The 115343-nt window shown below is 35.1% G+C and carries 93 protein-coding genes and 1 tRNA gene (1 of these 94 only partly in view); 41 read left to right on the top strand and 53 right to left on the bottom strand.

Going from position 1 to position 115343, the window contains the following annotated elements; all coding sequences use genetic code 11:
* The 25 genes from Q0L65_RS12050 to Q0L65_RS11930 form a co-directional block, all read right to left on the bottom strand.
* A protein-coding gene (locus Q0L65_RS12050) for a glycoside hydrolase family 140 protein (protein WP_296686696.1) crosses the window boundary here: on the bottom strand, window positions 1–1028 show its 5' portion. 373 nt of this gene lie to the left of the window's left edge; only the first 1028 of its 1401 coding nucleotides appear in the window; its start codon is at window positions 1026–1028; the stop codon falls past the left edge of the window.
* Between the two features lie 18 nt (window positions 1029–1046).
* On the bottom strand, window positions 1047–4202 hold the full coding sequence (locus Q0L65_RS12045) for a DUF6298 domain-containing protein (RefSeq protein ID WP_296686693.1): 3156 nt from the start codon (window positions 4200–4202) through the stop codon (window positions 1047–1049).
* Window positions 4203–4281: 79 nt separating this feature from the next.
* Entirely contained in the window at window positions 4282–4956 is a 675-nt protein-coding gene (locus tag Q0L65_RS12040) for a DUF3826 domain-containing protein (RefSeq protein ID WP_296686692.1), read from the bottom strand.
* A gap of 88 nt (window positions 4957–5044) precedes the next feature.
* On the bottom strand, window positions 5045–6745 hold the full coding sequence (locus Q0L65_RS12035) for a polysaccharide lyase (RefSeq protein WP_296686689.1): 1701 nt from the start codon (window positions 6743–6745) through the stop codon (window positions 5045–5047).
* 124 nt (window positions 6746–6869) lie between these two features.
* Complete coding sequence (locus Q0L65_RS12030) at window positions 6870–8858, bottom strand: RagB/SusD family nutrient uptake outer membrane protein (protein ID WP_296686687.1); 1989 nt, start codon at window positions 8856–8858, stop codon at window positions 6870–6872.
* Window positions 8859–8887: 29 nt separating this feature from the next.
* Window positions 8888–12127 (bottom strand): SusC/RagA family TonB-linked outer membrane protein, encoded by a 3240-nt coding sequence (locus tag Q0L65_RS12025; RefSeq protein ID WP_296686685.1) that lies wholly within the window; start codon window positions 12125–12127, stop codon window positions 8888–8890.
* Between the two features lie 350 nt (window positions 12128–12477).
* Window positions 12478–14502: a glycoside hydrolase family 127 protein gene (locus Q0L65_RS12020; RefSeq protein ID WP_296686683.1), complete on the bottom strand. Its 2025-nt coding sequence runs from the start codon at window positions 14500–14502 to the stop codon at window positions 12478–12480.
* Between the two features lie 7 nt (window positions 14503–14509).
* On the bottom strand, window positions 14510–16960 hold the full coding sequence (locus Q0L65_RS12015; RefSeq protein ID WP_296686681.1) for a T9SS C-terminal target domain-containing protein: 2451 nt from the start codon (window positions 16958–16960) through the stop codon (window positions 14510–14512).
* Window positions 16961–16967: 7 nt separating this feature from the next.
* Complete coding sequence (locus Q0L65_RS12010) at window positions 16968–19292, bottom strand: DUF5703 domain-containing protein (RefSeq protein ID WP_296686680.1); 2325 nt, start codon at window positions 19290–19292, stop codon at window positions 16968–16970.
* 12 nt (window positions 19293–19304) lie between these two features.
* Complete coding sequence (locus Q0L65_RS12005) at window positions 19305–20735, bottom strand: sialate O-acetylesterase (protein ID WP_296686678.1); 1431 nt, start codon at window positions 20733–20735, stop codon at window positions 19305–19307.
* A gap of 4 nt (window positions 20736–20739) precedes the next feature.
* Entirely contained in the window at window positions 20740–24135 is a 3396-nt protein-coding gene (locus Q0L65_RS12000; protein ID WP_296686677.1) for a glycosyl hydrolase, read from the bottom strand.
* 4 nt (window positions 24136–24139) lie between these two features.
* The gene (locus Q0L65_RS11995) at window positions 24140–27457 is read right to left on the bottom strand and encodes a glycoside hydrolase family 2 TIM barrel-domain containing protein (protein WP_296686675.1); all 3318 of its coding nucleotides are present in this window, start codon (window positions 27455–27457) and stop codon (window positions 24140–24142) included.
* 2 nt (window positions 27458–27459) lie between these two features.
* On the bottom strand, window positions 27460–28566 hold the full coding sequence (locus Q0L65_RS11990) for a glycosylase (protein ID WP_296686673.1): 1107 nt from the start codon (window positions 28564–28566) through the stop codon (window positions 27460–27462).
* A 93-nt stretch (window positions 28567–28659) separates the two neighbouring features.
* Window positions 28660–30336 (bottom strand): hypothetical protein, encoded by a 1677-nt coding sequence (locus Q0L65_RS11985; RefSeq protein ID WP_296686671.1) that lies wholly within the window; start codon window positions 30334–30336, stop codon window positions 28660–28662.
* 1 nt (window position 30337) lies between these two features.
* Window positions 30338–32524 (bottom strand): alpha-rhamnosidase, encoded by a 2187-nt coding sequence (locus Q0L65_RS11980; RefSeq protein WP_296686669.1) that lies wholly within the window; start codon window positions 32522–32524, stop codon window positions 30338–30340.
* A gap of 191 nt (window positions 32525–32715) precedes the next feature.
* Complete coding sequence (locus Q0L65_RS11975; RefSeq protein WP_296686668.1) at window positions 32716–34296, bottom strand: sodium:solute symporter; 1581 nt, start codon at window positions 34294–34296, stop codon at window positions 32716–32718.
* On the bottom strand, window positions 34293–35357 hold the full coding sequence (locus tag Q0L65_RS11970) for a Gfo/Idh/MocA family oxidoreductase (RefSeq protein ID WP_296686664.1): 1065 nt from the start codon (window positions 35355–35357) through the stop codon (window positions 34293–34295). The genes Q0L65_RS11975 and Q0L65_RS11970 overlap by 4 nt, the downstream gene beginning before the upstream one ends.
* Window positions 35358–35369: 12 nt before the next feature.
* Window positions 35370–37871 (bottom strand): right-handed parallel beta-helix repeat-containing protein, encoded by a 2502-nt coding sequence (locus tag Q0L65_RS11965; protein WP_296686662.1) that lies wholly within the window; start codon window positions 37869–37871, stop codon window positions 35370–35372.
* 278 nt (window positions 37872–38149) lie between these two features.
* On the bottom strand, window positions 38150–39334 hold the full coding sequence (uxuA, locus tag Q0L65_RS11960) for a mannonate dehydratase (RefSeq protein WP_296686658.1): 1185 nt from the start codon (window positions 39332–39334) through the stop codon (window positions 38150–38152).
* Between the two features lie 74 nt (window positions 39335–39408).
* A complete protein-coding gene (locus tag Q0L65_RS11955; protein ID WP_296686656.1) occupies window positions 39409–40158 on the bottom strand; it encodes a rhamnogalacturonan acetylesterase in 750 nt (249 codons plus the stop codon).
* Between the two features lie 40 nt (window positions 40159–40198).
* Window positions 40199–42223, bottom strand: coding sequence for a pectate lyase (pelA, locus tag Q0L65_RS11950; protein WP_296686654.1), 2025 nt, complete (start codon window positions 42221–42223; stop codon window positions 40199–40201).
* Window positions 42224–42227: 4 nt separating this feature from the next.
* Window positions 42228–43841, bottom strand: coding sequence for a glycoside hydrolase 43 family protein (locus Q0L65_RS11945; RefSeq protein WP_296686651.1), 1614 nt, complete (start codon window positions 43839–43841; stop codon window positions 42228–42230).
* Between the two features lie 24 nt (window positions 43842–43865).
* Complete coding sequence (locus tag Q0L65_RS11940) at window positions 43866–44945, bottom strand: glycoside hydrolase family 88 protein (RefSeq protein WP_296686648.1); 1080 nt, start codon at window positions 44943–44945, stop codon at window positions 43866–43868.
* Between the two features lie 130 nt (window positions 44946–45075).
* Window positions 45076–46038, bottom strand: coding sequence for a DUF4861 family protein (locus Q0L65_RS11935; protein ID WP_296686646.1), 963 nt, complete (start codon window positions 46036–46038; stop codon window positions 45076–45078).
* Between the two features lie 99 nt (window positions 46039–46137).
* On the bottom strand, window positions 46138–47589 hold the full coding sequence (locus Q0L65_RS11930) for a glycoside hydrolase family 28 protein (protein WP_296686644.1): 1452 nt from the start codon (window positions 47587–47589) through the stop codon (window positions 46138–46140).
* Window positions 47590–47858: 269 nt separating this feature from the next.
* Here Q0L65_RS11930 and Q0L65_RS11925 point away from each other — a divergent pair, with 269 nt between their 5' ends.
* Complete coding sequence (locus Q0L65_RS11925; protein WP_296686642.1) at window positions 47859–48887, top strand: LacI family DNA-binding transcriptional regulator; 1029 nt, start codon at window positions 47859–47861, stop codon at window positions 48885–48887.
* A 58-nt stretch (window positions 48888–48945) separates the two neighbouring features.
* Here the strand turns inward: Q0L65_RS11925 and Q0L65_RS11920 are convergent, their stop codons facing one another.
* The 11 genes from Q0L65_RS11920 to Q0L65_RS11870 all read right to left on the bottom strand — a co-directional run bounded on the left by Q0L65_RS11920 (window position 48946) and on the right by Q0L65_RS11870 (window position 62017).
* Window positions 48946–50562: an altronate dehydratase family protein gene (locus tag Q0L65_RS11920; RefSeq protein WP_296686640.1), complete on the bottom strand. Its 1617-nt coding sequence runs from the start codon at window positions 50560–50562 to the stop codon at window positions 48946–48948.
* A 30-nt stretch (window positions 50563–50592) separates the two neighbouring features.
* Window positions 50593–52035 carry a tagaturonate reductase gene (locus tag Q0L65_RS11915; protein ID WP_296686637.1) on the bottom strand — a complete coding sequence of 481 codons (1443 nt, stop codon included), beginning with the start codon at window positions 52033–52035 and terminating at the stop codon, window positions 50593–50595.
* A gap of 145 nt (window positions 52036–52180) precedes the next feature.
* Window positions 52181–52996 carry an SDR family oxidoreductase gene (locus Q0L65_RS11910; RefSeq protein WP_296686635.1) on the bottom strand — a complete coding sequence of 272 codons (816 nt, stop codon included), beginning with the start codon at window positions 52994–52996 and terminating at the stop codon, window positions 52181–52183.
* Window positions 52997–53000: 4 nt separating this feature from the next.
* The gene (locus Q0L65_RS11905; RefSeq protein WP_296686633.1) at window positions 53001–53669 is read right to left on the bottom strand and encodes a bifunctional 4-hydroxy-2-oxoglutarate aldolase/2-dehydro-3-deoxy-phosphogluconate aldolase; all 669 of its coding nucleotides are present in this window, start codon (window positions 53667–53669) and stop codon (window positions 53001–53003) included.
* A gap of 9 nt (window positions 53670–53678) precedes the next feature.
* Window positions 53679–54701, bottom strand: a complete 1023-nt coding sequence (locus Q0L65_RS11900) for a sugar kinase (RefSeq protein ID WP_296686631.1) — start codon at window positions 54699–54701, stop codon at window positions 53679–53681.
* A 12-nt stretch (window positions 54702–54713) separates the two neighbouring features.
* Window positions 54714–56114 carry a glucuronate isomerase gene (uxaC, locus tag Q0L65_RS11895; protein WP_296686627.1) on the bottom strand — a complete coding sequence of 467 codons (1401 nt, stop codon included), beginning with the start codon at window positions 56112–56114 and terminating at the stop codon, window positions 54714–54716.
* Window positions 56115–56131: 17 nt separating this feature from the next.
* Window positions 56132–56923, bottom strand: coding sequence for a gluconate 5-dehydrogenase (locus Q0L65_RS11890; protein ID WP_296686624.1), 792 nt, complete (start codon window positions 56921–56923; stop codon window positions 56132–56134).
* 3 nt (window positions 56924–56926) lie between these two features.
* Window positions 56927–57763, bottom strand: coding sequence for a 5-dehydro-4-deoxy-D-glucuronate isomerase (gene kduI / locus Q0L65_RS11885; protein ID WP_296686622.1), 837 nt, complete (start codon window positions 57761–57763; stop codon window positions 56927–56929).
* A 39-nt stretch (window positions 57764–57802) separates the two neighbouring features.
* Entirely contained in the window at window positions 57803–59248 is a 1446-nt protein-coding gene (locus Q0L65_RS11880) for an MFS transporter (RefSeq protein WP_296686619.1), read from the bottom strand.
* Window positions 59249–59464: 216 nt separating this feature from the next.
* The gene (locus Q0L65_RS11875; protein ID WP_296686617.1) at window positions 59465–61150 is read right to left on the bottom strand and encodes a sodium/sugar symporter; all 1686 of its coding nucleotides are present in this window, start codon (window positions 61148–61150) and stop codon (window positions 59465–59467) included.
* A 177-nt stretch (window positions 61151–61327) separates the two neighbouring features.
* Window positions 61328–62017 (bottom strand): NUDIX domain-containing protein, encoded by a 690-nt coding sequence (locus Q0L65_RS11870; protein WP_296686614.1) that lies wholly within the window; start codon window positions 62015–62017, stop codon window positions 61328–61330.
* A gap of 177 nt (window positions 62018–62194) precedes the next feature.
* Here Q0L65_RS11870 and Q0L65_RS11865 point away from each other — a divergent pair, with 177 nt between their 5' ends.
* From Q0L65_RS11865 to Q0L65_RS11815, 11 genes are all read left to right on the top strand, one after another.
* Entirely contained in the window at window positions 62195–63742 is a 1548-nt protein-coding gene (locus Q0L65_RS11865; RefSeq protein ID WP_296686612.1) for an alpha-L-arabinofuranosidase C-terminal domain-containing protein, read from the top strand.
* A 162-nt stretch (window positions 63743–63904) separates the two neighbouring features.
* Window positions 63905–65764, top strand: coding sequence for an alpha-L-arabinofuranosidase C-terminal domain-containing protein (locus Q0L65_RS11860; RefSeq protein ID WP_296686609.1), 1860 nt, complete (start codon window positions 63905–63907; stop codon window positions 65762–65764).
* A 133-nt stretch (window positions 65765–65897) separates the two neighbouring features.
* Window positions 65898–67568 (top strand): ribulokinase, encoded by a 1671-nt coding sequence (locus Q0L65_RS11855; RefSeq protein WP_296686606.1) that lies wholly within the window; start codon window positions 65898–65900, stop codon window positions 67566–67568.
* A 2-nt stretch (window positions 67569–67570) separates the two neighbouring features.
* Window positions 67571–68272: an L-ribulose-5-phosphate 4-epimerase gene (locus Q0L65_RS11850; RefSeq protein ID WP_296686604.1), complete on the top strand. Its 702-nt coding sequence runs from the start codon at window positions 67571–67573 to the stop codon at window positions 68270–68272.
* A 20-nt stretch (window positions 68273–68292) separates the two neighbouring features.
* A complete protein-coding gene (gene araA, locus Q0L65_RS11845) occupies window positions 68293–69801 on the top strand; it encodes an L-arabinose isomerase (RefSeq protein ID WP_296686601.1) in 1509 nt (502 codons plus the stop codon).
* A 19-nt stretch (window positions 69802–69820) separates the two neighbouring features.
* Window positions 69821–70987, top strand: coding sequence for an aldose epimerase family protein (locus tag Q0L65_RS11840; protein WP_296686598.1), 1167 nt, complete (start codon window positions 69821–69823; stop codon window positions 70985–70987).
* A 244-nt stretch (window positions 70988–71231) separates the two neighbouring features.
* The gene (locus tag Q0L65_RS11835; RefSeq protein WP_296686597.1) at window positions 71232–71558 is read left to right on the top strand and encodes a metalloregulator ArsR/SmtB family transcription factor; all 327 of its coding nucleotides are present in this window, start codon (window positions 71232–71234) and stop codon (window positions 71556–71558) included.
* A gap of 17 nt (window positions 71559–71575) precedes the next feature.
* Complete coding sequence (locus tag Q0L65_RS11830; RefSeq protein ID WP_296686595.1) at window positions 71576–72052, top strand: DUF6428 family protein; 477 nt, start codon at window positions 71576–71578, stop codon at window positions 72050–72052.
* A gap of 17 nt (window positions 72053–72069) precedes the next feature.
* Window positions 72070–72678, top strand: a complete 609-nt coding sequence (locus tag Q0L65_RS11825; RefSeq protein ID WP_296686594.1) for a protein-tyrosine-phosphatase — start codon at window positions 72070–72072, stop codon at window positions 72676–72678.
* A gap of 151 nt (window positions 72679–72829) precedes the next feature.
* Complete coding sequence (arsB, locus tag Q0L65_RS11820; RefSeq protein ID WP_296686592.1) at window positions 72830–73864, top strand: ACR3 family arsenite efflux transporter; 1035 nt, start codon at window positions 72830–72832, stop codon at window positions 73862–73864.
* A 105-nt stretch (window positions 73865–73969) separates the two neighbouring features.
* On the top strand, window positions 73970–74194 hold the full coding sequence (locus Q0L65_RS11815; protein ID WP_296686591.1) for a hypothetical protein: 225 nt from the start codon (window positions 73970–73972) through the stop codon (window positions 74192–74194).
* Window positions 74195–74336: 142 nt separating this feature from the next.
* Here Q0L65_RS11815 and Q0L65_RS11810 read toward each other — a convergent pair whose 3' ends face one another.
* Window positions 74337–74789: a DUF4442 domain-containing protein gene (locus Q0L65_RS11810; RefSeq protein ID WP_296686589.1), complete on the bottom strand. Its 453-nt coding sequence runs from the start codon at window positions 74787–74789 to the stop codon at window positions 74337–74339.
* Between the two features lie 279 nt (window positions 74790–75068).
* Between Q0L65_RS11810 and Q0L65_RS11805 the strand changes: the two genes are divergently transcribed.
* The 5 genes from Q0L65_RS11805 to Q0L65_RS11785 all read left to right on the top strand — a co-directional run bounded on the left by Q0L65_RS11805 (window position 75069) and on the right by Q0L65_RS11785 (window position 79362).
* On the top strand, window positions 75069–75524 hold the full coding sequence (locus Q0L65_RS11805) for a DUF4870 domain-containing protein (RefSeq protein WP_296686588.1): 456 nt from the start codon (window positions 75069–75071) through the stop codon (window positions 75522–75524).
* A 111-nt stretch (window positions 75525–75635) separates the two neighbouring features.
* Window positions 75636–75968: a PadR family transcriptional regulator gene (locus Q0L65_RS11800; protein ID WP_296686586.1), complete on the top strand. Its 333-nt coding sequence runs from the start codon at window positions 75636–75638 to the stop codon at window positions 75966–75968.
* Window positions 75969–75970: 2 nt separating this feature from the next.
* On the top strand, window positions 75971–77692 hold the full coding sequence (locus Q0L65_RS11795) for a PspC domain-containing protein (protein WP_296686585.1): 1722 nt from the start codon (window positions 75971–75973) through the stop codon (window positions 77690–77692).
* A gap of 5 nt (window positions 77693–77697) precedes the next feature.
* Entirely contained in the window at window positions 77698–78432 is a 735-nt protein-coding gene (locus Q0L65_RS11790; protein ID WP_296686583.1) for a head GIN domain-containing protein, read from the top strand.
* 81 nt (window positions 78433–78513) lie between these two features.
* Window positions 78514–79362: a DUF2807 domain-containing protein gene (locus Q0L65_RS11785; RefSeq protein WP_296686580.1), complete on the top strand. Its 849-nt coding sequence runs from the start codon at window positions 78514–78516 to the stop codon at window positions 79360–79362.
* A gap of 66 nt (window positions 79363–79428) precedes the next feature.
* Here Q0L65_RS11785 and trxB read toward each other — a convergent pair whose 3' ends face one another.
* Window positions 79429–80379, bottom strand: a complete 951-nt coding sequence (gene trxB / locus Q0L65_RS11780; RefSeq protein WP_296686578.1) for a thioredoxin-disulfide reductase — start codon at window positions 80377–80379, stop codon at window positions 79429–79431.
* A 162-nt stretch (window positions 80380–80541) separates the two neighbouring features.
* On the opposite strand from trxB, the gene Q0L65_RS11775 reads away from it, so the two are divergent.
* The 8 genes from Q0L65_RS11775 to Q0L65_RS11740 all read left to right on the top strand — a co-directional run bounded on the left by Q0L65_RS11775 (window position 80542) and on the right by Q0L65_RS11740 (window position 86476).
* Window positions 80542–80616, top strand: a tRNA-Pro gene (locus tag Q0L65_RS11775).
* 215 nt (window positions 80617–80831) lie between these two features.
* Window positions 80832–81599: an AAA family ATPase gene (locus Q0L65_RS11770; RefSeq protein ID WP_296686577.1), complete on the top strand. Its 768-nt coding sequence runs from the start codon at window positions 80832–80834 to the stop codon at window positions 81597–81599.
* Window positions 81600–81603: 4 nt separating this feature from the next.
* Entirely contained in the window at window positions 81604–82503 is a 900-nt protein-coding gene (locus Q0L65_RS11765) for a ParB/RepB/Spo0J family partition protein (protein WP_296686575.1), read from the top strand.
* Entirely contained in the window at window positions 82503–83063 is a 561-nt protein-coding gene (locus tag Q0L65_RS11760; protein ID WP_296686573.1) for a DUF5683 domain-containing protein, read from the top strand. Before Q0L65_RS11765 ends, Q0L65_RS11760 begins: the two co-directional genes overlap by 1 nt.
* 44 nt (window positions 83064–83107) lie before the next feature.
* Complete coding sequence (gene dapB, locus Q0L65_RS11755) at window positions 83108–83809, top strand: 4-hydroxy-tetrahydrodipicolinate reductase (protein ID WP_296686571.1); 702 nt, start codon at window positions 83108–83110, stop codon at window positions 83807–83809.
* 44 nt (window positions 83810–83853) lie between these two features.
* On the top strand, window positions 83854–85401 hold the full coding sequence (lepB, locus tag Q0L65_RS11750) for a signal peptidase I (protein ID WP_296686570.1): 1548 nt from the start codon (window positions 83854–83856) through the stop codon (window positions 85399–85401).
* Window positions 85402–85449: 48 nt separating this feature from the next.
* The gene (locus tag Q0L65_RS11745; protein WP_296686567.1) at window positions 85450–85845 is read left to right on the top strand and encodes a four helix bundle protein; all 396 of its coding nucleotides are present in this window, start codon (window positions 85450–85452) and stop codon (window positions 85843–85845) included.
* Window positions 85846–85849: 4 nt separating this feature from the next.
* The gene (locus Q0L65_RS11740) at window positions 85850–86476 is read left to right on the top strand and encodes a WbqC family protein (protein ID WP_296686566.1); all 627 of its coding nucleotides are present in this window, start codon (window positions 85850–85852) and stop codon (window positions 86474–86476) included.
* Here the strand turns inward: Q0L65_RS11740 and Q0L65_RS11735 are convergent, their stop codons facing one another.
* From Q0L65_RS11735 to Q0L65_RS11710, 6 genes are all read right to left on the bottom strand, one after another.
* Window positions 86477–87523 (bottom strand): endonuclease/exonuclease/phosphatase family protein, encoded by a 1047-nt coding sequence (locus Q0L65_RS11735; protein WP_296686564.1) that lies wholly within the window; start codon window positions 87521–87523, stop codon window positions 86477–86479. It lies immediately after the preceding gene.
* A 19-nt stretch (window positions 87524–87542) separates the two neighbouring features.
* The gene (locus Q0L65_RS11730) at window positions 87543–88388 is read right to left on the bottom strand and encodes a rhomboid family intramembrane serine protease (RefSeq protein WP_296686562.1); all 846 of its coding nucleotides are present in this window, start codon (window positions 88386–88388) and stop codon (window positions 87543–87545) included.
* 28 nt (window positions 88389–88416) lie between these two features.
* Window positions 88417–89163, bottom strand: a complete 747-nt coding sequence (locus Q0L65_RS11725) for a rhomboid family intramembrane serine protease (RefSeq protein WP_296686560.1) — start codon at window positions 89161–89163, stop codon at window positions 88417–88419.
* Window positions 89160–91022, bottom strand: a complete 1863-nt coding sequence (gene mutL / locus Q0L65_RS11720; protein ID WP_296686559.1) for a DNA mismatch repair endonuclease MutL — start codon at window positions 91020–91022, stop codon at window positions 89160–89162. Before mutL ends, Q0L65_RS11725 begins: the two co-directional genes overlap by 4 nt.
* A gap of 284 nt (window positions 91023–91306) precedes the next feature.
* Complete coding sequence (ribH, locus tag Q0L65_RS11715) at window positions 91307–91879, bottom strand: 6,7-dimethyl-8-ribityllumazine synthase (RefSeq protein ID WP_296686558.1); 573 nt, start codon at window positions 91877–91879, stop codon at window positions 91307–91309.
* A 120-nt stretch (window positions 91880–91999) separates the two neighbouring features.
* Window positions 92000–92773 (bottom strand): tetratricopeptide repeat protein, encoded by a 774-nt coding sequence (locus tag Q0L65_RS11710; protein ID WP_296686555.1) that lies wholly within the window; start codon window positions 92771–92773, stop codon window positions 92000–92002.
* Window positions 92774–92914: 141 nt separating this feature from the next.
* On the opposite strand from Q0L65_RS11710, the gene Q0L65_RS11705 reads away from it, so the two are divergent.
* From Q0L65_RS11705 to gap, 8 genes are all read left to right on the top strand, one after another.
* On the top strand, window positions 92915–93994 hold the full coding sequence (locus tag Q0L65_RS11705) for a DNA replication/repair protein RecF (RefSeq protein WP_296686552.1): 1080 nt from the start codon (window positions 92915–92917) through the stop codon (window positions 93992–93994).
* Between the two features lie 81 nt (window positions 93995–94075).
* The gene (locus Q0L65_RS11700) at window positions 94076–94771 is read left to right on the top strand and encodes a thioredoxin domain-containing protein (RefSeq protein ID WP_296686550.1); all 696 of its coding nucleotides are present in this window, start codon (window positions 94076–94078) and stop codon (window positions 94769–94771) included.
* Window positions 94772–94781: 10 nt separating this feature from the next.
* On the top strand, window positions 94782–95459 hold the full coding sequence (locus Q0L65_RS11695; RefSeq protein WP_296686548.1) for a DUF2461 domain-containing protein: 678 nt from the start codon (window positions 94782–94784) through the stop codon (window positions 95457–95459).
* 36 nt (window positions 95460–95495) lie between these two features.
* On the top strand, window positions 95496–96509 hold the full coding sequence (gene murB / locus Q0L65_RS11690; RefSeq protein ID WP_296686923.1) for a UDP-N-acetylmuramate dehydrogenase: 1014 nt from the start codon (window positions 95496–95498) through the stop codon (window positions 96507–96509).
* A gap of 127 nt (window positions 96510–96636) precedes the next feature.
* On the top strand, window positions 96637–97740 hold the full coding sequence (locus tag Q0L65_RS11685; RefSeq protein WP_296686547.1) for a glycosyltransferase: 1104 nt from the start codon (window positions 96637–96639) through the stop codon (window positions 97738–97740).
* Window positions 97731–98282 (top strand): sigma-70 family RNA polymerase sigma factor, encoded by a 552-nt coding sequence (locus Q0L65_RS11680; RefSeq protein WP_296686545.1) that lies wholly within the window; start codon window positions 97731–97733, stop codon window positions 98280–98282. The genes Q0L65_RS11685 and Q0L65_RS11680 overlap by 10 nt, the downstream gene beginning before the upstream one ends.
* Window positions 98283–98373: 91 nt before the next feature.
* Window positions 98374–99243, top strand: coding sequence for a lipoyl synthase (gene lipA / locus Q0L65_RS11675; protein ID WP_296686543.1), 870 nt, complete (start codon window positions 98374–98376; stop codon window positions 99241–99243).
* Window positions 99244–99259: 16 nt separating this feature from the next.
* The gene (gene gap / locus Q0L65_RS11670; protein WP_296686542.1) at window positions 99260–100264 is read left to right on the top strand and encodes a type I glyceraldehyde-3-phosphate dehydrogenase; all 1005 of its coding nucleotides are present in this window, start codon (window positions 99260–99262) and stop codon (window positions 100262–100264) included.
* Between the two features lies 1 nt (window position 100265).
* Here gap and lpxK read toward each other — a convergent pair whose 3' ends face one another.
* The 4 genes from lpxK to Q0L65_RS11650 form a co-directional block, all read right to left on the bottom strand.
* A complete protein-coding gene (lpxK, locus tag Q0L65_RS11665) occupies window positions 100266–101276 on the bottom strand; it encodes a tetraacyldisaccharide 4'-kinase (RefSeq protein ID WP_296686539.1) in 1011 nt (336 codons plus the stop codon).
* A gap of 5 nt (window positions 101277–101281) precedes the next feature.
* The gene (locus Q0L65_RS11660) at window positions 101282–101563 is read right to left on the bottom strand and encodes a Txe/YoeB family addiction module toxin (RefSeq protein ID WP_296686537.1); all 282 of its coding nucleotides are present in this window, start codon (window positions 101561–101563) and stop codon (window positions 101282–101284) included.
* On the bottom strand, window positions 101539–101778 hold the full coding sequence (locus tag Q0L65_RS11655) for a DUF2683 family protein (protein WP_296686535.1): 240 nt from the start codon (window positions 101776–101778) through the stop codon (window positions 101539–101541). Before Q0L65_RS11655 ends, Q0L65_RS11660 begins: the two co-directional genes overlap by 25 nt.
* An 89-nt stretch (window positions 101779–101867) precedes the next feature.
* The gene (locus Q0L65_RS11650; protein ID WP_296686532.1) at window positions 101868–102596 is read right to left on the bottom strand and encodes a hypothetical protein; all 729 of its coding nucleotides are present in this window, start codon (window positions 102594–102596) and stop codon (window positions 101868–101870) included.
* Window positions 102597–102692: 96 nt separating this feature from the next.
* On the opposite strand from Q0L65_RS11650, the gene Q0L65_RS11645 reads away from it, so the two are divergent.
* The 8 genes from Q0L65_RS11645 to rluF all read left to right on the top strand — a co-directional run bounded on the left by Q0L65_RS11645 (window position 102693) and on the right by rluF (window position 110243).
* A complete protein-coding gene (locus Q0L65_RS11645) occupies window positions 102693–103787 on the top strand; it encodes a Nif3-like dinuclear metal center hexameric protein (RefSeq protein ID WP_296686529.1) in 1095 nt (364 codons plus the stop codon).
* 3 nt (window positions 103788–103790) lie between these two features.
* Window positions 103791–104570 (top strand): C4-type zinc ribbon domain-containing protein, encoded by a 780-nt coding sequence (locus tag Q0L65_RS11640; protein ID WP_296686526.1) that lies wholly within the window; start codon window positions 103791–103793, stop codon window positions 104568–104570.
* Between the two features lie 38 nt (window positions 104571–104608).
* Window positions 104609–105451 (top strand): alpha/beta fold hydrolase, encoded by an 843-nt coding sequence (locus tag Q0L65_RS11635; protein WP_296686523.1) that lies wholly within the window; start codon window positions 104609–104611, stop codon window positions 105449–105451.
* Between the two features lie 132 nt (window positions 105452–105583).
* Complete coding sequence (locus Q0L65_RS11630; RefSeq protein WP_296686520.1) at window positions 105584–106153, top strand: RNA polymerase sigma factor; 570 nt, start codon at window positions 105584–105586, stop codon at window positions 106151–106153.
* The gene (locus Q0L65_RS11625; protein WP_296686518.1) at window positions 106140–106829 is read left to right on the top strand and encodes a hypothetical protein; all 690 of its coding nucleotides are present in this window, start codon (window positions 106140–106142) and stop codon (window positions 106827–106829) included. The genes Q0L65_RS11630 and Q0L65_RS11625 overlap by 14 nt, the downstream gene beginning before the upstream one ends.
* Window positions 106830–106864: 35 nt before the next feature.
* A complete protein-coding gene (locus Q0L65_RS11620) occupies window positions 106865–108037 on the top strand; it encodes a hypothetical protein (RefSeq protein WP_296686517.1) in 1173 nt (390 codons plus the stop codon).
* A gap of 93 nt (window positions 108038–108130) precedes the next feature.
* Window positions 108131–109192 (top strand): two-component regulator propeller domain-containing protein, encoded by a 1062-nt coding sequence (locus Q0L65_RS11615; protein ID WP_296686515.1) that lies wholly within the window; start codon window positions 108131–108133, stop codon window positions 109190–109192.
* Between the two features lie 238 nt (window positions 109193–109430).
* Window positions 109431–110243: a 23S rRNA pseudouridine(2604) synthase RluF gene (gene rluF, locus Q0L65_RS11610; protein ID WP_296686514.1), complete on the top strand. Its 813-nt coding sequence runs from the start codon at window positions 109431–109433 to the stop codon at window positions 110241–110243.
* 58 nt (window positions 110244–110301) lie between these two features.
* On the opposite strand, the gene Q0L65_RS11605 is transcribed toward rluF, so the two are convergent.
* The 5 genes from Q0L65_RS11605 to ffh all read right to left on the bottom strand — a co-directional run bounded on the left by Q0L65_RS11605 (window position 110302) and on the right by ffh (window position 115169).
* Complete coding sequence (locus Q0L65_RS11605; RefSeq protein ID WP_296686511.1) at window positions 110302–111681, bottom strand: DUF4153 domain-containing protein; 1380 nt, start codon at window positions 111679–111681, stop codon at window positions 110302–110304.
* Window positions 111682–111731: 50 nt separating this feature from the next.
* A complete protein-coding gene (locus Q0L65_RS11600; RefSeq protein ID WP_296686510.1) occupies window positions 111732–112028 on the bottom strand; it encodes a transcriptional regulator in 297 nt (98 codons plus the stop codon).
* An 8-nt stretch (window positions 112029–112036) separates the two neighbouring features.
* The gene (locus Q0L65_RS11595; protein ID WP_296686509.1) at window positions 112037–112651 is read right to left on the bottom strand and encodes a hypothetical protein; all 615 of its coding nucleotides are present in this window, start codon (window positions 112649–112651) and stop codon (window positions 112037–112039) included.
* A 167-nt stretch (window positions 112652–112818) separates the two neighbouring features.
* On the bottom strand, window positions 112819–113700 hold the full coding sequence (locus Q0L65_RS11590) for a tetrahydrofolate dehydrogenase/cyclohydrolase catalytic domain-containing protein (protein ID WP_296686506.1): 882 nt from the start codon (window positions 113698–113700) through the stop codon (window positions 112819–112821).
* 110 nt (window positions 113701–113810) lie between these two features.
* Window positions 113811–115169, bottom strand: a complete 1359-nt coding sequence (ffh, locus tag Q0L65_RS11585) for a signal recognition particle protein (protein ID WP_296686503.1) — start codon at window positions 115167–115169, stop codon at window positions 113811–113813.
* Window positions 115170–115343 lie beyond the last annotated feature (174 nt).

Genomic DNA, 115343 nt, shown 5'->3' with positions numbered 1-115343 from the left:
ACTTTGTTTCCGTAAGCGGGTTTGTCTCCTTTTCTAAACATTTGCATCACGGCATTATGTCCATAAGTGTACCCTGCCGCCCCTGCAAAAACAGACCAATACCCATAACGTCTTACATCATTATCTTTCCATAACGGTTGTAACGTATCATGCAATCCATGAGGGATTCCTTCATAAGAGGCTTCTCCGTCAAGGGTAGGCTTTATTGGTTTTAAAGTTAAATCTCTTTGAACAAACTTGTAATTATCTTCTTTGAACGAACCTGGCAAAGTATCCTGGTCGTACCTGCGGTGACCCGATTGAAACATATTGAAATCCAACCAAGTCGCAGTATGATAATCGTCTGAAGAATCGGTTCGCCCGAAAGGGTGAAAAGTCACTAATTGATCGGGATTATTGATTTTTAATGTACTTCCAATCGCATTCCAAATGTCCTTAAATTCGTTACCATGTGTATCGCCACCATTCATCCAAATCACATTAGTCCTGTCTTTATAGCGATTGGCCAAAAACTGTGCGTATTTTTGAGCTTGTTCTTTGCTTACTTTATCTCCTTTTGACACATTGGTACCCCAAACTGGGACCATTGCTACATAGATTCCATTTTTTTGAGCCACATCCAAAGCATAGTCAATATGATCCCAATAATCGTATTCTTCTTTGTTATTGAAGTTGTTACCTGGCGTAGTTATGGGTTTTGAAACGTCCTCGTTTACTAAAGCCTTGTCTCCATAAACATTCACTGCATTGATATTATGCAAAACCATCACCTGAATTACATTAAACCCTTTTGCTTTTCGATCTTGAAAATACTTGTTTACTCCTTCTCTGTCAAGTTTTCCAAATGTAAGCCAACCTGTATCACCCAACCAAAAAAATGGTTTCCCATCTTCTGTAGTAAAATAATGGTGGTTCTTGGAAACCTCAAGTTTGGGCAAAGTAGCTCTTGTAGATTGTGAAAATCCGTTTTGGGTGAATAACAAAAAGCTTATAAAAAAAATGGCTAAATAGTGAATTCTTAAGTTCATTTTTGAAGGTATTTTGAATTATTTTTTAATGACAAAAACTACTTTTTCTTTTATTCCAGTAGTAGAAATAGTACTACTATTTCCTCCGTTAATTGTTTGTCGTTTAATGACCGAACCATTGTCTTGGTTGATAAGATAAACGTCAAACTCTCCTTTAAAATTTGTCAGATTTAAAGTTATGTCTTGAGGACTTTTAAGATACATCAGGTAACTTTTACCTTTATTCTCCAATTTCCACAAATTATCTGAGTAGGTATTTCCACTTACCAATTGCATTGAAGGTAGCGCAGAATAAAATTCAGGTAACGAAATTTTTGGTAATGAAGGAAGAGAACCGCCACCAAATAAAACAGCCCAACCAAAACGAGATGAAGCATCTGTAGAATACAGCACCGACTTGTTTGAGTATTTTTCTCGGTATTCACGAACAGCTCTATATACTTGATCCTCTGTTTCTTTTCCTGTTTTGAGTTTGCGAGCATGTTGTCTCGGCGCTAAATTCTTTCCTCCTTCAGGAGCATAAGTAGTACCATCTTCCTTATAATACCAATATCGAATATCTATTAAATCAACCGTTTTATTTCTGTCACCATCTGCTAAAATAGCATCTTGAACATCCTTAGTGGCACTTAAGCCTATTAAACTTTTAGCCGATGTCTCGTTTTTCCATTGTTGTACTTCGTCCAACCAAAATTGCATAAACTGAAGTGGTCCCGTATATTCAGCACTGGTTAATTGAATTACATTGCTGTTATTTTGGAAATTCTCTAATGATTTTCGAATGAATTGTTGGTGAATTTTTCTTCTATCAGGATGAGTAATATCATAAAATTGCTCTGCCATAAAAATACGCTTATCACCAGCATACGGAGGTGGTTCAGGAAATCCTGTTTGATTAATATTATTAGCTGAACGCCAAGGAGAACTCGCCCAATGGGCTCCAGCTTCCAAAATATTATGTTGAAAATACTGTTGATGAATTAACAATTGTCCATTGGCTTCCGCCAAAGTTGCAAAACGAGCCAAACGATCCCAATACCAACTGTTGTACTTTGATAAATCATATTTACTTAAGTGATCCCAAGCCAAATCTTTTCCACTTCTGGCAAAAGGTTGTTCATAAAACGGAGGCCACACATCCGAATCAATACGACGCACTCGCTCATGATCATCCATTCGTCTGTCATACCACAAACCATAATTGTGTTCTAAGGCAATCATCGAATTGGCACTCAAATAGTCAACTACTTCATTAAGGTTATCAGTAAGTCCAGTACCAATTCTACCTGGAACAAATCGGGTAAGATGTGGTGTTGCTTTTTTTATATCATCTTCTAATAGACTGCCTCTCCACCACATCACATTAGATTGTTTTCCTGCTATTAACTTTCCGTCAAGAGTAAGCCAGCCATTTTCAATTCCTACTTTAGGATTAGCTTTAGCTATGTGATCTTCTACAATTTTCAAATCATTCGCACTCTTAATCCCTTTTGAATTACTATCTATCGGATTAAATTGAGATACTTTCACAATCCATTCTGGCAGACTCATTAAAGTGCTTATTGAAGCTTTGGTTAATTCTGAAGCTTGATCTATTGTTGGACTTGAACTTGGCTCTGAACCAATGCTATACAAATAAGGCTTTATAGGCAATTGCCCCAATCGTTTTTCTAATTGAGTATAAAATAAACTCCTTGGATTAATATGAGCATTCACATCCTTCCAATGTCCGTTTCCTGAAAACTGTCCCCATACTCCAAAAGCCCAGTTTTGAGCTGTTGGCGGGTTGTAGCATTCTATTTTAGAGGCCGATGATTCCCAAATGACACTATTAGCAGCTGTCCACCCTGCTCCTCTACCATTTTGTTCTCTGTTGTTAAAACTCAACGCTTGTCCATCAATGTTAGCAATATCAAACAGAACTCCTGTTGCCCAACTTCCTATAGTTCCACTATTTTCAAATGGCAAATGAGATTCACATTGTACAAAGGCATTCGGGCCTGCTGTTCCAAAACCACCTACGGCAAAATCATGATAACCGTATTCCGAATAACAACGCTGAAACAAGGTTTGTTGTCCTTCAGTATAAAAAGTATGTCTTCTAAAAGAGGCTATTTCAGAAATGGGTTCAGAAGCGATACAATCTTCTACTGTAATTTGTTGAGTCGATTTTAATAGCGTCACTGCTCCTCCAGCAAAATGTTTAAAATTGACTTGTTTAACCCAAGCATTTTTGACATTTTCCATACTAATAGCAAACCATCTATGTTGTTCGTCTTTTGGATTAGATGCATCGTAACTGGATTTCATAAGAATATTTTCAATTCCTACAGTTGCTATTCTTCCCTGCCAAACATAAGAAGTTATTTTTGCCTCACCATAATTACTATCCAAAGCCATGGTCAAAGGAGCATTAAGCGTAATCTCATTCCCATTAATCCCTGTAACTATTCGATCCCAAGTCACATCCCAACTCCCTTTTTTCCAACCTACCCATGCGGTTTCTCCTCCAAACTCTTCCATTTTGAGTTCTTTAATAAAACTCTCTGTCAACGGTTGAGTTATCGCTATTGCGTCATTTACTTTTAATTTAGTCACTTCTTTCAGATGGATCGTTTGAGTCCCAAGAGGCGAAAAAGTAGTGGAAAGAGAATAGACTTCTTCCTTTTTTTTATCATCAATCCCAAGGACTCTTATAACCGATTCTCTATCCAAACCAGTACCCAAAAGAATCGTTCCTTTCTCACTATTTCCGCTCCCTCTCAGTACGACTCCAGATTTTTTTATATACAAAGTTCCGCTAACTTTAAATATACCTTGAGCTAAAAGTACTGCCCCTCTGTATCCTAACTTATTCGGTTTTAAACTTGATACATAATCAATCGCAGCTTGAATTATTCGAGTAGCATCTTGCTCTTGTTGTGGGACAACTATTTTATTTTCAATAGTGGGTATCTGTTTCTCAGAAGCTTCAAAACCAGCATACGAAAAATCAGGGATTTGATTACCTAAATTATCTTTGGAATATAGTAGATTTCCTTTTGAATCTTTACTAATATCTGGAAAAGAGCGCTGGGCTATTCCTTTATTTACAATAAAAAACAAGGCCACACAGGATATCAAAATCTTTCCTCTTTGCAGTACTATTCTATTTTTTGATTGAATAAAATTCACAAGAAATGGTATTTAAAAATTTTATTTTATTTTGAATCTAAATTAGTAAGGCCTACGTATAAAGCCGATAAGACAAATTCTATTTTTCGACTTTACTCTTCTGACGATCTTCAATTCGTTTGTGCCAATCCGTACTTTCTTTATTTAAATCGTAGCCTTGACTGGATAAATAATTGTTAATTCTGCCTTTGTATTTCCCAAACCAAGCGTGCTTTTCTTTAGAAGTTCCACCATCCATAGCATGTTCTCTTGCTTCAACTAAATTAGTATAAATATACTTCTTTTGATCCTCAGTCAAATTAGGCAACATATCTTGATAACCTGCATACGTAATAGGAACTACTCCATACGTCATTCCGTCTTTTACCTCAATGATTTTATTTTCATCTAATTCGGTGGTCAATTGTTTAACATAATTTGTATGCAATTCATTTATAGCTTGATCTGCTTTCTCCTTAATTTGATTGAGTTGAGTAGTTTGTTGCTCTTTTGAAACTCCACTATTTTTTATCTTCTCAATTTCGGCATCTCTTTCGTCTTGAATTTTAGTCAAATTCCGAAATTGTTGCGCTATTATTAGTGTTACTTTTTGCTCTTTTTCAGGCTTAGGCAATGCTAATTTAGCAACTATTTTTGAAGCTCTTTCATTGGTTACTTTGATATATTCTGGAGAAAGGTATTGTTGCGCATTCACACCCCAAAACACAAGACATAATAAAGAACTTTTGATTATATTTTTTTTTACAAATGACATAATGATTATTTTATAGCGTAAAAAAGCATTCTTATCCCAAAGTTATTGAGAAACAAGAATGCTATAATTAGTAAACATAATTTACAATTTAATCCAATAACGGTTTCACCAAAGTTTCGCGATTATTAGCCAAATCTTTCCAATTTACATTTTGAGTTGGATCAATTCCATTGATGTATTCTTCAATGTTAGTATAACCATCATTATCAAAATCTAATCTAGCATCAGAAGCATCTTTAGGATTCAATCCGAATTTTTTCTCCCATTTGTCTGGCATTCCATCTTTGTCTGTATCTACATACGACTTCCCTTTATATACAGGATATCCTCCTACTTGAGAAATATCCGTAATGATTCCTAATTTATAAGAATCAGCTGGTAAGCGACGGTGTTTGAATTGAAAAAAGGAATTAGGATCTAAGCCTTCAACATATTCTGGAACACCAGTTTTTACCGTTCTTATAATTCTAGAATCTACTTTATCTCTAAGGGGTAAGGTGGCACCCGCATTAGTGACAACATAATCATACGATTCATTTGCCGTCATAATTTTATCAAACCAAGGCATTGGCATGGGTTGATCTACTCTCATTTTAGGAAAGTAAGTAGAAGCTTCTTCGAAACTCATCGCTTCTCCTTTTTTATTTTCCATTTGAACACCACCATCCCAGTTGTCTTTAGAAACTTTTTCGTTTCCTTCAACCACATTTCCATTCACATAAGCTCTACCAAAAACCATATAAGGCAATTTACTTCTTCCTGATTCTGGTTTTAAAATTCGGTAACTAATAGGTTCATTTTTATTTGTTGCTGGTCCTGGTTTAAAATAATTATTAATAATATTATACTGAGCAGTATAATCTCCTCCGTCAATAGAGCGATTAACCCAATTAAAAATCACATTATTAACAAAATTAAAAATCCCATTCCAACCTATTGAAGGATTTCGCCCTGTATTAGACGACCATAAATTTCTTAAAAATGAGCAATTCTCTCCCCCTAACGTACTCCCAAAAGCGTGGTTATAGGTATCTAATCCTTCAGCAAATAGACTGTTTTGTATAGTCACATTTACAATAGGAAACTTTTTATCAGCAACGCCTGTTTCATCATCATACATATGTCGATAAAATGACATGTTTTCGTCCAATCCCCAAGTAGCCGAAACGTGGTCAATAATGACATTTCCTACAGGATTTCCTCCAATAGCATCATCTCTACGGCCTACAAATGTTTCACCTCTACGGAAACGCATGTGTCGAATCACAACATCATGGGTATCAATCCAGATAGTTTCTCCTGCTACACAGATTCCATCACCTGGAGCAGTTTGCCCAGCAATAGTCACATAAGGAGCACGAACTATTAAAGGACTTTTTAATCTAATAATTCCCGAAACATTAAAAACAATTATTCTAGCTCCTCCCTGTTCCAAAGCTTCACGCAACGTCCCTGGTCCTCTATCCTCAAGGCTACTAACGGTAATTACCTTACCTCCGTGTCCACCAAAACTATACATTCCTCCTCCTTCAGCACCTGGAAAAGCAGGAATATCAGCTTGTGGTAAATCCGTTGGCCTAGATGCCCAAGGAATAAAAGGTTTGCCCACTCTAGCCTCTTGTTCAACAATAATTTTGGCTTTTTCCCAAGCCTCATTAGACAGCTTTTCAGCTTCTGCTTTTATTTTTTCTTCACTAGCTTTTTCTTCAGCAGTAAGTGTAGGATATTGAGCATAACCGCTAGCTATACTTAGAAATAGAATTGATAATGTAAAATGTAACTTTTTCATTTTTTTGGTTGTGCTTGTTTAATGTAAGATAAAATGTAATAAATTCTATTTTTAAAAGAAATTACCTGTATTTAAAAACAAAATACAGGTAATTTATTATTATTCAAATTGAATTAACTGAATATTATTTAAGTGGATCAAAAATAGTGGCACCACCAGACCAACCTTGAGTTTGACCTAAATAAGGTGCAGTATTCAATGCTGATGATGGAATCCCAAAGAAATAGTATTGGTTGTACCATTTGAATGTCCAGTTTGTAGGAGTCGTTGCCTCTAAATTGTCTTTAACTTCTACTCTAATGAAGTTAGTGTAAAAATAATCCAAATAGGCATCATAAGTTGTAATTCCTGTTGGATAAACTGAAGGATTTCTATCCGCAACAGGAGCCACTCCATTTACTGGCAAGAATGGATCGGCTGTTCCTACATAATTTGCACCATTTCGTATAGCTTTAAAGTACAAACCTTGTCTTCTCATACCTTCTATAGGAGTTTGACCTAAACGCGTACAAGTACCGTAATCGTTATTGAATAACATCCAACGTCTTAAGTCCCAAAAACGTTTACTCTCATAGGCAAATTCTACTTTTCTTTCGTTAATAACCGCTCCAAACAATTGATCTCTTGTAAGTGCATCGGCAATTCCAAAAGCGCCATCAGAATTAGCAATTCCCGCTCTTTCTCTAATTTTCCCAATTAAAGTTCTACCTTCGGCTAAGCTATTGATACCGATAGCAGATTCTGCTAAATTCAAAACTACCTCAGCAAAACGCATTTCCATATAATCAGTACCACTGTATTGGAAATTGGTATTATTACTTGCTGCAGGATTTACACCCTTACATAAATACACCCCACTAGAATTCGCTCCTAAAGTTTCTGTAGATTTTAGAGTAGTCCCTGATGTAATCCAATTATAGGTAAATTGCTTAAAGCTCGGATCTTCCGAATACGCCCAAGGAGCTCCATTGTAAATAAACGTTTTGTAAAAACGTGGATCTCTGTTTTTGTAGAACGTTTGTAAAGTATAAGGATTAGCCGTTGATACTCCTGGCATTTTACCATCCTTCATCGGGAAGGCATTCATAATTTGTAGCGTTGGAGATACTGAACCTCCACCACCTACAGTTTTAGAACGACAGGCTTTTTCCCATCCGTTATTTTTCCAAGTTGGAGTACTAATAACATTATTGAATCCATACACAATTACTGCTTCAGGATTGTTCGCCTCAGTAAACCACATATCTCCCCAAGCTTTACCATTGGCAAATCCACCTGTTGAAAACAATCCAAAACTATTGGCTTCCAATAAAGTTTTTGCTTCCAAATTCGCATTGTAAGCGGCTTGCCAACGCGTCACATCATCGGTACGATTGAACAAGGGACTTGCCCAAGTTAACAACACACGCCCTTTGAATGCTGCCGCTGCACCACTGGTAATTCTACCCCAGTTAGCTGCATCCCATTTTCCTGGTAACAAACTCTTTGCCATATCCAAATCAGCGACAATTTGCGCAATACATTCTGAAGATGAACTTCTTGGTATTTGTAAATCAGCAGCGCTTGATGAAATTGAACTTTGTGCATGTAAAATCAAAGGTACTCCTCCATACAAACGTACTAAGTCAAAATACTGCCAAGCTCTCCAAAAGTACAATTGTCCTTTCAATTGATTTTTAGTAGCAGCTTCCATATCATATTTGTCCACATTATCCAAGAACAAATTAATTTGTCTCAAACGCGTATACGGATTATTTGGCACACTTCCTGTAAGTGCAGTACCAATGTAGTTCAAACAATTGGCATCTGTATTCGTTCCTGGTGTTATCCACACTTTATTCCAGTTCACCTCTCCCGCTAATTCATCTGTAGCTTGCGAAAAAGTAGCTGCACCTCCCGCAGCCAAATCCCAAGTCATTGCAGCAGCATTATTGGCTGGAAGAAACGAAAAATAGATATAGTCTACATACGCTTTCCCTAAAATAGGGTCTTTATATACCTCCTCATTAGCTCCAGACAAATCTTGCTTTTCAGCAAGAAAGTCATCATTACAGCTTCCTAACAACAGGGTTGTCAGAACTCCCAACAATATATTTCTTTTTATATTTTTCATTGTCATCAATTTAATTTTATTAGTATTTACTAGAAAGCTACATTAAGCCCTAAAGAATAGGTCTTCAAAGTAGGATAGATATCATAGGATCCATTTGGGTTTTTGTAACTAAACGGATTGTACAAAATAAATGGATTCAAGGCTGTCAAATTGAATCGACAAGAACTAAGTCCTAAAGCTTTAGTATATTTCTCTGGCATTGCATAGGCTAAATTAATATTACGCAATTGAATACTTGTTGATGAAACTCTCCAAAACTCAGAAGTTGGCGCTAAGTTCAAAGCCTCATTGTATGGATTAGGCATCGTTCCTGTTGGATTCAATGTTGGATCGTAGATATTATTCCAAATCGAAGGTCTATTATCTTGAATATCCGTAATTTTTTCTTTCATTGATTTTCTAGTTGCACTATCAATCTCATTAAATCCTCCTCCAAAAGAAGCCGTTACTACCGCATTCAAACTAAATTGTTTGTAGCCGAATTTCAAAGTAGTACCCATACCGTATTTGGTTGATTTTTTCTTAGACAATTGAATTTGGTCATTCTCATCAATAATACCATCAGGCGTTGCAAAGGTTCCTGTTACAGGATCAAAAGCACCTCTTACATCACGATAGTACAATGAACCTGGTTTCAAATTAGCTGCTAACACACCAAAAACAGATCTAATATTATACCCACTCACATAGGCTGCCACTTCGGCTGCATCTTTGAACATTCCAATACAATCGTATCCCCAAACTCCATTATCCATTGATTCACCAGGCTTAGCAATCCAAGGTTTTTTGATATCGATAGCATTAAAATCTCCAGTTATCACTTTATTATCTGACCAACCAAAGTTGACATCCATTCCGTATTTAAAGTCGCCCACTTTATCATTCCATCCTGCCGCGAATTCATATCCAAAGAAATTGATTTCGCCAAAATTTTCAGACGCGGTAGAACCTCCCACTGTAAATGGCACATTCGCTGTTCTATTCATTAACACATGCATTCCTTTGTTAAAGAAATAATCAGCAGATAAAGACAATCTGTTACCAAACATTTTTGTTTCTACACCATAATTGGTTTTCAATTCCTCACTCCAGGTTACGTCTGGATTAGGTGTCACCTCCATTTTCAATCCTGTAGATACTGCATTATTCCCTATTACAACTCCTTTATCTACTTGATAAGTGAAACGCTGTCTCCATTGCCAAGCCTTGGTCTCATCTCGTCCTAACAACCCTACAGAAGCTCTTACTTTTAAGAAATCAATCACAGATGATTTGAAGAACGATTCCTTCGAAATTACCCAACCTCCAGAAAGCGAGTAGAAATTAGCCCAATAGTTGGCTGGTGCAAATTTAGTAGAAGCATCCGTTCTGTATAAAAATTCAGCCATGTACTTATCATCATAAATATAATTCAAACGGCCTACATATCCCAATGATCCTGACTCATTTCCTGTAGTGGTTCCATCAACGGTTCCAAAAGCAGTATTAGAATACCCATTAGTTGACAATAAAGGAGAATCTTTGTAATATTGATCTTGAATACTATTGGATTCTGATTTTTCAACTGTTACTAATCCCGATAGTGCATGTTTTCCAAACTCACGACTATAAGTTAAACTGATATTCGACTGTACTGATTTACCAGAAGTATTATTCCACAACAATCTGTTACCATTCGAATACGTATTTGCTTTCAATATTGTATTATCAGGTAACGCCACTCCATTAAAAGTATCCGCAATAGGATGGAATATATGTCCATATGTACCTACACCATTAAATTGGTATATTGTATATTGGGTACCCACCTGAGTTCCTCTTGCTGCACTCTGATTACGAGCATAGGACGCTCTAGCCGTCAATCCTTTGATAAAAGGAATTTTATATTCTAAATAAGCATTAGCCGACATATTATTAGCCGAATTGGTAGCAATATTACCCAATCTTTTCATTTCACCATAATGGTATTGATAATTGGATTGTGTATTTACCTGTGCTGGCAAACCATTAATATATTGAGGCATGAATGGAGTCCAGTTCAACAACCTTCTATAATCATTCTCTTCATTTTCACCGCCAATTTTGCTAAATGTTTTAGACTCATCATTGAAGAATCCCGCAATTTGAATACCCGCTTTTAAATTATCCGAAATATTAAAATCAGCCCCTGATCTAAAAGTCCATTTTGAGTAATCTATATTACTCAAGTTCCCTCCTTGCGTATAGTAAGATCCTCCTGCATAATAAGTCGCTCTATCGGTACCTCCGCTTATATTTAATGTGTGTTTTTGATTGGAAGACGCATGCCATTCATCATTCAATGGATTGTATTTCAAATATTTAAAATACGCTTTTTCATCAGGAGAAAAGAAATAAGATGACAAAGGCGTTTTTCCAAGACTATTATTACCATTTACACCATTCATAATATCATAGTATGTTGCAAACTCTGAAGCGTTTAACATTCTTGTACGATAGGTTTCGTCCTCTATACCATACGATCCTTGATAAGTCAATTTCGCTGGCCCTTTTTTACCCCTTTTAGTAGTAATAATTACCACTCCGTTCGCAGATCTTGCTCCATAAATTGCTGCCGCTCCATCTTTCAAAAACGAAATCGTTTCAATTTCAGACGCATCTAAATTATCAAACTGAGTCGTATCGTTAGTTCCATCTCCTGCTGTTTGCAGCACTCCATCGATAACATATAATGGATTCGTTGTCCCTCCATCTTTAGATAAAACGACAGGATTACGAATTTTCAAAGTAGCTGCTTTACCCGGTCTTGCAGAACCTCCTGAAACACCCACTCCTAATATTCTACCTACTAAAGCAGTAGCAATATTGTTAGTAGGTAAATCTTCAATCTCTGCAACTTTAATACTTTGCACAGCGCCTGTCAAATGGCTTTTCTTTTGTTTACCATATCCCGTAACTACTACTTCTTCTAAACCAGAAGCATCATCCTGCATGGTTACATTTACTTGAGACGACTTTCCTATAGTTCGCTCTTCTTTTTTCATTCCGATAAAAGTAAACACAAGAGTACCCCCTTCTTTTACCGCTAAAGCGTAATGCCCATCAAAGTCAGTAACAACTCCATTGCTTGTTCCTTTCACATTGACATTTACTCCCGGAAGTGGTTTTCCAGCATAATCGATTACGTTACCGGATATAATTTTTTCCGTTTTGCTGTTTTGAGCATGACTTAATAAACTCATCATTACAAACAAGAATAAACTACAACTCTTAGTAATTGTTTGTTTCATAAGTGTTTTGTTTTGTTAATTAATAAATTGGTTAGATTAGTAAATAATTACAGTCTTTAGAACATCAATAATAATTGCGAAAATCAATTAATATAGTTCGTAAAAAAATAAATGTAAAAAAGACAATTATTATTTTGAACCAAATTTATTAGTATAAACCATTTCAACTATCCTGTACTGTCCTGTATTCTAAACAATATTAAATAAAAAAACCAAATTCGTAAATAAAAAGGGGATAAATTTTACATAATAAACAAAATGGTATCATAATTTAAACATATGCAAACCATACATAAAAAAAAACACCCATAAAAATAGATGTTTTTTTATTTTAGAATTAAGTTCCATTTTTAATAGGGCAGCCAAACAGACATTTCACCCTTGCTATGATTTCCCCATGCAAAATAAGGAATCAATTGTACCGATAAATTGGCACTTTGTATAGTAGAGAGTGGTTTATATAATGTTTTATTCCAAGAGGAATTAGAATCTGTCACTCTTACATTTGCTTCAATTGCCATTAATTTTCTATTACTTAATTCAAAAGACTTTACTGTAAATGTCGATTTGACGTCCAACAAAACTTGGTTAACACTAATTGAATCAGGCAACTGATTTGATTCTAGACAATACACCAAAGGTCCACGCTTAACTGCGATCTGATTTTTCACCTCTTCAACTAATGGATTGGCTTGCATCAACTCAACCGGCATTGGAATAGTAAGCGTTATAACATCTCCTTTTTTCCATTTGTGGGCGACTTTAGCATAGGTACCTGAAAACAAATCATCATTCCTCTTTACATCATTTACAGAAATGCTTGTTCCTTGACTCCAACCCGGAATTCGCAGAAAAAAAGCAAAATCCGTTTTTGGTACATCAACTACTTTCAATACAATTTTCCCGTCCCATGGATAATTAGTTTGTTGTTCTACTTGTACCTTCTCGCCACTTGTGGTAGTCGTATTTAAATAATTACTCCCAAACAAATTCACATACAGTCCTTCCTTTGAAATTGTATAAGCATAATTAGCAACTTCAGCCATAGTACGAGTCACGTTAGGGGCACAACAATTGGATAACTTAATATATCCTTCTCTCTCCTTATTCCATCTTTGCTTAAAAGGCAGCTCTTTGGAAACATTCAAAGGATTGTTATAACAGAAAGCTGTTCCTTCTAAACTAATTCCAGATAATACACTATTGTAAAGTGATTGTTCTAGAATATCGGCATATTTTGCCTCGGATGTGATTTGTAACATTCGCCAATTCCATAGCACATTTCCAATATTAGCACAGGTTTCAGTATGGGCTGTAGCATTAGGCAACTGATATGGTCTTCCATAAGCCTGATGTATTTTTTGCACATCGGCAGGATTATACGAAGTCCCATCAGGTGAAACACCATCGTACAAAGAACCACAAGCGCCTGTGATATACATTTTTCGGTACACCACATCTTCCCATATCGATTTTAAATTATCCAATAATTTTTGTTCTCCCGTCTCAGCATATAAATCCGCTACACCCGCATACAAATAATTAGCTCTCACTGCATGTCCCATTGCTGTTGTTTGTTGTCTAAATGGAATTCGGTCTTGATTATCATCTGTTCCATCATTTGTAGTTCCTCTAATGTCAATTAAATTAGTTGCTAATTCCAAATAACGAGGATCTTTTACCGTACGATACATTTCAATAATACCCATATAATGTGATGGACAAATGGCATTTCTCGCTAATTCTGGAGATGCTTTTTTATAAAAATCATATAAAAAATTGGCTACCCCTTTGGCTATATTTAAAAAATTAGTTTTTCCTGTTGCACGATAATGCACGCACGCTGCCGTCATCAAATGACCCATATTGTATTTTTCAAAACCCAATTGTTTTTTCAACTCTTCAGCACCTAAAGTTCCCCAGCGTTCTTCTATAAGAACAGGAGTATGCATATAGCCGTCTTTTCTTTGGACTTTTGCAAATAAAGCAATGGCCTTATCCATTTCAGCATCTATTTTTTTATCCTTTGTAACTGCATAAGTGGCTGCCATAGCTTCAAAAATTTTATAAAAATCACCGTCATGAAATGAAGGCCCACTAAACTTTCCTTTCATTAAACCCGCAGCTATTTCAAAATTTTTATAGGCATGAGTAATGGAATCGTTATGATACAAATTCCACATATAAGGCAAGGTATTTTGTTGCTCAACATCAGACTGTTCTTTCCAAAATCCTCCTGTCCATTTCACATCTTGTAAGTTGATGCTCTTTAATTTTGAAAATGGGCTGTCGAAATTAGCTACCAAGCCATTTTTTTGAGCATTCAAAGTACCCAAAGAAAACAATACAATTAAAAACGTTACAATTTTATTCATTCTGTTATTATTTTACATAAAAATTAATCGTACGACTCATAGCATCTCCTTCGACATCAACCACAGTAATTACAACTGACGCTAGTCCTTTTTGCAAAGGAGTAAATTGAAGTTTTTTACCTTTTAAAATCGCATTCCCATTCTGAATATTCGACACAGAATATACTGGTTTCTTTTCAAAGCCTTTGAAATAATCACTTATTGAAATCTCAAACGATTCTCCTTGGTTTATAAAATAATGAGGCTTTGCCATCCAATCTAGATAATCATCCAACTGTGTAAAACCGTCTTGATCTTTATCCAAATTAGTATCTGAAAAATCCCCAACAGTCGACTTTGGATTCAAACCATGAGTTTCTTCCCACCAATTTGGCAAACCATCATGATCAGTATCCCAATCTGATGGACGATTTTTAGTTTTAAATTCGGGCCAACCTCCTTGATCGGCTTCGTTGTCTATTAATCCACCCAAACCACTTTTACTTCCTTTATAAGTATAGGTACCTCTTAAGGTTTCGTCAACAATTCGAATATCGTGTTGATCAAAGAAAGGCTGATTGGCACCCACATCCGAAAGCACATCTTTGTATGCAGCAGCTGCTCTTTGAGTGGTTACAAAAGATTCGAAAAATGGGTTTGGTAAAAATACTTCATAGTCAACAATCGCCTTATTTGACAATGTAAACTTTCTTCCTTTATCTTGATTCTTTTCATTAAAATAACCCGGCATCACGTTTCCATCAAAATAATATTGTTGTTTTCCTTTTCCAACCCCTTCAATTTGAGCATTTAAAGCCACAAAAATATCCGTAGAAGCTCCAGTTATGTAAAAATTATTTACAAAATTTACTTGATTGGCCCCACCATCCGTAGCACGATGTCCCCAATTATAAACGACATTATTTCTAATATCTATTTTACCTCCGTAATATCCATCGCCATTCAAACCACCACCAATACTCCAGTTTCGACCTTCGTTGTGTGCTAATAGATTATGATGAAAACTTCCCACATCACCGCCAATAGTAGCTGCATAACCATGCATTTTTCCTATACCGTATTTATCATGTCCTGCTACATTCAATGCCTCCGAAATTAAAGTTCGCTGCAATGTAATATTGTGCGCCCCCCTTGAACTAAACGATTCGTCTATAGTCCAACTTATGGAGCAATGGTCAATTATACTGTGATTGGCTCCTGTAAGCCCCATCCCATCATAAGTAGTTCCTCCACCTATTCGAACTTTTAAAAATCGGATTATACCCTCATTCCCAGTCAACCCAATAGGAGCTCTCGTAATAGTAATCCCTTCACCTGGTGCAGTTTGACCCGCTATGGTGATATACGGATTATTCACCACCAATCTTGACTCTAATTGAATATTCCCCGAAATAGTAAAAACGATGGTTCTAGGGCCTATCGTAGCATTTACAGCTTCTCTCAAACTACCCGGACCACTATCCTTTAAGTTAGTTACTTCAACTACTTTGCCTCCTCTTCCTCCCAAGGCGTATCGGCCATATCCTTCAGCTCCAGGAAAAGCTAATTGTGCTGGCTTAAAAGACCAAACTGCACCAACTGTTTTATTTCCTTTTGCATCTATTTCATCTACACGCCAATAATAAGTTGTTCCGCTGTATAAATCAGAAACTGAAAATTGATTTTTCATCAATTTCCCCTTATATTCTCGTGAAGTTTCATTCGCATCTTCTACTAATTTCTCATTAGTTCCAAAATACAATTGATGCGTTACTACATCTTTAGGAGATGACCACTCTAAATTCAACTTATTATCGTGTACCTCAACATGTTCATCCTTATCTAAAGGTACGGGAGAATTGGCTTGTTTTTTTAAATTTGGCGTATCCAATTCAAACCCGTTAAGCACCATTTGCTTAATAAAATCATTAGCGTTTTCATCTAGTTCAAAACGAATTATTACTGGTTGTGATTTGATTACTTCAAAAGTAACGTAAGCCATTCCTGCCTCTATTTTTGAATTGGCACGATTACTCGGAATTACTCTTTCCTCTAACTTCCCATTCACATAAATAGCAACAGGAGAAAATGTTTTTCCTTCAATTTTATCAAAAGTATTATGGAATGTAAGAAGAGAATGCTTCCCCTCTTTTAATCCGTAAATTACTAATTCTAATTTTTCCTTGGTCACTAAACCATCGCTAACTAACCTACTATAAAACGGAGCGCTCATCCCCACTTTATACCAACTTGACGAAAAATTTCCTTTTAGTTGTATGGTGAGGTCTCCAAATGATTTTTCTACTTCTTTTTGTTCACTTATTGGCCATGAAATATAAGAAGGATCGTTTACTTCTTCTATTCGTCTCTGTGAAAAATCAAAATCAACTTTTAGACTGTTTCCTTTTACTGTTTGTGCTGGTGCACTTGTTACAAAAAGTGCTAACATACTCATAGCACCCATTATTTTTTTTACCATTTTATATTTAATTCAAGTTGATTTTTTCTGTTAGTGTCACATTTAGAAGATTGACGATATCTTTTTCTCTTTCTGGCGGAAATACATGAAGAATTTTACACACTCCATTATGAAGTACAGCTTCAATAGTAGTAGTATGAGTAGCATGCAATTTGAAATGTACGTTCCATTCTTTAGGCCAAGCTGGAAACAAATAAATTTTTCCTTCTGTCTCTTGCAACAACATTTCTTGCATACCAATCATCCCTGATCCTCCCCAATTATGATCTGGTGTCCAATCATAACCTGGCCCCCAAAACGCAGGAAATCGTCGCTCTGAATTAGCCATTTTTAATCCATTGTATTTTGCTGCTTCCTGAGTCAATCCCAATCGAGCTGAAAAAATATTATCCTGTTTCCAGCCTATATGACTTCTAAACTTAATTGCGTCAGTATCGTATTTCCAAGTATTCAAAGCCGTTTCTAAATCGGGTTTTCCTATTCCATAAATTCCCCATGGATAAACTGGATACAATTGAGTTGGTTCCACATTGTTTACTCGTTCCCAAGATTTCGCTGGACTAAGCATTTTATGAGTGTCCAAAACAGTATAATTCAGAGGAGGAATTCGTTTAAAGAAACCTTCCAAATACTCTTTTTCTTCTTTGTTTTCGGTATATTTCAATAGTTCTTGGGTAACTACACGCAAGGCTGCAATGGTACTGGTCGAATTGGTTGCCATTTTATAGGTCTCGCCTCCCGAACCTGGATACAAAACCAAATGTCCGTTACCATCCAGCGCTTTAATTCCTCTGTTTTTTGCTAAATAGTGGTAATGTTCATCAAAAAAACGAAGACAACTTAAAATAAACGGTTGGTATTTTGAAATGGATTCATTAGCATATTCTTTTTGCATCAACATCATTTGGCAAAACTCTAAAACTGTATCCCATTCGTATTCTAACCAGGCATTGTACTCTACCCCTGGATCAAAATTTTCAGGACGTTTCCAAGCGTATTCTGCTGGATTAGGTAGCCCAAAGTTTTCTAACTGTTCTGTAAAAGAAGCGCCTTTGTGTTTCCAGTAGACTTCCGAACGCAATTCGGCATTTTTTTGCAAACTCAAATAGTAATCCAATTGCGATTTCATCATATCAAAATCACCACTCTTTAGCATCGGAAAATAAACCAATCGCTGATTTTGAGCTGTCATCGTCCCTCCTCCCCAATTCCTAAAATCAGGAGTGAAATTCAAGGTTGAATTGACAAAAACTGGGTCATAGGTAAAAAGTCCGCCATTAAATTTCGTAGGGTATTTTCCGTAAGCATTACATCCTAACATATAACGAAACAATTGGTAGTTTTGTCCCATTTGATATACTGAGTCTTGGGTTGTACTTCCTTCTTTTTGGGTAAAAATAAAACTTCGATCCCAAAAATCATTCCACCAAGAAATAGACTTCTGCTCTGCCTTTTTAACTTGATATTTTCCCGCATCAACTTGATGAGCAAGTGCTGTTTTCCATTGATTGAGGTCTGCCGATTGATTTGTATGCAAACTAATTGTAAGGGATTGTTTTTTTAAAGGCGCAACACTAATTAAAGAGTAGCCTTTGCAATCTATACCTTGATATTTTGAAAGATAAGTAGTCGCTGGTTTCATTTGATTACTTTGCATAAAACCGCCAAAAGTCAACCCTTTCAATGGATTCATCATTTGGTCTTTAACCGACTCCATTTTTTGTTGCTTTACAGCAACATCAAAAACCGTTTGCTCCCGATTGCGATGATAAAATTGGATTCCATTTTGTTCAAATGAAACAGAATCCTTGTAGGTAACCACCTCCGGTTGTGGAGCCCATTTATACGAATTTGCATTATTTTCTTTGCCTTTTAAAATGCGATTAACATGACGCCATGTTTCATAAGAAGCTTTCATTGTTAAGGCAGTTTTACTTACCAAATCCAGATGAATTACAGGACGAAAAACATCCACCCAAAGTTTAATTTGAGTGCCATTTTGCGTAATTTTTATATAACCATCTTTCACAACTAATTCTTGACGAAACCCCACATTATCTCGGAATGGATTGGGAGTTAAATTGACTTTAACTCTCCCTGATTTTAACAATTGATTGTGTTCATCAAAGGTACCGCTACGTGAAAAATAAAAATACAAATCGCCTTTTTCTACCCAAACATTGGCTCCAATATCACCTCCTCCCAAAGGCATGGATTCAGAAGAATTACTGCTTTGAGTAGCCCAAACCTGATTGTAGTTTTCTATCACAGGTAATTGCGCCTTGACAAAAAACGAGAATAATAATAAAATAAAGGTGATTGTAGTTTTCATCTATACTGTTTTTTACCACTCATCGGTTCTAAAAGAAGAAACAGGCAGTCCGCCTACACTAAATAATTCGGCTTTAGTGAAGTCCTTGAACAAATAACGAACCGCAACTGGTTTAGCCACTTGAGCCGATGACAATTGCACCGATTTTCTTCGTAAAACCGCTTGAGCTGGATAAAAAACTTTATCTTCTCCAGCAATTTCAAAACCAGTGATTTCTTTTCCAAAAGAGGTAAGTCCGTTTGGCGCATCATCAAAAGAAATAGTAATTGTACTACCTATAATTTCCATTGCCTTATACTTAGGGCTTTCAAATTCGAACCCGTTGATTCCGTAGGTTTTGGCTAAAGCCAAATAAGCCAAGCGATTCCCTCCTTTTTCTTTATCCACTGGATGAATATTATTTTCTTCGCCAATGTCCATTAATACCGCCATTCCAGAATTCGGAATTTCTTTAGACGCTTTGAATTGTGCTTCTCTTACATAAGCCGAATTGTATTTCTCCACTATCTCTTTTGGGTGAAATTGTGCATAATTGAACGGAGCTATTTGCGCATAATAAAACGGAAATTCTCCTTGTCCCCATAAATTTCTCCAGCTTCCCACCATTTTCTTCATCAAGTCTTTGTATTGTTCTGGTCTTTCATAATTAGATTCTCCTTGGTACCAGATACAACCTTTAATTCCGTAACCAATAACGGGTGAAAGCATCCCATTATACAAAACCGTAGGAGTTCGATTTGGTTCTTTAATATCTTCTTTCTTTTTAGGAATCGAAACTCCTCCAAAGTCTTTCAACATTTCTTCATTCATCCAAGCTTCGATATTAGACCCGCCATACGACACATGTATTAATCCTATTGGCACTTGTAACACTTGTTGTAATAATGTGCCAAAATACCAAGCAGTAGCGCTAAAATTAGAGGTAGTTTGTGGTGCCGCCACTTCCCATTTTCCTTCAAAATTTTCTTGAGGTACCAAGACCGAAGCACGAGGCACTGTAATTAAACGGATATTGGAATTAGAAGATTTAACAATAATATCATTCCCGTTTCTAACTGGCTGACCCGAAAATCCTTTCAAAGGCATTTCCATATTGGACTGACCTGAACACAACCAAACTTCGCCTATGAGTACATTGTTAATTACTATTTTCTCTGTCGATTGACTTACTTCAATAGTATAAGGTCCTCCGGCAGATGGCGTTTGAACCGCTAACTTCCATTTTCCATTAGCATCCACTTTTACCTGGTAAGTTTTAGCATCCCAAGACGTTGTAACATTTATATTTTCGTTCTTTTCTGCCCATCCCCATACAGGAACGAGTTGTTGTTGCTGCAATATCATGTTGTCTGAGAATAATGCTGCTAATTTAATTTTGGCTTGCCCTTGGATGCTTCCCAAAAGGCATAACAGTACAATACTAATGTGTTTTACTATTTTCATCTTTTTATTTTTTTTCATTTATAATTTGAACCGGTCCTAATAAGCCCGCTGGAAGAAGCGTATCTTTTTCCAATCGGAATGGAGCCGTGGTCCAAGTTACCCTTTCTTCTTTCGGTAATTTCTGGTCTCCAATTAACCGATTAGCCCAAGTATTTGTAATTTTAATAACTAATTTATTTTTTCCTTTTTTAAGCTGGTTTGAAATGGCTACCCGATGCGGATACGTCCAAATGGTTCCACAATCTTCACCATTCAAACTTACTTCGGCAATATTTTCAATTTGACCCAATTCAAGCCAAGTATTTTGATTCAGGCTCTCATTCCATTGGAACTCTTTCGTGTAAATTACGGTTCCAGAATAGTATTTTATGCTTTCGTCTTTTGATAAACTCCAATCAAATAAGGTTTTCGTTTTCACGACCTCCTTAGGTCCTTTAAAATTAGAATCAAATTGTAAACTCCAATTACCATCTAAAACTTTTACTGTCTCAAAATTAACCCCAATTCGTTTTTTTTCTGTTGGTTTTTCTTGAGTTTCATTTTTAAAAATAATAAAACAAGATTCATTTGCTTCAAACGATAACGGAATAATTGTTCGTCCATTTTCGACTCTCCAATCAGAAATTAAAGTAGATTTATCCAAAACGGGGTTGTACAATTCAATGTATTTAGACAACGTTCTGAAGGAAACGTTTAATTCTCTTTTTTCCTCTTTTTGATTGGCTAAAAAATAGATTTCTTCGGTAGCTGATTTTCGATGTGTCCAAGCAATCGTTTCGACTTCGGATCTTGTCAAATCAGGAAAAGCCAAGTCTTGTTCGATTCCTAAAGCCGAAAAATTAGCGTCTAAATAAGGTAGTTTTACCACTGTTCCTTGACCAATCTTATACGAAGAAGCTGAAGCTAATTTAGCATTCCAAATTTCATCAACAACCGATTGCCATTTTTGGGTATCCAATTCCGATTGTAAACCCGGAATTAAATTGGGTTTTTCGCCAACCAAAACCGTTGCTCCTTCTTTAACCAATTGTAGCATTTTTTGGGCTACAGCCAATGAAATCATTTTGTTAGGTGCCATTTTGTGACTTCCCGGAAACAACAATGCAGCATAACTCATTCCTTGTGTAAATTGGACGCTACCCTTAACTACTTTTGCATCCTGCAACAACACATCCGAATTGAACGAATCGTACTGATAACCATTCAAAGCATTGACCCATTGAGACAAATCAGTAGTGTTTTTAGAGTAGGTTACTTCTTTAGGCATTTTAGCTGTAGGTTGCCCTACATTAGCCAATCGATTTTTTTCGGATTCCAATCGTTCTTTGCCAAACACATTCGGAATAAAAGGCACCAATCGATCTGGTAAAATGGCTCTTGAGGGAAATTCTTCTCCAATAAACACCGCTAAATCAACCACAGGATTCCCTTTTTGTAATTGCAATTGAACCCTCTGACAATAATCAACCCAAGATTTTCCCGGTTTCCACCAAGTTTGATCCCTTTGAAAATAAGACCCTACACCGTCTAAAGTCATTCCTGGTTTTCTGTCTAACCAAGGATTATGCACAAAAACATGATAGAAAAATCGGTTAATTCCCAAGGCATAATTGCGGTCAACAATCGTTTTAAATTTTCCTGGATGCTCATCCCAATCCATACGCAATTGAGTTAAGGCTTCGGCTTGAATAATTGATTTTCCATAAATATGTCCTCCTGAAATAGCATCTAACATATCGTTAGGCTTATCATGAGTTGGACTTCTAAACCAAAATTCTCCTCCTGGATAATCAACATATTTAAAATGAAGCAACGCATCACTAACCATTGTAGGGGCTACATTCTCTGAACTGAATTGAACGCCTACTTTTTTGGCTTCTTCAGCCATAGTACCAAAGAATTTTTCGGCAATCAAGGTGGCTATTGTTTGTCTAAAATCATACAATACTTTTTCTGAAGTTTGCACATCATCGATTGGAATTCCTGCTAAAACAGGTAAATAATCGACAATATCGTAAGCATGTCGCTTTTTGAATTCCTCTCTAAATACAACCGACCAGTTTTGACTACCGCATTCCCAACTATCAATATGCAAAATTTTCAATACCTGAGAAGCTAATTCGGGCCCCGCTACTCGTACCGATTCGCCAAACCATTTATCAAACTGAAAACGAATGGTTTCCGGATTAAATTTATCCACTTCCAATCCTTTTCCAGCCCCTCCAGTTGCATTCATATGACCCGTACTGGTATGTCCAAAACGAATGATTTTCCAAAGTCCTTTTGGCGCTTCCCAATTCAAGTTGCCTTGTGCATCTACATACTGAGAAATAGTCAATACTGCAGATTTTGCCACACCATCTTGATTAGGAATCTGTTCCAAAGTAGTTTGAGGACTTACCCTCCAAACCTGAGCAGATTTGCCTTCGTAATTATCAATTAACGCTTCATTAGAAAGCGTAATTTTACTGACTTTTAAATTTTGTTTCCATTTTGCAGCATCTAAATCTTCTGCACCTGGTTCTGAACCATTAGGATCGTATACAAATCTAAAATACTTCGCTTTAACCGGCTTAATAGCATGCGTATAGGGTGCATCAGTATCTTGCCAGCCATGGCGCGGTGCTGTTAAAGTATCGTGTGGTTTAAAATTAATGCCGTCATCACTAATCTGGATTTGGAGTCGTTGAGCTTGATAATTATTACCTTTGGTTTCAATCACAATGGATTTACAAAGAAAAGCTTGCGCAAATTCATATTGAATCCAACCTTTGTCATCCATTTTTAAATTTCCATCTTGATTTTTGTTTGCCAAAAATGAAATTGCTGCGTTTTCCAACGAAGAAGTCACCTTAGGGACTAACTCTTGAGAAGTGATTTTTTTCTCCTTAACTGGAATAGCAAATACGGCGATATCCTTATAAAACCCTTCATAATTTTTGGGTTTTTGCAATGCTATTCGAACCGTATTTCCTCCTTTTACAAAGGTTTCCGACCAAACTACTTTTTGCATGGACATTTCAGGTGTTATCCAAGGTCCTCCTGCAACCGCAAAACCATCGGCAGCGTGCATTGCAATTTTGAGACCTAACCGCTTGGCTTCGATCATTGCCCAATGCACCATATCCCACCACTGAGGGCTTAACTGCAAAATCGGTGGATTAATCAATGGAGGATCGGCTGGTCCTTTAATTGACATTAAATAGGCTCCTGCTATACCCGCTTGTTGCATGGCTTCTAAATCGGCTGTAATGCCTTCTTTAGAATAAGCACTTTGCATCCAATACCAATACACCCATGGTTTCGAAGCTTCTTTTGCTGCTTGATTTTTATCCGTTTCTTGAGCAGAAACCAATCCGACAGTGAATAAAAGCAATACAAGATATTTTTTTAAAACCATTCTTTTAGAATTTGAATTTTTTCAAACTTGCGTCTAATGTAGTTCCTCCTTTTGCGAAAGGCATTATATAAAAACTATATTCATAATTTCCTGACGGAATTTGATATTTTTCCAAAGGTTGGGCAACTGGTGACCAACTGTCATTTCCTCCAACACCCATTTGGATTAAGTCAATATTGACAGTCAAAAATCCTGGATCTTTTAAATCAAATGTATGCGTTGCCGCCTTTAAATTTTCTTGTGTATAAGGCCAAACACTCATACTTAAATCTTTATAGTCCTTGACAATCAATAGTCCTTTTTCTTTTGCAAAATTAGTAAATGCCATCCATCTAACTTCGGTCCTATTCCCGTTTTCCTGTGGTTTCACATAGGGTTCTATAAATTGATTTATAGGCAATGAATACTTTCCTATTGGAAAACCAAAACTACGATCAGTATAATTTTCTAACGCTCCCTTACCATACCATGAGACTTGATCCAATTTTCGTTGAATTCCCATTTGAAGACCAATTTTTGGAATATGAGGTAATTTATCTGATGCTTTCAAATTATAATCTACCTTAATAATTCCCTGAGGATTAACAGTATACACAATTTTAACCTGAGCACTATCTTTAATAATTTCATAATCACTGGTGATTTTTATTGCATGGTCCAATTGACTCATTTGTACTGCCTTCAATTGTGGTGTTGCCTGATACCATTGCTTTAAGACCTTATGCGCTTTCCAACCTCTTTTATCATTATCTGTCAATGGTCTAACAAAATTAGGAAGTAAAGGAGCATAGAGTTGTTCCTCCCCATTAAATACATACGACTTTAACGCTCCATTTTCTTTACTGATAGTAATATCAAATTTTTTTCCCTTGATTTTAAATTCTGAATCGGATTCAGAAACACTATTTTTTTCTCCTTTATTAAAATCAATAGACACTGTTTCTTTCTTTTTTAACAAAAACTGATCTGTAGCCACTGCATACCCTTTTTTAGCCCAAGGTGTATCCGAAGAAAGTTGAAATTCGAAATTGACAAAATATTCAGCATCCAATTTCATTTTTGGCAAATACGGTTTTATGTTAAAAACGGTTGATTGCCCAGGTTCTAACTTAAAAGGTTGTAATTGCTGCACTTTAATCACATTTCCATTTTCTAAAATTTTAATTACTGGAATAAATGCTTCCAATGAATTGACTGATTGACGGTTTTTGATTAGTACAGAATAAGTAGTCTGTTTATCGGTGTCTAATCTTTCTTTATCAACCCAAGTCATTTCAACGGGCTGAAACACCCATTTACTCTCATATAAGGAAGCTTTAGGCCTACCATCTGATGCTACTAGACCTTTGGTATTAAAATTTCCGTCATGGTATTTTTCACCAAAATCGCCTCCATGAGCATAAAATTCTTGACCTGTTTTAGGATCTTTTTTTACCAAACCTTGGTCCTTAAATTCCCAAATACAACCTCCTATTACTCTTGGCTGTGAACGAAATTCATCCCACAATTCTTTTAAATTCCCAACAGAATTTCCCATAGCATGAGCGTACTCAACAAATAAAATTGGTCGGGTATCTTTTTTCTGATCTACCAAAAACTTAGGCGTAAAAACTCCAGGATAAAAACGACTAACTACATCGACATAAGGTTCGTCTTGCGGATTTTCAAACCGGTGTGCATGGTCTATTGTTTTTGGGTATTTTGGATCCAAAGGATCAATATAGCCATCCAACTTTGGATTTCCTTGTGCTGGCTCATAATGTACAGGTCGAGTAATATCAAAATCGTGAACCCATCCTGACATAGCGGCATGATTAGGCCCTTTACCTCCTTCATTGCCTAAGCTCCAAAAAACAATACTAGGATGATTTTTATCTCTTTGTACCATTCGGGTCATGCGTTCCATATAAGCATTCGTCCATTGCGTATCATTACTCAATTTACCTCCCACGCCATGCGTTTCGAGATTAGCTTCGTCCATAACCATAATCCCGTATTGGTCACACAAATCATAGAAATAAGGATCGCTAGGGTAATGACTCGTTCGGATTAAATTAAAATTGTATTTTTTAATGGTATTGATATCTTCCAATATATCTGCTCGAGATACTGCTTTTCCTTTAATTGGATGATGGTCGTGGCGATTGATTCCGTACACATACGTTTCTTTTCCGTTAATTAACATTTTACCATTTTCTTTAGAAAATTCAATAGAACGAAAACCCAGTTTACAACTTTTTACTTCTGAAATTTGCCCTTTACTATCCTTTAAAGTTAAGGTTAAAGTGTACAAATTAGGACTCTCAGCACTCCATTTCAATGGATTTTTTATGATTTCTTTAAACATTCCAAAACGAACATTATCCAATCGAGGATAACTTTCATTCATAATATCCTTAACCGATTTTTTTAAAGCTTCTTTAAACAGAGGCTGGTTTTTTGCATCATACAACTGTACTTCAAAAGAATAGTCATACACTTTATTATCACCCGTTAAATTCTCTAATTTAGGGCGCAATTGGAAAATGGCATCTTCGTATCTTTTATCCAATTTAGTTTGGTAGAAAAAATCTTGAATACGCAATTTGGGCTCAGCCATCAAAAAAACTTCTCTTTGAATTCCACTCACCCTCCAATGATCTTGATCTTCTAAATAAGAACCATCTCCCCAACGTATTACCTGAACAGACAATACATTCTCTCCTGCTTTTAAGTAAGGTGAAATAGTAAATTCGGAAGGCAAGAAACTATCCTCTCCATACCCTAAAAATTCTCCGTTTAACCATACTTGAAAAACAGAACTTACTCCGCCAAAATGTAACGTAACATTCAAGTCTTTCCAATTTTCGGGCACAGTAAAAGTTCTTTGATATGAACCAACTCCGTTATAATCTTTAGGTATAAAGGGTGGATTTACAGGTCTAAAAGGATAAACAGCACTTTTATAAATGGGAATATCATACCCTTTTAATTCCCAATTAGAAGGTACTTCAATCGTATCCCATCCTGTTACTTTTTCTTTGTAAAAATCTTTAGGAGCTTCACTTGGATTTACAGCATACTTAAAATTCCAATTTCCATTTAATAATTGCAACCTACTCTTGTCTCTATTCCCCGCCAAAGCATCTTCCAAACTTGTGTAGGAATAAGCCGTCGCCCGAGAGGGTTGCCTGTTTAAACTTGTTATTGTAGGGTCTTCCCAAGGAGTGAAACTGTATTTTTTAGGCAGTTCTGGAATCCCTGCTGGTTCGCCTGTTACCGTTTGTGCCTGAATTACATAGCTGCACAAAAAGACACTAAAAAGTAGATTGATTTTTCTCATGATTATTTTTCTAAGGGAACAAATTTCATTTCGCTTTGACCTAAATCTGTAGAAGTTGCCACGGCTATACCTCTTTGTTCTTTTTTATTAACCGCACAATAAAAATGATAGACAATTCCATCATGCTTTACAACAAAGGATTTATGGGCAAACATGGCATCATACTCTTCAGACGATTTAATTAAATCATCGCCTTCCCAATCTTTCCAATGGATTAAATCATTCGATACTGCAAATCGATTAAAGGCTCCTGGTTTCCAGAACGCACCAAAATAAAACATAACCCAAGTATCATTAATACGCTGAATATAAGGATCGCCCGAAATCCCTTTGTGATGATTAATCAGCGGAGAATTTCCAAATCGTTTCCATGTTTTCATGTCATTAGAAACCGCCATTGCAATTCGTTCTGCACCACGAGCTGGTTTTAAACTATCGCCTCGAGCATTATAATACATGATAAAATTATGACCTGTTACCTTCTCGGCATCTTTAATTACTGTATTTTTATACATGGTGCTATTGTCCCACCAGCGAACGTCTTTGTCTTTTGGACTCAATACAGCTTGTTCCAATCGGCTAAATTCGTGAGGCGTTGTTGGAGATTGTTTGGTATACGCCATTCCTATTGAAAGAATTCCTGCTTCATACCCACGACTATCGCCACCAAAATAACTCATCCAGTATTTTCCTTTATACTTTTCCCATTCATAACTTCCTCCCCACTTAGGGTCTTGTAATGCAATATAACCTGCTTTTTGATTCACATCCCAATGCGAAGTATTTTCAGAAAAAGACATTACTTTTCCTAAATGTTTCCAATGCAATAAATCATCACTTTCTGCTAACCACGTTTCATAGCCTCTACCATCGTAAATTAGATACGTCATGTACCATTTCCCGTCTTTATTGAAAACACTCGGACAATCCATTTTGTATGAATTGTCTGTTGGCACCATAACCAAACCATATTTATAAGGGGTTTTTACTTCGTTATAAATTTCATTCATCACACTATCTGTGATTTCGCGCTTTTTGTATTGGGTGGCGCAACTCACTACGAACAAAGTGGCTATTCCAAAAACGAGATATAGTATTGTATTTTTCATTGTTGAATGTTGTTATTCTTTTGACACTGAAGTAAGAAATTAGAAAAATTAAAATAGCTGCGGCTATTTCTCTAATCTGTTCAATCTGTGTTGTTATTTTTTCTTTTCCAATTCCTTCAATCGAGCTTCCATCACATCACGATTCAGTTTTAGTTTTACCATTCCTGTTGGATGAAATCTTTTTTTCAAATCAATTGCGTTATAGACAATAGTATACACATCGTTTCCTTCTGGAATTAAACAAAGAGGTGTTCGCATGATATCCCACCATTGAGTGACTTTTGTTTCTATCGGCCAATAATGGGCTTCGGTCCAATTGTATCCGTCTTTTGACAACGAATACCCCATCATATTAGGCAAATGATGTCCCCAACCATCAGGACCTCCGTCAAAAATGGCAATGTACAAGCCATTAGGGAGCCGACTCACAATTGGGTTTTCTACAAATAAGGGATGAATGCTTTTTATGGGTGCTACACCTTTATTCAATCGGTGCCAAGGTCCCTCTAAACTGTTGGATTCTGCCAAAGCCACAAACCATCCCTTTCCTGATTTTTTAGGATAATCTGCCCAAGATTGAAAAGGATAGGCACCACTATAAAATCCAAGATATTTATTTTCTCCTACTGGATAGGGAAAAAAAGAAGCCACTCCTTGTCGCCCTTCCCAAGGTTGGGAATCCAATCCAGGCTCCATGATAATCCCCATATCTTTGTAAGGACCACCTATCCCGTCTTTTCCTTCTACAGTGGATTCGCAACGCCAAATGCGACCAAAAGAATGGTTAGGTTCAATTTCTTTGTGCACGGTATAAGCCAAATAATACCCATACCATTTATTGGCTTTTTCATTAAAAACAGGCATGTACGACCAAATGGCAGCACGACGATCGTTCATTGGATTATCATCTTCGGTAACGGCATAATTTCCACTTGCTTGCAAAATTGTCGATTCTCTTTTCCAATGAATAGCATCTTGACTTGTCCAGTGCCCAATTTTTGTTTTTACACGGTCATAATAATACGGTACTCCTATTTCTCCGGCTCTTTCTGTTGGAAACATATGGTAGGTATTGCCTACTTTCACTACGCGTCCGCCCTCAAAACCTCCCTGAATTCCTTCAGTTCCTGACATTCCCTCATCAATAACAGGTTTGTTCTCTCCGCCGATAATATCAAAAACTGGTTTGTCATCTGAGAAGCCTTCTACGATAAAAGTGGGATTCCACAATCTACCATCTAATTGTTCTGCATTTATAGCAACTAAATTTTCTTTCCTTTTAACAACTCCCAAAATGGTATATACTCCTTTTGCAGATGGTAAAATTACGTGTGTTCCCTTTTTATAAGAAACTGCATAAACATCGACGGAAGGCAATCCTGTAATTGTTACCCCATTTTGGAATAGAAGAAATGCAGCATCTGTAGTGCCTAATTGCAAAAATTCAGCATTATTTTTATCTTTAAAAGTACCAATAAGTACTATAGCATCTTCTTTCAATCTTAATTTTAAAGGTGTATTCGTTCCGTTTTTATACGAATTCAAAGGAAGTTCAACACCTGTTACCCCTTGTAATTCTGGAGTCAACCGAACAATATTGTGTTTGCTTCCCGAAAAAACATGAGCATATTTTGTTGTTTTGAATGTTTTGTATTGGTTAACAACTTCAAAAGAAACTGGCTCCCAATCCTTATTTTGGGCTTGAGCAAAAAGCTGAAAATGAAAAACAATCAGCAGTAAAAAACATTTTGATGCGAGGTTACATTTCATTTTATAAAGTTTTATAACTGATTTGGTAGGCAACACCTGGTTGTATAGTTACTTGGTATTTGTTTTTTGACAAATTAACAATCGTTCCTGAATTGGTTCTAGGCTTGATTTTACTCTCAAAAATCAATTTCCCTTCTCCTTCTCCGGATTGTACTTTTATTTCGGATTGGCTTACATAAACAGCGACTTCACCTTTTGGTGTTGGCACTTTACCTTCCATCCATTGTAAACCTCCTAAATTTGGTTTTATTTCGTATTCAGAATAGCCCGGAGCGGTAGGTTTTACTCCTAAATAATACTTTCCTAACAAATAAATCGGGCTAGAACCCCAGGCGTGACAAAGACTTTTACCATAAGGGCGTCCATACATTGCCAAATGTTCTGTTCCTTTTTTAGTCGGATTGTATTCTTCCCAAAATGAAGTGGCTCCTTCTTTTAACATTCCTCCCCAATAGTCCTTCATTTCTTTCAACACATAATCTTGTTCGCCCATAGCACACAAAGCTTCCAATTCGTAAAAACGCATGTAGGGTGTTGTGATTTTAAGAATAGTGTCGTTAAGCAACACCTTATTTTTTATACTTTGCTTTTGGTCTTCATTAAAATAATTGAAAAAGATACCAAACATATTAGCATATCGGGTTACAATATCTTGCATTTTACCGTTTATGCGTTGGTGCTTCATCACATTTTCTTTTTTATCCCAAAACACATCAAATAATTTTGTTTTTAAATCATCCGCTAATTTTTCATACTGTTTTTGGTCTTCATTTTCACCTGCAATTTTAGCACTAACCGCCATAGCTTCTAGACTTCTTGCTAAAAGCATTTGCTCAAAACTAACCTCTCCTGTTTTTGGCAATCCATTTGCCCAATCAATAAAAACCCAATCGCCTTCTAATGGTTCTAGGAATCCGTTTTGATTTCTTCTTTTTAAACAGAAATCCATAAGTGATTTCATTCGTGGATAAAATGTTTTGATAAATTTAGTATCGCCCGTGTGTAAGTAATAATCGTAAACACCCACAAACCAATACAGCGAATAATCCATGATGATATTAATATGCGCCGTCACAGGTTCTTTACCACGAAGCGCTAACAAGGTTCGTTCAACAGAAGGCGAATCAAAAAATAAATAATAATTCATTAAATAACTTTGATACGCATCGCCAGACCAAACCCAACGATCCCGTTTGATTCCGTCTATAAAAAATTCGCGGGAGGTTAATTGCATGGTATAAGCCGATACATCCCAAATTCTATTCAATAATTGATCTGAAGATTTGAATGCTCCTCGATTGTGTAATGGTAAATATTCATAAAGCATCGAAATCGAATCATATTTCACAGTTGGATCCGCCTGTACTTGAACATATCGAAATGCTTTAGATCCATTATGAGTATAGGTTTCAGCTTGTTTTCCATCAAAAGACAAATGGTCTAAGGTTTCACATTTAGCTGAATCGAGGGCTTCTTCACGGGATTCACCATAATAAAGAGCTACTTTTCCTTTTCCTTTTAAACCGTGAATTTTGATATAACCAAAGGTTTCTTTACCAAAATCGACCAATTTACCCGTTCCTATTTTTTCTATTTTTTTTGCATTCCAAGCTTTTGTTGTTAGCTTAAACTCGGAAGGTTTGCTCTCCGGGGTATTAAAATTCCATGAACCCACCGGAACCCAAGGTGTTCCTGATTGTTGTGCTTTTCCATTTTCATCAATCCAAAGTTTGTCTTCATTAGTCACCTTCCAAGATGCATCCGATTTAACATATTTTCCCGCTATATAAATAGCAGGAAGTACTTCTTGTTGATATACTTTAAAAGAAATTTTATGCTTTCCAGCAGGAATTTTTATTGATTTGGGTTGCCCGTAAATTTGAGCACCATCTACAAGTAATTGAAAAGACCCTTCCGTATAAATTTTTACTTCATCAGGTTCTGGAATAGCTACCTCTGTTTGAAAAGTTACTAAGGAATACGGACTATAATATTGCCAAAGAGGTGGAAATACTGCTTCGCGTTCTGTTCGTCTTACCTGCATTTTATTGCTTAACCAAACTTCGAAATCTCCTGGATACCAAATCCAAGTAGCTTCTTTTGATTTATCCTGAGCTAACGAGAACAAACTCGAAAATAAAGTGATAAAAACAACTAAAAATGTAAGAGTTGAAAATCGATTTTGCATAACAGTATATTTAGGGAATAAATATAAGTGTTATTTTTACATTTTACAACCTGCTCCATCCCGAAAAGTAGAAAAAGCATATAATTTACTATCTCAATTGCAAGCAATCGATCTATTTTTATGACCAAATAAAAAAGGATTCTCTATTATTTAAGAGAATCCTTTTTTACTTTATAGACAACTTTAGTACATTAATTAAAATTAAATATAAAGTATAAACTTATAATTACCAAAGCCAATAATGCAAAGAGTACTTTTACCCTCTTCGTTGTTTTAGGAATATCGGTTTCACTAACAAAATTAGTTTCAGGATTTTTATCCAACAATGAAATTAAAATTGCCGCAACTAACAACACCATGAAAATATAAAAAGAAATCAATAAAAAATGAGGCCAAACAGGATATTGATCAGCAGGAAAAACCCATAAATATAAAATTCCGATAAACAAACTGAAAGCAGAACCCCAAGATAGAATTCCGTTTACTGCTTTTTTGGTGGTGCGTTTCCAAAAAATACTCAATAAGAAAACCACTGATAAAGAAGGAGCTAAAAAACCTAAAACAGCCTGGAAAATATTAAACAAATTTTGACCTTTAATATTATCAATTGCCACAGCAATAAGAATAGCAAACAAACACCCTACCCCAATAGTAATTCTTCCTATTTTTATTTGTTCCTGAATGGAAGCTTCAGGATTCATCTTTTTTACATAAATATCATTGGTAAAAACCGTACTCAAAGCATTCAATGAAGAACCTATCGTTCCTACTAAGACTGCAATCATCACGCAAATTACCAAACCGTTCATTCCGCTTGGGAATAAATTAGTCACCATAGTCATGTAAGCTAAATCAGAGTGTTCCCCTAAATCTGGGTACAGAACATAGCACAAAATTCCTGGTAAAATAAACAATGGCAAAGCCAATACTTTTAACCAACCAATAAAATTGACTCCTAATTGTCCTTGTTCTAAATTTTTAGCTCCCAACACACTTTGAACCATGGATTGGTCGGTACAAAAGAAGGCAACTGCCGCAACTGGATACCCAAGTAAAATGGCCGGCCAAGGATAATGTGCATCGGTTGCTGGTTGAACCAAATTCCAAAAATTAGCTGGCGTTTTAGCTATTAAGGCCTCTATTCCTCCTACTTTTTGCAATCCTAAAAACGAAAGTGTCAAGGAAACTACAATTAATAATATCATTTGAAATACATTTACCTTGGCAATCGCTTTCAAACCTCCTGCATAGGTGAATATTCCGGAGAAGACAACCAAAACAGTAACACTTTGCCACATCGGTATTCCTAAAATTTGGCGAACTAATACCCCTCCACTAAACAGCCCTAGAGATAACCAACTCACTAAAATTTTTACCAAAGCATACCAAGCCAAAATAGTTTGCGTACTATCTCCATAACGTTTTCCCATATATTCTGGCATCGTACTTACCTTACTCGCAATATAACGCGGGGCAAAAACCATTGCCAATAACAATAGAAAAACAAAAGCATACCATTCAAAATTCCCCGCAACAATACCTGTTGCATACCCAATACTCGCAAAGGCTAATAAAGAAGAAGGACCTACATTAGTTCCCCACATATTGAACCCAATATTGTACCAGTTAAGCGAATTTCCAGCTAAAAAAAGTGTTTCATTTTTTTTGCTTTGTTTGACACTTACCACATAACCAATGACTAATAAGGTCACTAAATATAGAGCAACAATAATAAAATCTAATGTTGTTAATTTATCGTAGATACTATTCATAAATTATATTCTTTTAAAACATCTGCTATTTTAATAGGCATTCCTGTTTGCAAACTCTTATCCATCGCTTGTAAAAGGGCAACCGTTTGAATTCCTTCTTCCATATCAGGGTAAGCGGTAAAATTTTGCTCTATACTATCCACAAAATAGTCCAAATAGTTTTGATATTCTCCTGCATGATGGCTTTGACCTTCAAATCGGAAATAATGTTTTAGAGTAGCATCTCCCCAATGGATCATTTTTTCTTCTCCCTCTCTAGTGGTAACAGCATAACGTAATTCATGATAATCGGCTTGACTCGCACCTAAAGTTCCTCTCAAAATACAACTCATTCCGCTATCGCGTTGGGTGGGTTGTGTTGGAGAGGTGTACACTCCACTTACTCTGGCAATTCGTCCATCAGTAGCTTTAAAAATAAAGTGCATCGTATCTTCATTCTTCAACCCTGCGACTGCTCCATTACTGCTTATCATTCCGTACCCCATTACTTCTTCTATATTGGGTAAATACCAACGAATAAAATCCACAGGATGACTTAACCCTCCATACAACCATTTGAAAGATTGCAATAAAGACCAGCCTTTGGCTAAAAACCAACGATGATCTGCGTGATAATGAGATTCTATTGTTATCAAATCTCCAATTACTCCTTCTTCAAAATCTTTACGTTGCCTTTTGGCAGGTTCAAAAAATCGAGAACTTTGACCAATGAAAACTTTTTTACCTGTTTGTCGACTCAAGGCTAATAATTCTTTCGCCTTTGACAAATCGTCAATAAAAGGTTTAGTACATACCACATGCTTACCGTGCAATAGGGCTTGTTTCACATGTTCTGCATGCAAATGATCCGGAGTATAAATAGCGATAATATCAATTTTATCATCGTTTAATAAATCCTCATATTCTTGTGTATAATGGTAAAAATCGAACTCCTTGGCTCTTTGCTTGCACAAGTCTTCATTTTTATCACATATTTTGACTAACTCTAACTTAGGACTACTCAAAGCGGCCGAAATGGTGCTTCTCCCTTCGCCTAGACCAAGAATGGCAATTTTTAACATGCTTCTATTTTATTAATTTATTTTTTTGAAAAACACCCAAGTTTCGTCTGGTTTTGTTCCTGGAATTCCCGTTTGGTAGTGCTTCATTTGAGCATTCCAATCGTTCACTCGAGGATTATTTTCTATCGTCTTTGGATTCAATTCGTCTAAGGTTTTTCCTTTTGGAATACTAATCACCAGAATTAATTGTTTGCCATTTTTGAATACTTGTAACTGCTGAAAATCGGCATTACAAAAACCTTGAGCAACCTCAGGCCATTTCTCAAACTGAGTAGCGTGGTAATCTAAATATTCTTGTTGTAACTTAGCATCATCTACTAAATTTGCTGATAAAATAATATGCTCCCATTCTGATACCGGTTTTGACTCTTTACATCTTTCAGCTTTAGCAAAATTGTATATTGGTTTTTCGTAAATTTTAATTGCTGCCTTTGGAAACGCTAAAGCCAGTTTATTTTTTACCCTTTGCGGATTATTCATTTTGCCATAAACTACCAAATGATTTTGCCACTGATGCAATTGTTGGTCAACAATTCGAAATCCCTTTAAAGTTGAATTTATTTTAGCCACGTCAAAATCATCTCCAACTAACTCAATTGCTACAAACTCAGGCAGTTCTTGTAATCCCCAATTTTTGTCCACAACCACCTCCTTTGTCAATTGAGAAAAAGAAGGTCTAACTCCCGCATTTTGCTTAATCGCGTCCGCCACATAAGGATTATTATCTTGCCAAATATTTCCTGCGGGACCATTATTGTTTTTAAGAATCTTTTCGGTTGGGATCCAATTGTTTTTAATTGTAAAATAAGATGAGCCTTCGTCAGTATACAAATACAACCATAGAAAAGGATCGTGCGCATACGGACTCAAATAAACCGAGTCAATATAATTTTCCTCTATCCTACTATCTGGCTGTGCTGAAAGGGTATAAATTCCCGAAACATCGTGTAAATGCTTCGCATAGTGGTGAATTTTATTGCCTATGATTTTATTATTTCTCATCACATTCGGACTTGGATTCCAGCCCCAACCTAATGAAATACCGGAGTAAGCAACATCCGAAATTTCATTGTGTTCTATTGTACAATTTTTGACAAATCCCGCACTAATTCCTAATGTCCCCCAATCTTCATTAGCAACATTAGTAATCACATTATCTGCTACTAATTCATCCGAACAAACCTCTCTTTCATCCTTTGGATTATAGGGTAAATGTGCTTCAAATGCTTCTTCTGAGAAAACACCCAAATTAATCGCACTACCACCAATATCCTTAAACAAATTTCCTTGAATTCTGTTATGATTCGTCCCTTTGTTAAAATCCAAACCTGTAGATGATAAATGTTCAAAACAACACCCTTCAAAAACAGTATTCGCTGCGTAATTAACCTCAACAGCTGCTCTTGGCCTTCCTACCCAAGCTTGATTTTCTAAACTAGCTTGATTGGGTGTTCCTGGTATTTTTAATTTGTAAGCGTCTAACAAATACATCCCTGCTTGTAAAGGTACATGCCCCTGTTGAGAAGGACGCAGCCAGTTACTATATTCAAAAGAAATTCCTTTGAACTTAAAATCGTGTACAGGGGTATCTATGGTTCCTTTTATTTGAACTAAATTTTCCAAGACAGGCACCGTAACTATTGCGCTAGTCATATTTTCATCCTTTCTTGGATAATAATACACTTTCCCTCTTTTTCTGTCCAAATACCACTCTCCTGGTTCGTCTAACATCGAAAGGGCATTCGTCAAATAAAATGCTGAGTTACCATTATTTTTAGAAATCCAAGGCGCTGGCCAAGGATGTTCGCTTTGAATTCGACTTTCAGGTTGCTCAAATGAAAGTCTAGCACTATCTTTTTGAACTTGAATATCTTTGATGCGTAAATTAGCAATTGCCCACCATTGCACTATAAATAGTTCCATTCCTGGTTCAAAGGCAACCGATTTATTTTTGTAAGGAATCCAACAGGATTGTGTCTCTTTGTCCCAAGATAAAATGCGATCCATTTGATTACCAATGGTACTTTTAGCTCTGACCGCTTTTGTTCCATTAACCCATAATTGACGATAATTCAAGATTTCGCCTGCTATTTTAGGCGCATCAGCTTCCCAAACAACCCCTGCTTTTAGCCCATTTAAGGCAAGAGATTTTGTCCATTTTGTAATTGACAAACCGCCACTCAAAACGGGCTTCGCATTTGCATCTGCTTGAATTAAAGTAGGACTATCAATAGTACCTGAATCTTCTGGTCTTACAAATAGAGGTTCATTCAAATAGAAAGTCCCATCCATCAAGATAATATGAATACCTCCTTTGATGGATGCATCATTCAAACGACGTAGATCTCTTGCTTTTCGCAAAGCCATTTGAACACTTGCTAGTGGACTTGACTTTGTTCCAATATTAAGATCACTACCCTGAGGAGAAACCCAAATTTCAGCTGCGTTTACAGATAATACTGTAACTATAATCAATAAAACCGTAACTGTTTTTTTTAAAGCATTCAACCTCATTGCAATTTCTTTAGTTTTTATTTAATCAATACCTTTTTAGGTAAATTAGGACGGATGTTTTTACAGGAATACAACCGCCTAATTTGGCACCAAAATAATGTGAACCAAAAATAAAAGCATCCTGTACCCTCCTGCATTTTACATATTAGACCAACTGTTTTTTATGATATAAAACTCACTCAAGTTGATGATAAAACAATTTATTAAATAAAGAATTATAGTACTATTTAACAAAAACTAAATTGAAGGAACATTCAAATTTTGATTAACAGAAATAATTAAAACAAACTTTTTTGTATTCCCATTTCCAAACCTCTTAATTCTGCCAAACCTCTTAAACGGCCTATTGCAGAGTATCCAGGATTTGTTTTTTTAGTTAAATCATCTAGCATTTGGTGTCCATGATCGGGTCGCATCGGAATAGAATGATTTATTTCTCTTTCTGTTGTAATAATTGCTTTTACTACCCCGAACATATCTACATTTCCTTCTAAATGATTGGCCTCAAAAAAACTACCATTTGATTCCCTTTGCGTACTTCTCAAATGAATAAAATTCATTTTTTTTCCATGGCGTTCCACCATACCCACAAGGTCATTATCGGCTCTTACTCCGTATGATCCCGTACACATTGTAAAACCATTAGATGGCGAATCAATGACAGATAGTAAATCAATTAAATCAGATTCTGTGCTTACGACTCTTGGCAATCCCAATATAGAATAAGGAGGATCGTCCGGATGAATCGCCATTTTAACATTAACGCTTTCAGCTACGGGTATAATTTCCTTTAGAAAGAAAAACAAATTAGCTTTTAATTGCTGCGCATCTATATTTCTATAACCCTCTAATACTTTTAAAAAATCTTGAATACTATATGCTTCTTCTGCTCCTGGTAAACCAGCTAAAATATTTTGTTGTAATTTTAGTTTGTCATCAGCCGTTAGTCTCTCAAAACATAAAGTCGCGGCTTGAATTCGCTCTGGAGAATAATCTTTTTCTGCATCAGGCCTTTGAAGAATAAACAAATCAAAAGCAGTAAATTCATTGATGTCAAACCGTAAAGCCTTAGAACCATCTGCTACTTCATAAGACAAATCGGTTCGAGTCCAATCTAATACCGGCATAAAGTTGTAGCATACTGTCTGAATTCCACAAGATGCCAAGTTCTTAATGCTTTGTTTATAATTGTCAATATAGTGCAAATAATTCCCTGTTTGCTTCTTGATGTCTTCGTGTACTGGAATACTCTCTACAACTGACCAATTCAATCCTGTCAATTCTCCATCCACTCCATTCTTATACAAAATAGTATTTTTTCTTTTTTCGATTTCACTTACTTCCCAAACTTCTCCATTAGAAATATGGTGCAGTGCAGTTACAATTCCTGTTGCCCCGGCCTGTGCTATATCGGATAATTTAACTGAGTCATTCGGGCCGAACCATCTCCATGTTTGTTCCATTTCTATATTTTTTATTTTCCTCAATTAAATTGATTGAAATAGGTTAATTGAAGTATTCTATTAGACGTTAAGAATTACTTTTTAAGGGCTCTTTTTAATTGATTTACAGCTGGATCTTTTATCTTTTTTATACATTCTATCGCTAATTCTGCTACTGCCGTAGCTCCTTTGACAGATAAGTGGGTATTATCTTCTTTACCTTCTGGATAATACGGATGTTCTCCCAGCTTAAAGTGCAAATGCAGATCTTTAGATTTTTCTACTCCTTGAGACTGTTCTAACACTTCTGTATAATACTCTAGATCAATGAATGGCACTTGATACTCTTGAGCTACTAAGCGCGTTTCTAATGGATAATCGCCATGAGTACCTATTAAAACACCTTGCTCATTAAAATTTCTTCTTGCTATTGATGAAAACAAAATTGGAATTCCTCCTTTTTCTCTTGTTTCGGTAACAAAACGAATTAAATTATGTCGATAAGTTGTATGCGGATTGGTATACCGAGTAGAATCAGCCACTTTTTCATCATTATGTCCAAATTGAATGAATACATAATCACCCGGTTTCAAAGAATTATATACAGATTCCCATCGTTTTTCATCAATGAAACTTTTAGTACTTCTTCCATTAACAGCTCTATTATCAATCGTGACTTTATTCAAATCAAAAAAAGAAGGTAACACTTGGCACCAACCTTTCTCTGGGTTCTCATTTGGTTTTATTTTATCAGCCATTGTAGAATCGCCAATAGTATAAATGGTATTTTTTTGAGCAAAACAACTAAACGATATAATAGCAGAAAAAATAAAGGGTAATTTCATATTATTTATATTTAAGATTAAAACGAACTGTGTAAATTTATTATTTAAATGATTGAATTTGATGTGTAAATTCGATTCCTAAAACAGCTTCTGGGGTGTATTTTTCAGACTCTTTTTTAGTCAATTGATGTGACCAAATAACTCTTTTGTGCGGTTGATATCCAGCTCCAGTACAATTATATTCTGCATAAAAGGCTGTTTTTTCAGCTTCAGGTTTAGACCAATTTTCCCAACCCTCTGATCTAATATGTTTAGCCATTTCACAATTAATGAAAACCGTTTTTGCATAAATACGCCACGGACGGCCTAAATATACCTGACTTACACCTTCAGCTGCCGTCAATTTACAATTTTTAAAAACATAGCCAAAAGCAGCGTCTTGAGGAGTTGATGCTGCCGTTATATAGGAATCTTTCTTACTATAAATTTCGCAATTGTCAAATAAAGCCGTTGCATCTCCAAAAATAAAATCGGTAGTTCCTTCGACATAACAATTACTAAAATAATTTTTAGTCCCTTCTCCCGAAGTATACAATGTATCTTGGTTTCCTAAAAAAGAACAATTAGTAAACATCGCTCTATCTGCATTTACATTTAGGGCTACTGCCTGCCCTACTTCACCTGAGGTATTTTGAACAGTCAGATTTTTGCCTATAAAATCATTGCCTTCAACCAACATCGTATACGTATAAAAGGTGCTGTTTCTACCCAATCCTATTTTATTAAAATAATCGTCATACGTAATAATAGTACCTTCTCTGCTTTCTCCTAACAAAGTAATCTTAGGATTCCAAGAGTGTATTTTTACTTTTTCTTTATAAATCCCGTTTTTAACCAAAATAGTGATTCTCTCATAAGGAAATGCTCTGGATGCATTTATAGCTTCTTGAATAGTCTTAAAATCTCCTGTGCCCTTTTGATCAACTACAAAATAATTTTCATCTTTGGTTACACTATTTTTAACCCCATTTTTTAAAGAAATAGCCGCTATTTTATTTTTCCATTTAGAATACATTTTCAGCACTTCTTTGGGTTCGTTAGTGTACCAAGCATAACCGTTTCGACGTTCGAAACCTATTTCAGCCAAAGTAGCTTTTTTTATTCCATCTCGATCACAAAAAAAAGGGACATTAGTATCCAAATCCATAAACCTAGCCCATAATGGCTCCTCCAAATTAGGACTTGAAACAACAACTTTATTTTTCTTTTTTGTCACATCGTCAATAACCGTTTCTATTTTAACTCCGGTAATTTTTGTTTTCTCAAACCAACGAATGGCCCCTTCTACTGCATTTATAATTGCTTTATTGGGGTTATCAATCGACATCAATAATAAAGCTATTTGAGCTGATTCTTTTCCACTCAAAGAAGGCAACTCGTAAGCACGCGCTTTTGCAGGGAGTAATGTGTTTTCATCATGTTGCGCGCACCAAGCGGTAAGCTGTCCGTTTTGTTTGTATTGTGTTTTTAAAATACAATCTATTCCCTTATTAAAAGCAACATTTACTTTTTCTACAATTTCTGGAGACGGGGTTATCAAATAGACATTAGACTTGTTTTTGAGTTCTCTAAACAATTCCAAAACATTGACCATCGCATCATCATTGTACGTAATATGAGTATAATACCCCTTAATTAAAGGATAAAACTGTGGCCACCCTCCATTATCATATTGAGCTGCAAGTAAATAATCTAAACCTTTTAAAAATGCGTTTTTATATCTTACATCTGGATTTTGCTTATATACTTTTGATAATAATAGCATCTCCTGGCAGGTTGCCCCATTATCAATCGTACAATCTTTAGGAGAAGATTTTAAATCAATCAATTTTTGTTGGTCTGTAGCCGAAAGAGGTGCTTGCATCTGAATATTTTTGGGCCAACCTCCAATATTTCGTTGGTATAACAACACATTTTCGGCTATTTGAGTAGCCTCATCAGAAGCAAACCATTTTTCATCTGAAGAAGAGATAATTTGTTTCCAAGATTTCGCAACTACTTGTGCCGAAACACTGATTGAGACTACAATACAAAAAACACTTAAAATTCTTTTCAAACTACTCATTTTTTTATTCGTTAAATCTAACCCAATCTATTTTTACATTTCCTGCATCGTTAATAAATCCATTTCGCAAAGCAACAAATCCTATTTTTGCTCCAATCCATCTTCCTTCTTTAGCGGGAAACGGATCTCCTATTTCTTTAAAATCAGTTCCATTTTCACTGTAGGAAAAAATACAAATCCCTCCTTGAGTTACTTTTACTCGAAGATATACTAAATTGTTTTGCAATGAAGTCGAAGCGATCTCTCTTTCAATTCCTTTTTTATCAGCCGCTTTACATACTACTTGAGACAAAATGTTTTTACCTTGAACTTGTTTGATTTTAACTAAGCCATAATCCATACCCATGATTACAAAATTAACTTCTTCATCATCAAAACGAGGATTGAATGTTAATTTAGTTGTTGCGGTAAATTCTTCTGCTGGAAATTTTTGCAATACTATATTGGGAACATCCCAAAGGTTGATTGCTTCTTTAGGTTTTGGAATACAATTTAATGTATAATACCCTAAATTACTTGGGAATCCCCAATACACTTTAGGATTGGCATGCCATTGCCATTGCAAACCTAATTTTGTATCATTAAATTCATCTGACGTTTTTAGAGTAACTGAAGAACCAATTTTACCAACATTAGGTTTTCGATAAGTCAAAATAGGTTCTCCTATTCCGTCTCCATCTGGGTCAGCTCCAATTATCGGCCATTCATCTTTCCATTTCATTGGTTGTAAATGAACTATTCTTCCATAAGCCCCTTTATCTTGAAAATGAAAAAACCAATCTTCACCTGTTTGCGTTTGTACCCAAGCACCTTGATGTGGACCATTTATAGTTGTGTTGCCTTGTTCTAATACCTTTCTTTTCTCGTAAGGGCCAAAAATATGTTTAGACCTCAACACGGTTTGCCAACCAGTTGCCACGCCTCCTGCTGGGGCAAAAATATAATAATACCCATTTTTTTTATATATCTTCGGTCCTTCAATCGTAGACTCATCTTGATGTCCGTCTATAATCAATACTTCATCATTATTTGCCAAAATACCTTCCGAATTCATAGTACACGCTACTAACATGCTTTTTATTCCGGCTCTACTTCCAGCAAAAGCATAAATTAAATACGCTTTCCCATCGTCATCCCACAAAGGAGTAGGATCTATCAATCCTTTTCCTGATTTAACTAAAACAGGAGAGGACCATGGACCAAGTACATCTTTGGATTTAACCATATAAATTCCAAAATCGGGATCTGGATAATAAATATAAAATTCATTGTTGTGGTATCGGATACATGGTGCCCAAACCCCATTGCCATGTTGAGGTTTATCATACACCTCAAACGGAGGTTGTTTTGTCAAGGCATAGCTTATCTGTTTCCAATTAACTAAATCAGTTGATTCTAAAATTGGTAAACCAGGAATACAGTTAAAAGAAGATGCCGTCATATAATATGTATCTCCCACACGAATCACATCTGGATCTGAATAATCTGAATGCAAAATAGGATTTTGATAAAACCCTTTTTTACTCATCAAACTAAATGGTGTCGTGCTAACCTGTGCAAATAATCCTAATGAAGGAAACAATATTCCAAGAAAAATGGTTTGGATATTTTTTTTCATTTAATACATATTCTTGAGTAAAACTTATTTATCCAATTCTATAGCGGCCAATAAAAAAGCACCAAGCCCATGAGAATTATCTGTCATTACTTTTTCACTCATATAATATTTGTAAGAACCATCTCTATATGGGTTTCCACCAAGTCCTGCACTTTTACATACTTGTGTGATATGAACTTCTCCATTATTATCAACGCGAATAAGCTTTGTAATTAATCCATCAAAACCTTTAAGTGCTACCTTCTCAAATTCGATAGGCAAATATCCTTTGTGAACTCCTTTTGCAATGGCATAAATTAACATTGATGAACCTGAGGCTTCTAAATAATTCCCTTCACTAGTTGGCATATTAGGAATTTGATACCATAATCCAGAAGCATCTTGGTATTGAGTAACCGCGATGGTCAATTCATTTAAGTAGTGTATTAGTTCCTTTCTTTTTGGATGGTTATTAGGGAAATAATCTAAGGCATCTACTAACGCCATTCCGTACCAACCCAAAGCTCTTAACCAAATATGAGGCGCAGTACCTGTTTCTTTGTTAGCCCATGCCATTTGCTTGCTCTCATCATAGGCATGAAAAAACAACCCTGTTTTTCTATCTAATGTATGGTCATGAAGCAACTCAAACTGATGAGCAACATCGTTCAATTTATCTCCTTTTTCAAATTCAGCATTAAATCTTGCATAAAATGGTTGCCCCATATACAAACCATCCAACCACATCTGATTCGGGTAGATTTTTTTATGCCAAAATCCGCCAGATGGAGTTCTTGGGTAATCAGTAAATTGGTTTCTTAATGTTCTTAGGGCTATACGATACTTCTGTTCTTTTGTTTTGTCATACAAACCAAAAAGTATTTTCCCAGCATTGATAAAGTCTATATTATGATCTTCAGGATTAAAATTTTGAAAAGCGCCAGAATCATTAATTAATGTATCTGCATATTCTTTTATATAATTGTGATATTGTTGATTGCCCGTTTTAGTGTATAATTTTTCATATGCCGTTAAAATCATTCCAATTTTATAATCCCACTTTGGCGTTTCATGATTATCAATTTGCCAGGCTTGAGGATGTCTTTCCATTATAGAAAAAGCCATTCTCTCAGACCATTTTAAGTTTGACGGAATAGTTTTACTACTCTCTTGAGCTTTTATGTCTAGATTAAACAAGAGCATTAAAGAAAATATCGGCATTATATAGCTAAAAACAATTGCTTTTCTCATAATCTTACATCGTATTATTTTTTTCCAAAGTTTTTAGTTTTTCATCTAAATAATTGACAAACTCCTCTTTCGATTGAATCCCATTAGGTTCTTGTTCCCATGCTCCTAAAAAATAAAAATCGACGGCTTGAGTAGTTGGTTTAAATAGCAACAAATAATCAAATTCTGCATCAACTAGATCTTTAACCGATTCGGTTTGATAAAAAATAGCCATTCCTAATTGGTCTGGAACCAAGGATTGATTTCCGTAGGTAGCCAAATAAGCCCATTTTTTATTATGACTTACCTTTTTAAGTACCTCTGTATTTTTTTGTTTTACTATTCCAGTACAAATTCCTTCTATTTCTTTTGAAGGATGTATTCTATGTTGCGTATAACGTTGATTAGGCTTAATCGTTAATTCGGACGTGAAATTAATTTTATCAGAAGCGGTTTTCCAACCATAATATTGCACTTTTACAGCAGAATTTTTAGGCGTGTTTTCGATTGTAGCTATGGTCGAATCCACTTCATAAAAATGCAATCTCTCCTTATTCAAATAACGATCGATTGAACCTATACCTATTCCTTTTCCTGCCTTTAATATATCTGATCCCCAATCTTGCATTTCGTGATACGAATCGAAACCATCTTGACCTACTTTTGGCAAAATAATAGATTCTGTTTTTTTACCAAAAATATCAATCGCATTACGCCAATCCAAATACAATCGGTATCCAATTTTATTACTTTCCCATCCTGGTCCTTCGTATCGTATATCAAAAGAATGGTCTGTATGTTCGGAGGCTAATTTCAATTTTTGAACATTCTTAAATGTTCCACCAATGTATTTTCTACCTTCCCATTTCCCTCCTTCTTTTACAGAAACTTCTGCGTAGGTTTTTTGATTTGGTGATTGGCTAAAAATCAAATTGAATTGAACTGAAACCAAACTTAAAAGCACTATTATAAATCCTTTTGTTTTCATTGTATAAATATTTAATTTTAAAAAAGGGGACACGATTATAAATCAGCCCCCGATAAAATAAACCCTAAAATACTAAAAATCTTTTTATTATTATTTGTCCTAATTGTTTTTAGGACTTTCCATCAAATGCCCATTAATATAAGTATTGACTAATTTTACACCTTCAACATTTTCTATTAAATAATCTGTCTCCACTTTTTCAATTATAACATCTTGAAATCGAATGTTCTTAATTGGAAATCCTTTATGCCCTTTTGCTAAAATACCATACAATCCGCCATTTTTAACAGTCGTATTTTCAATAAAAATATTTTGCACTTGTGGCATAAACGTACCTGTCTGATTACCATGAACCCCATAGTGTAGATCAATACCTAAAACAGACTCCTTTACTTCTCCTACTTTAATATTACGTACGAATACATTTTCAACTAAACCTCCTCTTCGTGAGTTCGATTTTATTCTAATTGCTCTATCTAATTCTGGACTATCCATCACACAATTTTCAACATACACATTACTAACACCCGCAGAAATTTCACTACCAATAGTTACTCCTCCATGGCCATCATACATTTTGCAGTCTTGAACAATAATATTTTCACTTTTTATTGCTACGCGTCTTCCGTCATTATCTCTTCCTGATTTTATTGCAATACAATCATCGCCTGTGTCAAAAGTTGTGTTTTTAATCCATACGTTTTTAGAATATTCAGGATCACATCCGTCATTATTAGGACCATGACTTTTAATACTTACACCATCAACTATTACATTTACAGATTTCATCGGATGGATTACCCAGAAAGGAGTATTCACTATTTGAACCCCCTGAATCAAAACTGTTTTACATTCAAAAAATTCTATAAAATTAGGTCGTAAATAATGTCCTTTACCAAAAATTCTTTCTGAAACTGGAACGTTTTTATCTGCTAAATCCATTAATTTATACACATCCTCTTTTTGATTTGGAGTATCTTTTTTCCAACCGTATCTAGCACTACTACACCATGGCCACCATTTTTCATTACTACTCTGTCCATTCAAAGTCCCTTTTCCAGTAACAGCCACATTTTGTTTATTATAAGCATAGATTAATGGCGAATAATTCATGCATTCAGTTCCTTCAAACGTGGTATGTACTATTGGGAAAACTGCAGGGTCGGTATTAAACAAAATTTCAGCCCCCTCAGCTAAATGTAGGTTCACATTATTATCCAAATGAATTGGACCTGTAAAGTATTTTCCAGCAGGTACCAAAACAACACCTCCACCTTTTTTTGTACATTTTTCTATTGCCTTCTTGATGGCTACTGTATTATCAAAAACACCATCAGGACGTGCGCCAAAATCCAAAATATTGAAAACTTTATCCTGAAATACAGGAGTCGTAATCCCTTTAATAATTTCAGGAAATTTTGCCCACGCGTCTTTTGAAGTAATTGTTTGTTGCGCCTGAGAAGTCATAGTACAAAATACTGAAAGAGCTACTAAAAGTAAAAAACTAGATTTAACTTTATTTAAAAAAAAGGGATGGGAATTATTATTCATTATCTATACTGTTTTAATTAATGCAATCGATTACACAAACCTAATCATAAATTTCAAAATAAACAAAAAAGGATTAAAAAAAATACAGTTAATTTTATTTTTCTGCTTTAGTAATTAGACAAACACAAAAATCTAACAATTAGCATGAATATAATCCAATTTCAAATGTGTTTTCAGAACAAAGTTGTTTTTTTATAATAAGTAATTGTAATCGATAACATTAAAAATTATTTTTGCTACTTTTACCAATCTATACATTAATCTACAAAATGTCTGAAAAAGTTACTATTTATGATATTGCCAAAAAACTCGATATAACAGCAGCAACTGTTTCCAGAGCTTTAAACAATAATCCTAAAATTAGTCCAGCAACTAGAAAACTAGTCTTAGATACTGCGACTACAATGAATTACAAACAAAATAAATTAGCACAAGCACTACGTAGTGGAAAAAGTAATAATGTAGGTGTGATTGTGCCCAGGATTGACAGTAACTTTTTTGCTTCGGTAATTCGTGGTATTGAAGAAGAATTACACCCTGAGGGCTACCATGTTATCATTTGTCAAACACATGAAGATGAAAAAAGGGAAATTGAAAATATCAACACCCTTTTAAACGCCCAAGTAGACGGAATATTAATGTCAATTTCAAACGTAACCAAGGAAAACGAACTTGTTATTAAACGAGTAATTAGCAAAAGTGTTCCGCTAATATTTTTTGATAGAAAATTAAATCTAGATGGTGTTAGTTCTGTTACTATTAACGACTTCGAGGGAGGTTATGCTGCGACAAAACATTTGATCGAGGAAGGTTGTACAAAAATAGCCCACCTTGCAGGAGATCAATCCCTAGAAATCTATAAAAATCGTTTTAAAGGCTACAAACAGGCATTAGTTGATAATGGTCTAAAATTCAATGAAAAATATGTATTACGAACTAAAAGTAATGTTGACGCTGGGATAAACGCCGCTAAAACACTGCTTCAATTAGACACTCCTCCAGACGCCATATTTTCATCCAGTGATTTTGCTGGACTAGGCGCTATACAGGAAGTAAAAGAGCAAGGATTTAAAATTCCAAACGATTTTTGTGTAGTAGGATTTGGTAATGAGCCTTTTACAAAATTCATGGAATTATCTATTTCTTCCGTAGATCAATCCCCTATGGAAATGGGAAAAATGGCAGCCAAAGTTTTTCTAGAACAAATCAACAATAATGATAATTCAAAGGTTGAGAAAAAAGTAGTTTTAGTTCCAAAATTACTTACCCGAAAATCTTCCAATAGACAAAACCAATAAAAAAGGAGAGCTTGAGCTCTCCTTTTTTATTTACCTATTTATAGGCCATTTTGCAGTGCTATAAAGACACTCCTCTTTTCCAAGGGATAAAATCATTTTGGTTTAAAATAGCCGCTTTAGTTTTAATTTCTCCACTAGCTACTTTAATAATATATTCTAACATTTCGTCTGCCGTTTCTTCAATCGATTTTTCACCTGTAATAATTTCACCCGTGTTAAAATCGATAATATCAGACATTTTATTAGCCAATTGAGTGTTCGATGATACTTTTACAACTGGAGCAATTGGATTTCCTGTTGGAGTTCCTAAACCTGTTGTAAATAATACCATATTTGCACCTGAACCTACCATTGCAGTAGTACACTCAACGTCATTTCCTGGAGTACATAACAATGTAAACCCTGGCTCGTTAATGTATTCTCCATAATCGTAAACTCCTACAATTGGAGAAGTTCCTCCTTTTTTAGAAGCTCCTGCTGATTTCATTGCATCTGTAATCAAACCGTCTTTGATGTTACCTGGAGATGGATTCATATCAAAACCCGAACCGGCATCAACCACAGATTTTTCATACCATTTCATTAATTCTAAGAAACGTTCCCCATCTTTATCATCTATACAACGATTTACTAATTCCTGTTCCACTCCACATAATTCTGGGAATTCAGAAAGGATTGTAGTACCCCCTAATGCCACTAATTTATCAGATAAAACACCTAATGTTGGGTTAGCTGAAATTCCAGAGAATCCATCCGAACCACCACACTCTAATCCAATTGTTAATTTAGATAACGGAGCTGGTTTTCTAACAATTTTATTAGCTTCTTTAATTGCAGCAAAAGAATCTTTTACTACAGTACTCAACATTTCTTCGATTGTTCCAATAGATTGTTGATCGTAAATCAAAACAGGCTTATCGCTGTTTGGATTAATCGCTTTCATAGCATCTTGGAAAATAGAAATTTGCAGGTTTTGACAACCCAAACTTAAAACAGTAGCGCCAGCCACGTTGGGATTGTTCACGTATCCAGCTAAAAGCTTAGCTAATGAGTGAGAATCCTGACGAATTCCACCACAACCTCCTTGGTGCTGAATAAATTTCACATCAATATTTTCAAATAAATCAATTTCTGCTGATTTTGTAACTGCATCATCAGCTCCTGTTTCAGAATTCACTAAAGAGCGAAGCAACAATTGGTAATCGTTTTCTTTTGGTTTTTTTAATTCTTTTTCAAAAATTCCTTTTAAGATTTCGATATTTCTGTTTTCACAGAATACCAATGGAAAAAACAACCAAACATTTTCTGTTCCAACCTGACCATCTGTTCTATGATACCCCATGAAAGTTTTATCTTTCCATTGGTCTACATTAGGAACTTCCCAGCCAATCGTATCTGTTTTACCTGTTACTTTAGCACTTTCGTGTTTAACATTTGCAGTAGTAATTACATCTCCTTTAGCAATTGTTTGACTTGCTTTTCCAACAATTACACCATACATAATAATTTTGTCTCCAGATTCAAAATCTTTCATCGCAATCTTATGCTTCATTTTAGTATCTGATAATACTACAACGTCTTCTCCTTCAAATGCAATAGTTTCTCCAGCAACTAGGTTCACTAAAGCTACAGCTACATTGTCAGTAGGGTCTACTTTTATTAATTTTTTTTGCATGATAATTACTGTAATTGATTCATAATAAAATTACTGTTTTTGGCTAAAATTAATGTAACCTTGTTCTATACCGTTAGCCTCGATTTCATTTAAGGCAAGAACTAATGCTTGTAAAAGTCCTTCAACCTTGTTTAAATCTTCATCCCAGAAATCTGTATTAGCTAAAACTGCAGCTACAACTGATTCCAAATTTCCTAATTCCCAGGCTTTTTTGAATGCTTCAACTAATTCCGGACTGTCTTTTACCGGTAAAGCTTCATTGTTCCAAGTTCCTTTATAAAATTGGATTAAACAAGCTAATGAAAAAGTCAAACTAGTAGGCAATTTTTTAGTAGTTGTATAATAACCTAACAAACTTGGCAAAACTCTTACTTTGAATTTTGAGATTGAATTTAAAGCAATATCAGCTAATGCATGCTTAATAAATGGATTTCTAAAACGATCCATTACCTCTTCAGCATAAGCAGTAATTTCATTTTTATCCATCGGTAGCGTTTCGCTAATTTCAGCGATCACATTATCAACAAACGGTCCAGTAAAACTTCCATTAACTGTTTCCATAACTAATTTGTTACCAAATAAAAGAGAAACGGGAACCATTGCTGTGTGTGCACCATTCAAAATACGAACTTTAATCATTTTGAAAGGACGAATATCGTCAACAATCTTCACGTTCAAATCTGTTTTATCGAATGGAAGTTTTGCTTTCAAATCTTCTCCTCCTTCAATAGCCCAAAGGAAAAATGGTTCAGCAGCAACGATTAAGTTATCTTGATAATCTAATTTGCTATTGTACTCTTCAATTTCAGCTCTTGGGTATCCAGGAACGATTCTGTCAACCAAAGTACTGTGATAGGTACAATCTTCCGAAACCCATTTCTTAAATGCAGCATCTAAATTCCATAAATCACAGTATTGTAAGATGCATTTTTTTAATGTTTCAGAGTTGTAATCTATCAATTCACAAGGAATGATAGTTACTGCTTTTGAAGGATCTCCATTGAAGTGTTTGAATCTTTCTTGTAATAAAAGGGTTAATTTAGCAGGAAACGCTGCTGGCGGCTGCATATCCGGAGTGTCTGTATCAAGAAATTCAATTCCTGCTTCAGTAGTATTTGAAACAATAAACTGAAGTGCTGACTCTTTAGCTAATGCTAAATAATCTGCAAAATTACTATAGGGATTAATAGCTTTTACAATATTGGAAATCAACTGGATATCTTGAATTTTTTCTCCTTTTTTGATTCCGTTCATAAAAAGAGTATATAAACCATCCTGATCGTTAATCATATTTACCATACCCTCTTTCAATGGCTGAACAACTGCAATACCAGCATTGAAATCAACTTCATTGTTTAATCTTTGAAAAGCATAATCAACAAAGGCTCTTAAAAAATTTCCTTCACCAAATTGCACTACTTTAATAGGAAGCTTATTTTCTAAACCTGTACTATTTCTATTTAACTTTTCCATTTTGTATTTCTATATGACCTTTAAATTATTATTTTTTTGCTTACTAAAATAAACGACTCACTTTCTATCTTCTTATATTCACTATTAGAGGAATTATAGAAAATTTAAAAAAATATAATTGCAAGTCGCTTATTAAAATTTTTATTTACACTCCTCCAAAAATTGTAAATCCTCCATCCACTGTAATGGTGGTACCTGTGACAAATTTTGAAGCATCACTTAACAACCAAACTAAAGCACCATTCAATTCTTCTGGGCTTCCAAATCTCTTATAAGGAGTATTTTTTATAATTAAATTACCTCTTTCTGTCAAACTTCCGTCAGGATTAGTTAATAACGTTCTATTCTGTTCTGTTAGAAAAAAACCGGGAGCAATCGCATTCATCCGAATTGTATCTCCATATCTATTGGCTAATTCTATTGCAAACCATTTCGTATACGACTCAATAGCCGACTTCGCCATACTATATCCTAATACTTTTGTAATCGTAATTAATGACGTTATAGAGGAAATATTGACAATACTTCCCGAACCATTGTCCTTGATTGCTTTTCCAAATACTTGTGTCGGTAGTACTGTTCCAAATAAATTCAGTTGAACTACCTCTTGTAAAGCCCCTATATTCAATTCGAAAACATCTTGATTGGGCTGAACAACAGCATCAGGAATATTACCCCCTGCTGCATTGACTAATCCATCTATTTTTCCAAATGTGGAAAGCATTTGCTGGCAAGCAACTTCTAATTGAGCTTCATTAGTAACATCGGCAATTAATGCCAAAGCACGACCTCCTTTTTGTTGTATCGCACTAGCTCTCTCATTGGCCACTTTTTCATTTCTGCCTAGAATTCCTACAATACCCCCAGCAGCAGCAATACCTTCTACGAAGGCACCTCCCAGTATTCCTGTTCCTCCAGTTACTATGATTACTTTATCTTGTAATGAAAAATTAGTTTCCAATGTGCTATAAATTAGTTCTTACGGATTGTACTAAATCCAATACTTTTTTTGTTTCTGATTCGATAGTTGCGTACGCTTTATCAGCCATTAACTTTTTGCTGATTAATTTGCTTCCCATCCCCACTGCAGAAACACCTGCTTTAAACCAAGCTTCAATATTCTCATGTGTAGTATCCACACCACCTGTTGGCATAAATACTAATTTTGGAAAAATATCTTTGATACTACTCAAATAATCAGGACCTAACATATTGCCAGGGAATAATTTTATAAAAGTTACTCCTGCATTTTCAGCAGCAATAATTTCTGTTGGCGTCATACAGCCTGGACTATATAAGGCTCCTTTACTTATCAAAAACGAAGCTACTTCAGGAACAAATCCAGGGCTGATAAAAAAGTCAGCACCAACATTATAATACGCTGCGGCTTGTTGTACATTTTTAATGGTTCCAATTCCCAATAATAAATCAGGCATTTCAGCATTTCGAACTTCAATCATTTTAATGAAATTTTGCAAAGCTGCCTCACCGCGACTAGTATACTCAACCGCTTTAATCCCTCCTCTATAAATAGCTCTCAACACCTCAATGGTTACATTTTCATCCTCATTATAATATAATGGGAGCATTCCTTGTTGAATAATTGCCGCTGTTATTTTTTGTACAGTACTCATATTTTTATTTTATCTTGAAACTAGTGCGGCACCATTGCCATCTAGTCTATCTTCTACTTCTTTTAAAGTAACTAAATTATAATCGCCCGCTATACTGTGTTTTAAACAACAAGCAGTTACAGCAAAGTCTAGTGCTTTTTGAATATCGTTTGTGTATTCTAATAAACCAAAAATTAATCCACCCATAAAAGCATCTCCACTTCCTACGCGATCTACTACTGGAGTTACTTCCCGTACAGCCGAATTATAGATGGATTTTCCATCGTATAGAATTCCCCCTATTCTTTGATGTGAAGCACTTACAGAATAGCGCAACGTAGTAGCCATTGTTTTTAAATTTGGACAAAGTTTAAACACCTTGTCATACAAAACCGGCAATGAAGTCGTATCCTGATAATCTGGATTTACTTTGGCTTGACCTAACATAAAATAAGCCGTATCAATATCACCTAAAATGACATTCGTGTAGTGTAATAATTCAGGCATTACATCGCTTGGAGTTTTTCCGTATTGCCATAATTTAGATCTATAATTCAAATCGCAAGAAATGGTCAAACCTAATTGATGTGCTGCTTTTACCGCTTCCAAACACGCTTGAGCAGCCGACTCCGATATGGCTGGCGTAATACCACTCCAATGAAACCAAGTAGCACCCTGTAATACTTTTACCCAATCAATCATTCCTTTTTCAAGGGTAGCCATAGCACTATGAGCACGGTCATAGACTACATTACTCCCTCGTACTCCTGAACCTGTTTCTAAAAAATAAATACCTAAACGCTCACCTCCAAAAATGACATTTTTAGATTCAACATTCATTTTACGCATTTCTTTTAAAGCGCAAGTTCCTATTTCGTTGTTTGGAATTCGTGTTACAAACTCCGCATTCGCACCATAATTGGCCAAAGAAACTGCCACGTTAAATTCACCACCACCATAAGTAGCTGTAAAGCCTTTTGCTTGTTCAAAACGCAAATGACTATCTGTTGAAAGGCGCAACATAATTTCGCCAAAAGTGACTACTTTGCTCATAACTCTATCCAATTAAAATTTGAAATACTCTTTTGCGTTATGATAACTAATATCCGAAACCATTTTCCCTATCCATTCCATATCATTAGGCAATTCCCCTCTTTGGATTTCATCTCCTAAAAGATTACACAAAATACGTCTAAAATATTCGTGTCTTGGAAAAGATAAAAAGCTTCTTGAATCGGTTAACATTCCGATGAAACAGCTAATAAGCCCCATATTTGACAAGGCATTCAATTGTTTCGTCATTCCGTCTTTTTGGTCTAAAAACCACCATCCAGAACCAAACTGCACTTTACCTTTAACGCTACCATCATTGAAATTACCAATCATCGTTGCCATGACTTCGTTGTCGGCTGGATTCAAATTGTAAATAATTGTTTTAGCCAATTTATCTTTACTATCTAAAGCATTTAAAAATCCGGATAATTTTTGTGCTTGTGGATAATCACCAATAGAATCCCAACCCGTGTCAGGTCCTAAAATTCGGTGCATACGTGCATTATTATTTCGTAAAGCACCTAAATGCAATTGTTGTACCCAACCAAATTCATGATAGGTTTCAAATAAGAAGAATAAGATGGCGCTTTGGAATTTCAATGCTTCTTCATTCGTAAGTGTCACATTGTCTCGTTTCTTTTTGAAAATAGCATTGACTTCACTTTCAGTATAGTTTTCAAAATAGACTTGATCCAAACCATGGTCGCACAACTTACAACCGTTTTTATCGAAGTAGTCAATTCTATTTCGAAGTGCCGTACATAAATCAGCATAGGTGTTGATTGAAACACCAGCTACTTCTCCTAAAGTATTAATGTAGTCATTGTAACCGTCATTGCTAATTAAAATAGCTCTATCAGGTCTAAATGCAGTACTCACTTTAACTTCAAAAGCACTTTTAGCTAATTGTTGGTGGTACTCTAAATTATCAATCGGATCTTCGGTGGTACAAACAAATTCAGCATTGACTTTGCGAAGCAAATTCTGTGTGCTGTATTGTGCCGAATTAATTTTGGCAGAAGCGGCTTCATAAATTTTCTCCGCCGATTTTTCATTCAATAAATCGTAGATGTCAAAATAGCGCGCTAGTTCTAAATGCGTCCAATGATACAAAGGATTACGCATGGTATACGGAACTGTTTTAGCCCAATTCATAAACTTGTCTTTATCAGAACCATTACCCGTAATGAATTGTTCATTCACCCCTAAAGTTCGCATGGCGCGCCATTTGTAATGATCGCCATTAATCCAAACTTTGGCTACGTTATCAAAAATTTTATCCTCTGCAATAAACTGCGGCGATAAATGGTTGTGGTAATCAATGATAGGCTGATTTTTAGAATAATTATGGTATAATTCTTCCGCGTATTTATTCTCTAATAAAAAATTATCGTGTATGAATGTTGTGCTCATGTTATTTCTTAAAATAATTAATTCTCGTTTGAAGGTTTACCAATAGTGGCTAAAATTCCTCCGTCAACATATAAAATATGACCGTTTACGAAGTCACTCGCCTTAGATGATAAAAAAATAGTTGCTCCAGTTAAGTCACTAGGATCTCCCCATTTGGCTGCAGGAGTTCTATTAATGATAAATTCGTTAAAAGGGTGTCCATCTACTCGGATAGGTTCTGTTTGTTCGGTAGCAAAATAACCCGGACCAATTCCGTTAATTTGGACATTGTATTTAGCCCATTCAGTTGCCATATTTTTAGTCAACATTTTCAGACCACCTTTAGCGGCTGCATAAGCTGATACGGTATTGCGACCTAATTCGCTCATCATAGAACAGATATTAATAATTTTTCCTTGACGTCTTTCAATCATCCCTTTTGCCACCTGTTTTGAAACAATAAAAGGACTTACTAAATCAATATCAATAACTTCTCTAAAATCAGAAACCTCCATTTCTAATATTGGAATTCTTTTAATGATACCAGCATTGTTGATCAAAATCTGGATAGGACCTACTTCTGATTCAATCTTTTGAACCGAAGCAATTACTTCTTTTTCATCGGTCACATTAAATTTATATCCGACCGCATTAATTCCTTCGCTTTGAAGCAATTGTACTGCCTCGTCAATTTTTTGTTGCGATGAATTTCCATTAACAACTATTGTCGCTCCTGCCTGACCTAGACCTTTTGCCATTGCCATACCTAAACCGTGTGTACTTCCGGTAATTAAGGCAATTTTCCCTTTTACATCAAATAAATCATTCATAGCCTATCGTAATTCGTTTGGTGCTACTATATCCATATCACCATAATCCAAATTCTCACCCGCCATTCCCCAAATAAAAGAGTAGTTTGCCGTTCCTGCTCCGGAGTGAATCGACCATTCTGGAGACAATACCGCTTGATTATTTTGCATAAAAATATGTCGCGTGTTTTGAGGTTCGCCCATAAAATGACTGATAGTTTGGCCTTCTTCTAAATCAAAGTAAAAATAAGCTTCCATACGTCTATTGTGAGTGTGCGATGGCATCGTATTCCAAATATTTCCAGGCAACAATTCCGTTAATCCCATTTGTAATTGGCACGTTTCCACGACACTGTTGACAATCAATTTATTGATGATTCTTTTATTGGCAAATTTCTCTTCACCCAAATGCACAATTTCTGCATTTTCTTTAGTCACTTTCTTGTTAGGAAATTTATGATGCGCAGGTGCCGAATTAATATAAAACAAAGGTTGTTCTCCATTAGTAGCAGAAAAAAGCACGTCTTTACAACCTTGACCTACATACAAGGCTTCTTTTTTCTCTAAAAAATAATCAACTCCATCTACTGTTACTTTACCGCTTCCACCTACATTGATAATTCCTAATTCTCTTCGGTCAAGAAAATGCTCTGACTTCAAATACGGAATTGTTTCCAGTTTCAAACTTTTGTCTACAGGCATTATTCCCCCTACTATGTATCTATCATACATGGAATAAGTAAGTTGTATTTGATTGGCAACAAAAAGCGTTTCAATCAAGAAATGCTCTCTTAATTCATTCGTATTATATGTATTGGCATCTTTTGGATGTGATGCGTATCTAAATTCAAAATTTGTCATTCTCTATTTATTTAGTTGTACTAAAATTTCTTTTTAAATTTATAAATCAGTTATTGGACTGTACTTTGGCACTAAGGCTTTCATTACCGTCCAGCCAATTAAATAACAAACGGCACAAATAGAAAATATAATGAAATATCCTGCTTCGATACCTTCAAATCCCATAAAAGACATATTGGTTTCTTTTGTATAATCAAACAAAACTCCTGATCCTTTATTGATTAAAGTAGAACCTAGTCCTCCTGCTAATCCTCCAATTCCTGTTACAGTAGCAATGGCTTTTTTAGGAAACATATCGCCTACGGTGGTAAAAATATTAGCCGACCAAGACTGATGAGCAGCACCTGCAATACCAATAATAATTACGGGCAACCAATAGGTATAATGTCCTAAAGGCTGTGCTATTAAAGCCAAAAGAGGAAAAAAAGCAAAAATCAACATCGCTTTCATTCTTCCATCGTACGGATTCATTCCTTTCTTTTCTACAAAATAAGTCGGCAACCATCCGCCAATAATAGACAGTAAAGTAATCATATACAATACAAATAACGGCAAGGCAGCTTCCGTAGCATCCATTTCATACACAGAACTCAAATACGCTGGCGTCCAAAATAAAAAGAACCACCAAACTCCATCCGTCATAAACTTACCAAAGGCAAAAGCCCATGTTTGTTTGTATCGAAAACAATCTTTTAAACTTACTTTGGTAGCTGTTTCAGCTACATAACCTGCCAATTTACTATCTGCAATTACATCTTGTTGAATATATTCCAATTCTTCTGCGCTAACTTTCGAATGATTTTCAGGCTTATCATATAAAAACACCCAAAATCCCATCCATACAAAACCTAAGGCTCCGATAATGATAAAAGACATTTCCCAACCAAAAGCTTCTGCGATAAACGGAATTGTAATTGGCGCAGCCAATGCCCCAACGGTAGCTCCCGAATTAAATATACTTGTAGAAAAAGCCCTGTCTTTTTTAGGAAAATATTCTGCCGTGGTTTTAATTGCAGCTGGAAAATTCCCAGCCTCACCTACTGCCAAAACAAAACGAGCCAAAATAAATAAAGTTACACTCGTCGAAATAACCATCCCAGTATCATTAACAGTATGAATGGCTTCTTTTGCCCCTTCAAAACCTACCAACCAATTTCCAGTTAAAATTCCAGAAGTAGCAATCCCTGCAAAAGCATGCAAACAGGCTCCAAATGACCAAACTCCGATAGCCCAAAGAAATCCTTTTTTGGTATCTAATATATCTACTAATCTTCCTGCAAATAACAATGAAACCGCATAAAAAATAGAAAACAAAGCAGTTATATTTCCATAATCATTGTTAGTCCAATGAAATTCTGGCGCAATAAAATCACTCCATGTTAAAGAAAGTACTTGTCTGTCTAAATAATTAATAGTGGTAGCAAAAAAAAGTAGGCCACAAATGGTCCAACGAAAATTTCCTTTAGGCGTAGTGATTTTGTTCATAGATTGGTATTATTTGGTTGTTAATATCTACTTGATTTAATTTTAAAAATAAAAATGTAATCGATTACACAAATGTAATTGTAAAAATTTAGAATACAAGTTTTTTTATACTATTATTTCTTTTTGAAGAGAAAAAAATAATATTGTAAATAGAATGTCACCCAAAAATCAAAATAAGGATTTTCAAGCGACATTCTACTAAAGACTTTTGTCTGATTACCAGAATTTTGCATACAAGGCAAAAATTACTAATAAAGTAATTACAATTAAAACGGTAGTTTGGGGTTTAAGTTTGAACATTTCTGTATCTAATTCAAAAGCTTTTGGATTTACTTTTGGACCCAATAAACTTACTCCTATCATAAGTAACATCGTAAACATAAAAGACAATCCCATACAAATATGAAACGGAATCTCAAAGCCTCCTTTACCATTAGCATAAGCTGTATATAAAAGTGTTTCATTTCCGAATAAAGATGGAGCCATTTCATTAAATAAAACAGACAATACAAATCCTGCAATTACCCCAACAATTGCTGCCGTTCCTGTGGTTCTTTTCCAAAACATTCCTAATATAAACATTGCAAATACTCCCGGACTAATGAATCCCGTATATTTTTGAATGAAAGTAAAACCTCCTTCTCCACCTATTCCTAAAAGATCATCCCAAGTAAATACTACAGCTAAAATCATTGCTGCAAAAACAGCATATTTTCCAATATTTACCTGACTGTTATCTGAGGCATTTTTTTGAATGTATTTTTTGTGAACATCTAAAGTATAAATAGTGGAAATACTGTTTACTTTTCCAGCTAAAGAAGCCACAATTGCGGCAGTCAATGCTGCAACAGAAAGTCCTTTTAAACCTGTAGGCAAAAATGTTAACATAGCTGAATACGCCCCATCTTTTCCTCCTACTAATTGAGGTAAATGTCCGTTTTCATATAATACAAAAGCAGCAATACCAGGTAACATTACAATTAGTGGCATCAATAATTTTAAGAAACCAGCAAATAATATTCCTGTACGAGCAGTTTGCAAATCAGCGCCTAAAGCTCTTTGTGTAATGTATTGATTACATCCCCAATAATTAAGATTAATAATCCAAATACCTGCTAAATAAGACATTAATCCTGGAAAGGTTAAGTATTTATTAATATCATTTTGAGAAGAAGCTGCTGTTGGCTCCGGAATAATCATTTTGAAATGTTCTGGTGCTTTTTCCATTAAAACATTAAATCCTGCTATTGCATCTTGACCAAAACCAAAATAATGAGATACAGTTGTTAATGCAATGTACGAAGTTACCAAACCTCCAATAATTAAAACTGCAACCTGTATTACATCAGTATAAGCCACTACCTTCATCCCTCCTAAAGAAATCAATAAAGCAAAAACAGCCAATCCAATCATTATCGCATGCAAATACTCACCTCCAGCTAAACCATTAATAGCAACAGCTCCTAAATATAGGATAGAAGTTAGATTTACAAAAACATACAAAAACAACCAAAAAACAGCCATAATTAAAGCGGTTGATTCATTGTATCTCGTAGTTAAAAACTGAGGCATGGTATAAATTTTGTTTTTCAAATACACTGGAATAAACCACACCGCAACAATAATTAAAGCTATTGCCGCTATCCATTCGTAAGCTGCAACGGCAATACCTAAGAAGAATCCTTCTCCACTCATCCCTATAAACTGCTCAGCAGAAATATTTGATGCAATTAATGATGCCCCAATAGCCCACCAGGTTAAAGAGCCTTCTGCTAAGAAATACGCCTTGGCATCATGCTCGTTTTTTTCTCGTTTTCGATAAATTACATATCCGTAAACAGATACTACTATAAAATAAATGATAAATACTGCATAATCAGCAAAAGAAAGGGTTTGGTTCATTGTTTGTGGTTTATTTAGTTAATGCTTTGTGGTAAAATTTTAGATTCAAAATAAATTATAAATACCAAATGTAAAATATTTTTTTTATTTACATCATTAATAAACGTAAAAAACACATTTATTATTTTTTTGTTGTTTTTTTTAGATTTAAAAGGATTAAAAAGACTTTCTTGTTTATTAAAAATTTAAGACAAAATCATTTAATAATTTAGCATCGTATTTTTCTTTATCAAATGTATAGAGATACGATCCTTTTCTAGAAGACATCATATCTTTTTCTTCTAATTTGATTAAAATATCCAATGAATTAATTTTACTAATAAAATTTCTTTTATCTAATTCTTTGTCTAATATCGCTTCGTACAATTCTAATAATTGACGCATCGTAAATTTTTCTGGTAATAGTTCAAAACCAACAGGTTTTATTGAAGTTCGGTATCGCAATCTTCTGATAGCATGAGTTAACATACTATCGTGGTCAAAAATCAATTTAGGAACATCATTAACACTAAACCATTGCGCATGGTAATTTTGAATTAATTCTTCATTATGATTCTCAATATTAATCAACGCATAATACGCAACAGAAATGGTTCTTTCTACTGGATCACGATCAATATCACTATAAGAATGCAACTGCTCCATATAAATATCATGAAGTCCTGTACAACTACTTAATATTCTAATTGCCGCATCATCTAAAGACTCTTCTTTTTTCAAGAATCCTCCAATTAAAGACCACTTTCCTCTCTCTGGTTCAAAATCTCTTTTAATTAAAAGTATTTTCAATCCGTCAGCATCAAATCCGAAAATTATACAATCGACAGCTAATAAAACTTTATCTACAGAACTATAACTATTTAACATTTTGCACTAAATATATTTGTTGGTAAATATAGAAACTTTATTAAAAAAAGAGTACTTAAATTAATGTTAGTTCCTGTTCCAAACTTTTTTAAATTAATTTGTTTTTTATATTTTTTTTGAAATACATTTACAAATGTATTAAAAACACTTATTTATTAGTCTAATTCTAAATAAATTATGAAAACAACTACTACATTCCTACTATCCTTTTTGTTTTTTTTTAGTTCTTTTATATTTTCTCAAACAACAACAAAGCTTTCTATTAAAAAGACTGAAAAAACAACAATAATTAGTAAACACATCTACGGACACTTTGCTGAACATCTAGGAAGATGTATTTATGGAGGATTCTATGTTGGAGAAAACAGTAAAATTCCAAATACAAACGGTGTACGAAATGATATTATTAGTGCTTTAAAAGAATTAAAAATACCAAACTTAAGATGGCCTGGTGGTTGTTTTGCTGACACTTACCATTGGAAAGATGGAATCGGTACAAAAGAAAATAGACCAACTATGATAAATCGTTGGTGGGGAGGAATTACCGAAAATAATAGTTTTGGCACACATGATTTTTTAGATTTATGTGAAACACTTGGAACTGAACCCTATTTAGCCGCCAATGTTGGAAGTGGCACAGTTCAAGAATTTACAGACTGGGTACAATATGTAAATCATCAAGGAAAAAGCCCAATGGCTGATTTAAGAAAGAAAAACAATAGAGAAAACCCTTGGGGAGTCTCATTTTGGGGAGTAGGTAATGAAATGTGGGGTTGTGGTGGAAATATGACTCCAGAATACTATGCCAATATATACAAGCAATACGCCACATTCATGACAGATTGGACTAACTCCAATAAATTATTTCGAATTGCTTCAGGAGCTAATGTTTCTGATTACCATTGGACAGAAGTATTAATGCGAGATATTCCCAAAAATTTAATTGAAGGAGTAGCTCTTCACTCTTATTCTTTTGTGAAATGGGAGAAAAAAGGTTCTTCAACTCAATTTGACGAAACGCAATACTTTGCAACGATGCAAACCGCACTCAAAATGGAAGAATTAGTTACAAAGCATTCTGAGATAATGGATAAATACGATCCAAATAACAAAATAGCGCTTATTGTAGACGAATGGGGAGGATGGTATGATGTAGAACCCGGTACAAATCCCGGTTTTTTATACCAACAAAATACAATGCGAGATGCCATGATTGCGGGAGCTACATTAAACATTTTTAACAACCACTCTAAAAGAGTAAAAATGGCCAACTTAGCCCAAACCATCAATGTCCTTCAAGCTGTAATTTTAACTGAAGAGGATAAAATGCTGCTCACACCAACCTATCATGTAATGAAAATGTACAATGTACATCAAGATGCTCAATTAATACCAATAGAATTCAATTCTCCGTTATACACTTTTGGAGAAAAATCCCTACCCGCTCTATCTGCTTCTGCTTCAAAAGATAAAAACGGGTTGATTCATATATCAGTAGTTAATATCGATGCAATTAAAGAAAATACTATTGAAATTGATTTAAAAGAACTTGGTGTGCAAAAAATGACGGGTACTATTTTATCGTCATCTAAATTACAAGATCACAATACTTTTAATAACCCAAACAAAATTTCTCCTAAAATATTTAAAGAATTAGAAGTTAAAAATAATACACTGTTAGTGAAAATTCCAGCTTTTTCTGTAATTGTTTTAGAAGGAAAATAAAATTCTTCTAATTATAGTAGACAACCTATTAATACCTGATTCACTCCTATGAAATCTAAAATTGTTTTTTATTATCTCTTTTTTATTGTCTCTTGTAGTCAAGCGCAACAAACAAACTTGGTAGTTAACGCATCCAAATCTATAACTAAAATTCAACCAACAATGTATGGGATATTCTTTGAGGATATCAATTTTGCTGCCGATGGAGGGTTGTATGCCGAAATGGTAAAAAATCGTTCTTTTGAGTTTGAAACACCACTCATGGGATGGACACAGCCTAACAGCAACAGGCATTCCTACAACAAAGAGTCTGGTATTGCAACAACTATCAAAGTATTGGAAAACAAAAATAATCCAAGTTTTTGCAGGATAGTAATTAATAATGATAAAGGCTATTCAATTATTAATGAAGGATATAGAGGAATGGGAGTTAAGAAAGACGCTAAATACAATCTTTCACTCAAAGCGGCTAATTCTAATGGAACTATCAAGAAAATCATCATTCAATTGATTGATAAAAATCAAAAAGTAATCGGTGAAACTAGTATTGTGCCAACATCAAATGATTGGAAAAATTATAACACTCAATTGATTGCTACGCAAACTGAGGCAAAAGCAAAACTAAAAATTAGTTTTGAAGGAACAGGTACCATTGATTTAGATATGATTTCGCTATTTCCAGAAGACACTTGGAAGAATAGGAAAAACGGAATGCGTAAAGATATTGTTCAACTGTTATATGATATGAAACCCGGATTTTTGAGATTCCCTGGCGGTTGTATCGTAGAAGGAAGAACTTTGGCACAGCGTTACCAATGGAAAAAAACAATTGGAGAAATTGAAGAAAGAGAAACTTTAATCAACCGTTGGAATACTGAATTCAGACATAAACCTGCTCCAGATTATTTTCAGAGTTTTGGAATAGGATTCTTCGAATATTTCCAACTTGCCGAAGATATTGGTGCTTCGCCATTACCTATTTTAAGTTGCGGAATGGCTTGCCAATTTAACACTGGTGAATTAGTTCCAATGAACGAATTGAACCCTTATGTACAAGATGCTTTAGATTTAATAGAATTTGCCAATGGAGATGTGAATACACCTTGGGGAAAAATTAGGTCAGAAATGGGACATCCAGAACCTTTTAACTTAAAAATGATTGGGGTTGGAAACGAACAATGGGGGCCAGAATATATCGAAAGATATACAATTTTTGAAAAAGCAATCAAATCAAAATATCCTACAATTAAAATTGTTTCTGGTGCAGGGCCTTTTCCAGAGGGAGATTATTTTGAATATGGAATGAAAGAACTTAAAAAATTAAATGCCGAAATTGTAGACGAACATTATTATAAAAACCCAAAATGGTTCAGAGATAACGCTACTCGATACGACAACTATGACCGAAAAGGGCCTAGAATATTTGCTGGAGAATATGCAGCTCAAAGCGTAGCCATTGCGAGTCCAGACAACAAAAATAATTGGGAATGCGCCTTATCTGAAGCGGCCTTCATGACTGGTTTAGAGCGCAATGCAGAAGTAGTTAATCTAACCTCTTATGCACCTTTAATGGCACATGAAGAGGCTTGGCAATGGACACCTGATCTACTTTGGTTCAACAATTTAGAAGCCTACGGGTCCGCAAATTATTATGTGCAAAAATTATTTGCAACCAATAAAGGGACTGATTTAATCGCCATTACAAGCAACGGAAAAAATCTAATAGGTCAAAATAATTTGTATGCTTCAGCGGTAAAAGATATGAATACAAAAGAGGTAATTATTAAGCTAATAAATACTTCATCTATCATACAAGACGTAAATTTAGAGTTAAAAGGAATTAAAATAGACACTAAAGGGATTAAAACTACCCTTACAAGTACTAATTTACAAGAGGTAAATTCTTTCGAAAATCCTAAAAAAATTAGCCCTACAGAAGAGGTTATTAAAACAAAAGAGAATCGAGTAACTAGTTCGCTTTCAGCTTATTCAGTGAATATTATTAAAATAAAAATGAAATAACAATTTATTTAATATCAAGCTAGAATAAATTTATCATTAAAGTTTAGATATTCTATTCATTAAATTAAAAGTGTTTTTATAACACTTATAAAAAAATAAAGTATATTTGTTATTCTAAAAAAGAAATTTAAGAATGAAGAATTATGTTATAGGATTAGATTATGGTACAGATTCTGTCCGTGCAGTTCTAATTGATACAGATAATGGAAACGAAATAGCATCTAATGTTTGCTACTACAAACGATGGAAAAACAATGAATATTGCAATGCTTCGATAAACCAATTCCGCCAACATCCTTTAGATCATATAGAAGGATTAGAGACTACTATAAAATATGTAGTAGAAAATAGTAGTGTACTCCCTTCGCAAATTAAAAGTATTTGTATAGATACCACTGGTTCATCACCGGTACCAGTAACTGAAGATGGTACTCCTCTAGCATTAACAAAAGAATTTGAAAACAATCCAAATGCTATGATGGTACTTTGGAAAGATCACACTGCTATCAATGAAGCCAATGAAATTAACGAATTGGCTACTAATTGGGGTGGTGATAATGTCACTAAATATGTAGGAGGAATTTATTCTTCTGAATGGTTTTGGGCAAAAATATTACATATCGCTAGAACGGATGCAGCAGTAAAAAAAGCAGCCTACACTTGGCTAGAACATTGCGATTTAATGACCTATTTGTTAATCGATACTAAAGATTTAAAATCATTCAAAAGAAGCCGTTGTGCAGCAGGCCACAAAGCAATGTGGCACAAAGACTGGAATGGTCTTCCACCAGAATCTTTCTTGGAAAAATTAGACCCTTATTTGGCTCAATTGCGACCAAGACTTTATCAAGAAACTTATACCTCTGATGTAGTCGCAGGAAACTTAAGCGCTGAATGGGCTGAGCGTTTAGGGCTAACTACTAATACTGTTATCGCTGTAGGCACATTTGATGCACATTCTGGGGCTGTAGGAGCAAAAATAGATGAACATACCCTAGTACGAGTAATGGGAACTTCTACTTGTGATATCATTGTAGGCTCCGAGACAGAGATTGGAAACAAAACTGTTCGTGGTATTTGTGGACAAGTAGACGGATCTGTTTTGCCAGGATATATTGGATTAGAAGCTGGGCAATCTGCTTTTGGAGATGTATTAGCTTGGTACAAAGAACTTTTATTATGGCCAATAGCTACTTTATTAAAAAATTCAAAAGTAGTATCTGAAGAACAAAAACAGGCTTTAAAAGACGAAATTGAAGATAATTTGATCGTACAACTAACTGAAGAAGCTCAAAAAATTCCTTTATCCGAAAGTATTCCTATCGCATTAGATTGGATTAACGGTAGAAGAACACCCGATGCTAATCAAGAAGTTAAAAGTGCTATTGCTAACTTGTCATTAGGTACAAAGGCTCCTCACCTATTCAAATCATTAGTAAATGCAATCTGTTTTGGTTCTAAAAAAATTGTAGATCGATTCGAAGAAGAAGGTATTAAAATAAATAGTGTGATTGGAATCGGTGGTGTAGCACGAAAATCTCCTTTTATTATGCAAACGTTAGCCAATGTATTGAACAAACCCATAAAAGTAGCTGAATCAGACCAAGCCCCAGCTTTAGGAGCTGCCATTTATGCTGCAGTTGCCGCTGGAATTTATCCTAACGTAATTGAAGCTAGCAAAAAAATGGGAAGTGATTTTGAAAGCGAATATTTCCCTCAATTAGATCAAGTAGCTGCTTATAATAAATTATTTGTAGCCTATGAACAATTAAGTGCATTTGCCGACCCAACTATTAAAAAATAAAAATGAATTCAAAATTTACGAAATTAAAACAGGAATGCTACGAAGCCAATATGCAACTCAACGAGTTAAATCTTGTAGTATATACCTTTGGCAATGTTAGTGCTGTAGATAGAGAAAATAGCGTATTTGCTATAAAACCTAGTGGGGTAGCCTACGAAAATTTAAAACCTGAAGATATCGTTATTGTTGATTTTGATAACAATATAATTGAAGGAACTATGCGTCCCTCTTCGGATACTAAAACACATGCTTATTTATACAAAAACTGGTCGAACATAGGAGGTATAGCACATACACATGCTACCTATTCTGTCGCTTGGGCACAAGCTCAAAAAGACATTCCAATTTTTGGAACTACTCATGCGGATCATCTTACCAAAGATATTCCATGTGCCGCTCCTATGGCCGATACTCTAATTGAAGGCAATTATGAGCACAATACTGGAATTCAAATTTTGGATTGTTTTAAGGATAAAAACCTATCTTATGAAGAGGTCGAAATGGTTCTCGTTGGAAACCATGGTCCTTTTGCTTGGGGAAAAACTGCGGCAAAAGCAGTGTATAACAGTAAAGTTTTGGAAGTCATTGCTGAAATGGCGCATCTAACTTTACAGATAAACCCCAACGCCCCTAAATTGAAAGATTCATTAATCAAAAAACATTACGAACGTAAACACGGAAAAGATTCCTATTACGGACAATAACATATTATAATAAAGTACAAATGGAAAATATAGCACAAAAAGAAATTTGGTTTGTAGTAGGAAGCCAAGAATTATACGGAGAAGAAACACTGCGAAAAGTAGCCGAACACTCTCAAATCATAGCGAAAGGCTTAGATGTTTCATCACATATCCCTGTAAAAATTGTATACAAAGATGTGGTAAAAACACCTACTCAAATCACCAATATATGTTTGGATGCTAATTCCAATAAAAACTGTATCGGAATTGTAGCCTGGATGCATACTTTTTCACCTGCTAAAATGTGGATTGGAGGATTGAATATTCTAAAAAAACCTTTATGCCATTTACACACCCAATTCAATGCTGAAATTCCATGGAACTCTATTGATATGGATTTTATGAATCTAAATCAATCTGCACATGGAGACAGAGAATTCGGATTTATTATGTCTAGAATGCGTAAAAAACGTAAAGTAGTTGTAGGTCACTGGGAAGACGAAAGAGTTCATAAAAAATTAGGCATTTGGTCTAGAGTAGCTTTAGGATGGGATGAATTCCAGAACCTAAAAGTAGCTCGTTTTGGAGACAACATGCGTGAAGTTGCTGTAACCGAGGGAGATAAAGTCGAAGCCCAAATCCGTTTTGGTTTTTCGGTAAACGGTTTCGACTCCTCGGATATAACAAAAAAAATAGAAACGATTTCTGAAAACGAAATTAATAAGTTAGTTGCTATCTACGAGAGCTCATATAATTTAGCTCCAACACTTCAAAATGGCGGTAGCCAAAGAGCGTCTTTAGTTGAAGCAGCTAAAATTGAATTAGGCCTAAGAGCATTCTTAGAAGAAGGTGGATATAAAGCATTCACTGATACCTTTGAAAACCTTGGCGGGTTAAAACAACTTCCTGGAATCGCTGTTCAACGACTAATGGCCGACGGCTATGGTTTTGGTGGCGAAGGCGATTGGAAAACAGCAGCCTTGGTTCGCGCAATGAAAGTGATGAATGTAGGTCTCGAAGGAGGAACTTCATTTATGGAAGATTACACGTATCATTTTACACCTCAAAAATCCTACGTTTTAGGGTCACATATGCTAGAAATTTGTTCGTCAATTGCTGATGGCAAACCCTCATGTGAAATCCACCCATTAGGAATTGGAGGAAAAGCTGACCCTGTTCGATTGGTATTCAACGTGCCTGCTGGAAATGCAATTAATGCTTCATTAATTGAAATGGGTAACCGTTTCAGATTAATTGTAAACGAAGTGGAGGCTGTAAAACCTATGGCCGATTTGCCTAAATTACCCGTTGCTCGAGTTTTATGGGATGCAAAACCTAATTTAGACATTGCAGCAAGTACATGGATTTTAGCCGGAGGAGCTCACCATACTGTATACAGTCAGGCAGTAACTACCGAATTTATGGAGGACTTTGCTGATATTGCAGGTATTGAACTTTTAGTAATTGACGAGAGAACAACTGTAAGAGATTTTAAAGATAAAATTAATGCCAATGAAGCGTATTATCATCTCTTCCAACATGGACTATAACTAATAAAACCAATAAATTATGAATGTAATTAAACGTTGCTTGTTTGGAATTTCAATGGTGAGCCTAGCGCTCCTGAATTTTCAATGTAAAAAAAATACAAGTACAAATCAAACTACAGATAAAGTGTCAATAGAAAAATCAGCCTACGGGACTCTGCCCAACGGACAACAAGTGGACAGCTATACCCTTAAAAATCAAAAAGGAATGGAAGTAGCTATCATTACTTATGGTGGAATAATCACTTCGTTAAAAGTTCCAAATAAAGAAGGAAAATCAGAAGAAGTAGTATTAGGTTTTAGTTCTTTAGAACAGTACACAAAGCCTAATCCTTATTTTGGGGCCTTAATTGGCCGTTACGGCAATCGAATTGCTAAAGGTAAGTTCTCTCTTGACGGCAAAGAATATTCTTTAGCCATTAATAACGAACCGAATGCATTACACGGTGGACCTGAGGGATTTCACAGAGTAGTTTGGACAGCTGTAGAAAATAAAGGCGGGGACACCTCAGCATCCTTGAAACTGAAATATCTGAGTAAAGATATGGAAGAAGGATACCCGGGGAATTTAACTGTATTGGTTACTTACACACTTCATGACGACAATTCTTTAGACGTAAGTTATGAGGCTACAACCGACAAGAAAACGATAGTAAATTTAACACAACACTCGTATTTCAATCTGTCAGCTGATTTCACTAAAACTATTTTAGATCACGAAATTACCATTGATGCTGATAAGTTAGTTCCTGTAGACGCTACGCTAATCCCAACAGGTGAATTGACAGATGTAGCCAACACTCCATTTGATTTCAGAAATCCAAAACTAGTTGGTAAAGACATCGAAGCAAAAGACGAACAAATAAAAAGAGGCTTAGGATACGATCATTGTTGGGTATTAAATAATCAAGGTAAAGGACAACGCCTTGCAGCATCAGCTTATGAGCCAAAAAGCGGACGTTTATTAGAAGTATTTACAGACCAACCTGGAATCCAATTTTACACTGGAAACTTCCTTGATGGAACTTTGCCAATGAGAGATAAAGGGGTATATGCCCATCGAACTGGATTTTGTTTAGAAACACAACATTATCCAGATTCACCAAATCAAAAAACATTTCCATCAACGGTAGTAAGCCCAGGTGAAAATTATAAAACCAAAACAACTTTTAAATTTTCTGTAAAATAAATTTAGAATTTAAAGATACTACTACCTAAATGTAGACTTGTAGGCTATATTTCCACTACTTAAGTAAATGGTCTGTTTTAAATAATAGAGTTAGTTAGTTAGTTTTTTAGTTAGTTTGCAACCCCAAAGCCAAATTGGTTTTGGGGTTTGCTTTTGAAATAAAATTAATTTTATGTTAATTCATAAATTAAAAAGAATTAAATAATTATATTTATCGTAATATTGCAATATAATAATACAACAAATGGGAATTACTAAAACAGAAGGATTTACAGCAGAGCAAAATGAATTGGCTATTTTAGCCAAAGCCATAGGACATCCAGCGCGAATTGCAATAATCGAATACCTATTAAAAACGGATTCTTGTATTTGTGGCGATATCGTCAATGAATTACCTCTCGCCCAACCTACCGTTTCGCAACATCTAAAAGAATTGAAAAACGCAGGTCTAATCAAAGGAAATATAGAAGGAACTTCCATTTGCTATTGTGTTAACGAAGAAGGTTTTAACAAATTAAAAGGCTTTTTTCAAAATATTAATGCGTATCTTACTAAGAAAGAATGTTGTTAAACTAAAATTATAAAACTATGACACTTTCAGCAATTAAATCCGAACTAAAAAAAGCAACTACTATTGCTTTTCAATTGCCAAATGGCGAACTCGTAGCACCTCACTTTCATGTAACAGAAGTAGGCAAAGTGACCAAACATTTCATCGACTGTGGCGGCACAGTTCGAACAGAAGAAGTGGCTAATTTTCAATTATGGGAGGCTAACGATTACGACCATCGTTTGCACCCCGAAAAACTAATTAGCATTATCGAATTATCAGAAAAAACATTGGGCATTCCTGATTTAGAAATCGAAGTAGAATACCAAATGAAAGACAGCATTGGTAAATTTGGTTTAGAGTTTGACGGAACACATTTTCAATTAACTTCCAAATTAACTGATTGCCTAGCCAAAGACAATTGCGGTATTCCTGAAACTCAATTACAACCTAAAGTAGGACAATGGAAAGCGAAAACCACATCTTGTTGCACACCTGATTCCAATTGTTGTTAAATCAAAATAAATAGAACATGTTCCAAAAATTAACTGCAACTGTAGAACACATTTCAAAAACTACTCTTTCCAATGAACGAAAAGAAGTACTACAACCTTTAATTGACTATATACAAACTAAAATCGACACACAACAACCGATTCGTTTGAACTTCATTTGCACACACAATTCAAGACGTAGTCATTTATCTCAGATTTGGGCACAAACCATGGCATTTCACTTCGGAATTAAAAATGTATTCTGCTATTCGGGTGGAACAGAAGCTACCGCTATGTTTCCTAAAGTAGGCGAAACATTAGTCAATCAAGGATTTCAAATTCAACAATTAAGTAGTGACAAAAATCCTGTATATGCTGTAAAATACGACGGAAATGAAGCCGCTATTATCTGTTTTTCCAAAACGTTTGATGACGCTTTCAATCCGAACAGTGCCTTTGCAGCCATTATGACGTGTTCCTCTGCCGATGCAGGTTGTCCCTTTATTGCGGGAGCCGAAAAACGCTTACCCATTCGCTACAACGATCCTAAAGCCTTTGACGGAACCGACTTAATGGATGCAAAATATGCGGAACGTAGCTTGGAAATTGCTTCAGAACTGTATTATGTTTTTTCAAAAATCAAATAAACCTTGTAGGTATTTTAATTAACAATCAATGAGATTGCTTCGTGCATTATAATGAACTATGAAATCGCTCTTAAAAACTAGTTTGCGATAGCAAATTCAATAATTTAACAGCGATAACATATTTGACCGCTGACAATTAACTTTAACAAATATGAAAAAAAGACTTAATTTTTTAGACCGATTTTTAACCCTATGGATATTTTCAGCCATGCTAGTTGGCGTTGCTATTGGTTACTTTATCCCAAATACCGCTGATTTTATCAATTCTTTTTCTACTGGAACAACCAATATCCCTTTGGCAATTGGATTGATTTTAATGATGTATCCGCCTTTGACTAAAATTGACTTTTCGAAAGTTCCTCAAATGTTTGAAAAACCAAAGCTCCTTACCGCTTCCTTTTTCATTACGTGGATTGTAGGGCCGTTTTTGATGTTTTCATTAGCGGTTTTATTCTTAAGAGATTATCCTGAATATATGACAGGACTCATCATCATTGGGCTAGCACCTTGTATTGCTATGGTCATTGTTTGGAACGAACTCGCCGAAGGCAACCGCGAACTCACCGCAGGATTAATAGGAATCAATAGTCTTTTGCAAGTTTTTTTCTTCAGTTTGTATGCCTATTTCTATCTAGAGATTATGTTGCCTCTTTTTGGCATCAAAGGCTTAGCATTGAACATTACTATTGCTGAAATTGCACAAACCGTTGGAATCTATTTAGGCATCCCTTTTGTATTAGCGGTAACTAGCCGTTATGCTATTAAAAAATTCATTGGCGACAAATGGTTCAACCAACAATTCCTTCCTTTTGTGTCTCCCATCACCCTGATTGCTTTATTGTTTACTATTGTAGTAATGTTCAGTTTAAAAGGAGAAATGATTGTCGATTTACCTTTGGATGTACTTCGTATCGCTTTACCTCTAGTAATTTTCTTTGCCATTATGTTTACCTTAATGTTTTTTGTGAGCAAAAAAATTGGCGCCAATTACCGTGATGCTGTAGCCTTATCATTTACCGCTTCTGGGAATAATTTTGAACTGGCCATTGCAGTGTCCATAGGTGTTTTTGGCATTAATAGTGGACAGGCCTTTGCGGGTGTGATTGGACCATTAGTAGAAGTTCCTGCTTTAATTACTTTAGTGAATGTCGCGTTTTGGTGGAGAAAAAAGTATTTTAACCAATAATGGATTTAAGCAAACATTAACTTTATTTTAAAAATCAATCTTGAAATTTATTTTATATTTGTGAGAGATTGAAAACTAAAAATCAAACAGATAAAAAATAAAATTATGAAAAAAGTAGTAGCTATTCTAGCCTTGGCTTTGTTTACTGTAAGTATGAATGCTCAAGAAGCAAAACAAGAGAAAAAAGAAATGAGTGTAACTATGAAGCACGATAAAAAAATGAGTGCTGACGAAGTGGCTAAATGCAAAGCCAAATGCAAAGCAGAAGGTAAAAAATGTGATGCTAAAATGGAAACAGCATCAGGTAAAAAATGTTGTGCAAAGAAATAATACTTAATTACACCATTTTAATAGGCTGTCTAAAAAGTTTAGAATTTGTCATTCCGAATTCATTTCGGAATCTAAAATAATCATTAAATATAGAAACTGAAACAAGTTCAGTTTGACAAGAACAAGATTTTTAGACAGTTTTTTATTTAAGACGAATACTCCATTCAAAATCCATTTCGGAAACTTGAATACCTTGCTCATTCATTCCAATGGATTTCATCCAAAAGGTTTGCCCTTCGCCTGTGGCTATTGTGTTTTGAATCGCTGCTTCGATTAAATGACCGTCATTGCAGGTAAACGTAATACGTCCTGTTGCTTTCTTAGTAAAATTGCCTTTATTATTAGCTACCAACATCGATATCTTACGCCCGCTTTTTTGAATATGATACATCACTAAAGCACCCGTACTCAACTCAGCTCCCATGGCTTGAACTGCAAAATACATGGACTGAAACGGATTTTGGTTGATCCAACGATGTTTTACCGAAACTACACATTGATTAGCGTCGATGGTTTGTACTCGGACTCCGCAAAAGAAAGCAGAAGGCAATTGGAACAACAAAAATCGATTCAGTTTAGATGCAGTAATTATCATTAGAAGTAATTTTTAGTAAAAATAGTAAAAACAGAAGTCCAAATACTACTTTAAGCAGATAAAAAACAACAACTTCCTGCAAGGTCTTTTTTTGACCTTGTAGGTATTGGTTATCGAATAAAACAAACACCTACAAGGTGCTAATACACCTTGCAGGAGATTTAAAAATAGGTTTTATTTTTTTAAATGTTAATATTATGTTAATATTTACTACTATGCAAAACAAGATACTTTCTTTTGGATATATATTTGCATAAGAAATTACTATACGCTTTTATTATGCTAACAAATTCAGAAAAAAATTGGGCAACTTTGACACACTTAAGTGCGTTAAGTCAGTATTGTTTTCCGTTGGGAAATTTTGTGCTACCTATCATTATTTGGAGTTCAAAAAAAGATCAATCGGATTTTGTAGATGCTAATGGAAAGCAAAGTTTGAATTTTCAATTGAGCGTTTTATTGTACTCATTGATTTTGGGAGCTATAATTATTCCTGTCTTCATTATTACCTTTTTACAACAAATTCCATTGCATGAATTGACACAACACCATCATTTTTCAATTGAAGATTTTAATTTTGCCGAAAATATTGGACTAATTACCACCGGAGCAATTGCGCTATTCTTTTTGGCTTGCTTAAAAATAGTCGAATTTTTCTTGATTATTCAAGCTTCGGTCAAAACAGCTAACGGAGAACCATACAGCTATCCTTTAACCATAAAATTCATGAAATAAAGCGTACCCCTAGCCCCGATTACAATGAAAATCCTTTTTATGGAGCACAGCGAAATAAAAAGATTGTAATGGAAAGCGGGAAACAGCTCCTTAACAAAAAAATAAAAAGAAATGAATATAGAAAACACTAAAGCCCAGATGCGTAAGGGTGTCCTCGAGTTTTGCATCCTCTCTGTTTTGAAAGAGAAATATGCCTATACATCGGAAATATTAGACACCTTGAAAAACGCCAAATTATTGGTCGTGGAGGGAACGATTTATCCGCTTTTGACTCGCTTAAAAAACGACGGTTTGTTAGACTACCGTTGGGAAGAATCAACTTCTGGACCACCTAGAAAATATTATGGTTTGACCGAAGATGGACAAACTTTTTTAAATGAATTGAATGGCACTTGGATGGAATTATCGAATGCCGTAAACTTAATCACCAATCAAAACGAATAGTCATGAATAAAACTGTAACCATAAATTTAGGAGGAATTGTATTCCATATTGACGAAGATGCGTACCAAAAATTATCGCGCTATTTTGATGCTATCAAACGTTCTTTAACGAATTCATCTGGACAAGACGAAATTATTAAAGACATTGAAATGCGTATTTCGGAATTGCTGGGTGAAAAATTACTTTCAGACAAACACGTAATTGGTTTAAAAGAAATCGATGAAGTGATTGCTGTAATGGGTCAACCGGAAGATTACATTATTGAAGAGGAGCCAAAAAGCGAACCCGCTTATCAAACGTACAAAAAGTCCAAAAAACTATACCGTGATAAAGACAAAGGGATGATTGGAGGCGTTGCTGCTGGTCTAAGTCATTATTTAGGCATCGATGTGGTTTGGATACGAGTGATTTTATTATTGTTTTTTGCTGGATTTGGAACAGGAATACTAGCCTACATCATTTTATGGATTGCCACACCTGAAGCGATAACTACTTCAGAAAAACTAGAAATGACGGGAGAGCCGGTAACTATTTCGAGTATTGAGAAAAAAGTACGCGAAGAATTTGATTCGGTTTCAGAAAAAATCAAAAATGTAGATTACGATAAATACGGCAATCAAATTAAAACAGGTGCTGAAAAATTTGGAAATTCGTTAAGCGAAATCATTAGTAACATTTTCAAGGTTTTTGCAAAATTTTTAGGGGTAATTCTAATCATTTCGGGGGTTACTGTTTTGTTCTTTTTATTCGTTGGAATTTTTACTTTAGGAAGCGTTGCATTTATTAAATTCCCATGGACTGAATTTGTCAACGCAGGTAATTTTACAGAGTATCCTATTTGGGTATTTGGATTATTAATGTTTTTAGCGGTGGGAATTCCGTTCTTTTTCTTAACGCTGTTAGGATTTAGATTGTTGTCGCCTGCCATAAAATCTATTGGAAGTATTGCAAAATATACGCTACTTGCTTTATGGATTTTGGCAATTGCAGCATTGATTTCTATCGGTATTCAGCAAGCCTCTGAGGTAGCTTACGAAGGCAAGACCGTTCAAAAAGAAAACCTGAATATACAACCTACCGACACGCTTCAAATTAAATTCAGATACAACGAATATTATACGAAAGACATCGATGACAACGACAATTTTAGATTTGTTCAAGATGCCTCAAACAACCAATTAATTTACTCCAATAACATTCGATTTGAAATTTTAAAAACAGATGAAAAATTACCTTTCATTCAAATTGAAAGATTAGCGAGAGGAAAATCGTTCCAAGAAGCTAAAAAACGTGCCGAAAAAATTCAATACGGATTTAAATTAGAAGGAAATCAATTACTATTAGACAATTATTTATTGACTAGTGTAACCGATAAATTCCGTGATCAAGAAGTAGCTATTTATTTGTACTTACCTGAAGGAATAACATTTAAAGTAGACGAATCGGCACAACATTATGATGAATCCGATAATGAATTTTTTAATTTGCATTTCAGTTCAGATGACTATACTTACAAAGTAAATAGCACACAAGTAAAATGCCTGAATTGCCCAGAAAATGAAAACGAATACGATGATGTGGAAACAGGAATTACAGAAGATAGTACTGGTAACGATACCGTTGTTACCACTACAGTTAAAGTGAATGGCGAAGTAGTAACTGTAAACAAATCAGCCAAAAAAGGGCTAACGGTAAATAAAGAAGGTGTAATTGTAAAAAAATAATAGCCATGATTAAAATTATCACTTGGATTACCAAAATTATTGTAATAGTCCTTACTGCACTATTTTTTAGCTCTTGTCATTTTGACTACAATAGCATTAAAGGCAGCGGTCGTATCACGACAGAAAAAAGAACAATAACAGAAAAGTTCACCGGTATTGAGGTAAACAGTGCTATCGAATTAAGTATTGAACAGTCTAACGAAACTGAAATTGTAGTAGAAGCAGATGACAATCTCCAAACCAGCATTATAACCGAAGTAAAAAATGGGAAGTTAATTATTTCGAGTGGGCCACACCTGAGTATTCGTAATGGCACTAGGAAAGTGAAAGTAAAAATGCCTAGTATTGAAATTTTAGAAGCCTCAAGTGCCTCCTCTATTGATAGTCGCACCCCTCTTAAAGGAAACCAAATTTACATAAAAGCTTCAAGTGCAGCCAACATTAATTTGGACTTAGAAATGGATGCTATTAATTGTAAATCTAGTAGTGGTAGTACCATTAAATTAAAAGGGTTGGCGCTACAATTAGACGCACAAGCGTCAAGCGGGAGCAATACCGAATGCTTTCGATTGTTAACTAACGAAGTAATTGCTGATGCCTCAAGCGGCGCTTCGATTGAAGTACATCCTGTTCTTAGTTTAAAAGCCGAAGCTTCTAGCGGCGCTTCGATAACATACAATATCGTTCCTAAAACGCTTCAAAAGAAAGCCAGTTCAGGCGGAAGTATTGAACAAGACTAGTATTTACACTCATAAAAAAACAAGAAAAATCATTCATCACAAGTGAATGATTTTTTTATATTTGTATAAAACCTACTAGCCATGAAACCAAAAATTTACTTTTCAATTATAGCACTTATTTTTTCATCAAGCATACTTCTAGCTCAAAAAGCAGAAAAAATAAAAGGGTCAAAAGTGGTTACTTCTTCGGTCAAAGAAATCAAATCATTCAATGCTATTGAAGTCGAAGATAATCTGGAAATTAATCTAGAAAAAGGAGATAAAAACGAAATCAAAATTGAAGCAGATGACAATTTACACGACATCATCAACTTCAATGTACAAGATGAAATTCTTATTATTTCAACTTCCAAAGACGCTCAAAACTTCAAAAAACTTGCTGTAAAAGTGACTTATACGAATGATTTGAACCTAGTCACTACTAAAGACGAATCCGTTGTCAATGCCATTCAGGTGATTATTTTAGACAATATCACTTTTAAAACACTAAATAAATCGAAACTATTCTTAAATGTAAATGCAGCAAATTTTATTCTACAAGCAGACGATAAATCAAAGATTGAACTGAATCTAAAAGGAGACAACACTTTTATTGAGCTAAGCAAAAACACTTCTTTAAAGGCTCTAATTAACAGTACTAATTTGAAATGTGATTTGTACCAAAAAGCAACAGCAACTTTAGAAGGTGATGCTAACAATACTACCTTACGATTAGACAATTCGGCTGAACTAACCGCGCGCAATTTTAATAGTAAAAATACAGATATATCCATAGAAGGAAGTGCTTCTTGTAGCCTATTAGCCGAAAACACGATAGTAATTGATGCTACTGACAAAACCGAAATAGAGTTGTATGGCAGTCCAAAAATAGAAATTCGTCAACTCGCTGGGGAAGCAAAACTATTCAAAAAACCTATTGGCAAAAAATAAAAAGGTAAAACCCGAACATAAAAAAAGTCCCAAAATTGGGACTTTTTTTATTAATGTAAAACAGTATTAATGACCTTTGGCTGCCAAATAACGTTCTGCGTCCAAAGCCGCCATACAACCTGTACCCGCAGCCGTAATCGCTTGGCGGTACACATGATCAGCAGCGTCTCCTGCTACAAAAACTCCCGCTACATTTGTTTTTGATGTACCTGGAGTATTTACAATATAACCTGTTTCATCAAGCGTAATATACTCTTTAAAAATAGCCGTATTCGGTTGATGACCAATAGCAACAAAGAAACCTGTTGCTGGAATTTCAAAAACTTCGTCAGTCGTTTTGTTTTTTGCTTTAACACCAGTTACCACTTGTTCGTCTCCCAACACCTCTACTGTATCGTGATTCATTAAAATGGTGATATTTTCTGTAGCACGAACACGTTCTTCCATAATTTTGGAAGCTCTAAATTTCTCGCTACGCACTAACATAGTCACTTTTTTACACAATTTAGATAAGTAGTGGGCTTCTTCACAAGCCGAATCTCCTGCTCCAACAATAACTACTTCTTGATTTCTGTAGAAAAACCCATCACAAACGGCACAAGCAGAAACACCTCCACCCATTTTCAAATAGTGTTGTTCAGAAGGCAATCCTAAATATTTTGCCGAAGCGCCTGTAGAAATGATTACCGTTGCACAGTGCAATTCGACACTATCATTAATCCAAACTTTATGAATTGGTCCTGAAAAATCGACTTTAGTAGCCCATCCATCACGAATATCCGCACCAAAACGTTGCGCTTGTGCTTGTAAATGTACCATCATCTCAGGTCCTGTCACTCCATCTACATAACCTGGAAAATTTTCTACTTCATTAGTCGTAGTTAATTGTCCCCCTGGTTGCATTCCTTGGTACAAAACGGGATTCATGTTGGCTCTTGCAGCATAAATAGCAGCCGTGTAACCTGCTGGCCCAGAACCTATAATAAGGCATTTAATTTTTTCGATTGTATCTGACATAGTAGTACTTATTTGTATATTTTTTATAGATAACAAAGGTAGTTTTTAAATAAAAACGGCAAACAAAAAAACATCATTTTTAGTTATTTAAAAATAATCCCTGCCTATTTTTACTTTTGACTTGCTAAAATAAAAATTAATTCTATCTTTGCACTCGCGTTACGGGGTGTAGCGTAGCCCGGTTATCGCGCCTGCTTTGGGAGCAGGAGGCCGCAGGTTCGAATCCTGCCACCCCGACAAAAATCCTTTTTGCTTTGCAAAAGGGATTTTTTATTTTATACCTATTCCAATAAGACAACGATAAAGCCAAAAAAGCAACTCACATTACACTTAAAACACCTTTTTTAGAGTTGTCAAATAGCAACAAATCAAGTCGTAACAAATGTTAACAAAATAGATTTTCAGAAACGAGAATTAATTGTATTTTTACCATTCAAAATTCAAAAAAATAAATGGGTAAAATCATTGCTATTGCCAATCAAAAAGGAGGAGTTGGAAAGACCACTACATCTGTAAATCTTGCCGCTTCTTTGGGTGTTCTAGAAAAAAAAGTACTACTAATTGATGCTGATCCTCAAGCCAATGCCACTTCGGGATTGGGAATTGATGTCGAATCAGTTGAAATTGGTACCTACCAAATTTTAGAACATAGCCATTCGCCAAAAGAAGCCATCATCAGTTGTTCGGCTCCGAATGTAGATATAATCCCAGCTCATATTGACTTGGTTGCCATCGAAATTGAATTGGTAGACAAAGAAAATAGAGAGTACATGCTAAAACAAGCATTGCAAAGCGTGAAAGACGACTATGATTTTATCATTATCGATTGCGCCCCTTCTCTTGGATTATTGACTTTGAACGCCCTAACCGCATCAGACTCTGTAATCATTCCAATCCAATGCGAATATTTTGCTCTAGAAGGTTTAGGAAAATTATTGAATACCATCAAAAGTATTCAAAAAATACATAACCCAGAATTGGATATTGAAGGATTATTATTGACCATGTTCGATTCGCGTTTGCGTTTATCCAACCAAGTGGTTGAAGAAGTACAAAAACATTTTAACGATATGGTATTCGAAACCATCATCCAAAGAAATATCAAGTTAAGCGAAGCGCCAAGTTTTGGCGAAAGCATTATAAATTATGACGCTACAAGTAAAGGAGCTACCAACTACTTGCATTTAGCTCAAGAAGTAATTCAAAAAAACAGCAACTAATTGTATGGCAAAAGCAATAAAAAAACAAGCTTTAGGAAGAGGATTATCTGCATTACTAAAGGATCCAGAAAACGATATCAAATCAGTACATGATAAAAACGCCGATAAAGTTGTTGGAAACATCATTGAGTTAGAAATTGATGCCATTGAAATCAATCCATTTCAACCTCGAAGCAATTTTAACGAAGAATCATTAAAAGAATTAGCCACTTCTATCAAAGAATTGGGTGTAATTCAGCCCATTACTGTTCGTAAATTAGACTTTAATAAATACCAATTAATTTCAGGAGAACGTCGTTTGCGCGCTTCTACTTTGGTAGGTTTAAAAACGGTTCCAGCTTACATCCGAATTGCTAATGACAACGAATCATTGGTTATGGCTTTGGTGGAAAACATCCAACGCCACGACTTAGATCCTATTGAAATTGCGCTTTCGTACCAACGATTGATGGACGAAATTGAATTAACTCAGGAGCAAATGAGTGAACGTGTGGGTAAAAAACGCTCCACTATTGCCAATTATTTGCGTTTGTTAAAACTTGATCCAATCATTCAAACTGGTATTCGCGATGGGTTCATCAGTATGGGACACGGTCGTGCTATTATCAACATTGAAGACTTAGACGTTCAAACTGATATTTACCAAAAAATTGTAAGTCAAAATTTATCTGTTCGTGATACTGAAGCCTTAGTTAAAAGCTATCAAGACAGCTTGAAACCAAAACCAGCTACTAAAGCTAAATCGGTTTCTTTTGAAGTGGCTCCAAGCGAAAAAAATAAATTTACCGACTATTTCGGAACCAAAGTAGACATCAAAGTAGCTGGAAATGGCAAGGGTAAAATTACCATTCCTTTTCACTCTGAAGAAGACTTCAATAGAATTGTCAAATTAATCAAAGGATAGTGCATAAAACTCTTTTCATAGCTATTTTCTTTTTGTTTTTGGGAAACACCGTCGTTTTTGCACAAGCTAAAACCGTTACCTCAAAAACAGCAAAAGACAGCTTGAAATCGATCAATATTGACCCTTTAACCCCTGCAAAAGCCGCTTTTTATTCGGCTGTCTTACCCGGTTTAGGTCAAGCCTACAATAAAAAATACTGGAAAATTCCTTTGGTATATGGTGCTATTGGAACCAGTCTTTATTTTTATATTGATAGCAACAACAAATACCATCAGTATCGAGATGCTTACAAACGAAGATTAGAAGGCTACAGTGATGATAAATTCAGCTATTTAGACACTAACCGACTAATTACAGCACAAAAATTCTACCAACGCAATCGCGATTTATCAGCACTATTCGTTATAGGTTTTTATGCGCTAAACATTATCGATGCCAACGTAGATGCGGCTTTGATACAATTTAATGTAAACGAAAATTTATCACTCCAACCAGTGGTATATCCCGATGCTGTAACATTTAAAGCAAATGTGGGACTAACTCTTAATTATAATTTTTAGAAGGATGTAATTCACTTCTAAATGACTTTTAAAAAATATAAAAAATGAAAATTGCGCTTTTAGGATACGGAAAAATGGGTAAAGTGATTGAACGAATTGCCCTTGAAAGAGGTCACGAAATTGTCTTGAAAAAAGACGAGTTCAATACTTACGAAGGTCTCTCCAATGCAGATGTTGCGATTGATTTTAGCGTTCCAACGGCGGCTGTAGAGAATATCTCTAGTTGTTTTCACGCCAATGTTCCTGTAGTTTCTGGAACAACGGGCTGGCTAGACCGTTATGACGAAATAATAGCGCTTTGCCATGAAAAAAAGGGCGGCTTTATTTCTAGTTCTAATTTCAGCTTAGGGGTCAACTTATTCTTTGAATTGAATGATTATTTAGCCAAAATAATGGCGCCATACACTTCCTATTCTGTTGACATGGAAGAAATTCATCACACGCAAAAATTAGACGCTCCAAGTGGTACTGCTATTTCTTTGGCTAAAGGTGTTATTGAAAATAGTAAGTATACCAATTGGACATTAGACCAAGCAGCTGCCAATGAAATTCATATTGAAGCTTTACGAATTGCCGATGTTCCAGGTACACATACCGTAACCTACAATTCCGAAGTGGATAGCATCGAAATCAAACATACCGCTCACAACCGTGAAGGATTTGCTTTAGGCGCTGTAATTGCCGCCGAATGGTTGGCTGGCAAACAAGGAGTTTTCACAATGAAAGACGTATTAAATTTTAAATAATTTCATAGAATTACCCCTGAATTCAGGACTTAAACAACAAGATTATGACATTATCACAATGGTTTATTTTTTTCTTACTAGTACAAGTAGTTCACTTCATAGGAACTTGGAAATTGTACGTAAGTGCCGGTAGAAAAGCTTGGGAAGCCGCTATTCCAGTTTACAATGCAATAGTACTTTTCAAAATAATTGGTCGCCCAACATGGTGGACTATTTTACTTTTCTTGCCCATTATCAACCTAATTTTATTTCCTGTAGTTTGGGTTGAAACCTTACGCAGTTTTGGTAAAAATTCCACCTTAGACAAAGTCTTAGGAATCGCTACTTTCGGTTTGTATATCGCATATGTCAGTTATACCCAAAAATTAAACTATAGTGCCGATAGAAGTGCTGAACCTGTAAACAAAACTGCCGATACTGTCAGCTCATTGCTTTTCGCTATTGTGGTAGCTACTTTTGTTCACACCTACTTTATTCAGCCATTCACCATTCCAACTTCTTCATTGGAAAAATCATTATTGGTAGGTGACTTTTTATTTGTGAGCAAAGTGAACTACGGAGCAAGAACTCCAATGACAACTGTAGCTTTACCAATGGTACACGACACCATCCCTTTGACTAAAAAGAAATCGTACCTGAATTGGCCTCAGTTACCTTATTTCAGAATTCCTGGATTTCAAACTGTGGAGCGAAATGATATCGTGGTATTCAATTGGCCTGTCGATACCGTATACAAATTCAGAGACCAATCAGGATTGAGAGTAGACAAACCTATCGACAAAAAATCAAACTATGTAAAACGTTGTGTGGGAGTTCCTGGAGATCAATTAGAAATCAAAGACGGAATTGTATTCGTAAACGGAAAAGAATTGATTTTGCCAGAAAGAGCAAAACCTCAATTCTCTTACAAAGTAGCCTTAGATGGTAAAACTCCTATTGATTTTGAATATCTTTTAAAAGATATGGACATCACTGACGGAGCTGGTTTTATGGATGCCGAAAAAAGAGATACGTTATTCATCGCTGCTTTAACTGCTGCTAATGCCGAAAGATTACAACATATTCCTGGAATTACTGGGGTACAAAAAATCATTTCAAAAGAAGTGGAACCAGGTATTTTTCCACACATCAACAAATGGAATCGCGATAATTTTGGGCCTATTTATATTCCACAACAAGGAGAAACAGTGGCTTTAAATTTAGAGACATTACCCTTCTATAAAGCCATCATTACCGACTACGAAAAAAACGACTTAAAAGTAACAGGTACTGAAATCCGAATCAATGGAAAAATTGCTACCTCATACACCTTCCAACAAAATTATTATTGGATGATGGGAGACAATCGTCATAACTCCGAAGATAGCCGTTATTGGGGGTACGTGCCTGAAAACCACATTGTAGGAAAACCAATCTTCATTTGGATGAGCTGGGACTCCAATGCCAAAGGATTGAAAAAAATTCGTTGGGATCGATTATTCACTACCGTTAGTGGCGAAGGTCAACCCCAATCGTATTTTAAATTTTTCCTATTGGCCTTAGTTGCTTATTTCATCGGAGAATATTTTTGGAAAAAAAGAAAAACAATGTAATTTAAAGTTGTTTATTCGTTGATTTGGTAATTTGGTAATTTGAGAAAAATGTATACTTATTCATTTGAAAAGCTGGAAGTTTGGAACGAATCAAAAGAATTTACCAAATCAATCTATACAATAACTTCAACATTTCCTGATCAAGAAAAGTTCGGATTAATTTCTCAATTACGAAGAGCTGCAGTTTCAATTTGTTCCAATATAGCGGAAGGATCTGCACGAAGTACTTATAAAGATAAAGCGCATTTTACTACGATGGCTTTTAGCTCAGCTATTGAAGTAATAAACCAACTTATCTTATGCTTTGAAATGAATTTTATTTCGGAAGAAGTATATTCAAAATTAAGACTGGAATTAGAGAGCATTACTAATAAGTTGAATGGATTACGAAATTACCAAACCAATCAAATTACAAATAAATCAAATAACCAAATTAACGAATAATCGAATGGACATTCTTATTCATCCCACCTACTTCCCTTCTATCAGTCATTTTGCGGCTATTGTTCAAGCAGACAAAGTGACCTTTGAAATGGAAGATAATTTCCAAAAACAAACCAATCGTAACCGAACCTATATTTACAGTCCTAATGGAATTCAGCTATTGAATATTCCTGTAAAACATTCTAAAACAGCCCATCAAAAAACAAAAGACATTCAAATTGAAAATGATTTTGATTGGCAAAAACAGCATTTCAAATCCTTAGAAGCAGCGTATAGAAGTTCTCCTTTCTTTGAATATTTCGAAGACGACTTACTCCCTATTTTCGAGAAAAAACACTCGTTTTTAATGGACTTGAATCTAGAAGTATTTGATTTGATTACCAGATGCCTTCGCATGAAAGTAGAATACTCGACTACAACAGAATATTTTCATGAAATCAATTCAGAAGAAATCACTGATTTTCGTTTTTTGGCCAACGGAAAAAAAGACCATTCGCAATTTGAAAGTTACACTCAAGTATTTGATGATAAATTTGGTTTCATCAACAATCTTAGTGTATTGGATTTAGTATTTAACGAAGGAAAGTTTGCTTTGGATTATTTGAAATCTCAGCAACTGCTACTAAAATAACTATTCAAAAGAGAGTTTCGCCATAATAGGATAATGGTCTGAATTTTCAAAATTCGAAAAGCTTTCAAACTTTTTGACTTTCATCTTTTCATCCGCAAAAATGTAATCAATACGGGCTGGATAATAGCGAAACTTATAGGTAGCTCCAAAGCCTTTTCCCGCTTCTTCAAAGCTATCTCTTAATTTTCCTTTAATGTTTCGGTACACATACGAAAACGCACTATTATTCATATCACCGCAGATGATTAACGGGTATTGACAATCATTTTTGTGTTCTTTAAACAATTCCGCTTGTTGCTGTTGTTGTTTGAAGGCTTTACTGATTCGATTAAAAAGCTTTTGCGATTTACTTTGATTTATTGCATTAATATCATCATTAATTTCGGTAACATCTGGTGAAATTTTTATGGATTGTAAATGCATATTGTACACCCGAATGGTTTCTTTTCCTTTTTTGATATCAGCAAAAATTACATTATTATTCGAATTCGGAAAAACAATATTCCCTTCATTGATAATGGGAAATTTAGAAAAAATAGCTTGCCCTGTTTTAATTTGGTCACCTGCCATTAAAATATATTTGTGTGGATACACCTTCAAATCAATATCTGCCGAAGTGGAATACTCTTGAATACACAAAATATCAGGATTTTTATCATTGATAAAACTCACTATTTGAGAAGGAACATCGTCTCTGTCAATCCATTTGAATACATTGAGCAAACGAACATTATAACTCATCACAGTGAAATCCTTTTCGCTTTCTGGAAATTCTTTGGCAGAAAATTTATAGAATTTATTAATAAAAGTAATCCCCATTAACAGTACCAAGCCTGATAAAATCATTCGTTTTTTAAATTGAACACCCCAATAGAAAAAGAACAAGGCATTAAAAACAAAAAACAAAGGCATAAACAAGGTCAAAACCGATAACAACGGAAAAGCTTTAGGGGCTAAAAAGGGCAACAAATAAGCACTGAAAGTCACTACAGTCAGCACTATATTCAAAAGAAACATCCCTTTATTGAACCACGAAAGATTTTTCATCTTCTTGTTGTATCTGAAATTATTTACCTGCTTTGAACAGAAATTCTTTTTCTTCTTGAGTCAAACAATCGTAACCCGATTGACTAATTTTATCCAAAATCTCGTCTATTTGCTGTTGGGTTTTATCCTTCACAACAATTCTTGAACTCGGTTTAGGTGCCGATTTGGGGTAATTTTTATGTACTTTCTTAAAAGGGGCGCGTCTTGATTTTTGAAATGGGTTATTTAAAATACGACTTAAATCAATTCCATTTTGGAGCAATTTAATAAAAATAAATCCAAAAAAAGCACCTGCAAGATGCGCAATATGTCCACCCGTGTTTTCAATTCGGAATTGCATAAAGTCCAAGACCAAAATTACTGCAGTAATATGCCATAATTTAACGTTGCCAAAAAATAGTAATCGGATAGTCATTAAAGGACGATAAATCGTGGTAGCGACTAAAATAGCCATAATAGCTCCCGAAGCACCCACCATAGCCGAACTCAAATGCAAAAAATAATAGCCAGTCACAAAGGCTATCCCTGAAAACAAAGCACTTAACAAATACAATCCTAAAAATTGCTTGGAATTAAAAAAAGTTAAGAAAAGCATACTAGAGAAATGCAGCACCATCATGTTAAAAAACAAATGCCCAAATCCATGATGAAAAAAAGCATAACCAATCAAAGTCCATGGTTTTGTAATCAACACATTTGGGTCTGAAGTCAACGCAATCCAATCGGGAAAATTGAAAACCCCCAATTGAAATTGATAGAAAAACAACAATGAAACTAGAAAACACAACACATTCCAAAAGACAAGCCTAAAGGCTACTCCACCTAGTTTATATTGCATTTTTAAATCGTCTAGTATACTACTCATGTATTCTTCTATTTATAATCGCGTCCAACTAATTCCAGCGATTGGAATTGAACTGATTCTTTTTCCAATACCACATAATAAGAAAGCCAAACAAAGCCCCTCCTACGTGAGCAAAATGGGCAATTCCGCCGCCGCCAAAAATAGATTTACCTGAAATCCCTAAATACAAATCAACCAAAACCAAACCCGGTACAAAGTATTTCGCTTTGATAGGAATAGGCACAAACATCAAAGCCAATTCGGCATTAGGAAACATAAATGCAAAAGCAACAATGATTCCGTAAATCGCTCCCGAAGCACCAACAGCAGTTCCTATGTAGGCGCTAGTGAAATTCTGGAATTGAGACACAGTCAATAATTCTTGCCATCGGGTATCTATTTTACCTTCATTAAGCAATTGTACAATTTCTGCTTTCGAAAAACCATTAGACAACAATGTATTTAAACCTTCTTGAAAATGATAATAATTCACTCCGGCATGCACCAAGGCAGAACCCAATCCGCAAGAAATATAGAAAAACAAAAACTTCTTACTTCCCCAAAATAGTTCTAAAGCCGACCCAAATGAATACAACGCAAACATATTAAAGAAAATATGCATAAATCCGCCGTGCATGAACATATACGTAATGGGTTGCCAAGCTTTAAAAGCGGGATTTTCAGGAAAAAACAAGGCTAAATATTGATACGCAGGGCCAGATACCAGTAACGTACCGATAAAAAACAAAATATTAATAATGATTAACTGTTTAACAGTCTCGGTCATATTTCTCATAGGGCAAATTTTTTATCTATATCTTCCACACGCATCGTGATGAAAGTAGGTTTTTGAAAAGGGGAAACATTAGGCTCCTTACACGCAAACAATCCGTTAACCAAATTTTCTTGTTCTTTTTCGGTCAAATAACTTCCAGTTTTAACCGCCAAACTTTTGGCCATCGATTTGGCAATCGTATCGTTTTGACTGAAACTACTTTCAGGAATACCGTCCTGCAAATCACTCAACAATTGTTCCAAAACTAACGAAACTTCACTTTCAGTGATATTAACTGGAATACCTGAAATAACCACGTGGTCTTTCTGAGTTTCTTCAAAAACAAATCCGGTATTCATCAAAGACAACTGCAATTCGGCAATTAACTCCATCTCGTTCTTAGAGAAATACAAATTCAATGGAAACAACAATTGCTGACTCGATGCTTGATGCACCGTCATATTAACCAAGAATTGTTCGTACAACACTCGTTGATGTGCGCGTTGCTGATCTACAATCACCATTCCTGATTTGATTGGCGAAACAATGTATTTTTTATGAATTTGATACGTTCTATGTACGGTTGGCTCTGCATCTTCCAAATCAAACAAAGAAGACGTAACTTCCTCATTTTCAAAACTAAAATTACTGGAGGCCGAAAGCGTTTCGGTTTCTTGTTTCAATCCCACATACAAGCCTTCCCAACTCGAAGCGATTTCTGTTTTTTTATAATTGGAACCAGAACCTGAATAGGATTTTGTAGGTTGCGTCTCTGCAAACGGATTAAAATTAGCATCGACCTGAACCGTTGGCATGGCCCCTTCCAAATCTTTATAATGATACGGAGTGTCTAAATTAGCATCGCGATCAAAGTCCAAAACAGGAGCTACATTAAATTGCCCCAAACTGTGTTTGATAGCTGCTCTTAAAATCGCATACAAGGCTTGTTCGTCGTCAAACTTAATCTCCGTCTTAGTAGGATGAATATTAATATCAATAGTATGCGGAGGAACCGATAGAAATAAGAAATAACTCGGCTGTGCACCATCTTTTAAAATTCCGTCATAAGCCGCCATTACCGCATGATGCAAATACCCGCTTTTGATGTATCGATCGTTCACAAAAAAGAATTGCTCTCCCCTATTCTTTTTGGCAAATTCAGGTTTGCTCACAAATCCTTGGATTTCGACTAGTTCTGTTTCTTCTTGAACCGGAACTAATTTTTCATTGGTTTTACCCGAAAAAATAGCGACAATTCGCTGTCTAAAATTCGATTGAGGCAAATTGAACATTTCACTTCCATTGTGGTAAAACGTAAAATGAATGTTGGGATGAGCCAAAGCAACCCGTTGAAACTCGTCAATGACATGACGGTATTCCACAATATCCGATTTCAAGAAATTACGCCGTGCCGGAATATTATAAAACAGATTCTTAACCGCAAACGAAGTTCCTTTGGGCAAAACCGCTACTTCTTGGGAAACAAATTTACTTCCCTCAATAATGAGATGCGTTCCCAATTCTTCCTGATCTTGCTTGGTTTTCATCTCCACATGAGCAATCGCTGCAATCGAAGCCAAGGCTTCGCCACGAAATCCTTTGGTATGTAATGAAAATAAATCTTCGGCCTGACGAATTTTAGAGGTAGCATGACGTTCAAAACACAAACGCGCATCAGTCACACTCATACCCACACCGTTATCAATTACCTGAATCAAAGATTTTCCGGCATCTTTGATGATTAACTTGATGTCGGTTGCTTTAGCATCCACTGCATTTTCCAATAACTCTTTCACTACCGAAGCCGGTCGTTGCACCACTTCACCAGCGGCAATTTGATTGGCAACATGATCAGGAAGCAATTGAATAATACTCGACATCAAAAAAAATTTAATTGTTGGGGTTAATTTGTGATTGAACCACAAAGCACAAATTTAGGGAATTTATACTTGGTTTTAAAACATCCGTAATTACAAAAAACAGAAAAGAGTGACTTAAAAGTCTTGTTCTTGTCAAACTGAACTTGTTTGCTTCGCCTGTTCGCGATCGCTCGGGTCAGTTTCTTAAAATAATTGATTGACAATTTTATTTATAGATTCCGAAATGAATTCGGAATGACAAAACTCGTGCTTTTAGACACCCTCGTTCAGGTATATTATTTTAACTATTCTTCTATTTGCAACGGATTGTTCTCAATTTGTAATGCCCCACTTCCTAATAAGTGTTGATTATCAATTTGATGAGACAATGAAGCTTGTTGACGAATAAATGCCATTTTAATAGCTGCAATAGCTGCTTCGGTTCCTTTATTTCCGTGAATGCCACCACTTCTATCAATAGACTGTTGCATCGTATTGTCTGTCAACACACAAAAAATAACGGGAATATCAGTTTGTACATTCAAATCTTTAACCCCTTGTGTTACGCCTTCGCAAACAAAATCAAAATGCTTGGTTTGTCCTTGAATGACACAACCAATTACAATAACCGCATCTACATTTTGTGTTTGCAGCATTTTCTTGGCACCATACACTAATTCAAAACTTCCAGGTACGTTCCAACGAATAATCTGTTGTGGAGGAACTTGATTTTCTATCAACGCTGCAAAAGCACCATTATACAATCCTTCGGTAATGGTTTCATTCCATTCTGCCACTACAATCCCAAAACGAAAGTTGCGTGCATCAGGAACACTATTTTTATCGTATTCTGATAAATTTTTATTTTCGGTAGCCATCGTTAATTGATTTTTAAAGGTTTTAGGTTAAAGATAAAAATAAAGGTTAGAAATTACAACTAATTAGACAAAATCTAATTGCATTATAATTGCTAACCTAAACTTTATTTGGGTATTTGACTATTGCGCCAATCCAATCAATACATCTACTGAAGCAGCTTCAGGAGTAGTATCATAATTATCTTTAATATCGGTAAGGTATTTTAAAGCGTCTTCTTTTTTCCCTAAAGCCAAAGCCGTTTTACCTGCTTTCAATAAGAAACGAGGTGTTGTAAAATCATTTTTACTTGCTTCTGCTGCTTTGATATAATTTTCTAAAGCTTCTTTTGGTTGATTTTTTTGAGCGTAAGCATCTCCGATAGCTCCTTTTGCCAAAGCACCTAAGATCATATCTTTAGATTCAAACTTGCTTAAGAAATCAATTGCTTCAGCATATTTACCTGTATTCAAATAAGCAATACCTGCATAATAGTTCGCTAAATTTCCTGCATCAGTTCCTGAATATTCGTCAGCAATTTTAATGAATCCGAATTTACCCTCAGAACCATTCAATGACAATTTATACAAAGAGTCACTAGCTACTCCATCAGTTGCTTTTTGGAAATTTTGTTGTGCCACAAACATTTCATTTGCCGCTTCTTCTTCTTTTGGTGTAGCAATGAATTTTTCAAATGCTAAATACCCAACAGTTACCAAAGCAATTGCAGCAACAAAACCAATAATTACTTTTTGATTTTTAGCAACAAAATCTTCTGTTTTTGAAGCAGTTTCATCTAATTTTGAGAAAACACCAGCAGTTGTACTGTCTTTTTCATCAATCTGAACGTCTTCAACAACTTCTTTTACTTCTTTTTCTTTCGGGGTTTTATATCCTCTTTTATTATAAGTGGCCATTTCAATTTAATTTAGTGAGTGGCAAAAATAAAATTTTTATTCAAATCTAAAAGGCATTTTATGGATATTTTTCAATAATTTGCGGGCAGTTTGAAAAAGCGCTCTAATAAAGCCCCATTCTTCATTCCAGCAAGACAAAAAATGTATTTAAAAAAGATTTCATTATTCAATTACAAGAACTTTTCTGAAGCTAATTTCGAGTTTGACACCAAAATCAATTGTTTTGTTGGAAAAAACGGAATCGGAAAAACCAATGTACTCGATGCGATTTACCATCTATCATACGGAAAAAGCTATTTCAATCCACTTGCTGTACAAAATATTAAACACGGCGAAGAGTTTTTTGTCATTGATGCCGAATTGGAAAAAGAAAATCGTGCCGAACAAATTGTTTGCAGCCTGAAAAAAGGACAAAAGAAAATCTTAAAACGCAACGGAAAAGTTTACGACAAGTTTTCAGACCACATTGGTTTTGTTCCCTTAGTGATTATTTCGCCAGCCGACAGGGATTTAATCATCGAAGGAAGCGAAACGCGTCGCAAGTTCATGGACAGCGTCATTTCACAATTGGACGCGCTTTATTTGCAACAGCTCATTCAATACCAAAAAGTAATCAGCCAGCGCAATGCTTTGTTGAAGTACTTCGCCTTGAATCACGTCTTTGACAACGATACTTTATCCATATATAATGAACAACTCAACGGGTTTGCGCAATCTATTTTCGAAAAACGAAAGTCGTTTATCGAAGAGTTTATTCCAATTTTCAACAAACACCACCAAGCTATAACCGATTCTCAAGAAACGGTTCAACTCGTGTATGAGAGTCATTTATTTGAAAAGGATTTGGCAACACTCTTACAAGAAAATATCAATAAAGATCGTGCTTTACAATATACTAGTGTTGGGATTCACAAAGACGATTTATCGTTTGAAATCGATGCACACCCAATCAAAAAATTTGGTTCCCAAGGCCAGCAAAAATCGTTTTTGATCGCCTTAAAATTAGCCCAATTTGAATTCTTAAAAAAACAAAGTGGCGTGAAACCTATCTTACTTTTTGATGATATTTTTGACAAATTAGATGAAAGTCGCGTAGCTAAAATTGTAGAAATGGTTAATAGTGATACTTTTGGACAACTCTTTATTTCTGATACTCACCCTGAACGAACAGAAACCATCGTTAAATCAACGCATCAGAGCTACAAAATTTTCAATTTATAACTTTTATTTAAGATGCTCATCAAAGTATCTGAGGAAAAATTTACATAAATTAGCGTATCACATTAGTAAAACAACTTGATTATGAAACTACAAAAAATAGCACTAGCACTACTTGTTTTTGCATTAACTTCTTGCAACGGACAAACTCAAAAAAACAGCAAACTAATCGACCCTGTTGCATTTAAAAAAGAAATAGCAGCTACGCCAAATGCTCAAATTTTAGACGTAAGAACTCCAGAAGAATACGCTTCAGAACATTTACAAAACGCCCAAAACGTGAATTGGCTAAGCCCTGATTTTGTAGCCAATACTTCGAAATACGATAAGTCAAAACCTGTTTTTGTGTATTGCAAAAGTGGAAGAAGAAGCCATCTTGCAGCCGAAAAACTTGCGGAATTAGGTTTCACAACTATCATTGAAATGGAAGGCGGAATTCTTAAATGGACATCTGAAGGCTTATCTAAACCCGACGAAAAAAGAATAGGCATCACACAAAAAGAATATGCCGACTTGTTGAATTCGGATAAAAAAGTACTCATTGATTTTTATGCCGAATGGTGTGCCCCTTGTAAAAAAATGACGCCTTATTTATTGAAAATGCAAAAAGAATTAGGAGATAAAATGATTATTATTCGTCTAGATGCTGATCAAAATAAAAGCCTACTTTCAGAAATGAAAATAAGCGAACTGCCGACTTTGTTATTGTATGAAAACAAGCAACTAAAATGGCAACATTCCGGTTACATCAGCGAAACTGATTTGAAAAAACAATTCTAAAGAACACTCTATGTTATCCAAAGACAGCCTACAATTTTTAGATGATTTAAAAGCCAACAACAATAGAGAATGGTTTTTAGAAAACAAAAAAAGATACGAGACATTCAAAAAAGACTACCAACAATTAGTAGGCAATTTTCTGGATGTCATGAAACCTCTAGATCCTTCACTCGAGCTATTGGAAGTTAAAAATTGTACGTTTAGAATCAATCGGGACATTCGTTTTTCAAAAGACAAAACACCTTATAAATCACATGTTGGAGTTTGGCTTTCTTCAGGTAGCAAAGGGAACAATCGTTCCGGTTACTACGTTCATATCGAAAGAAACAAAAGCTTTATTGCGGGTGGATTTTATTGCCCTGAATCCGAGGATTTAAAAAAAGTCCGTAAAGAAATTGCCTTTTTTTACGACGATTTAGAGGCCATCCTGCAAGAGAAAAATTTCAAAAAAGAGTTTGGTGATTTTGACCGAAATGAATCCAGTGTGTTAAAAAATCCGCCTCGTGGATACGAAAAAGACCATCCCGCTATTGAGTTTTTAAAATTAAAAAGTTTTGAAGCCAGTCAAAAATTCGACATTTCAGAAGTCTTGAAAAAAGATTTTGTCGCTACAATGTCCAAAAAATTAATCGCTTTAAAACCTTTGAACGATTTTATCAATCGCGCGGTAACTACTGACGAATTTTAATTCGTATTTTTGAACTTTCAAAAAGCATTTTATTCCATGACGCTACAATCTAATTTTTCTCTAAAAAACTACAATACTTTTGGCATTGAAGCCAAGGCAAAAAAATTCACCGCGGTACATTCGTTAGCAGAGTTGAAAACCGTCTTAGTTGAAAACCCAACAGAGAAAAAATTTATTCTAGGAGGCGGAAGCAATATGCTTTTGACCCAAGACATTGATGCTTTAGTCATTCATATCGATTTGAAAGGCAAAAAAATCATTGAAGAAGATGATGATTTTGTATGGGTAGAAAGTCAGGCAGGCGAAAACTGGCACGAATTTGTACTTTGGACTATTGATCAAAATTTTGGCGGATTAGAAAACATGTCGCTGATTCCTGGTAACGTAGGAACTACTCCAGTGCAAAACATTGGTGCTTATGGTGCCGAAATCAAAGACAATTTTATTTCTTGCCAAGCAATCGCTATTGCCAATCAAGAAATGAGAACGTTTCAGAATGAGGAATGTCATTTTGGTTACCGAGAAAGCATTTTCAAAAATGAAGTCAAAGACCAATACATCATCACCTCTGTAGTTTTTAAATTGACCAAACGCCATCACAAAATCAACACTTCCTATGGTGATATTTTAGGCGAATTGGAGAAAAAAAACATCAAAAACCCTAGTCTAAAAGACGTTAGCAATGCCGTAATTGCCATTCGTCAAAGTAAATTACCCGACCCAAAAGAATTAGGGAATAGCGGTAGCTTCTTTAAAAATCCAATTGTTCCAAAATCAGATTTTGAGAAAATTCACCAACAATTTCCTGACATGAAATACTTCGAAGTTTCAGCCACCGAAGTCAAAGTACCTGCAGGCTGGTTAATTGAACAAGCGGGTTTCAAAGGCAAACGTTTTGGCGATGCTGGCGTGCATAAAAACCAAGCATTGGTCTTAGTCAATTATGGAAATGCTACTGGACAAGAAATTTTGGCCGTTTCAAAAAATATTCAAGACACTGTTTTTAGTACTTTCGGCATTCATATCGAAGCGGAAGTCAATGTGATCTAACAACTAACGTTTCTATTGAAGTTAACCAATTAAAAGGTAAAATAGCTTTCAAAAAATACTATTTATACTTTTAAATTTTACAATTGTATTCATACCTTTGCACTCGATTTTAAAAGACAATTTCCCCATGCTTATACTGCTGTACATTTTTATTGCCTTAGCTGCTATTCAATTGGTTTACTATTTAGGCGTTTTTGGAAAATTTGCTTTTGCAAAAGCACAAAAAATTACACCCAAAAGAATTCCTATTTCGGTAATCGTTTGTGCCAAAAATGAAGAAGAAAATGTAGCCAATTACATTCCGCTTTTAGCCGAACAAAATTACCCTGATTTTGAAATCGTTTTGATTGACGATGCTTCGGGCGACAATACATTAGAAATTTTCGAACAATTTGAAAAGCAATACCCTAATGTTCGTTTAGTAAAAGTAGAGAATAACGAAGCCTTTTGGGGCAACAAAAAATACGCCTTGACTTTAGGAATTAAAGCAGCCAAAAAAGAATACCTTCTTTTCACTGATGCCGACTGTTATCCTACATCAAAAGATTGGATTACCGCTATGAGTTCGCAATTTACCATGCAAAAAACAATCGTATTAGGCTATGGTAAATATGAAAAAATAGCCAACTCATTCTTAAATAAAATTATCCGTTTTGAAAATGTATTGAACACCATTCAATATTTTTCTTGGGCAAAATTAGGACATCCCTATATGGGTGTGGGCCGTAATATGGCCTACAAAAAGGAAGAATTTTTTAATGTAAACGGTTTTATAGACCACATGCAAATACGTACAGGCGACGATGAATTATTCATCAATCAAGCGGCAAACGGTAAAAATACCACTATTGCCTATACTCCTGAAAGTTTTTCTTATTCGAAACCAAAGACTACTTTTTCTGCCTTTTTCAATCAAAAAAGAAGGCAAATTGCCACTGCTAATTACTTTAAATCAATAGACCAATTGCGATTAGGGATTTTTTACGGTTCCCAATTGTTATTTATCTTAATGGCAGCTATTTTGTTAGCATTTCAATTGGAGTGGATTATCGTTTTAAGCATTTTTGTGGTGCGTTATTTGGTGGCTTGGACTGTAGTTGGATTTGCAGCTGGAAAATTAAAAGAAAACGATATTAAATTGTGGTTCCCTGTCGTTGAAATTGTGCTTATCTTTACGCAAGTGAATGCGTATTTTACCAATTTATTCTCAAAACCAATCCATTGGAAATAACCCAACAAATAGAAAAAGCAAAACAAGGCGATCAAACTGCCTTTACTTTTCTATTGGATTATTATTGGAATGAAGTTTTTGCCTTTATGCTAATTCGTACTGAAAATGAAACGGATGCTGAAGACATCACCATCGAAACCTTCTCTAAGGCTTTCGACAAAATCAGCACCTATAATAACGAATTTCAGTTCAATACGTGGTTGATTGCTATCGCCAAAAACGGACATATCGATTTATTGCGAAAAAGAAAATCAAGTCTCTTTGTTGAAATTACCGAAGACGAAGACCAAAAAGCACACAATGTAGCCGACACGACGCCTTCTGTAGAAGACAAATTAATCACAGAACAAAACCTTTCGCAATTATTGAAATTCATCAAAGAATTGAAACCGCATTACCAAGAAGTGATTCAAATGCGGTATTTTCAAGAAATGAGTTATCAAGAAATAGCCAACAAAATTGACGAACCACTCAGCAATGTGAAAATTAAAATTTTGAGAGCCAAAAAATTATTGGCCGAAATCATTCAAAAAGGAAAATAATACTAACACTATTTTTTAACTTTTGTTAATCCAAAATAAGGACATTCAACTCAACTACATTCCTTATATTTGTAACCGAAAAATTGATTGTATGGAAACTGTTTTAGAAAATAAATTACCTACGTCTAAGCCCAAATGGTTGCGTGTAAAATTACCTATTGGTCAAAAATACACGGAATTGAGAGGTTTAGTAGACAAATACAGCCTGAACACTATTTGCACCTCCGGAAGTTGTCCCAATATGGGCGAATGCTGGGGAGAAGGTACTGCAACCTTTATGATTTTAGGTAATGTTTGTACGCGTTCTTGTGGTTTCTGCGGGGTAAAAACAGGCCGTCCAGAAACAGTCGATTGGGACGAGCCTGAAAAAGTAGCCCGTTCTATTAAAATTATGAACATCAAGCATGCCGTAATTACTAGTGTGGATCGAGATGATTTAAAAGATGGGGGATCTATCATTTGGATAGAAACAGTAAAAGCCATCCGAAGAATGAATCCGAACACGACCTTAGAAACCTTAATTCCAGATTTTCAAGGCATCGAAAGAAACTTAGACCGCATCGTAGAAGCCAACCCTGAAGTAGTTTCGCATAATATTGAAACTGTACGCCGCTTAACTCGTGAAGTGCGCATACAAGCCAAATACGATCGTAGTATGGAAGTATTACGTTATTTAAAAGAAAAAGGAATCAACAGAACCAAATCAGGTATTATGCTTGGTTTAGGCGAAGAAGAGGAAGAAGTATTGCAAACACTTCGTGACTTACGCGCTGCCAATGTAGATGTGGTGACCATTGGTCAATACCTGCAACCAAGTAAAAAACATTTACCGGTAAAAGAATACATCACGCCAGAACAATTCGAAAAATACGAAAAATACGGATTGGAATTGGGTTTCCGTCATGTAGAAAGTGGCGCTTTAGTTCGCTCTTCGTACAAGGCACAAAAACATATTCTTTAAACGATATACTTATACTTTGAAAATTAGAATTGCTATCAATGGTTTTGGAAGAATTGGTCGAAATCTTTTTCGATTGCTCTTTAATCATCCTCAAATAGAAGTGGTTGCCATCAATGACATTGCCGATACAAAAACGATGGCACATTTGGTAAAATACGATAGCATTCATGGGGTTTTACCCTTTGAAGTCAGCTCAAATGATACCGGAATTATAGTCAACGGCAAGCACATTCTTTTCTCCCATAAAAAAAGCATTGCTAATTTGGATTGGAAAAGTCTCCACATTGACTATGTTATTGAATCAACCGGAAAATACAAGACATTTGACGAACTCAACGCCCATATTTTGGCTGGAGCCAAAAAAGTAATTCTATCCGCGCCCTCTGAAGTAGACAGTATAAAAACAGTAGTTTTAGGAGTAAATGAATCGATACTTGACGGAAGCGAAACCATCATTTCTAACGCGAGTTGCACGACCAACAATGCGGCACCGATGATTCAAATCATTGACCAATTGTGCGGAATCGAACAAGCGTACATCACAACTATTCACTCATTTACCACCGACCAAAGTCTACACGACCAACCTCATAAAGACTTACGCCGCGCGCGTGGCGCCAGTCAATCTATAGTACCAACCACAACTGGAGCAGCTAAAGCCTTGACTAAAATTTTCACGCATTTAGAAAATAAAATGGGAGGTTGTGGCATTCGTGTTCCCGTTCCTGACGGCTCTTTAACCGACATTACCTTTAATGTAAAACGAGCGATAACTATTGAAGAAATCAATGCGGCTTTCCAATTGGCATCACAAACTAATCTAAAAGGAATAGTAGCCTATACCGAAGATCCGATCGTTTCTGTAGATGTAATTGGTAATACCCATTCGTGTGTTTTTGACGCACAACTCACCTCTGTGATTGACAAAATGGTAAAAGTAGTAGGTTGGTATGACAATGAAATTGGCTATTCTTCCCGATTGATTGATTTGATTTTGTATACCAACAATCAGTCAGTATAATTTATTTTTTCAAATAGTCCAATACTGTTGCATCAAATTCATTTGAATCAACCATAAACGAAGTGCGAATGGGCAAATAATACAATTGATCTTTCAACTCCGAATCTTTCAAACGAACATAATCTTTTTCAGTAGTCACCAGCATTTTATCACCTGTTTGTTGTTTAATTTGTTGAATATCACTTTCCGTAAAATGATGATGATCGGGATAGGTCAAACAAATAGATTCCGAGTTTTTTAAATAATTAAAAAAGGAACTTGGTTTTGCAATTCCTGCTACGAGAACACAAGCTGTTTGCTGAATAGTTGTCACTGGAACAGAAGCTGTTTTTGAAAACACAAAATCATCATAAACTATACTGCTAAAATAAACAGGGGCTTTAGCATATTGCTTTATTTTCTGCTTAATTAGATATTTTTGTTCTTCAGAAAGTGTTGCAGGGCATTTGGTTACTACAATCGCATCTGCTCTTTGAGCGCCACTTCTTGATTCTCTTAAATTACCCGTAGGCAATAGAAAATCATCTGCAAAAAAATCATCGTAAGCTGTAAGTAAAATATAAAACCCCGCTTTGACTTTGCGGTGTTGAAAAGCATCATCTAACAAGATAACTTGAGGCGGATGGCTTTGTGCCAATAACTGCTCAATACCATTTTTCCTATCGGCATCTACTGCTACTTGAATTGATGGAAATTTTTGGTAAAATTGATACGGCTCATCGCCTAAGGTTTCAGCTGTGGCATTGGCATTAGCCAAAACAAATCCTTTCGATTTTCTTTTATACCCTCTACTCAAAGTAGCTATTGTGTAACGTTCAGAAAGTAACCGAATCAAATATTCTATCTGTGGTGTTTTACCTGTTCCGCCCACACTCAAATTCCCCACGACAATAATAGGAAGTTCAAACGAATACGATGCTAAGATACCTTTGTCAAACAAAAAATTGCGAATACTCGTGATGAAACCATACAGAATAGCGAAAGGGAATAGTATTTTTCGGAGAAGATTCATAGAATTTATTTATCAGAATAATGACCCATTGCAGAAATAACATCGACAACAACCAAATCATCATTAACAGTATAAATTAATCGGTCTTTTGAGTTGATTTGCCTAGACCAAAACCCAGATAAATTGGATTTTAAAGCTTCGGGTTTGCCAACCCCCGAATAGGGAGTTTCAGATAATTCATTTAAAATTATTGCTATTTTTTTGATACTAGTTTGATTGCCAGACTTTAAATGTTTAGCAATTTGCTTCTTTGCTAAATCTGTTATTTCAACCCTAAACTTCCCCATATATCATTCGGATCTACTATTGTTCTGTTTTTACTTTTTTGAGCTTTTTTTACCATTGCAACAAATTCAGGATCATAGGGACTTTCCTCAATTTTATTAGAATCCGTTTCAATAATTTCAATTCCTTTTACCCCTTTAAAAAAAGATTCAGACATCGCCATAAAAGCTTTACCTGCCTTAGTGCGTTCGTTGATTTTAATGGTTATTGTAGTCATAATTATTGATTTTTGAATTACAAATATACAAAAATAGCCGTACTTTTTAATTTCATGAGAAACAGGAAAATAAGCACAATACAGCCAACTTATAATTTTTTAAACTCATCGCGTTTTAGAAGCAAAAAATCCAACAGCGCCAATTGATTATTACTTTTTTCTAGTAATCTAGCTTTTGGATCGGCATCACAAAATTGGAGAAAAAGCGCTACTTCTTCCTCTTTCAAATGCAAAGTTTTACTATAAAAATCAGATTTAAAATTGTTTTTCACTAGGTCTTTAAATACTATTGTAGGCGATTCCACTTTCAAAATTTTCTTTTCATTTGCAAATAATCTACTTATCATATTGGCAATTTTAAAAAAATCCAATCCTGTTGTTTGTCCATCATAAACCCCAGGATTTTTAAGCGTTTTTTGAAACTTATCTATAGCTAATTCGTCCAATTTACTTTGTTCAAATTGTTGGTCTTTACTCAAGCGAATGGAGGGTGTTTTGAAAATCAGAACCTCTTGCAGCTCTTCCGGCTTCTTTACTAAAACTACTAAATTATCTTGCTTTAGCATCATATCCACATCAATTACAACACGTTTTAAATCGAATCCCTTAGCAATAAAAATTAGAATTTCCCCAAGTTTACCAGTTAGAACAAACTTACCTTCATTATTAGTAAGGGTACTTTTTTTGGAATTAAAATTTACGACATCTACTTTTGTCATTGGGAAATTATCCGATAAAACTGTACCTTTAATCGATTTTTCGGATTGAGAAAAACCAATTTGAAAAAACAAGAACAAAAAAGCTATTTTTAATTTCATTTTCATTGGATTTGGGTAGTCAAAAATACCATTCAACGAAAATAAAACTCACAATAAAAAGATAAGCTATTGTTAAATTACGTTAAGATGAATTAAATGAAAATAAAAGATATAATCCCTATACTCGAAGAAATGGCTCCTTTGGCCTATGCCGAAGACTTTGACAATGTAGGACTCTTAGTAGGCAATCCAAAAAACGATGCCACTGGAATTTTAGTGTGTCACGATGCCTTAGAAAGCGTTATCGACGAAGCCATTACTAAAAATTGCAATTTGGTAGTTTGCTTCCACCCGATTCTATTCTCAGGGTTGAAAAAAATTACGGGTGCAACTTATGTAGAGCGCGCCATTATCAAGGCCATTAAGAACGACATTGCCATCTATGCCGTTCATACCGCTTTAGACAATCATCCTGAGGGTGTTAATAAAATATTCTGCAATGCCTTAGGACTGAAAAATACCAAAATCCTCATTCCAAAAGAAAATTACATTCGCAAATTAGTCACCTACACTATACCTGAAAATGCGGATGAAGTTCGCAATGCTTTATTCAATGCAGGAGCTGGAAGTATTGGCAATTACGACAACTGCAGCTTCAACTCGAAAGGTATCGGGACCTATATGGGCAACGAACACAGCAATCCCGAAATTGGCGAACGCTTTGAATTTGTACAAGGAGACGAAATCAAAATCGAAGTTACGTTTGAAAAACACCTTGAAACTAAGATTTTAAAAGCTTTATTCCAAAGTCATACTTACGAGGAAGTGGCTTACGAAATTTATGACCTAAAAAACCAACATCAAAATATTGGTTTGGGAATGATTGGCGAATTAGAAACTCCCATGAACGAGAAAGAATTTCTTGTATGGGTAAAAGATACAATGCAAGCCGGCGGCATCCGACATTCGCAATTGCTTCAAAAACCAATTCAAAAAGTAGCCGTTTTGGGAGGAGCCGGAAGTTTTGCTATTAAAAATGCGATTCAGGCAGGAGCCGATGCTTTTTTAACTGCTGATTTGAAATACCATCAGTTTTATGAAGCCGAAAATCAATTACTTTTGGCCGATATTGGACATTTTGAAAGCGAACGGTATACAAAAAATTATATTGTTGACTTTCTTAGAAAAAAAATCCTTAATTTTGCCATCATTTTTTCAGAAGAAAATACAAATCCAGTTAAGTACTTATAAAATATGGCGACTAAAAAAGAATTAAGTGTCGAGGACAAGTTAAGAGCAATTTACGATTTACAATTAATTGACTCTAGAATTGACGAAATCAGAAACGTAAGAGGAGAACTTCCTTTAGAAGTAGAAGATTTAGAAGATGAAGTAGCTGGTTTAAGCACTCGTTCAGAAAAATTAAAAAGCGAACTTGAAGTAATCGAAGAGCAAATCAAAGTAAAGAAAAATGCTATTGATGAGCACAAAGAAGCGATCAAAAAATACACTAAACAACAAGAGAGCGTTCGTAACAACAGAGAATACAACTCTTTGACTAAAGAAGTTGAATTTCAAGAATTAGAAATTCAATTGGCTGAAAAGCAAATCAAAGAAATGAAAGCTTCTATTGAACATAAAAAAGAAGTAATCGCTAACTCTAAAGAAAAATTAGAAGCGAAATCAGCGCACTTGAAACATAAAAAATCAGAATTGGATGCTATTATGGCTGAAACTCAGAAAGAAGAAGAATTCTTGTCTGAAAAATCAGAAGAGTACCAAGGACAAATTGAAGAGCGTTTATTGACTGCTTACAAAAGAATTAGAAGTAGTGTACGTAACGGCTTAGCAGTTGTTTCTATTGAAAGAGGAGCTTCTGCAGGTTCTTTCTTTACTATTCCACCTCAAACACAAGTGGAAATTGCTTCAAGAAAGAAAATCATCACCGATGAACACTCTGGAAGAATTTTAGTTGACAGCACGTTAGCCGAAGAAGAAAGAGAAAAAATGGAAAAATTATTTTCTAAATTTTAAATACTTTAAGTCCCGATTCACATCGGGACTTTTTTATTATGAAACGATTCCTTTTTTTTATTACTACCAAATCCTACGGAGCCTACATCAACCTACTGTGTTTTATAGCCCCAAAAAAAGCAACACTACTTGCGTACTCGCTTTTTAGCCAGCCCCGAAAAGGAAAACTAAACGCAACCAACCTCCCTTCTTTTTTGGCAGAAGCCGAAAAAGAAACTTTTGACAAAAACGGACAACTCTTCCAAACCTATCTCTGGAAAGGTGATGAAAAAATTATCTTTCTAATTCACGGTTGGGAAAGCAATAGTGCGCGTTGGAAAAAATTAATTCCGCATCTCGTGGAAACAGGCCATACTATTATTGCCATTGACGCACCCGCTCACGGACTTTCGGAAGGCAAAGAATTTAATGTGTTCCAATACGCTGCTTATATTGATATTGTTGCTAAAAAATATACACCCAATTATATTATTGGACATTCCATTGGCGGAAAAACAAGCATATACTACCAAGCCACGTACCAAAACCCTACTATTGAAAAAATGGTATTGTTAGGCGCTCCTTCTGATTTTAAAGTCATCTTTGAAAACTACATCAAATTATTAAGTTTGAATAGCCGTATGGTGGCGCTTTTACACCAACATTATTGGGATTACTTCCAAATCAAAGTCGAACATTTTTCAGCCAAACATTTTGCGTCTATCATCACAGCCAAAGGATTTGTAATTCACGATGTAGAAGATAAAATTGTATTGTACAAAGAAGGCGAAAAAATAATTAACCATTGGAAAGCGGCTGTTTTAGAAACCACCAAAGGATTAGGACATAGTTTACAAAACAAAGAAGTGTACAAAAAAATAGTAGACTTCATCTTACAATAAACCCATACTTTTTTCAATATTTTTACTTTTCAAAATAAAAATAGTAGACCGCATACAACCTTTTATTATCCATACTCGTCTATTACTATAACAACTAATTTATAAATTGAATTATAATTTAGAAAATTGTAAATGAAAGTAATTCCAATACATCAAGAAGAAAAAAAAATCATTGATTTAGCCATTGCTAACAATCGGCAGGCTCAAAAAAAGATCTATGATCAATTTTCTCCAAAGATGTTAGGGGTTTGCAGAAATTATATCAGTGACGTTCATCATGCCGAAGACATTCTATTAACTGGCTTCATGAAAGTGTTTGCCAATTTGAAAAAATTTGAACACAAAGGCAGTTTTGAAGGTTGGATTAGACGTATTATGATTTATGAATGCATTGACTTTATAAGAGCAAAAAAAAATCATATCGTTCATCAAAATAATGATAACATTATAGTAAGCGAAAAGGAATCTTCATATGAAATGGAAGATTTTTCAATAGATGACATCCAATATTTAATTGACAATTTACCTGATGGCTATAAAATGGTATTCAATTTATATGCCATTGAAGGATTTAAACATCATGAAATAGCTACAATGCTCAAAATAAGTGAAGGAACATCAAAATCCCAATTATCGCAGGCGCGCAAGTTGTTACAACACCAAATATTTGAATTAAAAAAGAGACTCAATGGAACAAAATAAAATAGAGGATCAAATCAAAGAGAAATTGAATAACAGAACCATTCAGCCCTCCGCTGCTAGTTGGGATCGATTAGACGCGATGCTAAATAGTACTGAGAAAGAAAAATCAAAATCAAATTATAAATGGTTGGCTGTAGCCGCAGCAGTAGTAGTCTTTTTAGGATTAGGGATTCTCTATACTTCAACCCAAACATCTAGCACTCAAATTAACGATTCAATTCATGTTGCAACCGTTATGGAACCAAAAAATGATTTTGTAACAGCTACACCTATTGCAACAATTGCAGTCGACAAAAAATCACCGATTTTGACTCAAAATGAGTCAAAAAAAATCAATACTAAAACTATCATTTCTGAAGAAAAGAGTAGCCAAAAATTGGAATCCGTTCAAAAAATAGTTGCTCAAGAAATAGCAACTAATTCAAAAACCAATCCACCAACAACTTACAAATACATAAGTCCGGAGGCACTTTTAAATGAAATAGAAACAGGTCAAAAAACAATCAATCCTAACAGAAATACTGTTTCAAAAAACAAAATAAAAATAAATGCTGCAGCACTGCTTAGCGGTGTTGAAAAAGAATTAGACAGTGTGTATCGCGAAACTACACTAGACAAATTAAACAAAAACTATAACCGAATTAAATCAGTAATTGCCAACAGAAATTTCGAGTAAATCAAAAACTAATACTAATTAAATATCAAAACAACATGCAAAAAATTATAATTTACACTGTTATACTAGTAGTTAGCTTATTAAGTAAAGTAGTCGCGCAAGAAAATAATCAAACTACTATTGACCGAGCAAAAAAGATGGAGAAAAGAAAAGAAGAATTAAAAAAAAGAAAACCATTATCTTTTAATAAAAAAGTTGGACATATTACAACATTAATGGAATATGTTATGGCTAAAGAAAAAAATAAATTAAAAGTCATTATTGATTCACTTGAAAATGCGCACACTTCTAATACAATTTCATTAGAAGAATTGAATGAATTAAAACTAGCTGAGGCTGAAAAAACAGCTAAAAAAATTGAACTTAGTTTAGAACGTTACAATTCCAAACTAGATAGTTTAATCCAAAATAAAATTGAAAACGGAAGTAAAGAGTACATTCCGAAATTGGATACTATAAATGGAAAAAAAGTGTACACCTATTCCAAAAAACACAAAACTATATATTATGATGTTCCTGCATTGAAAATTTACGATTCTGACACAGACAAAATCGAACGCAAATCCAAAAGAACCACATCACAATTTGTTTTCGCTTTTGGATTAAACAATGCCATTCCTGAAAATGGAAATTTGGAAAATTCAGATTTTAGAGTTTGGGGATCTCATTTTTATGAATGGGGATTAACTTATAACACCAGACTATTTAAAAATCATAATTTAGTACATGCAAAATATGGTTTTTCTGTAATGTATAACAATTTGCGACCAATAGACAATCGTTATTTTGTAAAGAATGGAAATCAAACCTATTTGGTAACTTCAAATTTTGATTTAGAAGAATCGCGATTAAGAAATGTCTATTTCACTGCACCTTTTCATTTAGAATTCGATTTCACGCCAAAAAAATATTCGAAAGACGGCACTAAATCCTATTTCAGAACACACGAATCAATTCGTTTAGGAATTGGTGGATATGCTGGAGTTCGAATTAAATCCAAGCAATTACTTTGCTATGAAGTGGATGGTGATTCAGAAAAAACAAAACAAAAAGGAGATTTCAATGTATCTAATTTCAATTATGGATTGAGTACCTACATTGGTTATCGCGCGACTAGTTTGTATTTCAAATACGATATGAATCAACTACTTAAAAACAATGGAGATTTAAATAATGTATCTTTAGGTATTCGTTGGGATTTTAATTAAAAATAACTATACTTAATGTTGCTTATTAGCTGTCATTGCGAAGCGACACCCAAACCGTCTAAAAGATAACAAAACCTCAAGACTATTTGACAAATGAAAAAAAAAATATTACAAATATCATTATTTACTTTCCTGACAATACTACTTTTAGGGACTGCCTGCAATAGCCCGGTTAAAAAAGACTTACCAAAAGACAAAGAACTTCCAACTGTTTTTAAAAGTAAGGAAAATTGCAATGTTTCACGTTTTATGCAGGACAAATCAGGTAACCTTTGGTTCGGAACAACAGATAATGGGCTTTATAAGTATGATGGAAAATCGTTTAACCAATTTACAATAAACGATGGACTGGATTGTAATAAAATTTATTGTATTTTGGAAGATAAAGATGGTAAAATTTGGGTGGGAACTGAAGTGGGACTTTGTCTTTACAATGGAAAGACATTTTCCAAAATCCAGATTCCTTTACCCAAAAACCTGCCTCCTAATAAGAACCACTACTACCAAACCCATTGGGTGTACAATATGTTACAAGCAAAAGAAGGAAAACTATGGTTTGTAACAATTGATGGTGTCTTTATTTACGATGGCAAATCCTTTACACATTTTCCAATGAATGAAGCCCGCAATGGCTTTTTGACCAGTAACGATAGAGTGGAACGTATATTAGAAGATAAAGAAGGTAACATTTGGTTAGGTGGACGAACCAATGAAGGTGTTTTTCGTTACGATGGAAAATCTGTAACCAACCTCAAACCAATGGATTTGTTTCAAGATGGGCCAAAACCAAAACCTCATAATTGGGGATGGCCTCAATTGCAAGACAGCAACGGTAATATTTGGTTCAGTAATTGGGGTGGAGCCTATCGGTATGATGGAAATACATTTACAAGTTTTACAACAAAAGATGGTTTGCCAAGCGAAGTCACTCGAATTATAGAAGACCAAAAGGGAAATCTTTGGTTTGGTGCCAGCGACGGTCTTAGATGTTACGATGGTAATACTTTCACCTATTTTAAAGATGGGCTAATCAATCCTTGGATTTGGGAAATTTTGGAAGATAATAACGGTACTATTTGGGTGGGGACTAGAGAAAGTGGTTTATACTTTTTCAATGGAAAAACATTTATTAATTACACAGAATATAAGCATTAACCTGGTACAGAAATAACAATAAAAGCAACGAATCGCTGACACTAGTTTGGCAAAAGTGGCGGTTCAGTACTCCGTATCAACATTTATTCCGAAAATCGCCCCCCTCGACAAGCCCGAAAACGAATAAAACACCTTTTCTATTTTAGAATTGTAATACTGCTCTAAATAACATTTCTAGTTTGTATCTTTGACAAAATGTAAAAGTTCATTTTTATAATTTATTTACTTCATTAATCATTTGGAAAATACAGACGCAAATCTAAAACGCCTCAATAAATTCATTGGAGAAACTGGTTATTGCTCCCGCAGGGAAGCCGACAAACTCATCGAAGAAGGAAGAGTGACCATCAATGGTATCGTTCCTGAAATGGGTACTAAAGTGGCTCCTGAAGACGAAGTACGCATTGACGGCAAACTGATTGTAGAAAAAAATGAGAAATCCATTTATTTGGCCTTCAATAAGCCGGTAGGAATTGAATGCACTACTAATTTGGACGTTCGCGATAACATTGTCGATTACATCAACTATCCCAAACGTATTTTTCCAATTGGCCGTTTAGACAAAGCTAGTGAGGGATTAATTTTCATGACCAATGACGGGGATATTGTCAACAAAATATTGCGTGCCAGAAACAATCACGAAAAAGAATATACCGTAACCGTAAACCGACCAATTACCGATCGTTTTATTGAACGTATGGGAAATGGCGTTCCTATTTTGGAAACTGTAACCCGAAAATGTAAAGTAGAGCAAATCAGCAAATACACCTTCAAAATTATTTTGACACAAGGCTTGAATCGCCAAATTCGTAGAATGTGTGAGTATTTAGGCTATGAAGTAACCGCTTTGAAGCGCATCCGAATTATCAATATTTCACTAGATGTGCCTGTGGGGCGCTACCGCGAATTGACCGAGGCTGAAATCAAAGAGTTGAACCAACTGATTGCACCATCGAGTAAAACCGAAGAAGCGAGTTTGCCCAAATCAGAACCTACAAGACGAAAAATAGAATTTCCAAGAAGGGATGATTCTAAATTTAAAAGAAACTAATAAAATAGTAAATCAAAATCCCATTCCTTTAATAAGTAATGGGATTTTTTTAGTATTCCTATTTTAAAAATTCATAGTACAACGCCGTAGATAAAAATGAATCTTTTTGTCTCAGTTGAATCTCCTCTTCTCGGAGTTCTTCAACATATTTTCCATCCAATTTATTTTCTATAAAAAATTGACGACGTGCATTGTCGTTAAAATTCAAATCACTCAAAAATAATGGCTCGACCCCTTTATTAAACGAAATATTATAGACCGTGATCAAATTCCCCCAATTAACAAAACTACAAAGTAAAATCACTCCATAGCAATACCAAATCATCTGATTAAAAAGATAGGCATTTGATTTTTGTTTTGTAATTTTTCTAAAAGTAAAAAACAAACTCATCGCAGCTAAAAATAAAAAGACATACACCCCTAATCGTTTATAGGTAAGTCCAAAAAAGGCAATATATTCAGAGTTAATGATAAGCGTACTGGCAATTAAAAATCCATTCAATACCATCCAAGTTTTAGCTAACATCTTCATGTTTTTAGCCTTGGAATCAAAATTAAATTGTCCTTTAAAATACAATAAAACCACCACTATAGATAGGAAGATAGAGAACAATACTGCATTCACCCTTTCGTGGGTAGCAGCACTCAATTTAGAGCTTGCAATAGATTCAAAAAATTGTTCGTAATTGAACGTCACTAAAAACACTACCAACATGAGATTCAAAAGCAAAAAGGTAATCTCTCCACTCCTTCTTTTAAAATCAGAATCAAGTAACGCAAATGAATTTTTATTGTTTTCTGAAATATCTTTATTCAGTTCATCATCCAATTTTGAATTCATTTCCAAACAAATTTCAGGTACCCAATAATTCCAAAAACTAAACGAAAAATAGGTCCCAAATACCACAACAAAAATAAATTGATACGGGTTAAAATCTAATGTGTAATCGAACCATAAAGAGGAGAAATGGTCACTCCCAAAAGAATATACAACAAAAAAAAGAGAGACAAATGACATGGGAATAATACAATAAGCTACGATTATTTTAACCAAATTAGTATTGATTTTGGCATCAGGAAGCCATTTTGAAAACTGAAAAAACCGAACACTCGTAGCCAATGAATTGATCAGAATTATAGGTAACGCTTGAATTATTCGTAACTGAGGAGATTGAATCCTAAATTGTAAAAATAAAACGGATAAGGCAACCGCTAAAAAGGAAACAAAGTCCCCATACCAAGCAAAGGCTAGACAGGAAAAAATAGAAGTCACAACTAAAATTTGCTCGGGATAATTGCCCATTCTTTCCTTAAAAAAATAAACAATCATACTTACTAAAACTAGCCCAAATAAAGCTAAATTAAGTCCAATATTCTGATTTAAAAAAAGCAGAATAAAAGCGACACTACTGATTAGAACAAAATGGTGTTTTTTCATATTTATAAATTTAAAAGTACTTTGTTATTCAAAGTAATTAGACAAAAAAATTAATTAGTAGATTTCAGTAATTTTTCAAGCTGATTCAAATGGGTAGTGAAGGCCTGCCTTCCTAAAATAGTAACACGGTACGAAGTTTTAGGTTTCTTACCTACAAATTCTTTCTTCACTTCAATATAATCTGCCTTTTCCAATGAAGTAGAATGACTCGCCAAATTACCATCTGTAATATTGAGAAGCGTCTTCATTTCGGTAAAGTCAACCCAATCATTGACCATCAAGACAGACATTATACCCAATCGTACCCGACTATCAAAATCTTTATTTAGTTTATCAATAATTCCCATTGGATGGATTATTTATATTTTTTGAATACGAGTAATCCGTACACAATATGCAATATCCCAAAACCAAGAATCCAAAAAAGCAATCCGTATCCAAGGTAAAAAAGAGAAATACAACCCAAAATCAGTTCACAAAAACCAAGATATTTAATATCGGTAAACGTATATTTTTCAGCATTAATCAACCCCAGACCATAGAATAACAATGTTACAGGAGCAATTAAAACATACATTTTATAAACAAGGAGTGCCACACAAAAAACACCGCCTACAATAAGCGGAATCGCTAAATTAAATAACATATTTTTAGTTGTACTTGTCCAAATAGGCAAACCGTATTTTTTACTTTTTCTAATCGTAAAGACAATCCCAAAGAATAAAGCGAAAAATAAAATAACAATTCCAACATACAATAATTCAAATACAAAATCGAGTGAATACAATTTTGCCTGTCCATCAAAATAGTTAATTCCGTTGTCTTTGAATAGAAAATAAACATAGACTCCTCCCAATAATGCTGTCAAACCTGCAAAAACTCCAGACAGCCCACTTAGCGAAATAAATCGCGAAGAACGCTCCATCATAGAACGTATGTGTGATAAATCTTCTTGATGTTTTTTATCCATAAATAAAGTACTTTGAACTGCAAAGTTATATATTTTTTTAAACAAACAAATAAAAAATGAATTTATTGTAAAAAAAAAGCCGTTCTCAAGAACAGCCTTTTTTGTCATTCCGAATTTATTTCGGAATCTATTACATACTATAAAATAAATTACATTAGGAAGAACTCTTATTTTCTAGCTCTAATTTGTCTCGCTAAAAGTGTGTTTTTCAACAACATCGCAATAGTCATAGGTCCTACTCCTCCAGGAACTGGCGTAATAAAAGAAGACTTCTTGCTTACTTCATCAAAATCAACATCACCGGTAATCACATAGCCTTTTGGGTGTGAAGCATCTTCTACTCTAGTAATACCTACGTCAATTACAACAACACCGTCTTTTACCATATCCGCTTTTAAATAATTAGGCACGCCTAAAGCAGTGATAATAATATCCGCATTCTTAGTAAATTCTTCGATGTTTTTAGTTCTGCTATGCGTCAAGGTTACGGTAGAATCTCCAGGATAGCCTTTGCGGCTCATCAAAATACTCATTGGTCGACCCACAATATGGCTTCTTCCAATCACTACGGTATGTTTTCCAGCCGTTTCTACTTGGTAACGTTCTAACAACTGCATAATTCCAAACGGAGTAGCCGGTAAAAATGTTTCCATTTCCAAGGCCATTTTACCAAAATTTGTTGGGTGAAAACCATCCACATCTTTATCAGGGTGAATCGCCATTAATATCTTTTCTTCGTCAATATGCTTTGGCAAAGGCAATTGAACAATAAAGCCGTCCAAATTATCGTCTTCATTCAAATCAGCAATCTTAGCTAACAATTCGCTTTCGGTAATCGTTTCTGGCAAAGACACCAAAGTCGATTCGAAACCAATTTGTTCACAAGAACGCACTTTGCTGCCCACATACGTCAAGCTCGCGCCATTATTCCCAACCAAAACTGCCGCTAAATGAGGCACTTTCTCGCCATTGGCTTTCATTTTTTGAACCTCAGCTGCAATTTCTTGTTTGATATCTTCCGATGTCTTTTTTCCGTCTAGTAGTTGCATTTTTATTTAGTTTAGTTGTTTTTGGCTTAGATCTTTAGATGGTTAGATTCTTAGAGCTTTAGATGCTAATAATCTGACAATCTGAAAATCTAATATTCTGAAAATCTAAATTATCTCATCCCCGGCATACCTCCTGGCATTCCTTTCATTCCGCCCATCATCTTCATGAGGTTTTTACCTCCAGGACCTTGCATCATTTTCATCATTTTGCTCATTTGTTCAAACTGCTTCATCAATTGATTCACCTGTTCGATTTTAGTACCTGAACCTTTGGCAATTCTCGTTTTGCGTTTCATATCTATCAAAGCGGGTTTGCTTCTTTCGATAGGGGTCATCGAATGAATAATCGCTTCAATATGTTTGAAAGCATCGTCTTCAATCTCTACATCTTTCATGGCTTTAGAAGCGCCTGGTATCATTCCGACCAAGTCTTTCATATTACCCATTTTTTTCACTTGTTGAATTTGCGCCAAGAAATCATCAAAACCAAATTCGTTTTTCGCAATTTTCTTCTGTAATTTTCTTGCTTCTTCTTCGTTGTATTGCTCTTGCGCCCTTTCTACTAATGACACAACGTCTCCCATTCCAAGAATACGTTCTGCCATACGATCTGGATAGAACACATCAATTGCTTCCATTTTTTCGCCAGTACCCACAAACTTAATCGGTTTGTTCACTACTGATTTGATAGAAAGCGCGGCTCCACCACGAGTATCTCCGTCTAATTTGGTTAAGATAACCCCATCAAAGTTCAATCTGTCATTGAAGGTTTTAGCCGTATTCACCGCATCTTGACCGGTCATCGAATCCACAACAAACAAGGTTTCTTGCGGTTGAATCGCTTTATGAACGCGTTCAATTTCGTTCATCATTTCCTCATCTACTGCCAAACGACCTGCGGTATCGACAATCACAACATTAAAACCGTTGGCTTTAGCGTGTTTGATGGCGTTTTGCGCAATCTCAACAGGATTTTTATTTTCTGGTTCTGAGTACACCTCAACACCAATAGAATCTCCTACCACATACAATTGCTGAATCGCCGCCGGACGGTAAATATCACAAGCCACCAAAAGTGGTTTCTTTCCTTTTTTAGTCTGTAAATAATTAGCCAATTTCCCAGAGAAAGTAGTTTTTCCAGAACCTTGTAAACCCGACATCAAGATGACCGTTGGCGCTCCCGAAAGATTAATTCCAGCTACATCGCCCCCCATCAATTCAGTCAATTCGTCTTTCACCAACTTCACTAACAACTGCCCTGGTTGCAATGTCGTCAATACATCTTGACCCATCGCTTTGTCTTTTACTTTGGCAGTAAAATCTTTGGCAATTTTAAAGTTCACATCGGCATCCAATAACGCACGACGCACTTCTTTCAAAGTTTCCGCTACGTTAATCTCAGTGATTTTTCCGTGTCCTTTTAATACGTGAAAGGCTTTATCTAATTTATCGCTTAAATTACTAAACATACTATTTACTTTTTTTGAAATGCAAAGATAAACTAATTCAATAATTAGGCAATTCAATACTTAGATAATTAAATAGCATAAATTATCTATCACTAAAGCAAAAACATCATCTGATCTAATTCTCTTGCTTAGCTTTTTAATATTAGAAAATACTTTGCACGAAGTGAAATGGAT

The sequence above is a fragment of the Flavobacterium sp. genome, assembly GCF_024642105.1.
Classification (GTDB): domain Bacteria; phylum Bacteroidota; class Bacteroidia; order Flavobacteriales; family Flavobacteriaceae; genus Flavobacterium.
The sequence above is the reverse complement of the archived record's forward strand: the minus strand, read 5'-3'. Positions and strand labels throughout refer to the sequence as shown.

What these genes read in the sequence shown, in the direction of transcription:
- Q0L65_RS12040 (WP_296686692.1), bottom strand. Translation starts at nt 4,956, where the DNA reads ATGTCATTTGTAAAAAAAAATATAATCAAAAGTTCTTTATTATGTCTT.
- Q0L65_RS12035 (WP_296686689.1), bottom strand. Translation starts at nt 6,745, where the DNA reads ATGAAAAAGTTACATTTTACATTATCAATTCTATTTCTAAGTATAGCT.
- Q0L65_RS12030 (WP_296686687.1), bottom strand. Translation starts at nt 8,858, where the DNA reads ATGAAAAATATAAAAAGAAATATATTGTTGGGAGTTCTGACAACCCTG.
- Q0L65_RS12025 (WP_296686685.1), bottom strand. Translation starts at nt 12,127, where the DNA reads ATGAAACAAACAATTACTAAGAGTTGTAGTTTATTCTTGTTTGTAATG.
- Q0L65_RS12020 (WP_296686683.1), bottom strand. Translation starts at nt 14,502, where the DNA reads ATGAATAAAATTGTAACGTTTTTAATTGTATTGTTTTCTTTGGGTACT.
- Q0L65_RS12015 (WP_296686681.1), bottom strand. Translation starts at nt 16,960, where the DNA reads ATGGTAAAAAAAATAATGGGTGCTATGAGTATGTTAGCACTTTTTGTA.
- Q0L65_RS12010 (WP_296686680.1), bottom strand. Translation starts at nt 19,292, where the DNA reads ATGAAAACTACAATCACCTTTATTTTATTATTATTCTCGTTTTTTGTC.
- Q0L65_RS12005 (WP_296686678.1), bottom strand. Translation starts at nt 20,735, where the DNA reads ATGAAAATAGTAAAACACATTAGTATTGTACTGTTATGCCTTTTGGGA.
- Q0L65_RS12000 (WP_296686677.1), bottom strand. Translation starts at nt 24,135, where the DNA reads ATGGTTTTAAAAAAATATCTTGTATTGCTTTTATTCACTGTCGGATTG.
- Q0L65_RS11995 (WP_296686675.1), bottom strand. Translation starts at nt 27,457, where the DNA reads ATGAGAAAAATCAATCTACTTTTTAGTGTCTTTTTGTGCAGCTATGTA.
- Q0L65_RS11990 (WP_296686673.1), bottom strand. Translation starts at nt 28,566, where the DNA reads ATGAAAAATACAATACTATATCTCGTTTTTGGAATAGCCACTTTGTTC.
- Q0L65_RS11985 (WP_296686671.1), bottom strand. Translation starts at nt 30,336, where the DNA reads ATGAAATGTAACCTCGCATCAAAATGTTTTTTACTGCTGATTGTTTTT.
- Q0L65_RS11980 (WP_296686669.1), bottom strand. Translation starts at nt 32,524, where the DNA reads ATGCAAAATCGATTTTCAACTCTTACATTTTTAGTTGTTTTTATCACT.
- Q0L65_RS11975 (WP_296686668.1), bottom strand. Translation starts at nt 34,296, where the DNA reads ATGAATAGTATCTACGATAAATTAACAACATTAGATTTTATTATTGTT.
- Q0L65_RS11970 (WP_296686664.1), bottom strand. Translation starts at nt 35,357, where the DNA reads ATGTTAAAAATTGCCATTCTTGGTCTAGGCGAAGGGAGAAGCACCATT.
- Q0L65_RS11965 (WP_296686662.1), bottom strand. Translation starts at nt 37,871, where the DNA reads ATGAGGTTGAATGCTTTAAAAAAAACAGTTACGGTTTTATTGATTATA.
- uxuA (WP_296686658.1), bottom strand. Translation starts at nt 39,334, where the DNA reads ATGGAACAAACATGGAGATGGTTCGGCCCGAATGACTCAGTTAAATTA.
- Q0L65_RS11955 (WP_296686656.1), bottom strand. Translation starts at nt 40,158, where the DNA reads ATGAAATTACCCTTTATTTTTTCTGCTATTATATCGTTTAGTTGTTTT.
- pelA (WP_296686654.1), bottom strand. Translation starts at nt 42,223, where the DNA reads ATGAGTAGTTTGAAAAGAATTTTAAGTGTTTTTTGTATTGTAGTCTCA.
- Q0L65_RS11945 (WP_296686651.1), bottom strand. Translation starts at nt 43,841, where the DNA reads ATGAAAAAAAATATCCAAACCATTTTTCTTGGAATATTGTTTCCTTCA.
- Q0L65_RS11940 (WP_296686648.1), bottom strand. Translation starts at nt 44,945, where the DNA reads ATGGCTTTTTCTATAATGGAAAGACATCCTCAAGCCTGGCAAATTGAT.
- Q0L65_RS11935 (WP_296686646.1), bottom strand. Translation starts at nt 46,038, where the DNA reads ATGAAAACAAAAGGATTTATAATAGTGCTTTTAAGTTTGGTTTCAGTT.
- Q0L65_RS11930 (WP_296686644.1), bottom strand. Translation starts at nt 47,589, where the DNA reads ATGAATAATAATTCCCATCCCTTTTTTTTAAATAAAGTTAAATCTAGT.
- Q0L65_RS11925 (WP_296686642.1), top strand. Translation starts at nt 47,859, where the DNA reads ATGTCTGAAAAAGTTACTATTTATGATATTGCCAAAAAACTCGATATA.
- Q0L65_RS11920 (WP_296686640.1), bottom strand. Translation starts at nt 50,562, where the DNA reads ATGCAAAAAAAATTAATAAAAGTAGACCCTACTGACAATGTAGCTGTA.
- Q0L65_RS11915 (WP_296686637.1), bottom strand. Translation starts at nt 52,035, where the DNA reads ATGGAAAAGTTAAATAGAAATAGTACAGGTTTAGAAAATAAGCTTCCT.
- Q0L65_RS11905 (WP_296686633.1), bottom strand. Translation starts at nt 53,669, where the DNA reads ATGAGTACTGTACAAAAAATAACAGCGGCAATTATTCAACAAGGAATG.
- Q0L65_RS11900 (WP_296686631.1), bottom strand. Translation starts at nt 54,701, where the DNA reads ATGAGCAAAGTAGTCACTTTTGGCGAAATTATGTTGCGCCTTTCAACA.
- uxaC (WP_296686627.1), bottom strand. Translation starts at nt 56,114, where the DNA reads ATGAGCACAACATTCATACACGATAATTTTTTATTAGAGAATAAATAC.
- Q0L65_RS11890 (WP_296686624.1), bottom strand. Translation starts at nt 56,923, where the DNA reads ATGAATGATTTATTTGATGTAAAAGGGAAAATTGCCTTAATTACCGGA.
- kduI (WP_296686622.1), bottom strand. Translation starts at nt 57,763, where the DNA reads ATGACAAATTTTGAATTTAGATACGCATCACATCCAAAAGATGCCAAT.
- Q0L65_RS11880 (WP_296686619.1), bottom strand. Translation starts at nt 59,248, where the DNA reads ATGAACAAAATCACTACGCCTAAAGGAAATTTTCGTTGGACCATTTGT.
- Q0L65_RS11875 (WP_296686617.1), bottom strand. Translation starts at nt 61,150, where the DNA reads ATGAACCAAACCCTTTCTTTTGCTGATTATGCAGTATTTATCATTTAT.
- Q0L65_RS11870 (WP_296686614.1), bottom strand. Translation starts at nt 62,017, where the DNA reads ATGTTAAATAGTTATAGTTCTGTAGATAAAGTTTTATTAGCTGTCGAT.
- Q0L65_RS11865 (WP_296686612.1), top strand. Translation starts at nt 62,195, where the DNA reads ATGAAAACAACTACTACATTCCTACTATCCTTTTTGTTTTTTTTTAGT.
- Q0L65_RS11860 (WP_296686609.1), top strand. Translation starts at nt 63,905, where the DNA reads ATGTATGGGATATTCTTTGAGGATATCAATTTTGCTGCCGATGGAGGG.
- Q0L65_RS11855 (WP_296686606.1), top strand. Translation starts at nt 65,898, where the DNA reads ATGAAGAATTATGTTATAGGATTAGATTATGGTACAGATTCTGTCCGT.
- Q0L65_RS11850 (WP_296686604.1), top strand. Translation starts at nt 67,571, where the DNA reads ATGAATTCAAAATTTACGAAATTAAAACAGGAATGCTACGAAGCCAAT.
- araA (WP_296686601.1), top strand. Translation starts at nt 68,293, where the DNA reads ATGGAAAATATAGCACAAAAAGAAATTTGGTTTGTAGTAGGAAGCCAA.
- Q0L65_RS11840 (WP_296686598.1), top strand. Translation starts at nt 69,821, where the DNA reads ATGAATGTAATTAAACGTTGCTTGTTTGGAATTTCAATGGTGAGCCTA.
- Q0L65_RS11835 (WP_296686597.1), top strand. Translation starts at nt 71,232, where the DNA reads ATGGGAATTACTAAAACAGAAGGATTTACAGCAGAGCAAAATGAATTG.
- Q0L65_RS11830 (WP_296686595.1), top strand. Translation starts at nt 71,576, where the DNA reads ATGACACTTTCAGCAATTAAATCCGAACTAAAAAAAGCAACTACTATT.
- Q0L65_RS11825 (WP_296686594.1), top strand. Translation starts at nt 72,070, where the DNA reads ATGTTCCAAAAATTAACTGCAACTGTAGAACACATTTCAAAAACTACT.
- arsB (WP_296686592.1), top strand. Translation starts at nt 72,830, where the DNA reads ATGAAAAAAAGACTTAATTTTTTAGACCGATTTTTAACCCTATGGATA.
- Q0L65_RS11815 (WP_296686591.1), top strand. Translation starts at nt 73,970, where the DNA reads ATGAAAAAAGTAGTAGCTATTCTAGCCTTGGCTTTGTTTACTGTAAGT.
- Q0L65_RS11810 (WP_296686589.1), bottom strand. Translation starts at nt 74,789, where the DNA reads ATGATAATTACTGCATCTAAACTGAATCGATTTTTGTTGTTCCAATTG.
- Q0L65_RS11805 (WP_296686588.1), top strand. Translation starts at nt 75,069, where the DNA reads ATGCTAACAAATTCAGAAAAAAATTGGGCAACTTTGACACACTTAAGT.
- Q0L65_RS11800 (WP_296686586.1), top strand. Translation starts at nt 75,636, where the DNA reads ATGAATATAGAAAACACTAAAGCCCAGATGCGTAAGGGTGTCCTCGAG.
- Q0L65_RS11795 (WP_296686585.1), top strand. Translation starts at nt 75,971, where the DNA reads ATGAATAAAACTGTAACCATAAATTTAGGAGGAATTGTATTCCATATT.
- Q0L65_RS11790 (WP_296686583.1), top strand. Translation starts at nt 77,698, where the DNA reads ATGATTAAAATTATCACTTGGATTACCAAAATTATTGTAATAGTCCTT.
- Q0L65_RS11785 (WP_296686580.1), top strand. Translation starts at nt 78,514, where the DNA reads ATGAAACCAAAAATTTACTTTTCAATTATAGCACTTATTTTTTCATCA.
- trxB (WP_296686578.1), bottom strand. Translation starts at nt 80,379, where the DNA reads ATGTCAGATACAATCGAAAAAATTAAATGCCTTATTATAGGTTCTGGG.
- Q0L65_RS11770 (WP_296686577.1), top strand. Translation starts at nt 80,832, where the DNA reads ATGGGTAAAATCATTGCTATTGCCAATCAAAAAGGAGGAGTTGGAAAG.
- Q0L65_RS11765 (WP_296686575.1), top strand. Translation starts at nt 81,604, where the DNA reads ATGGCAAAAGCAATAAAAAAACAAGCTTTAGGAAGAGGATTATCTGCA.
- dapB (WP_296686571.1), top strand. Translation starts at nt 83,108, where the DNA reads ATGAAAATTGCGCTTTTAGGATACGGAAAAATGGGTAAAGTGATTGAA.
- lepB (WP_296686570.1), top strand. Translation starts at nt 83,854, where the DNA reads ATGACATTATCACAATGGTTTATTTTTTTCTTACTAGTACAAGTAGTT.
- Q0L65_RS11745 (WP_296686567.1), top strand. Translation starts at nt 85,450, where the DNA reads ATGTATACTTATTCATTTGAAAAGCTGGAAGTTTGGAACGAATCAAAA.
- Q0L65_RS11740 (WP_296686566.1), top strand. Translation starts at nt 85,850, where the DNA reads ATGGACATTCTTATTCATCCCACCTACTTCCCTTCTATCAGTCATTTT.
- Q0L65_RS11735 (WP_296686564.1), bottom strand. Translation starts at nt 87,523, where the DNA reads ATGAAAAATCTTTCGTGGTTCAATAAAGGGATGTTTCTTTTGAATATA.
- Q0L65_RS11730 (WP_296686562.1), bottom strand. Translation starts at nt 88,388, where the DNA reads ATGAGTAGTATACTAGACGATTTAAAAATGCAATATAAACTAGGTGGA.
- Q0L65_RS11725 (WP_296686560.1), bottom strand. Translation starts at nt 89,163, where the DNA reads ATGAGAAATATGACCGAGACTGTTAAACAGTTAATCATTATTAATATT.
- mutL (WP_296686559.1), bottom strand. Translation starts at nt 91,022, where the DNA reads ATGTCGAGTATTATTCAATTGCTTCCTGATCATGTTGCCAATCAAATT.
- ribH (WP_296686558.1), bottom strand. Translation starts at nt 91,879, where the DNA reads ATGGCTACCGAAAATAAAAATTTATCAGAATACGATAAAAATAGTGTT.
- Q0L65_RS11710 (WP_296686555.1), bottom strand. Translation starts at nt 92,773, where the DNA reads ATGGCCACTTATAATAAAAGAGGATATAAAACCCCGAAAGAAAAAGAA.
- Q0L65_RS11705 (WP_296686552.1), top strand. Translation starts at nt 92,915, where the DNA reads ATGTATTTAAAAAAGATTTCATTATTCAATTACAAGAACTTTTCTGAA.
- Q0L65_RS11700 (WP_296686550.1), top strand. Translation starts at nt 94,076, where the DNA reads ATGAAACTACAAAAAATAGCACTAGCACTACTTGTTTTTGCATTAACT.
- Q0L65_RS11695 (WP_296686548.1), top strand. Translation starts at nt 94,782, where the DNA reads ATGTTATCCAAAGACAGCCTACAATTTTTAGATGATTTAAAAGCCAAC.
- murB (WP_296686923.1), top strand. Translation starts at nt 95,496, where the DNA reads ATGACGCTACAATCTAATTTTTCTCTAAAAAACTACAATACTTTTGGC.
- Q0L65_RS11685 (WP_296686547.1), top strand. Translation starts at nt 96,637, where the DNA reads ATGCTTATACTGCTGTACATTTTTATTGCCTTAGCTGCTATTCAATTG.
- lipA (WP_296686543.1), top strand. Translation starts at nt 98,374, where the DNA reads ATGGAAACTGTTTTAGAAAATAAATTACCTACGTCTAAGCCCAAATGG.
- lpxK (WP_296686539.1), bottom strand. Translation starts at nt 101,276, where the DNA reads ATGAATCTTCTCCGAAAAATACTATTCCCTTTCGCTATTCTGTATGGT.
- Q0L65_RS11660 (WP_296686537.1), bottom strand. Translation starts at nt 101,563, where the DNA reads ATGGGGAAGTTTAGGGTTGAAATAACAGATTTAGCAAAGAAGCAAATT.
- Q0L65_RS11655 (WP_296686535.1), bottom strand. Translation starts at nt 101,778, where the DNA reads ATGACTACAATAACCATTAAAATCAACGAACGCACTAAGGCAGGTAAA.
- Q0L65_RS11650 (WP_296686532.1), bottom strand. Translation starts at nt 102,596, where the DNA reads ATGAAATTAAAAATAGCTTTTTTGTTCTTGTTTTTTCAAATTGGTTTT.
- Q0L65_RS11645 (WP_296686529.1), top strand. Translation starts at nt 102,693, where the DNA reads ATGAAAATAAAAGATATAATCCCTATACTCGAAGAAATGGCTCCTTTG.
- Q0L65_RS11640 (WP_296686526.1), top strand. Translation starts at nt 103,791, where the DNA reads ATGGCGACTAAAAAAGAATTAAGTGTCGAGGACAAGTTAAGAGCAATT.
- Q0L65_RS11635 (WP_296686523.1), top strand. Translation starts at nt 104,609, where the DNA reads ATGAAACGATTCCTTTTTTTTATTACTACCAAATCCTACGGAGCCTAC.
- Q0L65_RS11630 (WP_296686520.1), top strand. Translation starts at nt 105,584, where the DNA reads ATGAAAGTAATTCCAATACATCAAGAAGAAAAAAAAATCATTGATTTA.
- Q0L65_RS11625 (WP_296686518.1), top strand. Translation starts at nt 106,140, where the DNA reads ATGGAACAAAATAAAATAGAGGATCAAATCAAAGAGAAATTGAATAAC.
- Q0L65_RS11620 (WP_296686517.1), top strand. Translation starts at nt 106,865, where the DNA reads ATGCAAAAAATTATAATTTACACTGTTATACTAGTAGTTAGCTTATTA.
- Q0L65_RS11615 (WP_296686515.1), top strand. Translation starts at nt 108,131, where the DNA reads ATGAAAAAAAAAATATTACAAATATCATTATTTACTTTCCTGACAATA.
- Q0L65_RS11605 (WP_296686511.1), bottom strand. Translation starts at nt 111,681, where the DNA reads ATGAAAAAACACCATTTTGTTCTAATCAGTAGTGTCGCTTTTATTCTG.
- Q0L65_RS11600 (WP_296686510.1), bottom strand. Translation starts at nt 112,028, where the DNA reads ATGGGAATTATTGATAAACTAAATAAAGATTTTGATAGTCGGGTACGA.
- Q0L65_RS11595 (WP_296686509.1), bottom strand. Translation starts at nt 112,651, where the DNA reads ATGGATAAAAAACATCAAGAAGATTTATCACACATACGTTCTATGATG.
- Q0L65_RS11590 (WP_296686506.1), bottom strand. Translation starts at nt 113,700, where the DNA reads ATGCAACTACTAGACGGAAAAAAGACATCGGAAGATATCAAACAAGAA.
- ffh (WP_296686503.1), bottom strand. Translation starts at nt 115,169, where the DNA reads ATGTTTAGTAATTTAAGCGATAAATTAGATAAAGCCTTTCACGTATTA.